This window comes from Streptomyces sp. NPDC001380, assembly GCF_042895785.1.
Taxonomy (GTDB): domain Bacteria; phylum Actinomycetota; class Actinomycetes; order Streptomycetales; family Streptomycetaceae; genus Peterkaempfera.
In genome coordinates this window covers 115,108-210,272 of sequence record NZ_JBIAWP010000012.1, presented here as the reverse complement: position 1 = coordinate 210,272, position 95,165 = coordinate 115,108, and the positions used below count along the sequence as shown (strand labels likewise).

General features: G+C 77.1%; 80 protein-coding genes (1 of these 80 running past the window's edge). 55 read left to right on the top strand and 25 right to left on the bottom strand.

The window, feature by feature from the left end:
* A partial coding sequence (locus tag ACFY07_RS17280) for a 1-deoxy-D-xylulose-5-phosphate synthase N-terminal domain-containing protein (RefSeq protein WP_390869411.1) occupies nt 1-1,724 on the top strand: 1,724 nt, incomplete at its 5' end.
* A gap of 142 nt (nt 1,725-1,866) precedes the next feature.
* Nucleotides 1,867-3,225 (top strand): aspartate aminotransferase family protein, encoded by a 1,359-nt coding sequence (locus ACFY07_RS17275; RefSeq protein WP_390869422.1) that lies wholly within the window; start codon nt 1,867-1,869, stop codon nt 3,223-3,225.
* Between the two features lie 141 nt (nt 3,226-3,366).
* Here the strand turns inward: ACFY07_RS17275 and ACFY07_RS17270 are convergent, their stop codons facing one another.
* Nucleotides 3,367-3,741, bottom strand: a complete 375-nt coding sequence (locus ACFY07_RS17270; RefSeq protein ID WP_230652915.1) for a hypothetical protein — start codon at nt 3,739-3,741, stop codon at nt 3,367-3,369.
* Nucleotides 3,742-4,145: 404 nt separating this feature from the next.
* Nucleotides 4,146-4,616, bottom strand: a complete 471-nt coding sequence (locus ACFY07_RS17265) for a hypothetical protein (RefSeq protein ID WP_390869410.1) — start codon at nt 4,614-4,616, stop codon at nt 4,146-4,148.
* Nucleotides 4,617-5,011: 395 nt separating this feature from the next.
* Here ACFY07_RS17265 and ACFY07_RS17260 point away from each other — a divergent pair, with 395 nt between their 5' ends.
* The 3 genes from ACFY07_RS17260 to ACFY07_RS17250 all read left to right on the top strand — a co-directional run bounded on the left by ACFY07_RS17260 (nt 5,012) and on the right by ACFY07_RS17250 (nt 7,360).
* The gene (locus ACFY07_RS17260) at nt 5,012-5,896 is read left to right on the top strand and encodes a glycosyltransferase (RefSeq protein WP_390869409.1); all 885 of its coding nucleotides are present in this window, start codon (nt 5,012-5,014) and stop codon (nt 5,894-5,896) included.
* Between the two features lie 82 nt (nt 5,897-5,978).
* Nucleotides 5,979-6,407, top strand: a complete 429-nt coding sequence (locus ACFY07_RS17255) for an Hsp20/alpha crystallin family protein (RefSeq protein ID WP_230652909.1) — start codon at nt 5,979-5,981, stop codon at nt 6,405-6,407.
* 362 nt (nt 6,408-6,769) lie between these two features.
* On the top strand, nt 6,770-7,360 hold the full coding sequence (locus ACFY07_RS17250) for a TIGR03086 family metal-binding protein (protein WP_230652907.1): 591 nt from the start codon (nt 6,770-6,772) through the stop codon (nt 7,358-7,360).
* A 261-nt stretch (nt 7,361-7,621) separates the two neighbouring features.
* Here ACFY07_RS17250 and ACFY07_RS17245 read toward each other — a convergent pair whose 3' ends face one another.
* Nucleotides 7,622-8,749: an N-acetylglucosamine kinase gene (locus ACFY07_RS17245; RefSeq protein ID WP_390869408.1), complete on the bottom strand. Its 1,128-nt coding sequence runs from the start codon at nt 8,747-8,749 to the stop codon at nt 7,622-7,624.
* Between the two features lie 564 nt (nt 8,750-9,313).
* Here ACFY07_RS17245 and ACFY07_RS17240 point away from each other — a divergent pair.
* Complete coding sequence (locus ACFY07_RS17240; protein ID WP_390869407.1) at nt 9,314-9,532, top strand: I78 family peptidase inhibitor; 219 nt, start codon at nt 9,314-9,316, stop codon at nt 9,530-9,532.
* A 67-nt stretch (nt 9,533-9,599) separates the two neighbouring features.
* Here the strand turns inward: ACFY07_RS17240 and ACFY07_RS17235 are convergent, their stop codons facing one another.
* The 4 genes from ACFY07_RS17235 to ACFY07_RS17220 form a co-directional block, all read right to left on the bottom strand.
* Nucleotides 9,600-10,523: a phosphatase PAP2 family protein gene (locus ACFY07_RS17235; protein WP_390869406.1), complete on the bottom strand. Its 924-nt coding sequence runs from the start codon at nt 10,521-10,523 to the stop codon at nt 9,600-9,602.
* A gap of 537 nt (nt 10,524-11,060) precedes the next feature.
* On the bottom strand, nt 11,061-11,816 hold the full coding sequence (locus ACFY07_RS17230; RefSeq protein WP_230652899.1) for an SDR family oxidoreductase: 756 nt from the start codon (nt 11,814-11,816) through the stop codon (nt 11,061-11,063).
* A gap of 45 nt (nt 11,817-11,861) precedes the next feature.
* Complete coding sequence (fabG, locus tag ACFY07_RS17225) at nt 11,862-12,629, bottom strand: 3-oxoacyl-ACP reductase FabG (RefSeq protein WP_230652897.1); 768 nt, start codon at nt 12,627-12,629, stop codon at nt 11,862-11,864.
* A 130-nt stretch (nt 12,630-12,759) separates the two neighbouring features.
* Nucleotides 12,760-13,782, bottom strand: a complete 1,023-nt coding sequence (locus tag ACFY07_RS17220; protein ID WP_390869405.1) for a phosphotransferase family protein — start codon at nt 13,780-13,782, stop codon at nt 12,760-12,762.
* A gap of 254 nt (nt 13,783-14,036) precedes the next feature.
* Here ACFY07_RS17220 and ACFY07_RS17215 point away from each other — a divergent pair, with 254 nt between their 5' ends.
* The 7 genes from ACFY07_RS17215 to ACFY07_RS17185 all read left to right on the top strand — a co-directional run bounded on the left by ACFY07_RS17215 (nt 14,037) and on the right by ACFY07_RS17185 (nt 26,174).
* Nucleotides 14,037-14,666 carry a TetR/AcrR family transcriptional regulator gene (locus ACFY07_RS17215; RefSeq protein WP_374228183.1) on the top strand — a complete coding sequence of 210 codons (630 nt, stop codon included), beginning with the start codon at nt 14,037-14,039 and terminating at the stop codon, nt 14,664-14,666.
* 216 nt (nt 14,667-14,882) lie between these two features.
* Nucleotides 14,883-15,779, top strand: a complete 897-nt coding sequence (locus tag ACFY07_RS17210; RefSeq protein ID WP_390869404.1) for a MarR family winged helix-turn-helix transcriptional regulator — start codon at nt 14,883-14,885, stop codon at nt 15,777-15,779.
* Between the two features lie 151 nt (nt 15,780-15,930).
* Entirely contained in the window at nt 15,931-16,203 is a 273-nt protein-coding gene (locus tag ACFY07_RS17205; protein WP_230652893.1) for a hypothetical protein, read from the top strand.
* A 477-nt stretch (nt 16,204-16,680) separates the two neighbouring features.
* On the top strand, nt 16,681-18,597 hold the full coding sequence (locus ACFY07_RS17200; protein ID WP_390869403.1) for an ABC transporter transmembrane domain-containing protein: 1,917 nt from the start codon (nt 16,681-16,683) through the stop codon (nt 18,595-18,597).
* On the top strand, nt 18,594-20,375 hold the full coding sequence (locus ACFY07_RS17195) for an ABC transporter ATP-binding protein (RefSeq protein ID WP_230652889.1): 1,782 nt from the start codon (nt 18,594-18,596) through the stop codon (nt 20,373-20,375). Before ACFY07_RS17200 ends, ACFY07_RS17195 begins: the two co-directional genes overlap by 4 nt.
* A 369-nt stretch (nt 20,376-20,744) precedes the next feature.
* Nucleotides 20,745-21,104 carry an STAS domain-containing protein gene (locus ACFY07_RS17190; protein ID WP_390869421.1) on the top strand — a complete coding sequence of 120 codons (360 nt, stop codon included), beginning with the start codon at nt 20,745-20,747 and terminating at the stop codon, nt 21,102-21,104.
* 84 nt (nt 21,105-21,188) lie between these two features.
* Entirely contained in the window at nt 21,189-26,174 is a 4,986-nt protein-coding gene (locus tag ACFY07_RS17185) for a cation-translocating P-type ATPase (protein ID WP_390869402.1), read from the top strand.
* Nucleotides 26,175-26,241: 67 nt separating this feature from the next.
* On the opposite strand, the gene ACFY07_RS17180 is transcribed toward ACFY07_RS17185, so the two are convergent.
* Together ACFY07_RS17180 and ACFY07_RS17175 are read right to left on the bottom strand one after the other, a co-directional pair.
* Nucleotides 26,242-27,903 (bottom strand): hypothetical protein, encoded by a 1,662-nt coding sequence (locus ACFY07_RS17180; RefSeq protein ID WP_390869401.1) that lies wholly within the window; start codon nt 27,901-27,903, stop codon nt 26,242-26,244.
* Between the two features lie 105 nt (nt 27,904-28,008).
* Nucleotides 28,009-28,791 (bottom strand): TetR/AcrR family transcriptional regulator, encoded by a 783-nt coding sequence (locus ACFY07_RS17175; protein ID WP_390869400.1) that lies wholly within the window; start codon nt 28,789-28,791, stop codon nt 28,009-28,011.
* A gap of 302 nt (nt 28,792-29,093) precedes the next feature.
* On the opposite strand from ACFY07_RS17175, the gene ACFY07_RS17170 reads away from it, so the two are divergent.
* Both ACFY07_RS17170 and ACFY07_RS17165 read left to right on the top strand, forming a co-directional pair.
* The gene (locus ACFY07_RS17170) at nt 29,094-29,759 is read left to right on the top strand and encodes a molybdopterin-dependent oxidoreductase (protein WP_230652947.1); all 666 of its coding nucleotides are present in this window, start codon (nt 29,094-29,096) and stop codon (nt 29,757-29,759) included.
* Nucleotides 29,743-30,513, top strand: coding sequence for a cytochrome b/b6 domain-containing protein (locus ACFY07_RS17165; RefSeq protein WP_390869399.1), 771 nt, complete (start codon nt 29,743-29,745; stop codon nt 30,511-30,513). Before ACFY07_RS17170 ends, ACFY07_RS17165 begins: the two co-directional genes overlap by 17 nt.
* A 60-nt stretch (nt 30,514-30,573) precedes the next feature.
* Here the strand turns inward: ACFY07_RS17165 and ACFY07_RS17160 are convergent, their stop codons facing one another.
* Nucleotides 30,574-31,092, bottom strand: a complete 519-nt coding sequence (locus tag ACFY07_RS17160; protein ID WP_390869398.1) for an NUDIX hydrolase — start codon at nt 31,090-31,092, stop codon at nt 30,574-30,576.
* A 167-nt stretch (nt 31,093-31,259) separates the two neighbouring features.
* On the opposite strand from ACFY07_RS17160, the gene ACFY07_RS17155 reads away from it, so the two are divergent.
* From ACFY07_RS17155 to ACFY07_RS17145, 3 genes are all read left to right on the top strand, one after another.
* Complete coding sequence (locus ACFY07_RS17155) at nt 31,260-31,772, top strand: NUDIX domain-containing protein (protein WP_255744397.1); 513 nt, start codon at nt 31,260-31,262, stop codon at nt 31,770-31,772.
* 32 nt (nt 31,773-31,804) lie between these two features.
* Nucleotides 31,805-32,968, top strand: a complete 1,164-nt coding sequence (locus tag ACFY07_RS17150) for an XRE family transcriptional regulator (protein ID WP_390869397.1) — start codon at nt 31,805-31,807, stop codon at nt 32,966-32,968.
* 64 nt (nt 32,969-33,032) lie between these two features.
* Complete coding sequence (locus ACFY07_RS17145; RefSeq protein WP_390869396.1) at nt 33,033-33,617, top strand: GNAT family N-acetyltransferase; 585 nt, start codon at nt 33,033-33,035, stop codon at nt 33,615-33,617.
* Nucleotides 33,618-33,624: 7 nt separating this feature from the next.
* On the opposite strand, the gene ACFY07_RS17140 is transcribed toward ACFY07_RS17145, so the two are convergent.
* The gene (locus ACFY07_RS17140; protein WP_390869420.1) at nt 33,625-34,404 is read right to left on the bottom strand and encodes a DUF1206 domain-containing protein; all 780 of its coding nucleotides are present in this window, start codon (nt 34,402-34,404) and stop codon (nt 33,625-33,627) included.
* 495 nt (nt 34,405-34,899) lie between these two features.
* Here ACFY07_RS17140 and ACFY07_RS17135 point away from each other — a divergent pair, with 495 nt between their 5' ends.
* The 5 genes from ACFY07_RS17135 to ACFY07_RS17115 all read left to right on the top strand — a co-directional run bounded on the left by ACFY07_RS17135 (nt 34,900) and on the right by ACFY07_RS17115 (nt 39,921).
* Nucleotides 34,900-35,271, top strand: coding sequence for a hypothetical protein (locus ACFY07_RS17135; RefSeq protein ID WP_230652877.1), 372 nt, complete (start codon nt 34,900-34,902; stop codon nt 35,269-35,271).
* Between the two features lie 144 nt (nt 35,272-35,415).
* Entirely contained in the window at nt 35,416-35,766 is a 351-nt protein-coding gene (locus tag ACFY07_RS17130; protein WP_308188918.1) for a metalloregulator ArsR/SmtB family transcription factor, read from the top strand.
* 286 nt (nt 35,767-36,052) lie between these two features.
* Complete coding sequence (locus tag ACFY07_RS17125; RefSeq protein WP_390869395.1) at nt 36,053-36,709, top strand: TetR/AcrR family transcriptional regulator; 657 nt, start codon at nt 36,053-36,055, stop codon at nt 36,707-36,709.
* Nucleotides 36,710-36,858: 149 nt separating this feature from the next.
* A complete protein-coding gene (locus tag ACFY07_RS17120; protein WP_390869394.1) occupies nt 36,859-38,352 on the top strand; it encodes an MFS transporter in 1,494 nt (497 codons plus the stop codon).
* 210 nt (nt 38,353-38,562) lie between these two features.
* Nucleotides 38,563-39,921, top strand: coding sequence for an MFS transporter (locus tag ACFY07_RS17115; RefSeq protein ID WP_390869392.1), 1,359 nt, complete (start codon nt 38,563-38,565; stop codon nt 39,919-39,921).
* A 14-nt stretch (nt 39,922-39,935) separates the two neighbouring features.
* Here the strand turns inward: ACFY07_RS17115 and ACFY07_RS17110 are convergent, their stop codons facing one another.
* Nucleotides 39,936-40,667, bottom strand: coding sequence for a class I SAM-dependent methyltransferase (locus tag ACFY07_RS17110; RefSeq protein ID WP_390869390.1), 732 nt, complete (start codon nt 40,665-40,667; stop codon nt 39,936-39,938).
* A 177-nt stretch (nt 40,668-40,844) separates the two neighbouring features.
* Here ACFY07_RS17110 and ACFY07_RS17105 point away from each other — a divergent pair, with 177 nt between their 5' ends.
* Nucleotides 40,845-41,957 carry a zinc-dependent alcohol dehydrogenase family protein gene (locus ACFY07_RS17105; protein ID WP_390869389.1) on the top strand — a complete coding sequence of 371 codons (1,113 nt, stop codon included), beginning with the start codon at nt 40,845-40,847 and terminating at the stop codon, nt 41,955-41,957.
* Nucleotides 41,958-42,092: 135 nt separating this feature from the next.
* Here ACFY07_RS17105 and ACFY07_RS17100 read toward each other — a convergent pair whose 3' ends face one another.
* Nucleotides 42,093-43,130 (bottom strand): hypothetical protein, encoded by a 1,038-nt coding sequence (locus ACFY07_RS17100; protein ID WP_390869388.1) that lies wholly within the window; start codon nt 43,128-43,130, stop codon nt 42,093-42,095.
* A gap of 312 nt (nt 43,131-43,442) precedes the next feature.
* Here ACFY07_RS17100 and ACFY07_RS17095 point away from each other — a divergent pair, with 312 nt between their 5' ends.
* Nucleotides 43,443-46,382 carry an AAA family ATPase gene (locus ACFY07_RS17095; RefSeq protein WP_390869387.1) on the top strand — a complete coding sequence of 980 codons (2,940 nt, stop codon included), beginning with the start codon at nt 43,443-43,445 and terminating at the stop codon, nt 46,380-46,382.
* A gap of 111 nt (nt 46,383-46,493) precedes the next feature.
* On the opposite strand, the gene ACFY07_RS17090 is transcribed toward ACFY07_RS17095, so the two are convergent.
* Nucleotides 46,494-47,366: an SMP-30/gluconolactonase/LRE family protein gene (locus tag ACFY07_RS17090; protein ID WP_390869386.1), complete on the bottom strand. Its 873-nt coding sequence runs from the start codon at nt 47,364-47,366 to the stop codon at nt 46,494-46,496.
* Nucleotides 47,367-47,828: 462 nt separating this feature from the next.
* Here ACFY07_RS17090 and ACFY07_RS17085 point away from each other — a divergent pair, with 462 nt between their 5' ends.
* From ACFY07_RS17085 to egtD, 5 genes are all read left to right on the top strand, one after another.
* Nucleotides 47,829-48,878: an aminotransferase class I/II-fold pyridoxal phosphate-dependent enzyme gene (locus ACFY07_RS17085; RefSeq protein ID WP_390869385.1), complete on the top strand. Its 1,050-nt coding sequence runs from the start codon at nt 47,829-47,831 to the stop codon at nt 48,876-48,878.
* Nucleotides 48,879-49,009: 131 nt separating this feature from the next.
* A complete protein-coding gene (gene egtA / locus ACFY07_RS17080; protein ID WP_390869384.1) occupies nt 49,010-50,383 on the top strand; it encodes an ergothioneine biosynthesis glutamate--cysteine ligase EgtA in 1,374 nt (457 codons plus the stop codon).
* 119 nt (nt 50,384-50,502) lie between these two features.
* A complete protein-coding gene (gene egtB, locus ACFY07_RS17075; protein WP_390869419.1) occupies nt 50,503-51,843 on the top strand; it encodes an ergothioneine biosynthesis protein EgtB in 1,341 nt (446 codons plus the stop codon).
* Nucleotides 51,843-52,595 carry an ergothioneine biosynthesis protein EgtC gene (gene egtC / locus ACFY07_RS17070; protein WP_390869383.1) on the top strand — a complete coding sequence of 251 codons (753 nt, stop codon included), beginning with the start codon at nt 51,843-51,845 and terminating at the stop codon, nt 52,593-52,595. Before egtB ends, egtC begins: the two co-directional genes overlap by 1 nt.
* A gap of 91 nt (nt 52,596-52,686) precedes the next feature.
* A complete protein-coding gene (egtD, locus tag ACFY07_RS17065) occupies nt 52,687-53,709 on the top strand; it encodes an L-histidine N(alpha)-methyltransferase (protein WP_390869382.1) in 1,023 nt (340 codons plus the stop codon).
* A 90-nt stretch (nt 53,710-53,799) separates the two neighbouring features.
* Here egtD and ACFY07_RS17060 read toward each other — a convergent pair whose 3' ends face one another.
* The 3 genes from ACFY07_RS17060 to ACFY07_RS17050 form a co-directional block, all read right to left on the bottom strand.
* On the bottom strand, nt 53,800-54,210 hold the full coding sequence (locus ACFY07_RS17060) for a PPOX class F420-dependent oxidoreductase (RefSeq protein ID WP_230652852.1): 411 nt from the start codon (nt 54,208-54,210) through the stop codon (nt 53,800-53,802).
* 108 nt (nt 54,211-54,318) lie between these two features.
* Nucleotides 54,319-55,527 carry a fumarylacetoacetase gene (gene fahA, locus ACFY07_RS17055; protein ID WP_390869381.1) on the bottom strand — a complete coding sequence of 403 codons (1,209 nt, stop codon included), beginning with the start codon at nt 55,525-55,527 and terminating at the stop codon, nt 54,319-54,321.
* A complete protein-coding gene (locus ACFY07_RS17050; protein WP_390869380.1) occupies nt 55,524-56,837 on the bottom strand; it encodes a homogentisate 1,2-dioxygenase in 1,314 nt (437 codons plus the stop codon). The genes fahA and ACFY07_RS17050 overlap by 4 nt, the downstream gene beginning before the upstream one ends.
* Nucleotides 56,838-57,146: 309 nt before the next feature.
* Here ACFY07_RS17050 and ACFY07_RS17045 point away from each other — a divergent pair, with 309 nt between their 5' ends.
* From ACFY07_RS17045 to ACFY07_RS17020, 6 genes are all read left to right on the top strand, one after another.
* Nucleotides 57,147-58,430 (top strand): extracellular solute-binding protein, encoded by a 1,284-nt coding sequence (locus tag ACFY07_RS17045; RefSeq protein WP_390869379.1) that lies wholly within the window; start codon nt 57,147-57,149, stop codon nt 58,428-58,430.
* 141 nt (nt 58,431-58,571) lie between these two features.
* On the top strand, nt 58,572-59,582 hold the full coding sequence (locus tag ACFY07_RS17040) for a carbohydrate ABC transporter permease (protein ID WP_390869378.1): 1,011 nt from the start codon (nt 58,572-58,574) through the stop codon (nt 59,580-59,582).
* 43 nt (nt 59,583-59,625) lie between these two features.
* Nucleotides 59,626-60,549, top strand: a complete 924-nt coding sequence (locus ACFY07_RS17035; protein WP_390869377.1) for a sugar ABC transporter permease — start codon at nt 59,626-59,628, stop codon at nt 60,547-60,549.
* Nucleotides 60,550-60,677: 128 nt separating this feature from the next.
* Nucleotides 60,678-62,405, top strand: a complete 1,728-nt coding sequence (locus ACFY07_RS17030) for a glycoside hydrolase family 13 protein (protein WP_390869376.1) — start codon at nt 60,678-60,680, stop codon at nt 62,403-62,405.
* A gap of 1 nt (nt 62,406) precedes the next feature.
* Nucleotides 62,407-63,459 carry a LacI family DNA-binding transcriptional regulator gene (locus ACFY07_RS17025; RefSeq protein ID WP_230652838.1) on the top strand — a complete coding sequence of 351 codons (1,053 nt, stop codon included), beginning with the start codon at nt 62,407-62,409 and terminating at the stop codon, nt 63,457-63,459.
* 591 nt (nt 63,460-64,050) lie between these two features.
* Nucleotides 64,051-65,940 (top strand): right-handed parallel beta-helix repeat-containing protein, encoded by a 1,890-nt coding sequence (locus ACFY07_RS17020; protein ID WP_390869375.1) that lies wholly within the window; start codon nt 64,051-64,053, stop codon nt 65,938-65,940.
* Nucleotides 65,941-66,104: 164 nt separating this feature from the next.
* Here ACFY07_RS17020 and ACFY07_RS17015 read toward each other — a convergent pair whose 3' ends face one another.
* On the bottom strand, nt 66,105-66,974 hold the full coding sequence (locus tag ACFY07_RS17015) for a hypothetical protein (RefSeq protein WP_230652835.1): 870 nt from the start codon (nt 66,972-66,974) through the stop codon (nt 66,105-66,107).
* A 766-nt stretch (nt 66,975-67,740) separates the two neighbouring features.
* On the opposite strand from ACFY07_RS17015, the gene ACFY07_RS17010 reads away from it, so the two are divergent.
* Nucleotides 67,741-67,977 (top strand): DUF397 domain-containing protein, encoded by a 237-nt coding sequence (locus ACFY07_RS17010; RefSeq protein ID WP_230652833.1) that lies wholly within the window; start codon nt 67,741-67,743, stop codon nt 67,975-67,977.
* Between the two features lie 90 nt (nt 67,978-68,067).
* On the opposite strand, the gene ACFY07_RS17005 is transcribed toward ACFY07_RS17010, so the two are convergent.
* Nucleotides 68,068-68,598, bottom strand: a complete 531-nt coding sequence (locus tag ACFY07_RS17005; RefSeq protein WP_390869374.1) for an ATP-binding protein — start codon at nt 68,596-68,598, stop codon at nt 68,068-68,070.
* A 404-nt stretch (nt 68,599-69,002) separates the two neighbouring features.
* Here ACFY07_RS17005 and ACFY07_RS17000 point away from each other — a divergent pair, with 404 nt between their 5' ends.
* Complete coding sequence (locus ACFY07_RS17000; RefSeq protein ID WP_390869373.1) at nt 69,003-69,869, top strand: helix-turn-helix domain-containing protein; 867 nt, start codon at nt 69,003-69,005, stop codon at nt 69,867-69,869.
* A 257-nt stretch (nt 69,870-70,126) separates the two neighbouring features.
* On the top strand, nt 70,127-70,528 hold the full coding sequence (locus ACFY07_RS16995; RefSeq protein ID WP_230652827.1) for a MarR family winged helix-turn-helix transcriptional regulator: 402 nt from the start codon (nt 70,127-70,129) through the stop codon (nt 70,526-70,528).
* A gap of 85 nt (nt 70,529-70,613) precedes the next feature.
* Here ACFY07_RS16995 and ACFY07_RS16990 read toward each other — a convergent pair whose 3' ends face one another.
* The 3 genes from ACFY07_RS16990 to ACFY07_RS16980 all read right to left on the bottom strand — a co-directional run bounded on the left by ACFY07_RS16990 (nt 70,614) and on the right by ACFY07_RS16980 (nt 73,667).
* Entirely contained in the window at nt 70,614-71,531 is a 918-nt protein-coding gene (locus ACFY07_RS16990; RefSeq protein ID WP_390869372.1) for a DMT family transporter, read from the bottom strand.
* 298 nt (nt 71,532-71,829) lie between these two features.
* Nucleotides 71,830-72,780 carry a M56 family metallopeptidase gene (locus ACFY07_RS16985; protein ID WP_390869371.1) on the bottom strand — a complete coding sequence of 317 codons (951 nt, stop codon included), beginning with the start codon at nt 72,778-72,780 and terminating at the stop codon, nt 71,830-71,832.
* A gap of 227 nt (nt 72,781-73,007) precedes the next feature.
* Nucleotides 73,008-73,667, bottom strand: coding sequence for a DUF5134 domain-containing protein (locus ACFY07_RS16980; protein ID WP_390869370.1), 660 nt, complete (start codon nt 73,665-73,667; stop codon nt 73,008-73,010).
* Nucleotides 73,668-74,091: 424 nt separating this feature from the next.
* Between ACFY07_RS16980 and ACFY07_RS16975 the strand changes: the two genes are divergently transcribed.
* Complete coding sequence (locus ACFY07_RS16975; RefSeq protein WP_390869369.1) at nt 74,092-74,634, top strand: GNAT family N-acetyltransferase; 543 nt, start codon at nt 74,092-74,094, stop codon at nt 74,632-74,634.
* A gap of 144 nt (nt 74,635-74,778) precedes the next feature.
* On the opposite strand, the gene ACFY07_RS16970 is transcribed toward ACFY07_RS16975, so the two are convergent.
* On the bottom strand, nt 74,779-75,915 hold the full coding sequence (locus ACFY07_RS16970) for a cation diffusion facilitator family transporter (RefSeq protein WP_390869368.1): 1,137 nt from the start codon (nt 75,913-75,915) through the stop codon (nt 74,779-74,781).
* A gap of 201 nt (nt 75,916-76,116) precedes the next feature.
* On the opposite strand from ACFY07_RS16970, the gene efeO reads away from it, so the two are divergent.
* From efeO to ACFY07_RS16940, 6 genes are all read left to right on the top strand, one after another.
* Nucleotides 76,117-77,253 (top strand): iron uptake system protein EfeO, encoded by a 1,137-nt coding sequence (gene efeO / locus ACFY07_RS16965; RefSeq protein ID WP_390869367.1) that lies wholly within the window; start codon nt 76,117-76,119, stop codon nt 77,251-77,253.
* 81 nt (nt 77,254-77,334) lie between these two features.
* Nucleotides 77,335-78,624: an iron uptake transporter deferrochelatase/peroxidase subunit gene (gene efeB, locus ACFY07_RS16960; RefSeq protein WP_390869366.1), complete on the top strand. Its 1,290-nt coding sequence runs from the start codon at nt 77,335-77,337 to the stop codon at nt 78,622-78,624.
* Nucleotides 78,625-78,687: 63 nt separating this feature from the next.
* Nucleotides 78,688-79,548, top strand: a complete 861-nt coding sequence (gene efeU / locus ACFY07_RS16955) for an iron uptake transporter permease EfeU (RefSeq protein WP_390869365.1) — start codon at nt 78,688-78,690, stop codon at nt 79,546-79,548.
* 241 nt (nt 79,549-79,789) lie between these two features.
* The gene (locus tag ACFY07_RS16950; RefSeq protein WP_390869364.1) at nt 79,790-81,163 is read left to right on the top strand and encodes a DUF6421 family protein; all 1,374 of its coding nucleotides are present in this window, start codon (nt 79,790-79,792) and stop codon (nt 81,161-81,163) included.
* Nucleotides 81,160-81,921: an SDR family NAD(P)-dependent oxidoreductase gene (locus ACFY07_RS16945; RefSeq protein ID WP_390869363.1), complete on the top strand. Its 762-nt coding sequence runs from the start codon at nt 81,160-81,162 to the stop codon at nt 81,919-81,921. The genes ACFY07_RS16950 and ACFY07_RS16945 overlap by 4 nt, the downstream gene beginning before the upstream one ends.
* Nucleotides 81,918-83,015 (top strand): threonine aldolase family protein, encoded by a 1,098-nt coding sequence (locus ACFY07_RS16940; protein ID WP_390869418.1) that lies wholly within the window; start codon nt 81,918-81,920, stop codon nt 83,013-83,015. The genes ACFY07_RS16945 and ACFY07_RS16940 overlap by 4 nt, the downstream gene beginning before the upstream one ends.
* A 92-nt stretch (nt 83,016-83,107) precedes the next feature.
* Here the strand turns inward: ACFY07_RS16940 and ACFY07_RS16935 are convergent, their stop codons facing one another.
* A complete protein-coding gene (locus ACFY07_RS16935; protein WP_390869362.1) occupies nt 83,108-83,887 on the bottom strand; it encodes a lysophospholipid acyltransferase family protein in 780 nt (259 codons plus the stop codon).
* 324 nt (nt 83,888-84,211) lie between these two features.
* Here ACFY07_RS16935 and ACFY07_RS16930 point away from each other — a divergent pair, with 324 nt between their 5' ends.
* The 4 genes from ACFY07_RS16930 (at nt 84,212) to ACFY07_RS16915 (ending at nt 88,440) form a co-directional block, all read left to right on the top strand.
* Entirely contained in the window at nt 84,212-84,592 is a 381-nt protein-coding gene (locus ACFY07_RS16930; RefSeq protein WP_390869361.1) for a TlpA family protein disulfide reductase, read from the top strand.
* A 399-nt stretch (nt 84,593-84,991) separates the two neighbouring features.
* A complete protein-coding gene (locus tag ACFY07_RS16925; protein WP_230652801.1) occupies nt 84,992-85,777 on the top strand; it encodes an electron transfer flavoprotein subunit beta/FixA family protein in 786 nt (261 codons plus the stop codon).
* Nucleotides 85,778-85,816: 39 nt separating this feature from the next.
* Entirely contained in the window at nt 85,817-86,785 is a 969-nt protein-coding gene (locus tag ACFY07_RS16920; RefSeq protein WP_390869360.1) for an electron transfer flavoprotein subunit alpha/FixB family protein, read from the top strand.
* Nucleotides 86,786-87,009: 224 nt separating this feature from the next.
* On the top strand, nt 87,010-88,440 hold the full coding sequence (locus tag ACFY07_RS16915; RefSeq protein ID WP_390869359.1) for an AMP-binding protein: 1,431 nt from the start codon (nt 87,010-87,012) through the stop codon (nt 88,438-88,440).
* Between the two features lie 45 nt (nt 88,441-88,485).
* On the opposite strand, the gene ACFY07_RS16910 is transcribed toward ACFY07_RS16915, so the two are convergent.
* Nucleotides 88,486-89,472 (bottom strand): LacI family DNA-binding transcriptional regulator, encoded by a 987-nt coding sequence (locus tag ACFY07_RS16910; RefSeq protein WP_230652937.1) that lies wholly within the window; start codon nt 89,470-89,472, stop codon nt 88,486-88,488.
* 289 nt (nt 89,473-89,761) lie between these two features.
* Between ACFY07_RS16910 and ACFY07_RS16905 the strand changes: the two genes are divergently transcribed.
* From ACFY07_RS16905 to ACFY07_RS16885, 5 genes are all read left to right on the top strand, one after another.
* Nucleotides 89,762-90,850: an ROK family protein gene (locus tag ACFY07_RS16905; RefSeq protein ID WP_390869358.1), complete on the top strand. Its 1,089-nt coding sequence runs from the start codon at nt 89,762-89,764 to the stop codon at nt 90,848-90,850.
* A 243-nt stretch (nt 90,851-91,093) separates the two neighbouring features.
* On the top strand, nt 91,094-92,227 hold the full coding sequence (locus tag ACFY07_RS16900; RefSeq protein ID WP_390869357.1) for an NUDIX domain-containing protein: 1,134 nt from the start codon (nt 91,094-91,096) through the stop codon (nt 92,225-92,227).
* 264 nt (nt 92,228-92,491) lie between these two features.
* The gene (locus ACFY07_RS16895; protein ID WP_390869356.1) at nt 92,492-93,496 is read left to right on the top strand and encodes a DUF4184 family protein; all 1,005 of its coding nucleotides are present in this window, start codon (nt 92,492-92,494) and stop codon (nt 93,494-93,496) included.
* 270 nt (nt 93,497-93,766) lie between these two features.
* Nucleotides 93,767-94,201, top strand: coding sequence for a YciI family protein (locus ACFY07_RS16890; RefSeq protein ID WP_390869355.1), 435 nt, complete (start codon nt 93,767-93,769; stop codon nt 94,199-94,201).
* A gap of 13 nt (nt 94,202-94,214) precedes the next feature.
* Nucleotides 94,215-95,165 carry the 5' portion of an RNA polymerase sigma factor gene (locus tag ACFY07_RS16885; RefSeq protein ID WP_390869417.1) on the top strand. The gene runs 261 nt beyond the window's last position, so 951 of the gene's 1,212 nt are visible here — the first part of the coding sequence; the start codon lies at nt 94,215-94,217; its stop codon lies beyond the right edge, outside the window.

Below are 95,165 nucleotides of genomic sequence, written 5' to 3'. Positions count from 1 at the left end.
TGACCGGCGGCATGGCCTGGGAGGCGCTGAACAACATCGCCGACGCCGAGGACCGGCCCGTGGTCATCGTCGTCAACGACAACGAGCGCTCCTACGCGCCCACCATCGGCGGCCTCGCCGACCACCTCGCGACCCTGCGCACCACCCGGGGCTACGAGCGGTTCCTCTCCTGGACGCGGGAGGCGCTGGAGCGCACCCCCGTGCTGGGACGACCGGTGTTCGACGCCCTGCACGGGGCCAAGAAGGGGTTCAAGGACTCCTTCGCCCCGCAGGGCATGTTCGAGGACCTGGGCCTGAAGTACGTCGGCCCGGTCGACGGCCACGACATCGGCGCCCTGGAGTCCGCCCTGAGACGGGCCCGCGACTTCGGCGGCCCGGTCATCGTGCACTGCCTGACCCAGAAGGGCCGCGGCCACCGGCCCGCCGAGCAGCACGACGAGGACCGCTTCCACGCCGTGGGTTCGATGGACCCCGCCACCTGCCTCCCGCTCTCCCCGTCCACGGGCGCCTCGTGGACGTCGGTCTTCGGCGAGGAGATGGTGGCGCTGGGCCGGGAGCGGCGGGACGTGGTGGCGATCACCGCGGCGATGCTGCACCCGGTGGGCCTGGCGCCGTTCGCGCGGGAGTTCCCCGAGCGGGTCTACGACGTGGGCATCGCCGAGCAGCACGCGGCGGTCTCGGCGGCCGGCCTGGCCACCGGGGGCCTGCACCCGGTCGTCGCGGTGTACGCGACGTTCCTCAACCGGGCCTTCGACCAGGTCCTGATGGACGTGGCCCTGCACCGCCTGGGCGTGACGTTCGTGCTGGACCGGGCCGGGGTCACCGGCACCGACGGGGCCAGCCACAACGGCATGTGGGACATGTCGGTCCTCCAGGTCGTCCCCGGCCTGCGGCTGGCCGCGCCCCGCGACGCCGACCAGCTCCGCGCCCAGCTCCGCGAGGCCGTCGACGTCGACGACGCCCCCACCGTCGTCCGCTTCCCCAAGGCCGACACCTGCCCCGCCGTGCCCGCCGTCGAGCGGATCGGCGGCGTCGACGTGCTGCTGCGCACCGCCCCGCCCGGCGGGCCCGCCGACCGGCCGGACGTGCTGCTGGTCGCCGTCGGCACCATGGCCGGCCCCTGCCTCGACGCGGCCCGCCTGCTCGCCGACCGGGGCGTCACCGCCACCGTGGTCGACCCCCGCTGGGTCAAGCCCGTCGACCCGGCCCTGGTGCGGCTCGCCGCGGGGCACCGCACCGTGGTCACCGTCGAGGACAACGGCCGCGCCGGCGGCGTCGGCTCCGCCGTCGCCCGGGCGCTGCGCGACGCCGACGTGGACGTGCCGCTGCGCGACCTCGGCATCCCGCAGGAGTTCCTCGGCCACGCCTCCCGCGGCCAGATCCTGGAGGAGCTGGGGCTGACCGGCCCCGGGATCGCCGACCGCGCCGCCCGGCTCGTCCGCACAGCCCGGCCCCGCACCGGGCCGCGGGCCGCGGACCACAGGGAGCGCGCCCGGGTGGCCGGCGCCGCGGCCGAGGACGGCAGGGCCTCCGCCCCCGGCCCCCGGCCCGCCCCGGTCCGCACCGCCGACCGCGCCCGCGCCGCCGAGCGCCCGCGTACCGCATCCCGCCCCCGGCCGAACGGGGCGGACGGCCCGGACGCCCCCGCGCGCGTCCCCGTCCGCAGCCCGCGCGCCGCCGGAACCGCCCGCACCCGAGGAGGGGAACCCCACCGTGGCCTCTGACACCGTCGCCCCCCGTGCCGAGGAGCCCGGCCGGCCCGGCGCCCCCACGTCCCCGGCCGGCGCAGGACCCGCCGCTCCCGGCGCCGCCGGAACCGGTCCCGGGGCCGCCCCCCGCCCCGGCAGGGGCTTCGACCTCGCGGCCCTGATCGCCGAGCGCGGCGCCGAGCGCTACGACCTGCAGGAGCGGTACCTCAACCCACAGCTGCCGCGGGTCCTGCGGACCATCGGCTTCGACCGGTTCTACGAACGCGCCGAGGGCCCCTACTTCTACGACGCCGCGGGCAACGAGTACCTCGACATGCTCGCCGGCTTCGGCGTCTTCGCCCTGGGCCGCCACCACCCGGTGGTGCGTGCCGCCGTGCAGCAGGCGATGGACCTCGACCTGCCCGACCTCACCCGCTTCGACTGCTCACCGCTGCCCGGCCTGCTCGCCGAGCGGCTGCTCGCCCACACCCCCCACCTGGACCGGGTCTTCTTCGGCAACAGCGGCACCGAGGCGGTGGAGACGGCGCTGAAGTTCGCCCGCTGCGCCACCGGCCGCCGCCGGGTCCTCTACTGCGAGCACGCCTTCCACGGCCTCACCACCGGCTCCCTCTCGGTCAACGGGGAGGAGGGGTTCCGCAAGGGCTTCGGCCCCCTGCTGCCCGACACGGCGATCCCGCTGGGCGACCTGGACGCGCTGGAGCGCGAGCTGCGCCGGGGCGACGTGGCCGCGCTCATCGTGGAGCCGATCCAGGGCAAGGGCGTGCAAGCGGCCCCGCCCGGCTGGCTGCGGGCGGCGCAGGACCTGCTGCACCGGCACGGGGCGCTGCTGGTCTGCGACGAGGTGCAGACCGGCATCGGCCGCACCGGCGACTTCTTCGCCCACCAGCACGAGGAGGGCGTGGAGCCCGACCTGGTCTGCGCGGCCAAGGCGCTCTCCGGCGGGTACGTGCCGGTCGGGGCGACCCTGGGGAAGGACTGGATCTTCCGCAAGGTGTACTCCTCCATGGACCGGGTGCTGGTGCACTCCGCGAGCTTCGGCTCCAACGCGCAGGCCATGGCGGCCGGCCTGGCCGTCCTCCAGGTGATGGAGGACGAGGGGACCGTCGCCCACGCCCGCCGGACCGGGGACCTGCTGCGCGGGCGGCTCGCGGCCCTGGTGGACCGCTACGAACTGCTGGCGGACGTGCGGGGGCGCGGCCTGATGGTCGGCATCGAGTTCGGCCGGCCGCGCTCGCTGGGGCTGCGCACCCGCTGGACCGCGCTCCAGGCGGCCCGCAAGGGGCTCTTCGCCCAGATGGTGGTGGTACCGCTGATGCAGCGGCACCGCATCCTCACCCAGGTCTCCGGGGACCACCTGGAGGTCATCAAGCTGATCCCGCCGCTGGTCGTCACCGAGCGCGACGTGGACCGCTTCGTCGACGCCTTCACCGACGTGATGGACGACGCCCACCGCGGCAGCGGCCTGATGTGGGACTTCGGCCGGACGCTGGTGAAGCAGGCGGTGGCCAACCGCTGAGGGGCCCGTCCTCCGCGGCCGGGCCCGGGGCGCGGCCTCCCGGACCCGGCCCCGGGGCCGGCGCGTCCCGGGGCCGGGACACGCGTCGGGCCGCCGACCGGCCCGGCGGGCTCGGCGGACGGCCCGGCTGCCGCGGTGCGGTCAGATCTCGAGGTTCTCCTCGAGCCTGCGGATGATGTGCCTGGCCATGGCCAGGTTCGCCCGGTGCCGGTCGAGGGCCAGGTAGAGGAAGATCCCCTTGCTGGTGCGGTGCGTCAGCGGACGGATCAGGTGGTACTGGGCCGTCAGGGTGATCAGGATGTCCTCGATGGTCTCGTTGTGGAGGTTGAGCATCTCCATCGTGCGCATCTTGGCGCGGACCACGTCGGTGTTGCCCGCCGCGGCGACGTTGAGGTCGAGCTCCTTGCTGCTTCCCAGGGTGCCGAGGGCCATGCCGCTGCTGTAGTCGACCAGGGCGACACCGACGGCGCCCTCGATGCTCATCGCTTCCTTGAGTGCCGCTTCCATGTTGGTCATGGTGTGGGTGTCCTCCGTTGGTGGTGCCGGCTCGGCCGGACGGGGCCGATCCGGCGGATCGGCAGCGCGGGTGATCAGCGGGTGTCAGGAGTACCCCCGCCGGTCGGGGCACTGGTGACCTTAGGGACCGCTTTGCCGGGCACATGTCGCTTGGTCTTTTTTGAACGATCAGCTGTTTTTTGGTGATCGCTTGGAGTCGGAGGATGAGCGAAGTGATCCGAAAGGGCGCGGCGGACGCCCGATCGGGTGAAAGGGCGGATGGGGACGTCGGGCCACCCGTATGGCCGAGCCCCCCGGGGTGCCCGGGTCCGCCCGGGCACAGGCGGCGCCCCGGACGGCCGTGCCGTCCGGGGCGCCGCCGCGGTGCCGCGGCCGGGCCCGGCGTGCGCCGGGTGGCGCCCCTCTCAGCGAAGGGCGGCGGCCTCCCGCTGCTCGCGGCGCCTGCGCCGCCACACCGACTGCGCCACGTCCAGGGCCGCGCCCACCGAGAGCACGAAGCAGGCGATGGCCAGGCCGACGTAGACGCCCCGGCTCCCGCTGCCCACCTGCGAGGCGACGAAGGCGAAGATCGCCGTCCCCACCAGCAGGATCGGCGCGAAGACGCTCGCCAGGAAGATCCGGATGTCCGACATCCCGCGCCCGCCCGGCGTGGTGGGGAGGCCGCGCCGCCTCCCGGTGATGTCGTACTTCAGGTGCGTGTCCGGCAGCCGCGTGTCGGTCGCCTGCACGTGGTTGCGCCGGCCGGGCATGCCGGGCCCCTCCAGGGGCATGCCGTGGGGAGAGGTCCGGGGGGCCTCGGTCCCGCCCGCCGCGCCGCGGTCCCGGTTGGGGATGTACTGCCGCATGGTCTCGTCGCCTCCAGCGTCGTGCTCCATGGCCGGGGGCTGCCGGACCGCGCGCAGCGCGGCACCGCCGTGCCACCCACTGTCCGGATACCCGCTTCCGGTGTCCGGACACGGGACGGGGCCCGCTGTTCCGCCCTCACCGCCGCCCGGTCCGCGCCCCGCCCGGTCCCGGCCGCCTCCGCTCCCGCGCCCGCCGCCCGCCCGGGCCCCGGACGCACCCGGCCGGGTGAAGGCGCGGCCCCGGGGGGAACCGTCCCGCGCGGTACCGGCCCCCGCCGTGTCACCGTGGCCGGAGAGGCCCCTCGGAGGCGCGCGGCGACCGCGCGCCCGACCGGCCCCCCAGCACGCCGCACACCGCACCCCGCCCGGCTCTCCCGGCCTCCCGGCGCAGCCGGGCCTCCGCGGTATTCCCAGGAGGTCCGCCCATGATCCGTGCCATCGCCGTCGTCGTCCCGGCCAGGGACGAGGAGCGACTGCTCGGCGGCTGCCTCGCCTCCGTGCGCCGTGCGGCGCGCCACCCCCGGGTCGCGGGCCTCCCGGTCCGCCTGGTCGTGGTCGCGGACAGCTGCCAGGACCGCACCGCCGCCATCGCCCGCCACGCCGGCGCCGAGGTGGCGACCATCCGGGCCTGCAACGTCGGCGCCGCCCGCGCCCGCGGTACGGACCGCGCCCTCGCCGAGGTGCTGTCGCCCTCCCGCGGACCGGCGCCGGACGAGCTGTGGCTCGCCCACACCGACGCGGACACCCGGGTGCCGTACGGCTGGCTGGCCCGGCAGCTCTCCTACGCGGAGCAGGGGTGGGACGCGGTGGTCGGGACCGTCCAGGTGCTCGACTGGTCCGAGCACCCCCCGGGGACCGCCGAGCGCTTCCAGCGCCAGTACGCGACCCCGGTGCGGCCCTCGGTGGAGACCGCGCCCAAGCCGACGCTGCGCGGCGGCCCGCGGGCCGAGCACCCCCACGTCCACGGCGCCAACCTGGGGGTGCGCGCCGACGCCTACCGGTCCGCCGGCGGCTTCGCGGCCCTGGCGGTGGGGGAGGACCACGCCCTGGTGGCCGCCCTGGAGGCGCTCGGCCGTCCGGTCCGCCGGGCCGCCGACCTGCCGGTGATCACCTCCGCGCGCCGCGGCGTGCGGGCGCGGGGGGGCTTCGGGGACACCATCTCGGCCCTCTCGCTCCCCGCCGCCCTCCCCTCCGCCCTCGCCGTCGGCGGGCCGCCCGCGGGGCCTCCCGTCGGAGTGCCGTCCGGGCCGCCGCCGGTGTCCTCCGCGGCCCCCCTGCCGACCGTCCGGACGGCAATTGACAGCAGGTGATCTGCGGGCTATATACATAGGCAAGTTGAGCCCATCCGGCTCAGGATTACGCACCGCAGCCACATCAGAGGAGGAAGACACGATGCTCATGCGCACCGACCCGTTCCGGGACCTCGACCGGCTCACCCAGCAGCTGCTCGGCCAGGCGGGCCCGGCCCGGCCCGCCGCCATGCCGATGGACGCCTACCGGGAGGGCGAGCAGTTCGTGGTCCACTTCGACCTGCCGGGCGTGGACCCCGACTCGGTGGACCTGGAGGTCGAGCAGAACGTCCTCACCGTCCGCGCGGAGCGCCCCGTCCCCCGGGCGAACGGCCGCGAGTACCTGGTGACCGAGCGCCCCACCGGCACCTTCAGCCGGCAGCTCTTCCTCGGCGAGAGCCTGGACACCGAGCAGATCCGCGCCGACTACGAGAACGGCGTCCTCACGCTCGTGATCCCGGTCGCCGAGCAGGCCAAGCCCCGGCGGATCTCCATCGCCCACGGCGGGGACCGCCGCCAGATCGCGGGCTGACCCGCCCCGCACCCCCGGACCCCGGGTGCCGCCGCGCCGGACCGCGGCGGCCGGGCGGGTCCCCGCGGCACGGCCCCGGGCCTCCGCCGGTCCACCTCCGGCGGACGGTGCGGGGCCGCCCCCGTGTCCGGCCCCTGTGCCCGGCGCCCGCAGCGTGCGGGCGCCGCGGGCCGGGCCGTCCGGGTCTCCGGGGCCGTCCGTGCCCGTCCCGCGGTTCGGCCGTTCGTGCGTCCCTCGCATCCGGCGGGTGTGCCCGCACGGGCGACGGGAAGGCGCAGGGCGGCTCCGGGGCCACCCGGACGTCCCGGGAGGCACGGCCCGCCGCCGCGGGCCCCCGGCCCAGCATCCGGAGAGGCGATTCGATGGCGCACACGCTCACCCATGAGCAGCAGGAAGTGCTGAGGATGCACGCCGAGGCGGTCGCCTCCTTCGGCCGCCGGGTGCGCGCCGTGGGGGCCGGGCAGTGGGACGCGCCGACCCCCTGCACCGAGTGGACCGTCCGCGACCTGGTCAACCACCTGACCGTCGAGCAGCTCTGGGTGCCGCCGCTGATGGAGGGGGCCACCGTCGAGGAGGTCGGCGACCGCTTCGACGGCGACCGGCTCGGCGACGACCCGGTGGGCGCCTGGCGCAGCGCCGCCACCGCCGCCCGCGAGGCCTTCACCCGCCACGGCGCCCTCGACGCCACCGTGCACCTCTCGTCCGGCGACACCCGCGCGGTGGAGTACTGCAGCCAGATGGCCATGGACGCCGCCGTGCACACCTGGGACCTGGCCCGCGCCACCGGCGGCGACACCAGGCTCGCGCCGGAGCTGGTCGCCTTCGCCCGCCGCGAGGTCGAGCCCTACGCCGACGAGCTGGCCGCCAGCGGCCTGTTTGCGCCGCCGGTCAAGGTGTCCGACGATGCCGACGGGCAGACGCGGCTCCTGGCCCTCCTGGGCCGCCGCGCCTGACACCCGCCCGCCGCGCCCGGCCCCGGTCCGTCCCCGGCACCGGCCCCGGGACGGGGTGCCCCCGTCCCGGGGCCGCGGTGCGCGGGCCCCGGCCGCCGGGCGGCCTGCCGGGCCTGCCGGTCGCGCCCGTCACGAACGGCGGGCCGTCCGGGGGCGCGTCCCCCTGCCGGACGGTGCCCCGCCGGTGCCCCGGTGCCCTGACAGCAACCCGGGCAGCGCCGTCGACGCCCACGGCGCAGCCCGGTCCGGGTGCCGCGGGGCTCAGACCTCCCCGTGCCCGGCGGTCCGTGCGTCCCGCGCCTCCGCGCCGCAGGTCCCCCCGCCGCGCTCCCCCAGCAGCCGCAGGTGCAGGGAGGCCAGCGTCCCCTCGTCCAGTCCCAGCGCGTCCGCGGCCAGCAGTGCCGCGCCCGCGGCGCCGTCCCGGGCGCGGCCCACCGGCGCGCCCGGCCAGTGCCGCACGACCCCCCGGGCGACGCGGCGGGCCAGCGGGTTCGCCGTCACCAGGCAGGAGCCGGCCAGCACCACCGGGGTCCGCTCACCGGGCCTGCGCACCGCTGCCAGGGTGGCCAGCAGGTGCCCGGCCGCCGCCTCCACGATGCCCCCGGCCGCCGGGTCCCCGCGCTCCGCGGCGGCGGCCACCAGCGGCGCCAGCCGGGACAGCGCCGCGGGCCGCTCCGCGTACACGGCCGCGACCAGCCGGGCCGCCCGCCCCGCCCCCGGGACGTCCCCCGGGCCCGCCGCGGACCCCGGGCCCGGCGCGCCGGGCCCCAGCAGTTCCTCCAGCACCAGCGGGGCCAGCACCGGCGCGTGGGCCCGCCCGTCCAGCGCCTCCAGGGCCGTCCGCACGGCCTCCCGGCCCATCCAGAAGCCGGACCCCAGGTCGCCGAGGAGCCAGCCGAGCCCGTCGGCGCGGGCCGCCTCGTCCCGGTGCTCCACCCGCACCGCCACGGCGCCCGTCCCGGCGACCAGCACGCTGCCGCTGCCGGCGGCGGTGCCCGCCGCGAACGCCGTGGCCGCGTCCGGCACCATCGCCACCGGGCACCTCAGTCCCGCCTCCCGCCAGGCCCGGCCCAGCGCGGCCCGCATCCCGGACCCGCCGGGCGGCCCCTGCCCGGCCAGCCCGACCACGCCGTACCGGACCTCCGCCGGGTCGACGCCGGCCAGCGCCCCGCGCAGCACCACGGACAGGGCGGCGGCGGCCCGGTGGAGGGGGTGCGCGGCGGGGTTGCCGCCGTCGGCGGCGGCGTGGCCGTACCGGTTCCCGGCCAGGTCGCACAGGAGGGCCCGGGTGCGGGTGCCGCCCGCGTCGAGGCCGAGCACCAGGCCGCCGGGGGCCGTGTCCGCAGCCGCGCCCGCCCCCGCCCGGCTGTCCGCCGCCCGACCGTCCACCGCCCCGGCCGCCGTCCGACCGTCCGCCGTCCGACCGTCCGGGGCTCCGACTGCGGTACGGCGGGAGGCGGGCCCGGTCTGGTCCATCGCTGCGGTCCCCCCGGCTGGAAGCGGCTGGTGCGGTTGCCGTGCTGCGCCTCACTGTGCCAGCCGCCGCAGGGGTGCACCAGCGTGCGCACCGTGAATCCCCGCGTCCCGTCCCGTATTCACCGGGACGGCCGCCCCCGCCGCATCGGTCCGCGGTTTCGCGGCGGGTGCGAATGCGACGTGTACGCAGATTTCCCGGCCGGTGGAGCCGTGGTGAGGACCCGCGGAATTCCGGAATGCGCGCGTGCGCTCCCGGCCGGTGTGCGCTATTGGCCGTCCTGGAACCGGTTCCTGCACGGCGGGGGCACAGGACATTCACGGCCGTGACGAATCCGGGACCGCCCGGGGCCCGTTCGGCGGCACTCTTCCGTGGCGCCGCGGGTCGGCATAACGTGGCGGGGACGGCACCGCCCGGGAGGCGGGCGAAGGGTACGCAGGGTGCTGACCGGGCACCCCCGAACGAGTGAGGCGGAGACCGTGTCCGACACCGCGCCCGGCGGGGAGACCCCGCCCCGGGACGACCCCGAGAGCTACCTGGGACTGCCCGCGCAGGAGGCGGAGGCGGCCGCCCGGGCGCGCGGCTGGACCACGGTCCGGGTGCTGCCCCCCGGCGCGGTCACCACGCTGGAGTACCGGATCGGCCGGATCAACCTGACCGTCGACGGGGGCCGTGTGGTCCGCTGCTGGACCGGCTGAGGCGCCGTCCGGACGTCCGGCCCCGGAGGCGGCGGGGTCCGGGGGAGGAGGGCCCGGGGCGCCCGGTTCAGGCGCGCGCCCCGCTGCGGCGCGTGGGGCGGCGGCCGGGTCGGCCCGGCCCGGTCCTGCCCGGCGACAGGGCCGGGACGGCCGCGGCCACGCCGGCGAGCTCGTCCTGGACGGCCTCGTCCCAGGCGGACCAGTCCGTGCCGCCGCGCCCCCCGGACCCGGGCGGCCCGGCGTGCCCGCGGCCCCGGCGGCTCCACGCGGCCCGGATCCGCTCGTCGGCGGTCGCGACGACCGGCTCGAACAGCGGCAGCACGAGGAGCACCAGCAGTCCGGCGGTCCACCCCGCGATGACGTCGCTGATCCAGTGGGTGCCCAGGTAGACCGTGGTGAGGCCGATGGAGAAGGCCGTGAACCCGGCCGCCACCGAGCCGGTCCGCCGCAGGCGCACCGCCAGGTAGGCGATGACGCCCCAGGTCACCACGGAGTTGGCGGTGTGGCCGGACGGGAAGATCTGGCCGCCCGCGAACAGCTCGGGCGAGCCGATGTAGTGGGCGTAGTGCGGACCCAGCCGGCCCGTCACGATCTTCACGGCGCCCACCGTCATGTTGAGCAGCAGCAGGGCCGCCGCCATCACCAGCAGCGGCCGCAGGCTCCGGGTGCGGTGGCTGCGCCACACCAGCCAGGCGACGGCGGCGATCGCCGAGGGGCCGCGCTGGCCGACGACGATCCACACGTTGAGGTAGGGGAGCAGCTCCGGCCAGCGCTTGTAGGGCTTGGCCAGCATGGCGTCCCAGTCGAGGGTGACCAGCCAGGAGTCGGTGAGCACGCCCGCGACCACCACCACGTAGAGCGCGATGGTGGCCGCGAAGAGGACCTTGTGGGCGCGCGTCAGCGGCGGCCAGAGGCGCTCCTGCCGGGGCCGCTCCGCGACATGGTGGTCCTGCCGCACCGGCGGTGCGGCGTCGTTCGTCTGGGTACGCACTCCCTTGACGTTACCGCCCGTGACGGGGGCGCCCGTGACCGACCTGGCCTTCGTAATGACGATGTGACCTCGCCGGCGGCTTTGCCGCGGGATAAAGCAGCAGGCCCGGGGTGCTGCGGGGCGGAAATGTGACACGCGTCATTCCGCGGCTCCGGCGGCGCTTCCGCGCCGCCGTTCGGGGAACCACCGGCGCATCGGCCGCGGCGCGCCGCGGGGAGGGCCCACGGGAAGGGCCCCGGACGGGCGTCCGCCATTCGGGCGGCGCCGCCGGTGCGTCGCCGCGGCATTCCCCGCGGAGTGTCCTCATTCCGGACGGCGGCGTTCCCGTGCTTTTCGGGAAACGTCACGGGGAGTTTTCCTGAATTCCTTCTCCAGCGGATCCAGCGGATCCAGCGGATCCAGCGGATCCCGCGACCCGGGCCCCGCGGGAGGAGCGGCCCGGACGCCGAAGGGCGGGAGGGCCGCACCACCGCGGCCCTCCCGCCCTTCCGTACGGCCCTCCCGGCCCGTGCGCCGTCCGCCGTCGGCCGTCCGCCGTCAGCCCAGGCCGGCGCCCAGGGTGAGGCCGCCGTCCAGCACCAGGGTCTGCCCGGTGATCCAGGAGGCCTGCTCCGACAGGAGGAAGGCCACCGCGCCGCCGACGTCCTCCGGGACGCCGAGCCGCTTCAGCGGGTAGGCCGCCGTCACCTGCTCCTCGTGCCCGGCGAAGAGCGCCTCCGCGAAGCGGGTCCGCACCACGGCCGGGGCCACCGCGTTCACCCGCACCGAGGGCGCGAGCTCGTACGCCAGCTGCTGGGTGAGCTGGATCAGGGCCGCCTTGCTGGCCCCGTACATGCCGATGCCGGGCGCGGGGCCGAGGGCGCTCACCGAGGAGACGTTGACGATCGCGCCGCCGCGCTCCTCCATGGACGCCTTGTGGACCAGTTGCACCCAGCCGAGGGTGGACACCAGGTTGATGTCCAGGATCTTGCGGGCGGCGTCCAGGTCGAGGTCGACCATGGAACCGAAGACCGGGTTGGTGCCCACGTTGTTGACCAGGGCGTCGATCCGCCCGAACCGCTCCATCGCCCGTCCGACCGCCGCCTCCCGATGGGCGGCGTCGTGGCTCTTGCCGGCCACGCCGACCGCGTGCTCCGCGCCGCCGAGCCGTTCGACGGCCTCCTCCAGGGCCCCGGCGTCCCGGCCGGTGACCACCACCCGGTCGCCGCGGGCCACCAGGGCCTCGGCGACGGCGAAGCCGATGCCGCGGCTCGCCCCGGTGACCAGGGCGACGCGCCCGCTGTCCTCGCTCATCCGTCCGTACCTGTCTCTCGTGGGGGCTGGTGGGGGTGCGGGCCGTCAGTCGAGCGGGCCGCCGGCGACGTAGACCACCTGGCCGGAGACGAAGCCCGCGCCCTCGCTCACCAGGAAGGAGATGGTGTGGGCGATGTCCTCGGGGACGCCGACCCGCGCCACCGGGATCTGGGTGGCGGCGGCCTTCTTGAACTCCTCGAAGTCCATGCCGACCCGGGCGGCCGTCGCCGCCGTCATGTCGGTGGCGATGAAGCCGGGGGCGACCGCGTTGGCGGTGACCCCGAACTTGCCCAGCTCGATCGCCAGGGTCTTGGTGAAGCCCTGCAGGCCGGCCTTGGCCGCCGAGTAGTTGGCCTGGCCGCGGTTGCCCTGCGCCGAGGAGGAGGAGAGGTTGACGACCCGTCCGAAGCCGGCGTCCACCATGTGCTTCTGCACGGCGCGGGTCATCAGGAAGGCGCCCTTGAGGTGGACGGACATCACGGTGTCCCAGTCCGACTCGGACATCTTGAACAGCAGGTTGTCGCGGAGCACGCCGGCGTTGTTCACCAGCACGGTGGGGGCGCCCAGCTCGGCGGCGACGCGGTCGACGGCGGCCTGCACCTGCTCCGCGTCCGACACGTCGGCGCCGACGGCCAGGGCGCGGCCGCCCGCGGCGGTGATCCGCTCCACGGTGTCCTTGCCCGCGGACTCGTCCAGGTCCACCACCGCGACGGCGAGGCCGTCGGCGGCGAGCCGGACGGCGGTGGCGGCGCCGATGCCGCGGGCGGCACCGGTGACGATCGCGACACGGGGGGCGGGGGTCTGCTCGGTCATCTGGTACTCGACTCCTTCGTCGGGACGCGTCCGGACCCGTGGGGGCCCGTCGTGGCTCGGGTGGTTCGTCGTACGGTCCGTCGTGCCCCGCCGGGGGCGGGGGCGCGGGACCGCGAGGGGGCCGCGGCCGTCACGCCGGCAGCGACTCCAGGGCGGCCGCCACCAGCGGCGGCACCATGGCGCCCAGGTGCGAGAAGCCGTCGCCGACGGTCTTGCCCTGGGTGAAGCGGTAGTGGATGCCCTCCGCGATGATCGCCAGCTTGTAGCGGGCGAACGCGGTGTACCAGGGCAGCGGGGAGGTGTCGGCGCCGCTGCGCGCGGCGTACCGGTCCACCAGCTCCTCCACGGGCGGGAAGCCCGCCTCGGCGCTGACCGCGGAGGCGACCGGGTTGCCCGGCAGTTCGCGGGAGATCTCCCAGTAGACGCGCATCAGCCCGAGGTCGGCGAGCGGGTCGCCCAGGGTGGCCATCTCCCAGTCCAGGACGGCGGCCACCCGGTCGCCCGGCCCGACGATGACGTTGTCCAGCCGGTAGTCGCCGTGCACCACCGCCACCCGCCGGGCCTCGGGCACCGAGCCGCGCAGCCGCTTGTACAGCTCGTCCATGCCCGCGACCTCCCGGCTGCGGGACGCCTCGAACTGGCGGCGCCACCGCTCCACCTGGCGCGCCATGAAGCCCTCGGGGCGGCCGAAGTCCGCCAGCCCGACCTCGGCCGGGTCGACGGCGTGGAGCGCGGCGAGGACGTCCACCAGCTCGGCGGAGAGGGCGCGGGCCCGTTCGGGGCCGAGCCCGGCGGTGTCCGCGGCGGTGCGGTGGACGGTGCCCTGCACCTCCTCCATCAGATAGAAGGGGGCGCCGAGCACCTCGGGGTCCTCGCAGAGGAGGTACGTCCCCGGGACCGGCACGGCCGTGCCCGCCAGCGCCGAGATCACCCGGTACTCGCGGGCCATGTCGTGCGCGGTGGCGAGCACGTGGCCGAGCGGCGGGCGGCGCAGCACCCAGCGGGAGGCGCCGTCGGTGACCCTGTAGGTCAGGTTGGACTTGCCGCCGGCGATCAGCTCCGCCGTCAGCGGGCCTGAGGCCGTGCCGGGCCGGACGCGCTCCAGGTGGGCGTGGAGCCGGTCCGGGTCGAGACCCGGGGGCTGGTCGGCCATGCGTGCCGTCCTCTCGGGGAAGGGAGGGCTGTCGGTGGTGCGGGCGGTGCCGCCGGTGCCGGTGGAGGGCGTGCCTGCGGGGAGGCGCGGACGCCGCGGCGTGCGCGGCCCGTGCCGCCCCGTCACCATACCGACCAGTAGGTATGTCCGCTAGGGTGGACCGCGGGATCCACCCGGGGAGAGGAGTCGAGGTGTCCGCCGCCCGCCGCAGACCCGCGCAGGAGGCCCCGTCCGGGCGCCCCGCCCGGGGCGTGCTGCCCGCCCCGCCGCCGGGCCGGACCGCCGGACGGTCCGCCGCGCCCGCCGTCGCCGGGCTCCCCGTGCAGGCCAGGCTGCTGGCCGTGGCGAGCGCCCTCTTCGCCGAGCGGGGCTTCGCGCAGACCTCCGTGCAGGACATCGTGGAGCGCGCCGGGGTCACCAAGGGGGCGATGTACCACTACTACTCGTCCAAGGACGACCTGCTGCAGGAGGTCTACACCCGCCTGCTCTCCCTGCAGTCCGAGCGGCTGGCCGCCGTCGCCGGCGGACCGGGGCCGGCCGCCGGCCGCCTGCGCGCCGCCGCCGCCGACGTGGTCGTCACCACGCTGGAGCACCTGGACGACGCCCTGGTCTCCATGGGCTCCCTCCACATGCTCCCCGAGGACCGCCAGGCGGCGGTGCGCGCCCTGCGCCGCCGCTACCACGAGCGCTTCCGCGCGCTGGTGGAGGAGGGGCAGCGGGACGGCGCGCTCCGGGCGGACGTCCCCGCCGACCTCGCCGTGCACCAGTTCTTCGGCGGGGTCCACCACCTCGGCACCTGGTACCGGCCCGACGGCGGCCTGCGCCCCGAGGAGATCGGCGACACCTTCGCCGACCTGCTGCTGCGGGGTCTGTCCGCCCCGTGAAGCTCCTGTGGACGTCCCGGGGGGAACCGCTGCCGGGAACGAACAGGCGTTTACCGTCCCACCGGACTCCGCAGACCAGTCGGACATTTGTATAGTGTGCGCCAGCAGCCGTCGGCTGCTCGGCGGAGCTCCCCTCGACGCTGCGGGACGCCGGCACGCCGTTACTGCGCCCCCCGACGGCCGTGAGCGCGTCGGGCGCGACATGGGGACGGACTCATGGTGCTGGGGGAGATCGAGATCACCCGAACATCGGACGGCCTGCTGCGCTCACCGGGGCATCTGATCCGGGTCGCGCAGCAGGTGCACACCCGGCTGTGGAACGAGCACGTCGGCCTGGAGATCACCGCCCCCCAGTTCGGGGTGCTGCTCGCCCTGGCCCTGGAGCCCGGCTCCGACCAGCGGACCGTGGGGGAGCGGGCCTCGCTGGACAAGGCGACCATGGCCGAGATGGTCGGCCGGCTGGTCCGGCGCGGCCTGGTGCTGCGCCGCCGCGACCCCGCCGACGGCCGCCGCAAGCTCCTCTCCCTCTCCCCGAACGGCGTCCAGCTCGTCCGCGAGGCCACCGCCGGCGTGGTGCAGGTGCAGCGGACCCTCTTCGAGCCCCTCGACGAGACGGAGCGCCACCACCTGGTCGCCACCCTGGGCCTGGTCGCCCGGCTGGAGCCCATAGCCATCGCCGCCCTCGCCGACGCCCGGCCCCTGCTGGACGCCCAGCGCGCCGTCGGCTACCTGATCCGGGTCGCCCAGCAGGTGCACACCCGGCTGTGGAACGAGCACGTCGGCGCCGAGCTGACCGCGCCCCAGTACGCCGTGATGCACGTCCTGGCGCTGGAGCCCGGGATCGACCAGCGGACCGTGGGGGAGCGGGCGTCGCTGGACAAGGCGACCATGGCCGAGATGGTCAGCCGGCTGGTCCGGCGCGGCCTGGTGCTGCGCCGCCGCGACCCCGCCGACGGCCGCCGCAACCTGCTCTCCCTCTCCCCGGACGGGCAGGACGCGCTGCGCCGGTCCGCCGACGGGGTGCGGGAGGTCCAGCGGCTGCTCCTCGAGCCCCTCGACGAGGCGGACCGCGACCGGGCCCTGGAACTTCTCCGGAAGGCCGCCCGGCTGTGACCCCGGAGCCCCCCTTTCGCCACCCGGGGCTGCTCCCAAACGCGTCCGCAGTGTGATGTCGGCAACGTCCGGCGCAGGAATCCGCAGGTGGGAGGGGGAGGGGCCGTCCGGCCCCGTCCCGGCTGTCGGTGACGCTCCATAGAATCAGCACATGTCGTCAGTCCTGTCGAACGCCGAGGTCCTGCCGGGTCCCGGAGACCTGGGGCACCTGGAGCGCGCGGTCGAGCGCGCCAACGACGCCGTGCGCGCCTACGTCACCGAGGTGGAGGGCGAGCGGCGCCGCTCCGGCGGCGCCGGGTCCGGCACGCCGATGATCGCGTGGACCGACCGGCAGTCGGCCACCCTCGCCCACCTGCAGGGCGCCTACCTGGTGGCGTACCAGGCCCTCCAGGCCGCCTCGCGCGATCTCGGCACCGCCGCCTGAAGGGGTGCCGCGCGGCCGCCTGACGGCCCGCCGTACCCGCCGTGACCGTCGCGACCGCCCCCGGACCCCGGGGGCGGTCCTCTTCTTTCCGGAGCCCCCGCCGGGGCCGGGGCGCTGACGGCCCGTCCGCCCACAGCGCCCCGCCGCGTCCCACAGCGCCCCGTCGCGTCCCACGGCACCGTTCTGCCGCCCCTCCCACCGCCGCGCCCCGCGCACGCCGCGGCCGGACCGCCCCCCGCCCGGAAAACCCGTTGCGGTCCCGGTCCGGGACGGGCACGCTCGGTGACCATGGCCACCCCTTGACCCCCAGCCGCCGGCGGCTCCCGCCGTACCCGCCTCCCGGCACCCTTCCGCCCCGTACCCGCAGCCCCGCCCGGCGCGCAGTCCTCGTCCGGCGGCGCCCCGGCGTGCCCCCGGCCGCCCACCCCGCGGCCCGGCGGCACCCCCATCCCGCCCGCACCACCCCCACGGAGCGTCATGTCGCTCGTCCAGCTGCCGATGTCCGACCCCGGCAGTCCCGACCTCACCTCGCCCCGCCGCTTCCTGCGCTGGCTCGGCCGCTCCCAGCGGCGCGGCCGCGTCCTGGCCGTCCTCTGGGGCGTCCTCCACATGGGCGGCCAGGCCGCCATCCCGCTCTTCGTCGGCCGCGGCATCCAGGCCGCGATCGACGGCGACCGGTCCGCGGTCCTGGCGGCCGGCGCCGGCGCCTTCGTGCTCGGCGCCGTCCAGGCCGCCGCCGCGACCATGCTGCACCGCCAGACGGTGTGGAACTGGATCACCGCCGCCTGCCAGATCCGCCAGCTGGTGGCCCGCCAGGCGTCCCGCCTCGGCGCGGGCCTCTCCCACCGGATCGCCACCGGCGAGGTCGTCGCCGTCAGCTCCGGCGACGTGGAGAAGATCGGCTGGTTCGTCGAGATCTCCGCCCGGCTGTGGGCCGCCGTCGCCGTCTGGCTCGGCGTCTCCGTCGTCGTGCTGGTCCGCCAGCCGGTGCTCGGCCTCGCCGTGCTGCTGGGCGTCCTGGTCCTCGCCGCGGCCTTCTGGCCGCTCATCGGCCCGTTCGAGCGCCGCTTCGACGAGCAGCGCTCCCTCGGCGGCAAGGCGGGCGAGCTGGCCGCCGACACCGTGGCCGGACTGCGGGTGCTGCGCGGCATCGGCGGCGAGGAGCTCTTCCTCGACCGCTACCGGGAGGCGTCCCAGAAGGTCCGCGCCGCCGCCGTGCGCACCGCCCGGGTGTGGGCGCTGATGCGGGCCCAGCAGGTGCTGCTCCCGGGCGCGTTCGTGGTGGGCGTCACCTGGTACGGCGCCCACCTGGTGGTGCGGGGGGACCTGGGCGTCGGCGACCTGGTCGCCGTGTACGGCGCCACCGCGTTCCTCGCCGGTCCGCTCCGCGTGCTGGGCGAGGCCGCCCACGCCTGGACGGCCGCCCGGGTCTCGGCCGCCCGCGCCGTGCGCGTCCTGCGGCTGGAGCGGGCCTCCGGCACGGCCTCCCCCGCCGCCCCCGCGGAGAGCCTGCCCGCGGACCGGGCCGCCCGGTCCGACCTGCACGACCCGGCCACCGGCCTCACCGCCCCCGCGGGCCTCCTGACCGCCGTGGTCTGCGGCGACCCCGACGCGGCCGGCGCGCTGGCGGAGCGGCTCGGCGGCCACGCGCCGCGCGGCCGCGCCGCGGAGGGCGCCCCGGAGGCGGCTGCGGTCGGCACCTCTGCCGGCATCGCGGCCGGCACTGCGGATGACGCCGACGGCGGGACCGGCGCGGCCGGGGGAGACGGCGCCCCGGCAGCGCCCCCCGCGCCCTCCCCGCCCTCCGCCCGCCTGGGCGGTGCCGCCCTCGACGCGCTCCCGCTGGCCGAGGCCCGCGCCCTGGTGCTGGTCCACGACAAGGAGCCGGTCCTGCTCTCCGGCACCCTCGCCGACCTGTTCGCCGTCCCGGCCTCCGGCCGGGTCGCCCCCGCCGACGCCCTGGCCGCCGCCTGTGCCGACGACGTCCTCGACGCCCTCGTGGACGGCGCCCCGGACGCGCAGGGCGACCCCATGCGGGCCCGGATCACCGAACGCGGCCGATCGCTCTCCGGCGGCCAGCGCCAGCGCCTCGCCCTGGCCCGCTCCCTCGTCGCCGACCCGCCGGTCCTCGTCCTGGACGAGCCCACCAGCGCCGTCGACGCCCACACCGAGTCCCGGATCGCCGACGGCCTGCGGGAGGTCCGCAAGGGCCGCACCACGGTCGTCCTCGCCACCAGCCCGCTGCTGCTGGACCGCGCCGACCGCGTCGTCCTCCTGCAGGACGGCCGGGTCGCCGCCACCGGGACCCACCGCGAACTGATGCACACCGACCCCCGCTACCGCTCCGTGGTCACCCGCGAGGAGACCGCCGACCTGCAGGAGGAGACCGCATGAGGCCCCCGGCCGACCCCGCGGCGCAGGAGCGCGAGGCGGCGACCCTGCTGCCCGTCGGCTCCCCCGCCACCGTACGCGCCTACGTCCGGCTGCTGGCCGCCCGCCACCGCCGCTCCTTCGCGGGCGTCGTCGGCCTGCACGCCGTCGGCGCCGCCGCCGGCCTCGTCGGACCCTGGGTGCTCGGCTCCCTGGTCGACGGGCTCGACGGCGGCACCACCGAGGCCCGTATCGCCCACGCCGCCCTCTGGTACCTGCTCGCGCTCGCCGTGCAGGCCGCGTTCACCGGCATGTCCCGGCTGCGCGGCGCCGTGCTCGGCGAGCAGGTCCTGGCCGACCTGCGGGAGGACTTCCTGGTCCGCTCCGTCGCGCTGCCGCCCGGCGTGCTGGAGCGGGCCGGCACCGGCGACCTGGTCTCCCGCACCACCACGGACGTCGACCGGCTGGCCCGCTCGGTGCGCGACGCCGTCCCGGAGCTGGCCGTCGCGGTCGTCTCCGTCCTGCTGGTGCTGGGCGCCCTGCTCGTCACCTCGCCGCTGCTGGCGGTGACCGCGCTGGTGGGCCTGCCGGTCCTGCTGGCCGGCTCCCGCTGGTACTTCCGGCGCGCCCCGCAGTCGTACCGGGCGGAGTCCGCCTCCTACGCCGCTGTGAACACCGTGCTCGCCGAGACCGTCGACGCCGGCCGCACCGTCGAGGCGCTGCGCATCGGCGACGACCGGGTGGCCCTCACCGACGAGCGGATCCGCACCTGGATCTCCTGGGAGCGGTACACGATGTGGCTGCGCACCCGGTACTTCCCGACCGTCGACCTGCCGTACGTGCTCGCCGTCGCCGCCACCCTCGGCCTCGGCGGGCTCTACACCCTCCAGGGCTGGATCGGCGTGGGGCAGCTCACCTCCGGCGTCCTCTACGCCCAGATGCTGATCGAGCCCGTCGACCTGATCCTGCGCTGGTACGACGAGCTGCAGGTCGGCCAGGCCTCGCTGGCCCGGCTGGTGGGGGTGCGGGAGGTCGCGGACCCCGGGCGGGACGGTTCGGTGCGGCCCGACGGGCGGCGGGTGCGGGCCGACGAGGTCCGCTTCGGCTACCGCGAGGGAGCCGACGTCCTGCACGGCATCTCGCTGGCGGTCGAGCCCGGCGCCCGGCTGGCCCTGGTGGGGCCGTCCGGGGCCGGCAAGTCCACCCTCGGCCGCCTGCTGGCCGGCATCCACGCGCCGCGGACCGGCCGGGTGACCCTCGGCGGCGCCGCGCTCGCCGACATGCCGCCCGAGCGGGTCCGCACGCACGTCGCGCTGGTCAACCAGGAGCACCACGTCTTCGTGGGCACCCTGCGCGACAACCTGCGGCTGGCCCGGCCGGACGCCGACGACGCGGCGCTGCGCGCCGCCCTGGAGGCGGTCGACGCGGGCCCCTGGGCCGACGCCCTGCCCGAGGGGCTGGACACCGAGGTCGGCTCCGGCGGCACCGCCCTCACCCCGCCGCAGGCCCAGCAGCTGGCGCTCGCCCGGCTGGTGCTCGCCGACCCGCACACCCTGGTCCTGGACGAGGCCACCTCGCTCCTCGACCCGCGGGCCGCCCGGCACCTGGAGCGCTCGCTCTCCCGGGTGCTCGACGGGCGCACCGTCATCGCGATCGCCCACCGCCTCCACACCGCCCACGACGCGGACCTGATCGCGGTGGTGGAGGACGGCCGGATCACCGAGTACGGCAGCCATCCGGAGCTGGTGGCCGCGGGCGGCCCGTACGCCGCGCTGTGGCGCTCCTGGCGGGACGAGGGCTGAGCCGCTCTCCCCGCCGCAGGGCCGTCCCGGGCCCGCGCCTGCGCGTGCGGGCGGGCCCGGGGCGGCCGGGGCGTTCCTCGGCGGTCCGGGGGCGGCCGGGGCGGTCCGGCGGGAAAACCCGCCGCCGGGAGGCGTGGGACCGCGCCCGGCGGGGCAGCCGCCCGCACGACCCTGTGTGCCCCGGGGGTCCGAGTTCCCCCGGGGCACTCCCGAACCCCCGGAGGAACCCCCGTGACCCCCAGGACCCCCAGCGACTCCGCGACGGCCCGGACCGGCTCCGACCCGTACGCGGCGGCGCAGGACCCCACGGACGCCGAGCCCTTCCCCGGGGCGGAGCAGGCGGACGAGACCGCCGAGGAGGCGCCCCGCCTGACGGTGGAGGTGAGCGTGCCGGACCCCGACGTGGCGGTGGTCGCCATCACCGGCGAACTGGACGTGGACACCGCCACCGAGCTGCACTTCCAGCTGGCCAACCAGCTCCACCACGGCCGCCGCCACCTGGTGCTCGACCTGGCCGACGTCCCGTTCATGGACTCCTCCGGCCTCAACATCGTCATCCGCGCCCAGCAGGAGACCCGCCGTGCGGAGGGCTCGCTCCGGCTGGCCCGCCCCACCCCGGCCGTGCGCCGGATCATCGACCTGACGGGGGTCAGCATCACCACGCCGGTCCACGACGGCCTCGACGAGGCGCTGGCGGAGCACCGCAGGGAGGCCCACGGCCGGGAGTGACGGCATTGGTGTATGAAATGTCCGTTGTGTGACCGTACGGGGTATGGCTAGCCGGTACCTTCCGCCGCACCCCAGGAGGCCGCGTTGGCCCGGTCGCCCGCCCTGCTCGCCGCCGCCGCCGCGCTGCTCCCCGCCCGCCCCGCCCTGACCACCGGGCTGCGCGCCGCGGCGGGCGGCGCCGCCGACGCGATCGCGCTGGCCCGGGGCGGGGCCGCCGCGGCGGCCGCGATCGGCCGCACGGGCACCGCGGGCGCGGCCTCCCTCGCCCGGTCCGCGGCCACCGGGGCCGGCTCCCTCGGGAGGTCCGCCGCCTCCGGCGCCGCGGGCGCGGCGGCCGCCGCCGCCCGGCCGCTGCCCGCCTCCGAGGCCGTCGGGCGGGGCCTGCGCGCCCTCGTCGAGGGGGAGGGCAGGCGCCGCATCTGGGCGTACGGCGGCCGCGCCCACATCCAGGTCCGCAGCCTCCCCGCCGGCGGACCCCGCCACCACCGGCTGGCCTCCGCCGTCACCGCGGCCCTGAGGGACATCGAGGGCGTCGACCTGGCCGAGGTCAACGCCGTCACCGGGCACGTCCTCGTGGCGTTCGCCGAGGACCGGGTGGACGTCGCCGACCTCGTCGAGGCGGTCCGCTCCGCCGAGGAGGCCGTCCGCCGCCCGGCCGCCCCGAGGGAGGCCGCGCCGGAGGCGGGCGGGGACGAGCTCGGCGAGGAGGAGCTGGAGGCGTGGGAGGCCGGCGAGCCCGACCGCCCCGGACCCCCCGACGACCAGGCCGCGACCGCCGCGGCGTCGGTCGCCCTCGTGCTCGACTGCGTCGGCCTGCTCGGCGCCTCCGTCGTCCGGCTCACCCGCATCGCCCCCGCGCCCCGGGTGGTGCGGGCCGCCGTGGCCATGGCCGACTCGCTGCCCGCCGTCCGCCAGGACCTCGGTGCGCGGATCGGCCACCACCGGGCCGAGGTGCTGCTCGCGGGCGTCAACGCCGTCCTGCACGGCGTCTCCGACGGCGTCGCGCCGCTCGCCGTCGACGTGGCCCACCGCTGCCTGCAGCTGTACGAGATCGGCGCCCGCGCGGCCGCCTGGACGGCCGCCCACCCCCGGCTCTGCGCCGGCGGGGTGCCCGTGCCCGCGCACCTGCCGGAGCCGCCGCCGCGGCCGGTCCCGCTCCCGCAGGGCCCGGTGGAGCGCGCCGCCGACCGCACCGCCCTCGCGGAGGTCCTCGGCGCCGCCGTCACCGTCCTGGTCTCCCAGCACATGGAGGGGGCGGCGGACGCCCTGCTGGCCACCCTGCCGCGCGCCGCCCGGCTCGGCCGCGAGGCGTTCGCGGCCGTCCTGGGGCACGACCTCGCCCGGCGCGGCACCGTGGTCCTGGATCCGGGCGCCCTGCGCCGGCTGGACCGGATCGACGCGGTGGTGATCGACGCCCGCGTGCTCTGCGGGGAGGAGGTGCGGCTGCTGGCCGCGCGCTCCGCCCACGAGGACCTCGACGACGCGGCGGTGTGGCAGGCCGCGGCCCGCGTCCTGCACGGGCGCACGGCCGCGGACCTCGCCGACCCGGCCGGCTGGCGGCGCGGGCACTACCGCCTGCGGCCGGTGCAGGACGGGCCCGCGGCCCCCGGCGCGCCCACGGCCGACCCGTTCGCGGGCGCCGAGGCCGCACCCGCACCCGTGCCCGTGCCCGTGCCCGTCCCCGGCCCCGACGCCGACCCGGCGGACCCGCGCGGCGTCCTCGCCGAGCTCCACGGCCCCCAGGGCCTCTGCGGCACCGTGCGGATCGGCGTGTGCGCGGCCCCCCTCGCCGAGGCGCTCCTCGACGTGGCGCAGCAGAGCGCCGCCCAGGTCGCGGTCACCCCCCACGCCGCCGTCCACGAACTCCTCGGCCAGGCCGAGGAGGCCGCCGACGGCGACGACGGCCTCACCGAGACGGTCCGCGCCCTCCAGGCCGACGGCCGGGGCGTGCTGCTGGTCGCCCGCGACCGCCCCCACGCGCTGCGCGCCGCCGACGTCGGCGTCTGCGTCGCCCCCGACGAGGGCGGCGCCGACTGGACGGCGGACATCGTCTGCGGCGCCGGCGGCCCGCCCGGCTCCGCCCTGGAGCAGGCCTGGCGGGTCCTGGCCGCCGTACCGGCCGCCCACGAGCAGAGCACCAGCGCCGCCCACACCTCGGTGGCGGCCTCCGCCCTGGGCGCCCTGCTCTCCGCCTCGCGCCCGCCGGAGCGCGGCCGCGGCCCGTTCCTCGGCTGGCGGACCGCGCCGCCCGTGCACCTGGCCGCGTTCGGCGCCATGGCCACCTCCGCCCTGCGCGCCAGGGGCGTCTCCCGCCGCCCCTCCCCGCCGTCCGTCGTCCGGGACGCCTGGCACGCCCTCCCCGCCGACGAGGTGTGGCAGCGGATGCGCGAGCTCCAGGAGGCCGAACGGGCCCGGGCGGCGCGGACGGCGGCGGAGCTGGGGCAGCGCCCCGCCGCCGCGCTCCGGGACCGGGCCGCCGCCGTGCGGCGGGCCGCCTGCGCGGTGCCCGGCGTGCGGCCCGCCGTCCGCCGGCTCGCCGGTCCGGCGCGGACCGCCGCCGACCTCTACCGCGCCACCCGCGACGAGCTGCACGACCCGCTCACCCCCGTCCTCACCCTCGGGGCCGCCGCCTCCGCCGTCGTCGGCTCCGGCGTCGACGCCTTCCTCGTCGGCGGCGTCATGCTCGGCAACGCCGTCGTCAGCGGCACCCAGCGGATGCGCGCCGAACGCGCCCTGCACGCCCTGCTGCTGCGCCAGCGCACCCACGCCCGCCTCGTGGCGCAGCCCCCCGGCGACGCCCCCCACCCGCCCGAACCCGCGCACACCCGGGGCCGGAAGGTCCCCGCCGACCGGCTGCGCCCCGGCGACCTCATCGCGGTCCACCCGGAGGACGTCGTGCCCGCGGACGCCCGGCTGCTGGCCGCCGTCTCCCTGGAGGTCGACGAGGCCAGCCTCACCGGCGAGCCCCTCCCGGTCGGCAAGTCGCCCGAGGCGGTCCCCAACGCCCACCAGGCCGAGCGCAGCTGCATGCTCTACGAGGGCACGGTCGTGCTCGCCGGGTCGGGGGTCGCCGTCGTGGTCGCCACCGGCGGCGCCACCGAGGCCGGCCGGGCCGCCCGCGCCGCGGGCCGGGTCCGCTCCACGGCGGGCCTGCAGGCCCGGCTCGCCGAACTCACCCGCATCGCCCTGCCCGCCACCGGCGTCGGCGGCCTCGCCGTCACCGGCCTGGGCCTCCTGCGGGGGCTGCGGCTGCGCGAGGCCCTGGCCTCCGGCGTCGCGATCGCGGTGGCCGCCGTGCCGGAGGGCCTGCCCCTGGTCGCGACGGTGGCCCAGCTCGCCGCCGCCCGCCGCCTCTCCGGGCTAGGCGTCCTGGTGCGCTCCACCCGCGCCCTGGAGGCGCTCGGCCGCGTCGACACCGTCTGCTTCGACAAGACCGGCACCCTGACGGAGGGCCGGCTCTCGCTGGTCCGCACCGCCGCCCTGCACGGCCCGGTGCCGATCGCGGGCGGCACCGGCCGGCGGATCCTGCGCAACGCCGCCCGCGCCTGCCCCCCGTTCGCCGACGGCATCCGGGAGATGGCGCACGCCACCGACCGGGCCGTCGCCGAGGCGGCCCTGGACCACGACGAGGTCCCCGGCTGGAAGCTCCTCGCGGAGCTGCCCTTCGAGACCGGCCGCGGCTTCTCGGCCGCGCTCGGCGACGCCGGGGAGGGGCCGGTCATCGCGGTCAAGGGCGCGCCGGAGACCGTCCTGGAGCGCTGCTCCGAGGTCGCCGACCGCAACGGCCGGCCGCTGCCGCTCACCGAGGCCAGGCGGCACCGGGCCCGGGAGCGGGTGCAGGCGCTGGCCGGGCGCGGCCTGCGGGTCCTCGCGGTGGCCCGGATCGCGGTGGACGGGCCGGGCGAGCCCGCCGGGATGTCCGGCGAGGAGCTGGCCGGGCGCGTGCGGGACGCCTGCCTGCTCGGGTTCGTGGGGATCGCGGACGCGCCGCGGCCGCACGCCTCCGCGTCGGTCGCGGGCCTGGTCCGGGCCGGGGTGCGGCCGGTGATGGTCACCGGCGACCACCCGGTGACCGCCGCCGCCGTCGCCGCCGACATCGGCATCCCCGACGCCGGCCGGGTGCTGACCGGTGCCGAGCTGGAGGCGCTGCCCGCGGCCCGCCGCGCCGAGGTGGTGGCCGCGGCGGCGGTCTTCGCGCGGGTGTCGCCCGCCCAGAAGGTGCGGATCGTCCGGGAGCTCCAGCGGGCCGGGCGCGTGGTCGCGATGACGGGCGACGGCACCAACGACGCCGCCGCCATCCGCCGGGCCGACGTCGGCATCGCCGTCGCCGGGCGCGGCAGCGGCTCCGCGCGCAGCGCGGCCGACCTCGTGCTGACCGCGCCCGACCCCCGGCTCATCCTGGACGCGCTCGCCGAGGGCCGCTCGCTGTGGGCGAGCGTCCGGGACGCCATCGCGATCCTGGTGGGCGGCAACGCGGGCGAGATCGCGTTCACCCTGGCCGGTACGGCGGTCAGCGGACGGGCTCCGCTGACCACCCGTCAGCTCCTGGTGGTCAACATGCTCACCGACATGCTGCCCGCCCTGGCCGTGGCCCTGACGCCCCGCCGGTCGGACGCGGAGACGGAGGGCGCGCGGGGCGCGGAGGGCGGCGGGCGCGCGGTCACGGACGGTCCGGCGCGGGGCTTCGCCGGACCCGAGGTGGCCCGCATGCTCGCCGTCCGCGGCAGCGCCACCGCGGCGGCGGCGCTGGTGGCCTGGCAGCTCGGCCGCGCCACCCGGGTGCTGCCCGACGGCGGGCGGCGGGCCTCCACGATGGCGCTCGCGGCCCTCGTCGGGGCCCAGCTGGGACAGACCCTCATCGGCCGCTGGCGCAGCCCGCTCGTCCTGCTCACCAGCGGTGTCTCGGCCGCGGCCCTGGTGGCGGCGGTGGAGGTGCCGGGGATCAACCGCTTCTTCGGCTGCACGGCGCTGGGACCGGTCGGCTGGGCGGTCGTCCTCGGCTGCGCCGTCGTCGCCACCGCCGCCGCGGCCCTCGGCGGACGCCTCCTGAACAGCTCCGCCGCGCACTGACCCGGAGCCCGGACCGCCGCCCCGCCCGGCCTCCGGCCGGTGCGCGGGCGGGGCCGGGCACGGGTGCTCAGGCCCAGGGGTCCCAGTCGGCCGGGGGGACCTGGACGGGGGTGCCCTTGGCGGGCGCGGCCTCCTCAGCCGGCTCCTGCGCGGCGGCCGGGGCCGGGGCGCCGGGGGCCGCGCCCGTGGTGCCGAAGGGGTCCCAGTCGGCCGGGGGGACCCGCACGGGGGTGCCCTTGCCCGGCCCGCCCGCGCCGCCGGCGGCCGCACCCGCGGCCGGCGCCCGGGTCGGCGGCGCAGGCGCGGCCGCGGGGCCGACGGGGGCCGCGCCGGGAGGGGCGAAGGGGTCCCAGTCGGCCGGGGGGACCCGCACGGGGGTGCCCTTGCCCGGCCTGTCCGTGCCCGCCGGGGCGGCGTCGGCCGGGGCCGAGTCCGCCGGGGCCGCGTCCGCCGGGGCGGGAGCCGGGACTGCCGGAGCGGGCGTCGGCGCGACGGCCGGGGCGGGAGCCGGAGCGGGCGGCGCGTCGGGAACGGGGGCGGGGCCGGCCGGGGCGGGCGCGGCCGTTCCTGCCGGAGCCGCGGCGGCGGCGGGCTCCGCGGCGGGTGCGGGTGCCGGCGCCGGTGCGGGAGGGGCGGTGGGCGCGTCGGCCGCCTCCTCGCGTCCCTCGCGTTCCTCGGGTGCCACGGGCGCCTCGGGCGCCGCGGTGACGCCGTCCCAGGCGATCTCGATGCTCTCCAGCACCCGGGCGAAGGCGGCGCCGTACAGCTCCCAGTCCTGCTCGTGCGGCGTGCTGAGCTGCACGGCGAGCACCCGCTCCCCGTCGGGGAGGGGGACCAGGGCGACGGCGGCGGCGGTGCCGATCAGGCGGCGGCGGCCGTCGGCGGCGAGCGCCGCCGGGACGGGCGTCGTCCGGGCCTCGGTGAGGACCGTGGCCGGGCCGCAGGGCAGCTCGACCCGGTGGGCCCCCGCGTCGCCGGGTGCCGCTCCCGGGCCGCCGGGCGGCTCCGCGGACGCGCCGGGGGCGAGGGGGACGACGACGGCGGCCAGGGTGGCGGTGCTCTCGCGTCCGCCGACGTCGAGCCGGCAGAGCCCGGCGAAGAACGCGCCGTCGGCCCGGGCGGCGTCGGCGCAGGCCGCGGTGACCGCCGCCCAGTCGCGGCGCGCCGTGCCGTGGGCGCCGGCCAGGACCTCCTCCGCGGTCTCGACCAGGTGGTCGGCCACCCGGTCGGCGCCGCCCCGGGCGAGGAGCGAGTGGAAGACCGCGGGGACGGCCAGCCCGACCCGGACGCCGGTCACGTCGGCGGTGCGCAGCGGTCCGGACCGGTCGGCGGCACCGGTCAGCGGGGGGAGGGCGGGCCGGGGGTCGCCGGGGGCCGGGTCGGCGGCTACGGGGAGGTGCAGGGCCTCGGCGTCGGCCTCGCGGCCGAGGACGGGACCCGCCCCGAGGCGGTCCAGGACGCGGCGGACGGCGTCGGCGGCGACGGGTTCCTCCGGCGGTTCGGCGGAGGCCCACCCGACGACCGCCCCCGCCCCGGGCACGACCCGGCGCTCGTGCCCGGTGGCGGGGTCGCCGGGGGAGGGGAGGGCCGCGACGCGGACGGGGGTGGTGAGCGAGGCGGCGGGGTGCAGCCAGGCCCGGCCGGACAGCAGGGCCTCGGAGACCGCGTCGACGGTGGCGGCCACCCGGTTCGCGGCGGCCTGTGCGTGGGCGAGTCCGTTCTCAGACATGCGTGCCTGTTCCCCCTCGTGTACGGATCGGCCCGGCTTTTCTACCAGACGGGGACGCACCGGCGGCCTGCGGTCCGGGCCCCCGCCCGCCCGGGCCGGCCGCCGTCAGCCCTCCGCCGCCAGCCGTCCCACGGCGTCCGCGATGCCCGGGTCGGCGAGCAGTCCGCCGAGCTGCGCGAGGAGCCGTCCGGCGGGCCCGGAGGGGGACTCCTCCGCGAGGAGGCTCCGCAGGACGGGCACCAGGGAGGGCTCCCGGGAGGCGGTGACCGCGAGGGCGGCCGTGAACTCCTGGACGAGGCGCAGCTGCAGCTCCTCGCGGGACAGCGAGCGGTCCTCCAGCCAGGCGAGGGCGGTGATCTCCGCGTCGGCGATCCAGGTCCGGACGGTGAGGCGCAGCCGCGGGCCCGGGTCCTCGGCGCCCAGGTGGGCGAGGATCTCGTCGTGGGCGGCGCGGCGGACCTCGTCGATGACGGCGCCGCTCCAGGAGCCGGCGGCGACGGACCCGCCGCGCAGCAGGGCGGCGAAGCCCGGCCCGTGGCCGTCGACGAAGTCGAAGTAGCGGACCATGACGCGGTGCAGCCGTTCGGAGAGGGGGCCCTCGGCGGGCTCCCGGAAGCGTCCGGCGAGCTCGTCGGCGGCGCGGCGCAGGGCGGCCTCGTAGAGGCTCTGCTTGCCGGGGAAGTAGTGGTAGACCAAGGGGCGGGAGGCTCCCGCGGCGGCCGCTATGTCGTCGATGGACACCTCGTCGGGGGCGCAGCGGCTGAACAGGTCGAGGGCGACCTCGATCAGCTGTTCGCGGCGCTCGTCCACGCTGAGCCGGCGGCGGGGGCCGCGGTCGGGCCGCTCCGGTGCTGCGGGGGTGCTGCGGGGGCGCGTGCGCGTGGCCATGGGCCCACCCTAACGGGAGGCGGCACGCAGCATTGACGCAGTGTCATGTACACGGATAGCGTTCCTCCCCGGGGCCGCGTCCGCACCCCCCGGCGGACGCGGCCCTGGCTCCCCGGGGCACGGTCCCCGCGGCCCCGAGGGCGCCCGCCCCCTCCCGGCCGCCCCGCCATGTGTGACGAAACGCTGACGTCCGGCCGCCGCCCCTGGCCAGGACGCGCTCCACCTGGTCGAATCGAGGGGTGGACACGACCTCCGAACCCGAGGGGCGCGGCACGCCGGTCGGCCGCCGCGTCGTCCTCGGCATGCTCGGGCTCGGCGCCGCCGGCGTCGCCGCCGGGCCCTTCCTCCAGCGCGGGGTGGACTCCTTCCTCGGAGCCGCCGCCGGCAAGGACCCCACCGGACTCACCGGACTGCTGCCCGGCGGGGGCGGCTTCCGCTACTACTCCGTCGCCGACTCGGTGCCCCACCGCGGCGAGGCCGACTACCGGCTCACCGTGGACGGCCTCGTCGACCGGCCCGGCTCCTACCGGCTGGCCGACCTGCGCGCCCTGCCCCAGGACCGGCTGGTGCGGGACGTCCAGTGCGTCACCGGCTGGCGGGTGCCGCGCACCCCGTTCGAGGGCGTGCGCCTCTCCCGCCTGCTCGACGCGGCCGGCGTGCGGCCCGGGGCGCACGCGGTCCGGTTCACCTGCTTCGACGGCGCGTACAGCGAGAGCCTCACCCTGGAGCAGGCCCGCCGCCCCGACGTCCTGGTCGCGCTGCGGATGCAGGACGCCGCCATCGGCCACGCCCACGGCGGCCCGGTCCGCCTCTATGTGGCCCCGATGTACTTCTACAAGTCGGCGAAGTGGCTCTCCGGCATCACCGTGACCGACCGGGTGCGGCCCGGGTACTGGGAGCAGTACGGCTACGACGTCGACGCCTGGGTGGGACGGTCGAACGGACGTGACGATGCCCCGACAGCCTGACGCCCCCGGGCCGGACGCCCCTGCGGTCTCCGCGCCGGGACCCGCCGCCCCGCCGTCCGACGCCGCGCCGCCGTCCGACGCCGCGCCGCCCTCCGCCGCCGCGCCGTCCGGCGGGCGGCTGCGCCGGTTCACCGCCGCCGAACGGTGGGTCCACCGCTCCACGGCGGCGCTGATGGGCCTGTGCCTGGTGACCGCCGCCTGCCTGTACCTGCCGCCGCTGGCCGAGCTGGTCGGCCGGCGGCGGCTGGTGGTCACCGTCCACGAGTGGTCCGGGATCCTGCTGCCGCTCCCCGTCCTGGCGGGCCTGGCGTCGCGGGCGTTCCGCGCCGACCTGCGGCTCCTCAACCGCTTCGGCCCCCACGACCGGCAGTGGCTGCGGTCCGCCCTGCGCCGGCACGGGGAGCGGCCGGCCGGCAAGTTCAACGCCGGGCAGAAGCTCTACGCCTCCTGGACGGCCGGCGCCGCCCTGGTCATGGTCGGCACCGGGCTGCTCATGTGGTTCCCGCACCTGGCGCCGCTGGTGTGGCGGACCGGTGCCACCTTCGTGCACGACTGGCTGGCCCTGGCCATCGCCGCGGTCGTCGCCGGCCACCTGTGGATGGCCTCGCGCGACCCGGAGGCCCGCCTCGGCATGCGTACCGGCACGGTCTCGCCCGGCTGGGCCGCCCGCGAGCACCCGCTGTGGGCGGCACGGGAGCGGGCTGCGGCGGCGCGGCCCGCCCCGGACGGTCCGGACCGCTCCGGACAGCCCTGACACGGCGGACAGCCCTGACACGGCGGACCGCCCCGACACGGCGGAGCGGCCCGCACCGGATCAGCCGCGGCCCCGCAGCTCCCGGTAGCGGCGCCACGCCTCCAGGCCGTCCTCCACGAAGGGCCACTCGGCGAGGCGCCGCTCCACCTCCTCCTCGGTGAGGAAGGCGTGCCAGTCGACCTCCTCCACCTGCGGGTCGACCGGACCCGTCCACCGCGCCTCGTGGACGTCGCACCACCACGAGTGGTCCGGCGTCTCGAAGAGGAACTTGAACAGCTGCCGCGGCCTGATCCCCGAGACGCCCAGCTCCTCCTCGGCCTCGCGGACCGCCGCCTCCGCGTACGACTCGCCGGCGCCGACGACACCGCCGACGAACAGGTCGTACTTCAGCGGCGAGAAGAGCTTCGTCGCGGTGCGGCGATGGACGAAGATCCGGTCCTCGGCGTCCCGGCAGAGCACGAACACGCAGCGGTGCGTCAGCCTCCGGTCGTACACCTCGCCGCGCGTCGCGGTGCCCGTCACGCGGTCCTGCTCGTCGACGATGTCCAGGATTTCCAGGGAGGGGTCCGCAGTCGTCATGGCCCGCATCCAAGCACACGGGCGGACCGCTGCGGCCCGTGTCCGCGTCCGGGCGGGCCCCGCCGCCGGGGTGCGGCGGGACGTGAAAGAGTCGGAGCGCCCCGCCCGCCGCCCGGGCGCTCAGCCCGGGCGCTCAGCCCGGGACCCCGCCCGAGACGAGGACGCCCATGACGGCCAAGCACGCCACCGCCAGCGTCTACCTCTTCGCCCGGGTCGGCGGCGACTGGCGGCTCGGCATGATCGAGCACCCCCGCCTCGGCGGCCTGCTCGTCCCCGGCGGCCACGTGGAGCCGGACGAGACCCCCGCCGAGGCCGCCGTGCGGGAGGTGGTGGAGGAGACCGGGCTGTCCGCCCGCTTCCTCGTCCCGCCCGGGTACGGCGCGCCGGGGGAGCTGCCGGACGGCTACCCGCACCGGACGGTGCCGCCGCCCTGGTGGACGGTGGAGATCCCGGTGGGGGCGGACCGGTACTGCCCCGCGCCGCACGTCCACGTCGACCACCACTACATCGCCGTGGCCGACCGGCCCGACCGTCCCGTGGGGGAGGCCGGGCACCCCCTGCACTGGGTGGCGGCCGCCGAGCTGCCCGGGGTGGAGACGCCGCTGGACGTCCGGGTCCTCGGCGCGGAGCTGTTCCACCGGATCGGCGCCCTCCAGGGGCCCGGCGGGTCCGCCCGGTGACCGCCCCCGCTCCCGGCCCGTCCGGCCCGCCCGTGGCGCCCGATGCCCCCGCCCCCGGCGCGCCCGCCGCCTCGCGCGCCCGCTGGCTGCGCGTCCGCCGCCACCTGGACGCCCACCGGCACCGCCTCGCCCGGCTCGCCGCGGCCGGCGCCGCCCCCGGGCCCGCCGCGCCGCTGCTGGCCCGGCCGCACTGGGTCCCGGCCGAGCCCGTGCCGCTGGAGCGGGTCCGGCTGCGGCCGCTCGCCGACGCCCCGCCCCCGCCCTTCCACGGGCTGCGCCCCGAACTGGACCCGCTGCGGCCGCTGCGCGACGACGGCACCCCCCACGCCGCCTACGCGGACGCGCTGGCCGCCCTCGCCCGGCCCCGCCTCCTGGAGGACCGCGCCTGCTACCGCCTGCTCTCCGTCGACGACGAGGGCGGGGCGCCGGTGCTCGGCTTCGGCCGCGCCCGGTACTTCGAGGGACTGGACATCCACGAGGCCGCCGCCCACGAGCTCGCCGCCGCCGACCTCGGCGAGGCGCCGGGCACGCCCTTCCGCGACGCACTCGGGGACCCGACCGACCTGGCCCGGCGGCCCGCCCTGCCCGGCGTCTCGACCCTGCTGCTGCGCCACGACCGCCGGGCCGGGACGGCGGAGTTCGTGCTGCACTGGCGCGACCCGGCCAAGGTCGCCGCGGGCGGCGGCCTGTACCAGGTGATGCCGGCCGGCATGTTCCAGCCCTCGCACGACGCCCCGTGGAACGAGGCCAACGACTTCGACCTGTGGCGCTGCCTCGTGCGCGAACTGGCCGAGGAGCTGCTCGGCGCCGCGGAGGACCACGGCACCGCCGCCGCGCCCCTCGACTACGACGCGTGGCCCCTGTACCGGGAGCTCGGCGCGGGCCGGCGGCGCGGCGACCTCTCCGTGCACTGGCTGGGCCTGGGGGCGGACCCGCTGACCTTCGCCGTGGACCTGCTGACGGTGGCCGTCGTGGAGGCCGCCTTCTTCGACCGGGTCTTCCCCCGGCTCGCCGCGGTCAACGCCGAGGGCCGCCGGGTCGGCGCCGAGGACGGCACCGGCAGGTCCGTCGGCCTGCCCTTCACCGCGGAGGCCGTCGGGCGCCTCCTGGACCGCGAACCGGTCCAGCCGGCCGGGGCCGCCCTGCTCCGCCTCGCCTCGCGGCACCGCGGAGCCCTGCTGGGCGGGGGCGCCTGAACCCGCGCGCCGCCGCCCGGGGCTGCGGAAAAGCGGTTCCGGCGCGGCGGGCGGCCCTGCCAGGATGGGCGGCGTGCGGACACCGGAGAACGCCCTGGACGTGCGGATCGAGCCCTGGTCCGAGGAGGGCCTGGAACTGCTGCGGCGGATCAACACGCCGGAGATGAAGCGGCACGTGGGCGGCCCGGAGACCGAGGAGCAGGTGCTCGCCCGCCACCGCCGGTACCTCGGGGCGCTCGACGGCCGCATGTTCCGGGTGCTGCTGCCCGGCGGCGAGGCGGTCGGCACCGTCGGCTACTGGACGCGGGTCTGGCGCGGCGACGCGGTGTACGAGAGCGGCTGGAACGTCCTGCCGTCCCACCAGGGCCGGGGCGTCGCGGCCGCCGCCGTCGCCGCCGTGCTCCACCGGGCCCGGGACGACGGCCGCCACCGGCACCTGCACGCCTTCCCCTCCGTGGACAACCCCGCCTCCAACGCCCTCTGCCGCCGCGCGGGCTTCGTCCTGCTGGGGGAGTGCGACTTCCCGTACCCGCCCGGCAGCGGCCGCACGATGCGCAGCAACGACTGGCGCCTCGACCTCGCCGCCCGCACGGACGCGCCCGGCGGCGGACCGGAGGGGTCCGCCGCCGGGCGCGCCGACGGCTGCTGAGATCCCGTCAGACCTTGCGCCGGCGGGCGCAGGCGAAGGAGAAGACGCCGAAGAGCACCAGGCCGACGGCGACCACGACCAGCAGCCACGGCCCGGCCGGGGTCTGCGTGAAGGACCGCAGGGTGTCGTCGACGCCCTTGGCCTTGTCCGGGTCGAACTGCACGGCCGCCACGACCGCGAAGACGCCCGCCGTGGCGAAGACCACGCCCCGGGCGACGCCGCCGGCGGCGCCGAGCACCTCGACGGCGCGCTCCTCCTTGGCGCTCATCCGGCCGGTCTCCATCTTCTTCATGAACTTCCGCATCGCGGCGCGCGCCGCGATCCAGCAGCCCGCCGCCACGAAGCCGATCCCGACGGCCCCGACCAGCCAGCGGCCGCCCGGCCACTCCATCGCCCGGGCGCTCAGGCCCTTGGACTGGTGGTCGCTGGACCGGGGGCCGCCCGAGCCGAGCACCAGGCCGAAGACGCCCGCCGCGACCACGCCGTAGAAGACGGCCCGGCCCAGCGCGGCCAGGCGCTTGACGGTCCGCTTGCCCTCGCCGCCGCCCGAGCCGGTGGTGGGCCCGTACACGGCCTCGGTGAGCCGCCACAGCGCCAGCCCGGCGAACGCCAGGCCGATCACCCAGAGCAGGAACTCGCCGAAGGGCTGGCGGGCCACCTGCTCCAGCGCACCGCGCCGGTCCGCCTCGGCGCCCGGGTCGCCGAAGGCGATCCGCACCGCGAGCACCCCGATGAGCACGTACACCACGCCGCGGGCGGCGAAGCCCGCCCGTGCGGCGATGCGCATGGCCTCGCTGTCGGCCACCTCCCGTCCCGCCGAACGGGCCTCCCGGCCCGCCTCCGATGCAGCTGCCGATGCCGTCACGGTTCTCCACCCCTCTCAGGTCGTGCGGCGTCTGCCCCGGGTCCACCGGGCGGAAACGGCGGTCCGCCGCCGGTGGCGGGTCCGCGCCGTCCGCGGCGCGCCGTACGGTCCCGCGGTGCGACGTGCGGTCCCGTGCCGTCGCGCGAGGCGGTCCTCCGGCGGAGGGCCGTCGCGCCACGGGATGTCCGACACTGCGTCAGGAGGGATCGGGGCCGGCATCGGAAGACCGCTCGGGCATGTATTCCTTCCGCTTTCCTCCGCTCGTGCGGCCTCTTCCGGTCGGTTGCGGTCGAGTGTCCCGGCGCGCCCGGGCGGCCCCTAGCGTCGTGATCGCGACCGGTCCGCGGGCCGGACCACCGCACGCCCGACCGCCGCACGCCCGACGGGCCGGGGACCGACGAAGAAGGGGACGCAGCCATGAACCTGGAAACCTCCCTCAAGGAGTGCATGGCCATCGACGGTGCCCTGGGCACCGCACTGGTCGACTACGGCAGCGGTATGGCGCTGGGCGTGCTCGGCGGCAATGACGAGCTCGACCTCAACGTGGCCGCGGCCGGCAACACCGACGTGGTGCGGGCCAAGATGCGCGCCATGGAGCTGCTGGACCTGCGCGGCGAGACCATCGAGGACATGCTGATCACGCTCTCCGGGCAGTTCCACCTGATCCGGCCGCTGACCAAGCGGGGCAGCCAGGGGATCTTCCTCTACCTGGTCCTGGACCGGAAGCGGGCCAACCTGGCCCTGGCCCGGCACCGCGCCCGTCAGGTCTGCGACGCCCTGGAACTCTGAACCCCTTTTTCTTGCCCACAAGTTGAAGTCTTCTTCAATTCCCGATCTGCCCGATGCTTCACTCCCCGGCAGGTCGGGCCCCCCGCCCGTAGCCTTCGACCGCGGGAAACAGGGGGTGGCCGTCCGGAAAAGGGGTGACCGGCAGTGCAACGGGTTCCGCTGTACCAGGCGAAGGCGGAGTTCTTCCGGATGCTCGGCCACCCCGTCCGCATCCGCGTCCTGGAGCTCCTCCAGGAGGGGCCGAAGCCCGTCCGCGACCTGCTGGCGGACCTGGAGGCGGAGCCGTCCAGCCTCTCCCAGCAGCTCGCGGTCCTGCGCCGCTCGGGGATCGTGGTCTCCGCCCGCGAGGGCTCCACGGTCGTCTACTCGCTGGCCGGCGCCGACGTCGCCGACCTGCTGCGCGCCGCCCGCCGGATCCTCACCGAACTGCTCGCCGGCCAGCAGGGCCTGCTCGACGAGCTGCGCGAGGCCGAGCGCGGCGCCCGCCTCATGTGACCCCGTCCGGACACTGCCCGTCCGGACACTGCCCGTCCGGACACTGCCCGTCCGGACACTGCCCGTCCGGACACTGCCCGTCCGGACACTGCCCTGCCGGGACGCGGCCCTGCCCGGGCGCGGCCCCTCCCCGGCGCGGCTCCGTCCGGCCGTCCCGGAGGCCGCTCCCCGGGTGTGTGACGCGCGTCACACTCCTCCGTGAAATAACCGGGGAGTCCTTCCCCGTTCTTCCCGTGCGAGCAACCGGGGAAGCAGTCCCCGGTTCACCGTCCGGAGGAGCAGCCCGATGAGCGTCGGCGCCGCGGAGCAGCAGGGGGCCCGCATGAGGGCGGACGCCTGCCGCAACCGTGCGCGGATCGCGGCTGCGGCCCGGGAGGCGTTCGTCGAGCACGGCGCGGACGTCCCGCTGGACGAGATCGCCCGCCGGGCCGGCATCGGCAACGCCACGCTGTACCGGCACTTCCCCGACCGGCGCGGACTGATCCGCACGGTCACCCTCTCCGTCCTCGTCCGCACCGCCGAGCAGGCGGAGGCCGCCCGCGACGAGGAGCCGTCCGCCTTCGCGGCGCTGCGGCGCTTCGTCCACGCGGCGGCGGACGAGCGCATCGGCGCCGTCTGCCCGCTGCTCTCCGGCGGGGTCGCCCCCCGGGACCCCGAGTTCGCCGCGGCCCGGACCCGCCTGGAGCGCGCCGTCTCGGACATCATCGATGCCGGCCGGCGCTCCGGCGACCTGCGCCCCGACATCGCCATGGGGGACGTCATCGTCGCCGTCACCCAGCTGGCCCGCCCGCTGCCGGGCACCGGCTGCGGCGGCGCCGACCGCTTCGTCCACCGCCACCTCGACCTGCTCCTCGACGGGCTGGGCACCCCCCGGCCCACGGAGCTGTCCGGCTCCGCCGCCACCCTCGAAGACCTCCGCAGGCTCCAGGGGGAGTACCGCTGACCGAGCCGCCACCGCGGCCCCGAGCGACGGCACCGACCCGCAGCCCGACCCGTACGCACCGGCACGCCGGTGCGCCCGTCCGCCGGCCGGACGGCGCACCCGTGCGTCCGATCCTGCACGCCCGACCCGTGACGATTGTGAGTACCCCCATGCCGGAAACGGCCGCCCCGCACCCCAGGCGCTGGACAGCCCTGGTCTTCATCGCCCTCGCCCAGCTGATGGTGGTCCTCGACGGCACCATCGTGAACATCGCCCTGCCCTCCGCCCAGCACGACCTCGGCATCTCCGACGGCAACCGCCAGTGGGTGATCACCGCCTACACCCTCGCCTTCGGCGGCCTGCTGCTGCTCGGCGGCCGCATCGCCGACATCGCCGGCCGCAAGCGCGTCTTCATCACCGGCCTGATCGGCTTCGCCGGCGCCTCCGCCCTCGGCGGCGCCGCCCTGAACACCGGCATGCTCCTCGGCGCCCGCGCCCTCCAGGGCGTCTTCGGCGCGCTGCTCGCCCCCGCCGCGCTGTCCCTGCTCGCCGTGACCTTCACCGAGGCCAAGGAGCGCGCCAAGGCGTTCGGCGTCTTCGGCGCCATCGCCGGCGGCGGCGGCGCGCTCGGCCTGATCCTCGGCGGCGTGCTCACCGAGTACCTCAACTGGCGCTGGGCGCTCTACGTCAACGTGCCGATCGCCGCCGTGGCCGCCTTCGGCGCCGCCGCCGTCGTGCACGAGCCCGCCGGCAGCCGCAACCGCAACCGCCTCGACATCCCCGGCGTCGTCCTGGCCACCCTCGGCCTCGTCACCCTGGTCTACGGCTTCACCCGCGTCGAGAGCGACGGCTGGACCGCCCCCGCCCCCCTCGGCCTCTTCGCGACCGCCGTCGTCCTGCTGGCCGCCTTCGTCGCCGTGGAGGCCCGGGTGAAGGCCCCGCTGCTCCCGCTGCGGGTCGTCACCGACCGCAACCGCGCAGGCGTGTACCTCTCGCTGGGCCTCGCCATCATCGGCATGTTCGGCCTCTTCCTCTTCCTCACCTACTACCTGCAGGTCGTCAAGGGCTACTCCCCGGTCGTCACCGGCCTGGCCTTCCTGCCGATGGTCGCCGGCATGATCACCGGCTCCACCCAGATCGGCGCCCGCCTGATGAACCGGGTCCCCCCGCGCCTGCTCATGGGCCCCGGCTTCCTGCTGGCCGCGCTCGGCATGCTGCTCCTCACCCGGCTGGAGGTCGGCAGCCCCTACGCGGGGCTGATCCTCCCCGCCGAGCTCATGCTCGGCCTCGGCATGGGCACCTCCTTCATGCCGGCGATGAGCCTGGCGACGTACGGCGTCCAGCCGCGCGACGCCGGTGTCGCCTCCGCCATGGTCAACACCTCCCAGCAGGTCGGCGGCTCCATCGGCACCGCCCTGCTGAACACGGTCGCGGCGAGCGCCACCGCCCACTGGCTGGCCTCCCACGGCGGCGACCTGCGGCTCGTCAACCAGGCCGCGGTGCACGGCTACGCCACCGCCATCGGGTGGGCCGCCGGCATCCTGGCCACCGCGTCGGCCATCGCCTTCACCTTCATCACCACCGGGCGCCAGGACGGCGGCGCCGCGGTCGCCTCCGGGAAGGGCGCCGCGGACGAGGTCCCCGTCCCGGTCGTCGCCCACTGAGGCACGCCCACCGGCGCGGCCCGGCCGCGCCCCTCCCGTCCGGGGCCCGCTCCACGCGCGGAGCGGGCCCCGGCGCGTGCCCGGGGCCCGCCGTCCGCGGGCCGAAGTGGCCCACGCGGACGGCGGCGGAGCGGCCCTGGGCGGACGGTCCTCCCCGCCCTACGGTGGTGCGGCGCACCCCTCCCCTCCGCCGGACGACCGAGGAGCCGCATGCCCAGCCGGACCTCCAGGACCTCCCGGACCTGCCGGACTCCCCGGACCTGCCGCCCTGAGCGCCTGTCGCGCCCCGCCCGTCCCGGCGGTCCTGCCCGTCCCGGCGGCCCCGGCCGCCCCGCCCGTCCGGAGCGGGGGCTCGCGCTCGCCCAGACGGCCAACTCCGTCGGCGACGGCGCCTACCTCGTCTGCTCCGCCCTCTTCCTCGTCCGCGTCGCGGGCCTCTCCCCGGCCCTCATCGGCCTCGGCCTCGGCCTCTCCTGGGCCGTCGGCACCCTGGCGGGCATCCCGCTGGGCCACCTCGCCGACCGGCACGGGCCGCGCGGCACCTCCGCGCTGCTCGCCCTCGCGACCGCCGGTGCCCTCGGCGCCCTCCTCCTCGTCCGCTCCTTCCCTCCGTTCCTGGCGGTCGCCTGCCTCTACGCGTCCGGTCAGTGCGGCCTGGCCGCGGCCCGCCAGGCCCTGCTGGCGGGGCTGGTCGGCCCCGACCGGCGCACCGCCGTGCGGGCCCGGCTGCAGTCCTGCGGCAACGCCGGACTCGTCGCGGGCGCGGCCCTCGGAGGAGTGGCCCTGCACCTCGGCACCCGCCAGGCGTTCCTGGGGGCGCTCGCCCTCGATGCGGCCGCCTTCCTGGCCTGTGCCGCCCTGCTGCTGCGGGTGCCCGCCGTCCCGGCCGCCCCGCCCGCGCCCGGCGGCGGTCCGGCCCTCGCGGTGCTGCGCGACCGGCCGTACGCCCTGCTCGCCCTCCTCAACGCCCTGATGCTGCTGCGGATGCCGCTGCTCAGCCTCGCCCTCCCGCTCTGGACCGTGCAGCGGACCGCCGCACCGCCCTGGACCGGGTCCGCACTGCTGGTCCTCAACACCCTGGGGGTGGTGCTCTTCCAGGTGCGGGCCGCCCGGGGCGTCCGCGGACCGGCCGCCGCCGTCCGGGCCGTCCGGCGGTCCGGACTGCTGGTGCCGGCCTCGTGCGTCGTCCTCGCGCTCTCCGGCGGCGCCGCTCCGGCCCCGACGGCCGTGGCGCTGCTGCTCGTGGGCGTCGCCCTGCTGACCGCGGGCGAGACGGTGCAGTCCGCCGGCGGGTGGGAGCTCGGCTCCTGCCTCGCCCCCGACCACCGGCAGGGCCAGTACCAGGGCTTCTACGGCAGCGGGGTCGCCGTCGCGCGGACGCTCGGGCCGCCACTCCTCACCGGACTCGTGGTGGAGGGGGGCACGTCCGGCTGGCTGCTGCTGGGACTCCTCTTCCTTTGCGCCGGGCTCGCCACCGGCCCGGCCGCCCGCTGGGCGGTGCGCACCCGCCCGGACACCGTCCCGGACACCGTCCCGGACACCGTTCCGGCGGCCGCCCTGCCGGGCTGACCGGACCGCCGGGCTCAGACGTCCTTGCGGAGGGCCAGCAGGCGGTACACGGGATCCGGCCGGGGGCGGTCCTGGTCGGGCAGCGCGGCCAGCGACGCCGCGAGGGAAGCGGCCTGATGCTCCGTCACCCGGATTGCGGACGGGCAGGCGCCATGCGCCAGTCCGGCGGCGGCCGACCGCGGCGACCGCCCCTGGCCGTGCCCGGTGAAGGACGCCCCGCCGCAGGGCCGCAGCCCGTGCCGTGCGGCGTGCCCGGCCACCAGGGCGCGTCCGTCGGACGCGTCCGGCCGCCGGAAGGGCGCGAGCAGCGCGTCGATGTCGCTGTCCGCGTCGTGCGAGGCGTCCTTGTCGACGGTCGCGACCAGCACCCCGCCCGGCTGCAGCACCCGGGCGCACTCGGCGACCACCGGTGCGGCGTCGGGCAGCAGGTGCAGCAGCCAGACGGCGCTCACCGCGTCCAGGGTGCCGTCGGCGAACGGGAGGCGCCGGGCGTCCGCCAGCACGACCGCCCCGCCCAGGCGGGCCGCCGCCAGCCGGAGCATGCCGGGGGACGCGTCCGCGCCCGCCACCCGCAGGCCCGGCCGGGAGATCCGGGCGCTGACCAGGCCGGTGCCGCAGCCGACGTCGAGGAGGGTGCGCACGTCCGGCGGCAGCAGCCCCAGGACCGCCCGCGCGGCGGCCTCCGCGCGCCGCACCCCGCCCCGGCTCGCGTCGTAGCGGTCGGCCTCGGTGTCGTAGTCCAGCATGGCCCGCACCCTAGGCCCGCGGTCCGTCCCCGCCCGTTGCCCTCCCCACCCTTCCCGCAGCCCGCAGCCCGCAGCCCGCAGCCCGCCCTGCCGGGCCGCGCGCCCCGCCGGTCCACGCCCTGCGCCGGGCCGCGGGCGGCGGTAGCGTCGAGGGGCCACCGCGGGAGGAGTCCGACCGTGCCGACAGCACACCAGTCGACGACCACCACGGCCTGGGTCGTGGACCGGCCCGGCCCCGCTGCGGACGGCCCGCTGCGCCGGGTCGAGCGGGAGCTCCCGCCCCCGGGGCCCCACCAGCTGCTCGTCGAGGTCTCCGCCTGCGGCGTCTGCCGCACCGACCTGCACCTCGCCGAGGGCGACCTGGCACCGCACCTGCCGCGCTGCACACCCGGCCACGAGGTGGTGGGCCGGGTCCTGGCGGCCGGTCCTGGCGCGGAGGGGCCCGCCGCCCCGGAGGGCTTCGCCGGTGACCGGGAGGGCTTCGCCGGTGACCTGGAGGGCTTCGCCCCGGGCGACCGGGTGGGCGTCGCCTGGCTGGCCGGCACCTGCGGGCACTGCCCCTGGTGCCGCAGCGGACGCGAGAACCTCTGCCCGCACTCCCGCTACACCGGCTGGGACGTCCACGGCGGCTACGCCGGCCACCTCCTCGCCGACGCCCGCTACGCCTACCGGCTGCCCGAGGACGCCCCCGCGTGGCGGGGCTGGGCCGACGAGGAGATCGCCCCGCTGCTCTGCGCGGGCATCATCGGGTACCGCGCGCTGGAGCGGGCCCGGCTGCCCCGCGGCGGCCGCCTGGGCATGTACGGGTACGGCGCGTCGGCCCACCTGACGGCCCAGCTGGCGACCGCTCGCGGCGCGGTCGTCCACGTGCTCACCCGCTCCGAGGAGGCCCGGCGGCTCGCCCTGGACCTGGGCGCGGCCTCGGCGGGCGGCGCCCACGACGCGCCGCCCGAGCCGCTGGACGCGGCGATCCTCTTCGCCCCCGTCGGCGACCTGGTGCCGACCGCCCTCGCCGCCCTGGACCGCGGCGGCACGCTGGCGGTGGCCGGCATCCACCTGAGCGACATCCCGCCGCTGCGGTACGCCGACCACCTCTTCCAGGAGCGGACGCTGCGCAGCGTCACCGCGAACACCCGGGCGGACGGCCGGGCCTACCTCGCCGAGGCGGCCCGGCTGCGCCCGCAGGTGCACGTGACCCGCCGCCCGATGGCCGAGGCCGACCGGGTGCTGGCCGACCTCGCGGCGGACCGGGTCACCGGCGCCGCGGTGCTCGTCCCCGGCCCGGCCTGAACCGCACCGGGGACCGCCCGTACCGCGCCCGGACCCGGACCGGCGCCTCCGCGCCCGGACCCGGACCGTCCCCCCGAACCGCGCCCGGGCCGGGGCGGCTCCGGCCCGCCGCGGCCCGGACCCGCGCCCGCACCGTCAGGCGTGCGGCCCGCCCGGGGCCCGGCCGGTCGCCTCCAGCAGCTCCCGCCCGTCGGGCACGGCGTGGGAGCGGTACCGGCCCGTCTCCCGCGACCAGGCGGCGTGGCCCGCCATCCAGTGCCCCAGTCCGTCGACCGTGCCGAGCAGCGCCCGGGCCTGGTCGTCCGGCAGGCCCCGGCAGAGGTCGCGGACCGCCGCGGCCGCCTCACAGAACCGTTTCACCTCGGCGTCGATCCGCACCACCACCTCCCGGGCGGCCTCCTCCAGGGGCACGCCGAGCTGCCGGTGGAGGACGGTCACGTAGTTGCACAGGTCGCCCACCGAGATCTCCTTGGGCGCCGAGAAGAGGTCGTTGGTCCAGCCGATGGCGTTGACCGCGGACTCCCGCAGGGCCGCCACCTCCGGGCGGGCCAGCAGGTGCTCGGGCACCGGGCGGCCGGTGCCGTACTCGATGAGGTCCGCCCCCGTGTACATCGCGACCGTCGACGACCGGTGGGCGCTGTACGCGGCCTCGTCCAGCACCGCGCGCGACCCGTTCACCGAGGCCTGGCGGCGGTAGGAGTGCAGGAAGTCGACGACGTTGCGGGTGAACCGCGCGTTCCACTCCGCGGGCATGGCCCGGGTGATCCGCCGCCGCAGCCGGGCCAGCGCGTCGCGGGAACGGGCCACCTCGCGGCTGGGGGCCGGGGGCCTGCGGAGGGTCCGCCGCCCGCGGCAGACCGGCTCCATGCAGGCGATCACGCGCTCCACGAACCCCGCGTCACGCCCCTCCGGCGTGTCGTCCAGGAGGTCGTCGAAGGCGAAGATCCAGCCGGTCCAGTCGGCGAGGGTGAGCAGCCGCCCGTACTCCGCGTCCGCGTAGACGCGGGCCGCGAACCGGCCGAAGAGCATGGAGTCGAAGGCGTCGGCGGCCGCCCCGGGGGCGACGATGCGCCTGCTGCGGGCCCAGCCCCGCAGGTGCTCCTCGGCCTGCGCGGCGTACGGGCTGATCACGGAAGGGAAGGGGAATTCGGGCAGCGGGAGGGTGAGTTCCACGGTCTTCTCCGGATTCTTCGTCCAGTCGCCTCGACGGCGCCGGAGGCCTCTGCGGCGCACGGCCGCCCACCGGTGGGGGCACGGCGTCTCCTCCTCCGGGACGGCGCATGCCGGGGTGCGGGGGCGCACGGCCGGACTGCGCGCGAGGTCGGCTCACGGTGATCCTCGTTCCGGAGACCGCAGCGGTAAACACCCTTCCCGGCCAACCTGTCCGGTTCCGCGCGGCCGATGCGCCCCCGGACCCGGCCGCCACCGGATAGCCTCGTGACGGGAAGTCATGTCGGCGGCGCAGACGACACAGAGAGGCCGGCCGTGACCGATCGGGACGACAACCGGGGCCCGGGGACCGAGGGCGGGGCCCCGGCCGTGCTGCTGGAGCGCGAACAGGAGGTCGCGGCCGCCGAGCGCGCCGTCGACGACCTCTGCCGCCGCGCCGCCGCGGGCGGCGGCCGGCCGGGCGGGACGCTGCTCGTCAGCGGGTCCGCCGGCACGGGCAAGACCGCCCTCCTCACCGAGGTCCGCCGCATCGCCTCCGCGCGCGGGGACTGCCGGGTGCTCTTCGCCCGCGGCGGCGAGCAGCAGCGCTCCCTCCCCTTCCACGTCGTCAGGCAGCTGCTGCAGCCGGTCCTCGTCGGCCGCAGCGAGGCGCAGCAGCGCGAGCTCTTCGGCCTCTGGTACGGGATCACGGGCCCGGCCGCCGGGCTGTTCGCGCCGCCCGACGGGGCCCTGGCCGACCCGCAGGGCGTCCGCGACGGCCTGGACCAGGTCTTCGCCCGCCTGGCGCGGCCCGGGAGCCCGCTGGTGCTGGTGGTCGACGACCTGCACTGGGCCGACCCGGAGTCGGCGGGGTGGCTCGCGTCGTTCCGGCAGCGCGTCCGCGAGCTCCCGGTCCTGCTGGTCCTCGCCCACCGGCCCGACGACCTCCCCCGGGAGGACCCCTTCCCGCGGCTGGTCGAGGACGGCGCCGGACGCCCCCTCGTCCTGCGTCCGCTCGGCCCCGCCGCGGTGGCGGAACTGGTGCGCGCCACCCTCGGTGGCGACGCCGACGACGCCTTCTGCCGCGAGTGCTGGACCGTCACCGCCGGCAACCCGTACGAGGCGGTGGAGCTGCTCGCCCGGGCCGAGGAGCGCGGGATCGCCCCCACCGCGGACAGCGCGGAGCTCCTGCGGGACCTGGGTGCCGCGGTGCGCGGCGCCGGACTCGTCGCCGAGCTGGAGAAGCTCGGTCCGGAGACCGTCCGCTACGCCTGGGCCGCCGCCGTCCTCGGCGACGACACCCCCGCGCCGCTGGCCGCCCGGCTCGCCGCCATGGACCCGGCCGAGGCCGAGCAGGCCGCCGAGCGGCTGCGGGAGGCCCGCGTCATCAAGGGCGGGCCCGTCCTGGAGTTCGTCCACCCCCTGATCGCCACCGCCGTCTACCGGGCCGTCCCGCCGGCCGCCCGCACCGCGATGCACGGCGTCGCCGCGCAGGCCGTGCGCGACGCGGGCCTCGGCGTCGCCGTCGCCGCCCGCCACCTGCTGGAGGTCCACCCCGACGGCGACGACGACCTCGTCGAGGTCCTCCGCGAGGCGGCCCGCGAGCACGTCGCCGTCGGCGCCCCCGACGCCGCCCGCCGCTGCCTGGAGCGGGCCCTGGCCGAGCCGCCCGCGGACGGCGACCGCGCCGACGTGCAGTACGAACTGGGCTGCGCCACCCTGCTCACCCAGCCCGCCGTCACCGTCAACCACCTGACCGCCGCCCTCGCCCGGCCCGGCCTGACCTCCTCCCGGCGGGAGAACGCGGCGCTGCGCCTGGCCCAGGCCCTCGGCCACCTGGACCGGCTGGACGAGGCCGTCGGCGTGCTCGCCGCCGAGGCGGCCCGCACCCCGCCGGGCCCCGCCCGCACCCGGCTCCTCGCGGGGCGCTTCATCTGGTCCGCGCTGCAGACCGACGACCGCGGCCGGGCGGACCGCTCCCGGCAGCTCGCCGACCTCGCCGGGGAGCTCGACGGCCGCGACGACGCCGCCGCCCGCGTCGTGCACGTGCTGCGCGCCTGGGACCTCACCCTGCGGGGCGAGCCCGCGGCGGAGGCCCAGGCCCTGGTGGACCGGGCGCTCGACGCCGGGAGGCTGCCCGCCGAGCTGGGCTGGACCAACCGCACCTGGGGCTTCGAGGTCCCCACCATGCTCGGCATGACCTGCACCTACACCGACCGGCTGGACCTCGCCGAGGAGCTGTTCGGCGACGCGGTGCGGGAGTTCGAGGTCGCCGGGTGGAGCGGGTCCCACCTCGGCTTCGCCTACTTCCTGCTCGGCCTGGTGCGCTTCCGCGGCGGCCGCCTGAGCGAGGCGGAGGACTTCCTGCGCAGCAGCCTGCGCACGGCCGAACGCCTGGGCCGGGGCGTCCCCCTGCAGTGGGACGCCGTCGGCGTCCTCATCGAGACGCTCCTGGCCCGCGGCCGGGCGGACGAGGCCATGGCCCTCGCCGAGCAGTACCGTTTCGGCCCGCCCTACCCCGCGGCCCTGCTGCTGCCGGACGCGCCCACCCTCCACAGCAGGCTGCTGCTCGCCCACGGCCGCACCGAGGAGGCCGCCGCCGAGCTCTCCGCGGTCGGCGCCCGCCTCGACGCCCGGGGCTGGCGCAACCCGGTCTGGTCGCCCTGGCGGTCCCTCCTCGCCCTCGCCGTGGCCGGCGACGACCCCGCCCGCGCCCGCTCCCTCGCCCGGGACGCGGTCCGCGACGCGGAGCGCTACGGCACCGGCACCGCCGTCGGCCAGGCCCTGCGGATGGGCGCCGCCGTCGCCGAGAGCCCCGACGAGTCCGAGGCGATGCTGGAACTGGCCGTCGCCCGGCTGGGCTGCTCCCCGTCCGCGTACGAGTACGCCCTCGCCCTCGTCGACCACGGCGCCGCCCTGCGCCGCGTGGGGCGCGCCTCCGACGCCGCCGAGCAGCTGCGCCACGGCGTGCAGCTGGCCAACCAGTGCGGGGCCGAGACACTGGCGGCGCGGGCCGCGGGGGAGCTCTCCGCGGCCGGGCTGCGCCCGCGCGGCCTGTACGCGCTCGGCGCCGAGGCGCTGACGGACCGTGAGCGCAGGGCCGCGGAGCTGGCGGTGCGCGGCGTGCCGTCCGACCGGATAGCGGTGGAGCTGGGCACGGGCGTGCGGATCGTCGACCGGCTGCTCGCGGCCGTCCACCGCAAGCTGGGCACCGGGCGGGAGGGCCTGCCCTCGGCGCTGGGCCTGCCGCCGGAGGACTCGCGCGACGGCGGGTGAGCCGGAGGGGCCGCCCCGGCGGCCCCGTCCCGCGACGGGGGCGGGCGGGGCCGCCGCCGCCCGTCCGGGATGCGGCCGACGCGACGCGGACCGGTGGTGCAGGGGCGGGCGTCAGGCGGACGGTCCGGCCCAGGGCACGGCCGGGAGGCCGCGGACCGGGGCGTCGCAGCGGAAGAGCGCGCCGTGCGGGGCCGGGTCGTCCGGGTCGGTGCCGCGGGCGGCGGTGGTGATCCACAGCGTGTCCAGGCCGTCGCCGCCGAAGGCCACGCTCGTCACCTGCGGCACCGGCAGCTCCACCGTCTCCAGCACCCGCCCGTCCGGCGCGAGGCAGCGCACCGCCGAACCGCCCCAGAACGCCACCCACAGGTTGCCCTCGGCGTCCAGCGCCATGCCGTCGGGGTCGCCGGACAGGTCCGAGGTGTCGATGCTGCGGACGAGCGGGCCCACCGGCCCGTGCTCGGGATAGACGTGGAGGCCGATCCGCCGGGTCGGGCTGTCGATGTGCCAGAGCCGGTCCGGCTCCGGCCACGCCAGGCCGTTCGGGACGAGCAGCCCGTCGAGCACCGGCACCGCGCGCGGCGCGCCGCCGCCCGTCTCCAGCCGGTACAGCGGGCCCGGCTCCGGCGTGCCGGAGAGCGCCGTCGTCCCGGCCAGCATCCGCCCGTACGGGTCGCACGCCCCGTCGTTCATCCGGCGGTCGGGCCGGTCGGCCTCCGCCGCGGCGACCGGTCCGAGGCGGCCGGAGGCCGTGTCCAGCACCTCGAAGCCCCGGTCGGTGGCCAGCAGCACCCGGTCGCCGTCGTACGGGGCCAGGGTGCCGGGCATGGTGTCCAGGTCCGTGCGGCCGGACTTCCCGGTGGCCGGGTCCAGCCACAGCACCGCGCGGTCCTCGATGCCGACCCAGCGGAGGCGCCCGGCCGCCGCGTCCCAGCGGGGGCTCTCGCCGAGCACGAGGCGGTCGGGGGAGACGGGGTCGGCGCGCACGGGGACTCCAGGAGGGTGCGGACGGGACCCGCGGGCCCCGCCGGTCCACGTGCGGGCCCGCGGTCGGGCGGGCGCCCGCGGCGGCTCCGGCCGGGGGCGGGACGACGCTAGCCGACGCCCGCCCGCCGGACCAGACCGCCTCCGCCCGCCCGCCCGCCCGTGCCAGCCCCGCCCCGCACCGGTGCCGCCGCCTACCGCCCGCCGCCCGCCGCCGGCGTCGCGGCCCGGTCGCGCGGGTAGGGAGAGGGACGCCCGCCCGCGCGACCCCGTGGAGGAGCCCTGGACACCGACGACCGGCCCACCGGCGACCGGCGCACCGCCGGCCCGCCCACCGGCGCGCCGCCCACCGGCCCGCCCACCGGCTTCGACCTCCCCTTCGACCGCTCCGGCACCGGCAGCAGCAAGTGGGCCGCCGCCGGTGCCGACGGCCGCCCCGGCCGGATCGCCCTGGGCCTCGCCGACATGGACCTCCCCGGCCCGCCCGCCGTCGCCGAGGCCCTGGCCTCCCGCGCCGCGCACCGCGCCTGGGGCTACACCGTCTGCGACCCGCGCGGCCGCGACCTGGTCGCCGCCTGGTACCGGGCCCGCCACGGCGCCGCCGTCGACCCCGACTGGGTGCTGCTGCTGCCCTTCGGCCCGCGCACCGCCGTCCGCCTGCTCCTGGAGGTGCTGCGCGCCGCGGGCCGCGGCGGACCGGTGCTGGCCCCGGTGCCCGAGTACGGCGGCTTCGCCCCCACCTGCCGGGCGGCCGGGCTGCCGTACGAGGAGGTGCCGCTGGCCCTGGAGGCGGACGGCTACCGCCTGCCCGTCGGCGGGTTCGCGGGCCGCCCGCTGTCCGCCGTCCTGCTCAGCAGCCCGCACAACCCCACCGCCCGGGTGTGGACGCGCTCCGCCGTGCGGTCGCTGGCCGAGGCGGCGGCCGAGGCGGGCGGGGTGCTGGTCTCCGACGAGGTCCACTCCGACCTGGTCCACCCCGGCGTGTCCCACCCCGTCGCGGTGGACGCCGCCGGCGACCTCGCCCCCTCCGTCGTCACGCTCAACTCCGTGGGCAAGACCTTCAACACCACGGGCCTCCCCAGCGCCTTCGCCCTCGTCCCCGACCCCGTGCTGCGGGAGCGCCTGCGGGAGGCGATGGCCGGATACGGCCTGTGGGAGGGCGGCCTGACGGCCCAACTGGTGCAGAACGCCGCCCTGGAGCACGGCGGGCCGTGGCTGGACGGCCTGCTCGGGTACCTGGCCGGCAGCCGCGACCTCGCCCTGGACGCCCTGCGCCGGGCCGCCCCGGGCGCCGTGCCCTCCCCGCCGCAGGCCTCCTACCTGCTCTGGCTGGACGCCGCCGCGCTGGGCCTGCCCGCCGCCGGGGCCTGCCGGCTGCTGCTGGAGGAGCGCGGACTCGGCCTCCAGGACGGTGCGGACTTCGGCGCCCCCGGCTTCCTGCGGCTGAACTACGCGCTGCCCCGCCCGCTCCTCGCGACGGCGCTCGACCGCCTCACCCGTCCGGCGCAGTCCTGAACCCCGCCGCCCGCACCGCCCCGACCTGCGCAGACACCTCGGCGTCGCGGCGGTTTGCCGCCGCGCGGGCATGCTTCGGTGCAGACTGGGCAGTGAGCCCCGGGCCGCAAGACCGAGGGACGGTGAGCCGAGTGAAACCCGTACGCCCCCCGATACAGACCGACGCCGGGCCGCCGCAGGCACCGCCCACCGTGACCCCGCTGACCGAGTCGCAGGCCGAGGCGTACGTCGCCAGCGTCTGCTTCAAGATCGGTCCGCCGCGCCGGGTCGGCGTCGAACTGGAGTGGATCGTCCAGGACGCCCGCGACGCCGCCGCCCCCGTGGACCCGGCCCGCACCGACGCCGCCGTCGAGGCCCTCGGCCTCCGGCCCGGACCCCCCGCCCTCCCCGGGGGCTCCCTCCTCACCCGCGAACCCGGCGGGCAGGTCGAGCTCAGCTCCCCGCCCGCCGAATCCCTCGCCGACTGCGCCGAGACCGTGCTGCGCGACCTCGCCGTCCTCCGCGGCGCCTTCGCCGCCCGCGGCCTGAACCTCGCCGGCACCGGCACCGACCCCCACCCGCGCGGCCGCCGCATGGTGGTCCGCGCCCCCCGGTACGCCGCCATGGCGGAGTTCTTCGGACGCGGCGGCCCCTGGGGCCGGGTCATGATGTGCGCCAGCGCCTCCGTGCAGGTCTGCGTGGACGCGGGCACCGACGGACCCGGGCCGCACGGCTTCCGCGACCGCTGGCGGCTGCTGCACCGCCTCGGGCCCGTCCTGGTGGCGGCCTTCGCCAACTCCCCGCTGCTGGACGGACGGCCCACCGGCCGCCGCTCCACCCGCCAGGCCGTCTGGGAGCGGATGGAGCCCACCCACACCCTCGCCCCGGCCCCGCTGGCCGGCGACCCCCGCACCGCCTGGGCCCGCGCCGCCCTCGACGCCGAACTGCTCTGCGTGCGCCGCCCCGGCGGCCGGCCCTGGACCGCCCCGAGCGGCCTGACCTTCCGCGACTGGCTGCGCGGCGCGGGGGAGCGGCCGCCCACCCTGGACGACCTCCGCTACCACCTCACCACCCTCTTCCCGCCCGTGCGCCCCCAGGGCCACTTCGAACTGCGCATGATCGACGCCCAGCCCGGCGACGGCTGGCTCGTCCCCACCGCACTGGTCACCGCCCTGCTGGACGACCCCCGCGCCGCCGACGCCGCCCTCGCGGCCCTCGAACCCCTCGGCGACCCCGACCGGGACCTCCCGGCCCCCCGGGGCTCCCTGTGGACCAGGGCCTCCACCCACGCCGTCGCCGACCCCGCGCTGCGCCGCGCCGCCCTCGCCTGCTTCGCCGCCGCCGACGGCGCGCTGCCCCGGCTGGACGCCCCGCCCGCGGTGCGGAACGCCCTCGCGGCCTTCGCCGACCGCTACACCGCCGCCGGGCGATGTCCCGCCGACGACCAGCTGGACGCCCTGGCCGGCCGCTCCCGGCGGGGCCCCGGCACCGACACCGCGACGACGCAGGAGACCGCCCCGTGCTGAACACCGAGCCGAACACGCCGTCGGGCACCCGGCCGGGCACCGCCCCGGGCGGCGCGACGGGCGCCGCGCCGGACGCCGCCCGCGCCTCCCTCCCCGCCGGGCCCCCGCGCCCCGAAGCGCTGCCCGCCGAGGCCCTGCGCGAGCGCATCGCCGCCGAACTGCTCGCCGCCCGCGCCCGCACCGCGGTCCTCACCGGCAGCGTCGACGACCGCGACCTCACCGCCCAGCACTCGCCGCTGATGTCGCCCCTGGTCTGGGACCTCGCCCACATCGGCAACCAGGAGGAGCTCTGGCTGCTGCGCACCGTCGGCGGCCGCGACCCCCTGCTCCCCGGCATCGACTCCCTCTACGACGCCTTCGAGCACCCCCGCGCCGAGCGGCCCTCCCTGCCGCTGCTGCCGCCCGCCGAGGCCCGCGCCTACGCCCACGACGTCCGCGGCCGGGTCCTCGACGTCCTGGAGGCCGCCGCCCTGGACGGCGACCCGCTGCTGCGCGGCGGCTTCGCCTTCGGCATGGTCGCCCAGCACGAGCAGCAGCACGACGAGACCATGCTGATCACCCACCAGCTCCGCCAGGGCCCGCCAGTCCTCGACGACCCGGCGCCGCCCCCCGCGCCCGCCGACGCCGCCGCGCTCCCCGCCGAGGTGCTCGTCCCCGGCGGCGACTTCACCATGGGCACCTCCACCGAGCCCTGGGCGCTGGACAACGAGCGCCCCGCCCACACCGTGCACGTCCCCGCCTTCCACCTCGACACCGTCCCGGTCACCAACGGCGCCTACCAGCGGTTCGTCGCCGACGGCGGCTACGACGACCCCCGCTGGTGGACTCCGGAGGGCTGGGACCACCGGCAGCGGGCCGGCCTCACCGCCCCCCTCTTCTGGACCCGCGACGGCGCGACCTGGCTGCGCCGCCGCTTCGGCCGCACCGAGGAGGTCCCCGCGGACGAGCCGGTCGTCCACGTCTGCTGGTACGAGGCCGACGCGTACGCCCGCTGGGCCGGGCGCCGCCTGCCCACCGAGGCCGAGTGGGAGAAGGCGGCCCGCCACGACCCCGCCACCGGACGCTCCCGCCGCTACCCGTGGGGCGACGCCGACCCCACCCCCGAGCACGCCAACCTCGGCCAGCGCCACCTGCGGCCCGCCCCCGCCGGCAGCCACCCCGCCGGCGCCTCCTCGCACGGGGTCCGCCAGCTGATCGGCGACGTCTGGGAGTGGACCTCCAGCCGCTTCACGCCCTACCCCGGCTTCCGCGCCTGGCCCTACCGCGAGTACTCCGAGGTCTTCTTCGGCGGCGACTACCGGGTGCTGCGCGGCGGCTCCTTCGGGGTCGCGCCGGTGGCCTGCCGGGGCACCTTCCGCAACTGGGACCACCCGGTGCGGCGCCAGATCTTCTCCGGCTTCCGCACCGCCCGCGACGCCGAGCCCCGCACCGCCGGCCGCACCGCCCCCGGAGCCGCCTGATGTGCCGCCACCTCGCCTACGTCGGCGAGCCCCGGGCGGTCCGCGACCTGGTCACCGCGCCCCCGTACGGGCTCCACCAGCAGTCCTGGGCGCCGCGCATGCAGAAGTACGGCACCGTCAACGCCGACGGCTTCGGCGTCGGCTGGTACGCCGACGGCGACCCCGTGCCCGCCCGCTACCGCCGCTCCGGACCGATCTGGGCCGACCCCTCCTTCGCCGACCTCTCCCGGGTCGTGCGGACCCGCGCCCTGCTCGCCGCCGTGCGCTCCGCCACCGACGGCTGCGCCCCCGGCGAGGCCGCCGCCGCCCCCTACGCCGCCGACCGCTGGCTCTTCAGCCACAACGGCGCCCTGCCCGGCTGGCCCGCCGCCTTCGCCGACCTGGCCGCCGCCCTGCCGCCCGCCGACCTCCTCGCCCTGGAGGCCCGCTGCGACTCCGCGCTGGTCTGGGCCCTGGTCCTGCGGCGGCTGCGGGACGGCGCCACGCCCGGCGACGCCCTCGCCGCGACCGTCGCCGACGTCGCCGCCCGCGGCGACGCCCGCCTCAACCTGCTCCTCACCGACGGCACCGCCATCGCCGCCACCACCTGGGGCGACACCCTCTTCCACCGCCTGGAGCCGGGCCGCTGCGCCCTGGTCGCCTCCGAGCCGGGCGACGACCTGCCCGGCTGGACCGCCGTCCCCGACGGGTCGCTGCTGCTCGCGACCGCCGACGCCGTCACCGTCCGCCCCCTGGCGGGACCGCCGGGCTGACCGGTGCGCGCCGGCGGTCCCGCCCCGGCCGACGCGCACCGCCGCCCGACCCCGACGGCACCCCACCCTTCCCGTGAGAGGACGCCCCGCCATGGCCGCACCGTTCGACTTCACCCGCCTGCTGCCCGCCGACCACTTCGACGCCGCCCTCCGCCACGACGTGCGCACCGGGCTGACGGCGGATCCGAAGTGGCTCCCGCCCAAGTGGTTCTACGACGCCCGCGGCAGCGAGCTCTTCGAGCAGATCACCCGGCTGCCCGAGTACTACCCCACCCGCGCCGAGCGGGCCATCCTCACCGCCCGCGCCGCCGAGGCCGCTGCGGCCACCCGGGCCCGCACCCTGGTCGAGCTGGGCTCCGGATCCTCCGAGAAGACCCGGCTGCTGCTGGACGCGCTGCGCGACCTCGGCACCCTGGAGTCCTACGTCCCCGTCGACGTCAGCGAGAGCGCCCTGCGGGAGGCGGGCGACGCCCTGGCCGCCGAGTACCCCGGCCTCGCCGTGCACGCCCTCGTCTCCGACTTCACCGCGACCCTGGCGCTCCCGCCGACCCGCGGCCCCCGCCTCGTCGCCTTCCTCGGCGGCACCCTCGGCAACCTGCTCCCCGACGAGCGGGCCGCCTTCCTCGCCGCCCTGCGGCGGGAGCTGGAGCCGGGCGACTCCCTCCTCGTCGGCACCGACCTGGTGAAGGACCCGGCCGTCCTGGTCGCCGCCTACGACGACGCGGCCGGTGTCACCGCCGCGTTCGACCGCAACGTCCTGCACGTCGTCAACCGCGGGCTCGACGCGGACTTCGACCCCGACGCCTTCGCGCACGTCGCCCACTGGAACGCCGCGAACGAGTGGATCGAGATGCGGCTGCGCTCCCTCCGCGAGCAGACCGTCAAGATCCGCGCCCTGGACCTGGCCGTCCCCTTCGTCGAGGGCGAGGAGCTCCGCACCGAGGTCTCCGCGAAGTTCCGCCGCCGCGGCATCGCCGCCGAACTCGCCGCCGCCGGGCTGGAGCTGGTCCACTGGTGGACCGACCCGGAGGAGCGCTTCGGCCTCTCGCTGGCCACCCCCGCCGACCGCGACGGCGCCGCCCGGGACGCCGCGGCCCCGGGCGGCGCCTCCTGACGCTCCGTCACCGGAGGCGCCGCCGTGCCGCGGCGCCTCCGGTCCGGCCGGTCCGGCCGGTTCGACCGGCCCGATCGGCCCGACCGGCCGTCAGGGGGTGCGGGGCTCCCGCAGGGTGATGCGGATGCCCACCGTGCCGGCCCGGCCGCGCCGCAGCCGGCTGCCCAGCATCGTCAGCCGTCCCAGCAGCCCGTACTTGCGCGCCAGCAGGGCGCGGTAGCGCTCGGTGCCGTCCGCGTCCAGGAGCTCGGCGGTCGCCGGGACGTCCTCCCCCTGGCGCCCGCCGCGGACGTCGCAGGGCGCGACCAGCACGTCCGCCCGGTTGCGGATGCGCTTCACCTTCCAGGAGTCCGCCGCGGTCCACACCCCGAGCGCGTCGCCGTCCCGCACGACCCACACGGGGGTGGGCACGGTGGAGCCGTCCTTCTTGTAGGTGGTGACCAGCAGGTACTTCCCCGCCCCGAGCCGGTCCAGCGCCGCGGCGCCGTCGTCAGTCGTCATGGCGTCAGGGTACGGCGGGACCGGCCCCCGCCCGTCCGCGCCCCGCGGCGCCGACGGGCGCGGCGGGCGCGGACGGGCCTGCGGACGGGGGCCGGGCCGCCCGGTGCCTCAGGACGGGCCGGGCAGCACCGTCCCGGCCACCTCGCCGAAGCCGATCCGCACCCCGTCGGCGCCGGGCGCGGTGGCGCTCATCACGACCGTGTCGCCGTCCTCCAGGAAGGTCCGCTCCGTGCCGTCCGGCAGCCGCAGCGGGTCGCGCCCGTTCCAGGTCAGCTCGATCAGCGAGCCGCGCTCCTCCGGCAGGCGGCCCGAGACGGTGCCCGAGGCGTACAGGTCGCCGGTGCGCAGCGAGGCGCCGTTCACCGTCATGTGGGCCAGCATCTGCGCGGGCGACCAGTACGTGCCGCGGAACGGCGGGCGGGAGACCACCGCGCCGTTCAGCCGCACCTCCAGGGCCAGGTCCAGCCCCCAGGGCTCCTTCTCCTCCAGGTACGGCAGCGGGGCCGGGTCCTGGGGCGGCACGGGGACGCGGGCGTGCTCCAGCGCGGCGAGCGGCACCACCCAGGGCGACACCGACGTGGCGAAGGACTTGCCGAGGAACGGCCCGAGCGGCCGGTACTCCCAGGACTGGATGTCGCGGGCGGACCAGTCGTTCACCAGCACCGCCCCGAAGACGTGGTCGGCGAAGGCGCCGACCGGCACCGGCTCGCCGAGCCGGGAGGGCGCCCCGACCACGAAGCCGACCTCCGCCTCGACGTCCAGCCGCTCCGTCAGGCCGAAGAGCGGCCCGCCGGGACCGGACCGCTGCCCGGCAGGCCGCCGCACCCCCGTGCCGGAGACCACGACGGTCCCGGCCCGGCCGTGGTAACCGACGGGCAGGTGCCGCCAGTTGGGCAGCAGCGGCTCGCCGTCGGGCCGGAAGATCCGCCCCACGTTGGAGGCGTGCTCCTCGGAGGCGTAGAAGTCGACGTAGTCCGCCACCTCGAAGGGCAGGTGCAGCCGCACCCGGTCCAGCGGGTGCAGGTGGGCCTCGGCGAACCGGCGCTGCTCCTCCCCGGTGAGCAGCTCGGTGATCCGGCGGCGGACGTAGGCCCACTCGCCGGGGCCGCGGCGCAGGAAGCGGTTGAGGGAGCCGGTGGCCAGGTCGGCGCCGAGCGGGGTGCCCGCCCACACCGCGGAGGCGTCGAGCACGTGGCCGCCGATCGCCACGCCGACCCGGGGGGTGCCGCCGGGCGGGGTGAAGACGCCGTAGGGGAGGTTCTGCACGGGGAAGGGCGAGCCCTCCGGCACGGGGACCCAGCTGTGCGGCGCCGTCACCCGGCACCGCCCGGCGTCCCCGGAGCGCCCTGTCCGCCCTCTCCGCCCTGTCCGCCCTCTCCGCCCTGCACGTCCTGTCCGCCCTGCACGTCCTGCGGGCCCAGCGGCCCCTGCGGCCCGCGGCCGCTCCAGCTCCACGCGTACCGCCCGTCGTCGGCCGCCCGGCCGCCCTCGGCGATCTCCAGCGGGCGGAAGGTGTCGACCATCACGGCCAGCTCGTCGAAGAACTCCGCGCCGATCGAGCGCTCGTAGGCGCCGGGCTGCGGGCCGTGGGTGTGGCCGCCGGGGTGCAGCGAGACCGAGCCCTGGCCGATGCCGGAGCCCTTGCGGGCCTCGTAGTCGCCGCCGCAGTAGAACATCACCTCGTCGCTGTCCACGTTGGAGTGGTAGTAGGGGACGGGGATGGAGAGCGGGTGGTAGTCCACCTTGCGGGGGACGAAGTTGCAGACCACGAAGCCCGCGCCCTCGAAGACCTGGTGCGCCGGCGGCGGCTGGTGGATGCGCCCGGTGATCGGCTCGTAGTCGCGGATGTTGAGGGCGTACGGGTAGAGGCAGCCGTCCCAGCCCACCACGTCGAAGGGGTGGTGCGGCAGCACCATCACGGTGCCGGCCACGCCGTCGCCGCCGGACGCGCGGTGCTTGACGTGCACCTCGACGTCCTCGCCCTCCTCCAGCAGCGGCCCGGACGGTCCGCGCAGGTCCCGCTCGCAGTAGGGGGCGTGCTCCAGCAGCTGCCCGAAGCGGGAGAGATAGCGCTTCGGCGGCGTGACGTGGCTGTTGGCCTCGATCGCGTACAGCCGCAGCGGGGCGTCCCCGGCGGGCACCCAGCGGTGGGTGGTGGCGCGGGGGAGGACGACGTAGTCGCCGTCGCCGACCTCGATCGACCCGAAGACGGTGTCGACACGGCCCGTGCCGGACTCCACGTACACGCACTCGTCGCCGATGGCGTTGCGGTAGAGGGGGGAGGGGCGGCCGGCGGCGACGTAGGCGATGCGCACGTCGGCGTTGCCGAGCACCACCCGCCGGTCGGTGACCGGGTCGGCCTGCCGCCAGGTCTCCCCGGGGAACAGGGAGTGCAGCCGGAAGTGGAAGGGCTTCAGCGGATGGTTCGGCTCCGCCTTGGCCTCGGTGAGCCGCCACACACGGCTGTCGACCAGCGCGGAGGGGATGTGGCGGTGGTAGAGGAGGGAGGAGTCGGAGGAGAAGCCCTCCTCGCCCATCAGCTCCTCGAAGTAGAGCCCTCCGTCGTCCCGTCGGAACTGGGTGTGCCTTTTGGGCGGCACCGTGCCGAGGGTCCGGTAGTACGCCACCTGCGCCTCCTGAGCGACTGTCGCGGCCTGCCGTCCGGGGTCGGGACGGCAGCTCTCATGACAGTGGCGCCGGTCACGCCTGTCAAGGAAGACCGGGGGCTGCGGTCGCGTTACCGCAACCGGCAGGACACGCGGGCGTAACGAATCGCATATCCTTGCAGAAACTTGCTGCAAGGACTTTCCGAGCTGCTCACGCCGCTGTTACGTTCCTCCCCAAGCCCGACGGCCGCAATGGCGCAGTCGGACCCCCGGGACAGCCATTATGCGGTGTCCCGACTCTCTCGGGCACCCACCCTTCTAGGAGTTCTCATGCGGCGTGGTATTGCGGCCTCCGCACTTGTCGCGGCCCTCGCGGTCTCGATGGCGGCCTGCAGCAGCAGCGGCGGCGGCAGCGGTTCGGACAAGGCGGCCTCCGGTCCGGTCACCATCACCTGGTGGGACACCTCCAACGCCACCAACGAGAAGCCGACCTACGAGGCCCTGATCAAGGAATTCGAGCAGGCCAACCCGAAGATCACGGTCAAGTACGTCAACGTCCCGTTCGACCAGGCGCAGAACAAGTTCCAGACCGCAGCCGGCAGCAAGGGCGCTCCGGACGTCTTCCGCTCCGAGGTCGGCTGGACCGCCGCCTTCGCCAAGGCCGGCTTCCTGGCCCCGCTGGACGACACCGCCGCCCTGGACAACCGCGCCGACTTCCAGCCCAGCCTCCTGGAGCAGGCCAAGTTCGACGGCAAGACCTACGGCGCCCCGCTGGTCACCGACACCCTGGCCCTGCTGTACAACAAGGACCTCCTCAAGAAGGCCGGCATCGCCAAGGCCCCCGCCACCTGGGACGAGCTGAAGACCGACGCCGCCCAGATCAAGAAGAAGGCCGGCGTCGACGGCTTCACCCTCCGCGCCGACGCCTACTACGCGCTGCCCTTCATGTACGGCGAGGGCACCAACATGGTCGACGCCGCCAACAAGAAGATCACGGTCAACTCGCCGCAGGCCGTCAAGGCCGTCGACACCGCGAAGTCGATCCTGGCCACCTCCGGCGTCACCAAGCTGGACATCACCGCCGACGGCTACGCCCACATGCAGGACGCCTTCAACAGCGGCAAGACCGCGATGATCGTCCAGGGCCCGTGGGAGCTCACCAACATCTTCAAGGGCTCCGCCTTCACCAACAAGGACAACCTGGGCATCGCCCCGGTCCCGGCCGGCTCCACCGGCAAGGCCGGCGCCCCGACCGGCGGTCACAACCTGGTCGCCTACGCGGGCTCCGACAAGGCCCACCTGGAGGCCTCGGAGAAGTTCATCGGCTGGATGACCTCCGCCGAGACCCAGGCCAAGATCGCGGTGAAGAACGGCACCCTGCCGACCCGCGCCTCCGCCTACACCGCCGAGGTCAAGGCCGCCCCGGGCGTCGCCGGCTACCAGGCCGTCCTGAGCGTCGCCCAGCCGCGGCCGGAGCTGCCCGAGTACAGCTCGCTCTTCGCCTCCCTCGCCACCAACTACAACAAGATCCTCTCCGGTGACGAGAGCACCCAGGCCGGCCTCGACGCCACGGCGGCCGACTACCAGAAGCTCCTCCCCGGCTTCTCCAAGTAATCCCCAGGGCCGCCCGGCCCGCCCCGCACGGGGCGGGCCGGGCGGCCCCTGTGGCGTCCCCGGTGCGGGCCCGCACCGGGGAGGCCCTCCCGCACAGCCCCCCGCAGCCCGATCTGCGAACCTCTCGAAAAGGTGTCGAAGATGACCGTCGCCGTCCAGGGTGGAAGCCCCGGAGGCCGCAGCGACCGCGCGTCGCGACCCGGCCTCGTCAGCCGTATACGGCAGTCGTACAACCGGAACTGGTACGCCTGGGCGATGGTCGCCCCGGTCGTGCTGGTGATCGGCACGCTGGTGCTCTACCCCCTGGGCCGCGGCATCTACCTGTCGCTGACCAACGCCAACAGCCTCAACGTCGGCCGGACCATCGGGGTCAACCACATCCCCGACTCGTTCAGCTGGGTGGGCTTCGACAACTACAAGGACATCCTCTTCGGGGACGGCTCCTACGACCGCTTCTGGTCCCACTTCGTGTGGACCATCGTCTGGACCGCGGTCTGCGTCGGCCTGCACTACGGCATCGGCCTGGGCCTCGCCCTGCTGCTCAACCGCGACAACCTGCGGGGCCGCACCTTTTACCGCATGATGCTGATCCTGCCGTGGGCCGTCCCGACCTTCGTCACGATCTTCTCCTGGCGGCTCATGCTGGCCGACGACGGCGGCATCGTGAACTCGGCGCTCGACTGGCTGCACCTGCCGACCCAGGCCTGGCTCACCGACCCGTTCTGGCAGAAGGTCTCCGCGATCCTCGTCAACACCTGGGTCGGCGTCCCCTTCATGATGGTCTCCCTGCTGGGCGGCCTCCAGGCGATCCCGGCCGAGCTCTACGAGGCCGCCGAGACCGACGGCGCCACCCCCTGGCAGCGGTTCCGGCACGTCACCCTGCCCGGCCTGCGCTCCGTCAGCAGCACGGTGATCCTGCTCGGCATCATCTGGACCTTCAACCAGTTCAACGTGATCTTCCTGCTCTTCGGCCAGTCCGGCGCCCCGGACGCGCAGATCCTGGTCACCTGGTCCTACCGCCTGGGCTTCGGCCAGCAGCCGCGCGACTACGCCCAGTCCGCCGCCTACGGCGTGATCATCCTCTCCATGCTGATCGTCTTCGCCTCCTTCTACCAGCGGTGGCTGAAGCGCAACGAACTGGCCAACGGCTGACGGGCGCGACCGTCGCGACGCAAGAGAGAGGGCAGGAGAAGCCATGAGCACCACCGCAGACCTCCCGGTGACGGGAGCCCCCGACCACGAGCCGGCCCCCACCGCCGGCACCGCCAAGCCGCGCCGCCACCGCGGACGCGGCCAGCGCAGCAGGGGCCAGACCGCCCTGCTGCACACCCTGCTGGGCATCGCGAGCCTGGTGGCCTTCTTCCCGGTCGCCTGGATCGTCTACGTCTCGCTGGGCCCGGACAAGAGCGACTACCTCCACCCGGACAAGATCGCCGGCAAGATCAGCTTCAGCAACTACAGCGACGTGCTGCAGAACACCGACTTCCTGAAGTGGTTCGGGAACTCGGTCCTCATCGCCCTGTCGGCCACCCTCATCGGCGTGCTGCTCTCGGCCAGCGCCGGCTACGCGGTGTCCCGCATGAAGTTCCCCGGCCACCGGCCGCTGATGTGGACCTTCCTGATCACCCAGATGTTCCCGGTCGCGATCCTCATCGTGCCGCTCTACAACATCCTGGCGGGCCTGAACCTCCTGGACACCTACCAGGGCCTGGTCATCGTCTACCTCACCACCGCGATCCCCTACTGCGCGTGGCTGATGAAGGGCTACTTCGACACCATCCCGGTCGAGATCGACGAGGCCGGCCGGGTCGACGGGCTCAGCCCCTTCGGCACCTTCTGGAAGCTGGTCCTCCCGCTGGCGCGCCCCGGCCTGGCCGTGGCCGCCTTCTACTCGTTCCTCACCGCGTGGGGCGAGGTCGCCTACGCCACCCAGTTCCTCCTCTCCAGCGAGAAGTACACCCTCGCGGTCGGCCTGCAGACCTTCGTCAGCGAGCACGACGCCCAGTGGAACCTGATGGCGGCCACCTCGGTGATGATCGCCCTCCCGGCGGCGCTGTTCTTCTACCTCGTCCAGCGCCACCTGGTCACCGGCCTCACCGCCGGCGCCTCCAAGTCCTGACCCCGCGGGCGGGGCGCCGTCCGCCTGCGCCCGGCGCCCCGCCCGCACCCGCTCCACCTCCCCACGCTGCGCACCGCCGGTCCACACCCGGACCGGCGGGACGACACCGAGTCCCTGAGGGATCCGCCATGACCCAGTACCTGACCGACGCCTCCCGGCCCGTTGCCCCCGCCGCCGACACCGCCCCCGGTGCGGCCGCCGCGTCCGCAGCCGAGCCCAGAGGCTGGTGGCGGGACGCGGTCATCTACCAGGTGTACCCGCGCAGCTTCGCCGACTCCGACGGCGACGGGATGGGCGACCTGCCCGGCATCCGCTCGCGCCTGCCGTACCTGCGCGCCCTCGGCGTCGACGCGGTCTGGCTCTCCCCCTTCTACGCCTCCCCGCAGGCCGACGCCGGCTACGACGTCGCCGACTACCGCGCCATCGACCCGATGTTCGGCGACCTGCACGACGCCGACGCGCTGATCCGCGACGCCCACGGCCTGGGCCTGCGCGTCATCGTCGACCTGGTGCCCAACCACTCCTCCGACCAGCACGAGTGGTTCAAGCGCGCGCTGCGCGAGGGCCCCGGCTCGCCGCTGCGGGAGCGCTACCACTTCCGCCCCGGCAAGGGCGAGGACGGCGAGCTGCCCCCGAACGACTGGGAGTCGATCTTCGGCGGGCCCGCCTGGACGCGTACGAACAACCCGGACGGCACCCCCGGCGAGTGGTACCTCCACCTCTTCGCCCCCCAGCAGCCCGACTTCAACTGGGAGAACCGGGCCGTCGCCGACGAGTTCCGCTCCATCCTGCGCTTCTGGCTCGACATGGGCGTCGACGGCTTCCGCATCGACGTCGCCCACGGCATGGTCAAGGCCGCGGGCCTGCCCGACATCGGCGGCCACGACCAGCTCAAGCTGCTCGGCCACGACGTCATGCCCTTCTTCGACCAGGACGGCGTCCACGCGATCTACCGCGAGTGGCGCAAGATCCTCGACGAGTACCCGGGCGAGCGCATCGGCGTCGCCGAGGCCTGGACCCCCACCGTCGCCCGCACCGCCAACTACGTGCGCCCCGACGAGCTCCACCAGGCCTTCAACTTCCAGTACCTGGGCACCGACTGGGACGCCGCCGCCCTGCGCGAGGTCATCGACGTCTCGCTCGACGCCATGCGCCCGGTCGGCGCCCCGGCCACCTGGGTCCTCTCCAACCACGACGTGACCCGGCACGCCACCCGCTTCGCCAACGATCCGGGCCTCGGCACCCAGCTCCGCACCCCCGGCGACCGCGCGCTCGGCCTCCGCCGCGCCCGCGCCGCCTCCCTGCTGATGCTGGCCCTGCCCGGCTCCGCCTACGTCTACCAGGGCGAGGAGCTCGGCCTGCCGGACGTCACCGACCTGCCCGACGAGGCCCGCCAGGACCCGGCGTTCTTCCGCGGCGCCGGCCAGGACGGCTTCCGCGACGGCTGCCGCGTGCCGATCCCGTGGTCCGGCACCGAGGCCCCCTACGGCTTCGGCCCCGAGGGCGGCGCGAGCTGGCTGCCCCAGCCCGCCGAGTGGGCCGAGCTGAGCGTCGAGGCCCAGACCGGCGACCCGAACTCCACCCTGGAGATGTACCGCAGCGCGCTCGCGGTCCGCCGCGAGCACCCCGCGCTGGGCGCCGGCACCGCGGTGACCTGGGTCGACGGCCTGCCCGAGGGGGTCCTGGCGTTCCGCCGCGACACCGCCGAGGGCTCCTTCGCCTGCACCGTCAACCTCACCGCCGAGGCCGTCCGCATCCCGGCCCCGGGCCGGGTCCTGCTGTCGTCCGCCCCGGCCGAGGTCGTCGACGGCGCCGTCGAGCTGCCGTCGGACTGCACGGTCTGGTGGGCCGTCTGACATGGGTGCAATAGGCTCAGGAGCTGTGACTACGGCGCGACTGGCGGACATCGCGGCGCAGGCGGGGGTAAGCGAAGCCACCGTCTCACGCGTCCTCAACGGCAAGGCGGGGGTGTCGGCTGCCACCAGGCAGACGGTGCTCGCCGCTCTCGACGTGCTCGGCTACGAGCGGCCGGTGCGCCTGCGGCAGCGCAGCGCCGGCCTCATCGGGCTGATCACCCCTGAGCTCAGCAACCCGATCTTCCCTGCCCTGGCCCAGGTGATCGAGCAGGTCCTCAGCCGGCACGGGTACACGCCCGTGCTGTGCACCCAGACGCCCGGCGGGTCCACCGAGGACGAGCTGGTCGACATGCTGGTGGAGCGCGGTGTCTCCGGCATCGTCTTCGTCTCGGGCCTGCACGCGGACACCACCTCCGACCCCGACCGCTACGCCAAGCTGTCGGGCCGTCAGGTGCCGTTCGTGCTGATCAACGGCTACAACGAGCGGATCTCCGCGCCGTTCGTCTCGCCCGACGACCGGGCGGCCATGCGGATGGCCGTCCAGCACCTCGTCGAGCTGGGCCACGAGCGGATCGGCCTCGCGGTCGGCCAGCGCCGGTACGTGCCGGTCCTGCGGAAGATCGAGGGCTTCACCGCGGCGCTCCGCGACATCCTCGGGTGCACCCCCGAGGAGGCGGACGCGCGGGTGCGGCACACGCTGTTCAGCGTCGAGGGCGGCCACGCGGCCGCCGGCGCGCTGCTGGACCAGGGCTGCACCGCCATCGTGTGCGGGAGCGACATGATGGCGCTCGGCGCGATCCGGGCCGTCCGGCAGCGCGGTCTGACCGTGCCGCAGGACGTCTCGGTGGTCGGCTTCGACGACTCGCCGCTGATCGCCTTCACCGAGCCGCCGCTCACCACCATCCGCCAGCCCGTGGAGGCCATGGCCACCGCGGCCGTGGACGCCCTGCTGGAGGAGGTCGGGGGGAACCCGGCGCAGCGCGCCGAGTTCGTCTTCGAGCCCGAGCTGGTCGTCCGCGGCTCCACCGCGGCGGCCCCGGCCCGTCGGGACTGACGGCCCGTCGGGAACGCCGGGCCGTCGAAGCCGACGGCACGCCCCGAGGGGCGGCCGGACCGGGCCGGCCGCCGACCGCCCGCCACCGGCTGCCGCCGGTACCGCACCGCCCGCCCGCGCCCCCGGGCGTCCGCACGCCGGACGCCCGGGGGCGCGGGTGTGTCCGCACCCGTGCGCCGACGGCCGTCGTACGGACGGTTCCGGACAAACGGCGGCACCGGCCGCGGCCCTCTGCCTAAGCTGGCGCCAGCTGGAGCGCAGTCGTCTGGGGGGACGCAGCATGGGCCGGGACCAGAACCCGCCGGGTCGGCGGCCGACGGAGCCGCCGGAGCAACCGGAGGGCCGGGAGGGCCGGGAGGGCCCGGAGCGGGCCGGGGGCCGCAGCCGGGCGAGGCCGCACCGGGGGAGCGCCGGCCCGCGGCGGACGGCCCGGGAGGCGGACCGCCGCGGCGCACCGCGCTGCGCTGGGCGGCGGCCGGAGCCGTCCTCGCCACCGCGGCCGGCGGCGGGGAGCTGCTGCGCCGCACGCTCGCCGACGGCCGCCCGCACGGGGCACGGGCGGCCGGACCCGCGCACCCCGGCGCCTCCGCCGTGCCGCCCCCGCCGCCCGCGGACGCCCGCGGCGGCCGCCCCTGGTCCGATCCGGCGGGCTGGGGCGGCCGCGTCCCCGGCCCCCGCGACACCGTCCGCGTCCGCGACCACGTCGTGCTCGACACCGACGCCGCCGTCGCCGGACTGGTCGTCGAACCCGGCGGCGCCCTCGTCGCCCGCCCCGACCGCTCGGTCACCCTCACCGCCGCCGGCAGCGTCGTCGTCCACGGCACCCTCGCCCTGGCGCCTGCCGACGCAGCCGCCGTCCACACCCTGCGGTTCACCGGCATCGACGAGGGCCGCCTGCGCGGCGGCGGCATGGGCGTCGTCGAGGGCGACACCGGCCTGTGGGTCACCGGTGAGGGCTACCTGCGCCTGGACGGCGCCGTCAGGACCGCCTGGGTGCGGGCCGCCTCCGACCTGCGGCCGGGCGACCGCACGGTCGTCCTCGCCGCGGCCCCCGAGGGCTGGCGTCCCGGCGACGAGCTCGCGGTGACCCCCACCGCGCCGCCCACCGGCGACGGGTTCTCCACCGCGTACGACCTGTGCACCGTGCGGTCCGTCAGCGGAAGCACCGTCACCCTCGCCGCACCGCTGCGGCACGCCCACCCCCGGGTCGCCCCGGGCGGCGGTGCGCCGCTCGGCGCGGAGGTCCTCAACCTCACCCGCAACGTCCGCGTCGAGGGCACCCCGGACGGCCGGGCCCACGTCCACCTCACCAGCTCCCGCCGCCAGGACGTGCGGCACGCCGCGCTGCGCTGGCTCGGCCCGCGCCGCGCCACCGGGGAGACCTGGGCGTCGCCGCAGGGCACCGCGCCGGTCACCGAGCCCGTCCTCGGCCGGTACGCGCTCCACTTCCACCTGCTGGGCGACACGAGCCGCGGCACCACCGTGGAGGGCGTCGTCGTCCGGGACGCCGGCAACCACGCCTTCGTCCCGCACGGCAGCCACGGCATCACCTTCCGCAGCTGCGTCAGCCACGACACCCAGGAGGACGCCTACTGGTGGGACGGCGCCCCGGACACCCGCACCCCCCAGGGCCCCTCCGACGACATCCTGTACGAGTCGTGCGTGGCCTCCCGCACCCGGAGGGAGCCGGGCTTCCGCGCCTACCGGCTGACCGGCTTCAGCCTCGGCGCCGGACACGGCAGCAGGGCGCTGGACTGCGTCGCCGTGGGCGTCCAGGGCGCCGAGGGCGCCTCCGGCTACGAGTGGCCGGAGGGCGGCGAGGGCGTCTGGACCTTCGAGCGGTGCCTGGCCCACAACAACCTCGAGGACGGCGTCTTCGTCTGGCTCAACACCTCACGCCGCCACGTGGTCAGCGACTTCGTCGCCTACCACAACGGCGGCTGGGGCATCGAGCACGGCGCCTACCTCAACGACTTCACGTACCGCACGTGCGTGCTCCACGGCAACGCGGCCGGCGGCATCGCCGTCCACTCCCTCGGGCGCGGCCGCGGCACCCTCTTCGAGGGCATCCTGGTCGACGCCGCCGGGATGTCCGACTTCGCCGTCGCCACCGCGAAGCACCAGCTCGCCGGCGGCCCGGTCACCCTCGGCCGGTGCCGCTTCACCGGCTACCGCCGGGCCGGCGTCGGCCTCCGGGCGACCCGGGACGGGGCGCCCGACAACGTGGAGGTGCTGGACTGCTCCTTCGGCGGCAACGAGCTGTGGCTGGACCCGGAGGCCCCCGCCCCCCGCAGCGTCGTCTTCCGCCCGGTCGGGGGCGGCGCCGTCACCGTCCTGGACCGGGGCGCCGCGGGCACGGCCGTGCCCGCCTGGAACGCCGCCACCCGGCCCGCCGCCGTGTCCGCCCCGGCACGGCCCCCGGTCACCCCGGCGGTCCGGCTCGCCGGCGCCGCCGCCCGCACGGCGCGCCTCGGGGTCTGAGCCGGACCGGGCCGGGAGCGCCGCCGCCCGCCGGTCCGGGGGCGGGCCGTCCGGCGGGCGCCGGGCACGACGCGGAGGCCGTCCGCGGGAACCCCCGCGGACGGCCTCCGCACGGATCGGCGACGCCTCCGGCGGCCCGGGCCGGGACCGCCGGACGCAGTCCGTCAGAACGCCGGGACCGGCCGGTCCGGCTGCCCCTGGGACACGCCCAGCGCCGAGAGGTAGGCCGAGACGACCAGCCGGCCGATGGCCGGGTACGCGCCCAGCGGCGCCGCCGCCGGGCAGTCCGCCTCCTCGGCCACCGACGCCACCAGCTCCGCGTCGACCTCCGGGCCGACGACGAACGGCGCCAGCGCGGGACGGGACACGCCCGTCTCCCGCAGGTGGGCGGCGGCGGCCTGCACCGAACCGGGCACGTCCAGCGCCGCGGCCACCACCGGGACGGCGAGCCGCGCCGCGAGCAGCACGCCCGTGATCCCGGCGGCCTGGGCGGCCTCCTCGCCGCCCGCCACGGCCAGGACCACGCCGTCGGCGGCGGTGTTGATGGTGAACAGGCGCGCGCGGTCCGCGCGGGCCAGCCCCGCCTCGGACAGGCGCACGTGCACGGCCTCGGCCAGCAGCGGGTGCGGGCCGAGCGCGTCGGTCACCACCGCGCCGGTCTCGGCCGCGGCCCCGTGCAGGGCCGCGAGCGCGTCCTGGTGCGGGCCGGGGAGCAGCGGCACCACGACCGGGGCCGGGAGGCCTGCGGCGGCGGCCTTCGCCAGCAGCTCGGACACGCCGGAGCCCTCGGAGCCCTCGGCGGTCGCCAGGTACGCGGCGGTGACGTCGATGCCGGGCTGCTCGCCCCGCACGATGGAGACGATCTCGTCGGCGACGAACCGGGCCTCGGCGCTGTCGGCGGACGGCACGGCGAGCAGCAGCGCCGGTGCGCCCTCGGGTATCTCGGGACGCTCCGGGCGGCGGTGGCGTCCCCGGGCGGGGGAGCCGGGAGTACGGACGGGCAGCGGGGTGCCCGGGGTGGCGGCAGAGCTCATGGCGACCGATCGTAGGTCATTCGGGTGATGCTGCGGCAGCGGGCTCCCGCAACCGGCGTGCCACAGGCGGGGACAAGTGGGACAGGCGGTCGAAAAGGGTCCGAAACAGTCGATCGCCGGTCGGCCTTGCCTGCTTCACGGTCCCCTTCGGAGCGTCCCTGTCCCCGCGATGACCTGCTGTCACTCACCCGTGCGGGATGTCCGGCGCGCTGCCGGGGCCGCCGGGCCGCGCCGGCCCCGGAGCCGGAGGTTCCGGGGCCCGGTGCCGGCGGAGGAGAAGGGGCGGCGGGGGGAGGGAGGAAGGGGAGGGGAGAGGGGGAGGGGGGGGGGAGGTGGTGCGCCGGCCGCCGCTCGGTGCCGCCTGGCGCAGCTCCGTTCCGCGCGCGACCCTGCGGGGTGCGGGTGACCAGCGTCACACCGTTACTCCGGTGACGTTCCGTGTCCCGTGCCCTCGGCCCTCCCGCCCGCCCGTCGCACCCTGCGCCCACGGGCCGTGCACGGAGTGTGGCCGCGGCGCGGCGGATTCCGCTCTGGTATGTCCGCTTACGAAACGTCAATCCGCTTGTCCTGTGGGCTTTTCGTCACAGGATGCACACTAACGTGCACAGGCAATTGCCTGTGCGGATGCACGTGCACAGCGGCTATCATCACGTGCAGTGAGGCGGGTGCCCGATCTCCCGCAGGGCGGGCGGAGCCTGCCGGTCGCACGGCCGCGACGCCGAGGAGTACGGCGTCACGCGCAGGAACCGCATTCCGGGAGCTTTCTATGGGCCACACGTACAACGGCATGGCGGCCGCGGAGATCCGTGACGTGGTCTGGCAGAAGAGCCGGCACAGCAATTCCCAGGGGAACTGCGTGGAGCTGGCGAGACTGCCCGGCGGCGACGTCGCCGTGCGCAACTCCCGCTTCCCCGAGGGGCCCGCCCTCATCTACACGCGCGCGGAGATCGAGGCGCTGCTGCTGGGCGCCAAGGACGGGGAGTTCGACCACCTGGTGGGCTGAGTGCGGGTCGTGCGGCCGTCGCCGGGTGCTCCGGCGGCGGCCGGCGCCGGACGCGCGGTGCCGGGGCGCGGCGCGTCCGGGTCCGCCGCATCAGGCCCGGCGGTGCCGGCCGGAGTGGTCCTGCATGCCGAAACCGCGCTGCGCCGGGGCCTCGCGGGCCTCGAACAGGGCCCAGACCACCTTCCCCGCCCCGGCCAGCGGGTGCCACCCCCAGGACCGGCTGAACGAGTCGACCAGGTGCAGCCCCCGGCCCGACTCCGCGATGTAGTCGGCCTCCCGCGTCACCGGGCCCGCGCTGCTGGGGTCGCTCACCGCGCACACCACCTGCGGGGCGCGGTGCACCAGGCTGATCCGGATGGGCAGGTGCCCGTCGGCCCCCTGCCGTGCCTGCTGCGGGAGGGGGGCGGCGGCCTCGGCGGCCCGCAGCCGCAGGGCGTGCCGCAGGGCGTTGGTCACCAGCTCGGACGCCACCAGGGCGACGTCGTCGAAGAGTTCGCCGAGCCCCCAGCGCTGGAGCGAGCTCCGGGTGAAGTCGCGGGCCGTCCCCACCGACTCGTAGCGCGGCGTGAGCGTGCATGTGACCACGTCCGGATCGGCCGTGACCGCCGGAGCGGCGCCCATGAACAGCTCCTCCCATAAGGGACTTGACACAGCGGGACCCGCCGGGGTCATGCGGGACACCTCCGACTCGGTCGGCCGGGGCGTCCGCGCGCGCAGGCCGCCGCCGACCGGATGCACGGTGGCGCTTCGGACGGCTGACGCTGCCTCGCGTGGGGTGATGCGGTCCCCGCGGGGTTGCCAGTGGGTGTGCATGTGCACGTGCACCATGGTCCTCTCTGCTCACGGCAGATGCAAGGGTCGATTCACGTGCAGGCGTACGAATGGCATATGCGAGCAACGGATGCACGTGCATCAGGTTCTGCATGCGCAAGAATTCCCAGAGATCCGCATGCCTGTGCGGGCACCGTTCGGAGCTGGACAGTGGCAGACTGTGCCCTGTTTTCGTCGGGTGGAGGTAAGACCGCATGACCACAGTTCAGCCGGGGGGCGGCTCGATGGTGCGCCGGATCCTCCTCGGCTCCCAGCTGCGACGGCTCCGCGAGGGCCGGGGCATCACCCGCGAGGACGCGGGCTACACGATCCGGGCCTCCGAGTCCAAGATCAGCCGCATGGAGCTCGGGCGTGTCAGCTTCAAGGAGCGCGACGTCGCCGACCTGCTCAGCCTGTACGGCGTGGACGACGAGGCCGAGCGGGAGGCGCTGCTCGGACTCGTCCGGGAGGCCAACAGGTCCGGCTGGTGGCACAGCTTCAGCGACGTCCTGCCCGGCTGGTTCCAGACGTACGTCGGCCTCGAGGAGTCCGCGGCGCTGATCCGCACCTACGAGCTGCAGTTCGTCCCCGGGCTGCTGCAGAGCGAGGAGTACGCGCGGGCGGTCTTCGGCCTCGCCAGGCCCGCCATCGGCGAGGAGGAGATCGAGCGCCGCGTCGGCCTGCGGATGCGCCGCCAGAAGCTCCTGGCCGGCGGCGACTCGCCCCGGCTCTGGGCCGTCGTCGACGAGGCGGCGCTCCGCCGCCCGGTCGGCGGGCCGGAGGTGATGCGGGGGCAGGTGCAGCACCTGATCGACATCGCCGAGCAGCCCAACGTGGTGCTCCAGGTGATGCCGTTCCGGTTCGGCTGCCACGCGGCGGAGAGCGGCGCCTTCACGATCCTGCGCTTCCCCGAGCAGGACCTGGCCGACGTCGTCTACCTGGAGCAGCTCACCAGCGCGCTCTACCTCGACAAGCGCGACGACGTCGACTGCTACGTCCAGGTGATGGAGCGGCTCTGCGTGGACAGCCTGACGCCGGAGCAGACCACGGACCTGCTGCGGTCGATCCTCGCCGAGGGCTGACCCGGCCGGCGGGGCGGCGGTCCGCCGTGCGCCGTCCGGCCGCCGCGTGCCCTCCGGTGCGTGGGCGGTCCGGCGCACGGGCGGTGGACCGCTGGAACGGCGGGGTGCTCCGTGCGCTGCGGGTCCCGGCCTGCGGGCCGCACCCCCCGCCGCACGCCGGACCGCCCGCCGCCCGCCGCCACGGGAGCGGTCCGCGGGCCGCCCCGCCTGTTCCTGTGCACATGCATGCATTCCGGCTGCGCTGTTAGCATGGCGCGATGCCCGACCTGGACCCCGCCGCCGAGCGGACGCTCGTGGAGGAGTGGCGCGGCCTGCTCGCCCGCCACGCCGCCACCGCCTGCGCCCTCGACCGTGAGCTGAACGACCGCCACGGCCTCGGCATGAGCGACTTCGAGGTCCTGGACCGCCTCGCCGAGAGCGCGGGCGGCGGCAGTGAGAAGCTCCGCGTCCAGGAGCTGTCCGGCGCCGTCCACCTCAGCCAGAGCGCCCTGTCCCGGCTCCTCGGCCGCCTGGAGCGGGACGGCCTCGTCCAGCGCGCCCTGTGCAGCGCCGACCGCCGCGGCGTCTACGTCTCCCTCACCCCCGAGGGCCGCGCCCGCCACCGCGAGGCGCTCCCCACCCAGCGCGAGGTCCTGGCCCGCACCCTCACGTCCCCCTGACCCCGGGCCGACCCCGGCTCCCCGCCGCCCCGGCCCGCCCCCGGCCCCGGGCCGCCTCTGGTCACCCCCGGGGCCCCCGCGCCGGTCAGCCGGGGCGGCGGCCCTCCGCCTCTCCCACCGGCTCCGGCAGCGGGACGCCGCCCGGCTCCTGCGGGCAGGCGTCCGGCAGCGCCGGGTGGCGGCCGATCACCACCACCCCCAGCACGATGCCGAGCAGCCCCGCCGCCTCCCACGCCATCGCCCCGGGTGTGAGGCGCAGCCGGTCGCCCAGGAACCCGACCCCGCAGGCGATGCCCGCCAGCGGCTGCGCCGCGGTCAGCGCGGGCAGCGACATCCGCAGCGGTGCCGCCTCGAAGGCGCTCTGCACCAGGATCAGCCCCACCACGCCGATCGCCGCCACCGCGTACGGCTCCCAGTCGCGCAGCGCCGCCGCCACGCCGTGCGCGCCGATCTTCTGGGCGGTGGTCCGGGTGAGGGCGTCCTGCACCCCGTACAGCAGGCCCGCCGCCAGGGCCAGCGGTGTCGCCTCGGCGAGCAGCGGCATCCGCCGGGCCGTGCCCACCAGCAGCAGCGCCAGGCCCGCCACCACCCCGAAGACCAGCCAGTGCCGCAGCGCTCCGGCCTCCGTGCCGCCCCCGCGGGGGCGGCCCGCCACGATGAACACCGCCACCCCCGCCGCGAGCAGCAGCACCCCGCCCCAGCCGGAGCGCCCCAGGCTCTGCCGCGTGAGCGCCCGGGCGAGTGCCATGGCGAAGAGCAGGCTGGTCGCCAGCAGCGGCTCCACCAGCGACACCTCGCCGCGGTCCAGCGCCGTCGCGCTCAGCGCCTGACCGCCGATCATGAAGGCGATGCCGAGGAGCCACTCGCCGTCCCGCACCAGGTGCAGGAGGAGCCGCCAGGAGAGGAAGTCGGCGCGCGACGCGCGCTGCGCCGCGTGCTGCTGGAGGACGAAGCCGAGGCCGAGGCAGCAGGCCGCGCCGACACCGAGAACGAAGACGACCACGGACGAATCACCCGTACGAACGCCCGGCGCAGCCGTCGGCCGGCGGGCGGCTGGAGGACACCTGCCGGAAGGGTAACCCGGACTGGCGGCGCCACAGGTCCGTGTCGCCGGGACCGGCAGGTCCGGCCCGCGTGGCGCCCCGCCCACGGGTCCGTCGCCCGCCGGTGCGCGGTCCGTCCGGCCCGGGCGCCGGGACGTGCCCCGTCGTACCGCGCCGGAGGCCGTCCGGGCGGGCCCGTGCCGTCCCGCCCGGGACCGCACCGCTGCGGTCCCCGCCGTCCCGCTCCGGTCCCCGCCGTCAGAGCAGGGCGTGCAGCCCCGGCGCCAGCGCCAGCAGCAGCGGGACGGCCAGCGCCGTCAGCCCGGCCGCCGTCAGCCGCACCCGGTGGCGCACCGGCAGCCGCGGCTCGCCCGCCAGCAGCCGGTCCACCCGCCGCGGCACCTCGGCCCGCTGCGCCGGGCACGTGCCGAAGACGCCGCGCCCGGAGTTCAGCTCGACCAGGGCCAGCGCGGTGGCCAGCCGGCCGTGGCGGCGGGAGGCGGCGTCGTCCGCGGCCAGCTCCACCAGGCGGCCCACCTCGTCCCGGAAGGCGGCGAACACCGCCACCCCGGGGAAGCCCGCCGCCAGCGCCTCGCCGCACTGCAGCAGCCAGTGGTGGCGCGCCCGCACGTGGCCCCGCTCGTGGTCCAGCACCGCCGCCAGCTCGCGGTCGCTCAGGCGGCGCAGCGCCCCCGTGGTCACCACCAGCCGGGCCGCCGGGCCGGGCAGCGACCACGCCTCCGGCTGCAGGCTCTCCAGCACCACCAGCCGCTCCCGCGCACCGTCCCCTCCCGCCCCCGCGCCCGGGGGCAGGTCGGGGGCGAGCCGGGCCAGCTCGGCCTGGCACAGGCTGCGCGCGGCCCGTGCCGCCCGCACCTCGCGGGCCAGCGCCACCGCGGTGTGCAGCCCCCCGTACGCCAGCACCAGCGCGGCCGCCGCGCCCCAGAGCCCGGCGTCCGCGAAGCCGTAGGCGTCGACGACCTGACGCGGCGCCGACCGGAACAGGGCCTCCCGTACGGCGGGCACGGCCGCCGAGGCCGCCAGCACCAGTCCCAGTCCGCAGCAGAGCAGCACCGAGACGACCAGGCACTGCCACACGCCGAGCGCCACCACCGGTTCCCGCTCCGGCCACGTCGCCCGTACCAGCAGCCGGGGCATCGCCGTGGACAGCAGGAGGCAGAGCAGCATCAGGCCGAGCAGGGCTGTCATGGCAGCGGTCTCCCGGTGGGGTCGGCGCGCGACGGTGCGCGCGGCTCCAACCTAGGCGCAGCGGCGCCCCCGTGGAACGGCTTCCGGTGCGGCGTGACCAAGGACACGGCGCCGTGCGCCGCACGGGTCCCCGCAGGTGCGGACCCGTCCCGGAGCCGCCGGGCCCGCCGTCCGCCCCGGCGCGCGCGGGTCCGGCCGGCGCGTGCGGCCCGCCCGGCCGGCCGGGCTCATCCGGTGAGGAGCATGGCGAACATGCCGATCCCCATCACCAGCCGGCACGCCCCCGCGAGCCCCGGCGCGTGCGCTGCCGGGGCGCCCCCCGGGACCGCCGGGGCGCCGGCTGCGACCGCCGGACGCAGTAGCCGCCCGCCCGCCCAGAGCGCGTACCCGCCGAAGTAGAGCAGCAGGAGTCCTCCCAGCAGCGGGAGCGGCGGCCCCCCGGCCGTCCCGGGGTGGGCGGTGTGGACCGCGTGGGCCGCGCCGTGGCCGACGCCCCCCGCCATCGCCGCCGCCGTGTACACCATCGCGCCGGCGCCCACCGCGTGGTGCAGCCGGTGCGCACGCTCCCGGACCCGCGCCCGGCGCAGCGCGGCGGTGGCGAACCAGGCCGCGACCAGGCCGAAGGCCGCAGCCCAGGCGACCGGCGGCAGTCCGGCGTGCCGGGCGGGCGGCAGCGCCATCGCCGCCATGCCGAGGCCCATCAGGGCCTCCGCGGCGTCCGACTCCCGGTCCGCCGCCCGACCGGGACGGGCGTCGGACCCCGGGGCGGCCGCGCCGGGGGCGCAGCCGCCCCGCGCCGCGCCCGTGCACAGCCGCACCAGGCAGTTGAGGCCCGCGGCACCCGTGAGCGCCGCGAGCAGCCAGCCGAGAAGAGGGGCCCCGTGCATCCGCGTCCCCTCCGGTCGGCGGCGGTGATCACTCCCCACGGTCGCGGGCCGGGCGCCGCGCCAGCAGGGCGCGCGAGGGGGCGCACGGGTGTACCGCACGGTGCGGGCCGGGGGCGTGCCGGGGGCGGGCCGGCCCCGCCCGGCCCCTCCTGCGGGACCCCCGGTGCGGCGCCCCGAGGCCGGACCGCCGGTGCCGGACCGCCGGTGCGGGGACGGCCCGCCCCGCCCCACCCGCGACCCCGGTGCGGCCCCGGCGCGGCGCGGCGCGGCCCCGCACGGTCCGGCCCGCGCCCGGCGCCGGGAGGCCCGCCCCCGGCGCGCCCGCCTGCGGCGGCCCGCTCCCGCACGGGTACCCTCGGGCCCCGGAACGCCCCCGGGCCCCCGCCCGTGCGGCGTCCCGCCGGACCCAGAGAGGAACCGAACCGTGCAGACCGCCGACTCCGCATCCCCGCTGGCCTTCCGCACCGCCGGCCTGGCGGACGTGCCCGCCGTGGTCGCCCTGGTGGAGTCCGCCTACCGCGACGAGGGCGCCGGCGGCTGGACCACCGAGGCCCACCTGCTCGGCGGGCAGCGCACCGACCCGCAGGGCGTGGCCGAGGCCGTCACCGCGGAGGGCGGCCGCCTGCTCGCCGTGGAGCGGGACGGCGAGCTGCTGGCCTGCTGCCTGCTGGAGCGGCGCGGCACGTCGGCCTACTTCGGGATGTTCTCGGTGCGCCCCGACCGCCAGGGCGGCGGCATCGGCCGCGCGGTGCTGGCCGAGGCCGAGCGGATCGCCCGCGGGGAGTGGGGCGCCGCCGTGATGGAGATGACGGTCATCGTCCAGCGCGAGGACCTCATCGCCTGGTACGAGCGCCGCGGCTACCGCCGCACGGGCGAGATCCTGCCGTTCCCGTACGGGGACGAGCGGTTCGGCGTCCCCCGGCGGCCCGACCTGTGCTTCGAGCGCCTGGTCAAGCCCCTCGCCTGACCGTCCCCCCGGGGCCCTGCGGCCCCGCACCCGGCCCCCCGCCGGCCCCCGCACACGCCGACGGGCGGACGGCGGGTACCCCCCCCGCCGTCCGCCCGCCGGCCCCGCCGTCCGCGGGTCAGCCCCCGGCCCCGGCTGTGCCCGTCAGGCCCCCGCGTCCGCCTCCCCGCCCGCGCTGCGCGCCACGGCCCGGTCGAGGTCCTCCCGCCGCCGCTCGGCGCGCTTGCGCTCGGCGTGGTCGGCGTCCGTGATGTCGAGGAAGACCTGCTCGAACCCGGGGCACTGCTCGCGCAGCTCCCGCTTGATCCGCACCGCGACCTCCTCCACCTGCTCGCTGTCCAGCCCCGCCCGCAGGTCCACCCGTGCCGCCAGCAGCGCCGAGTCCATCCCCAGCTGCATCGTGAGCAGCTGCGTGACGGTGTCGATCTCCGGCTGCGCGTCCAGGAAGCGGTGCGCCTCCTGCTGGAGGCCGGGCTTGACGGCCTCGCCCACCAGGAGGTCCTTGGCGTCCCGGCCCAGCCGGTAGGCGACGTACATCAGCAGCACGGCGATGGCCAGCGATGCGGCGGCCTCCCAGGCGGAGCTGCCGGTGACCTCGTGCAGCACGACGCCGACGATGGCGAGGACCACGCCGAGCACGGCGGTGGAGTCCTCCGCCAGGACGGTCCGCACGGTCGGGTCGTCGCCCTCGCGGACCTCGGTGAGGAAGCCGCGGCCGTGCTCCCGCGCCGCCCGGCGGACCTGGAGGACCGCCTTGGCCAGCGAGGTCCCCTCGGCCACCAGGGAGACCGCCAGCACCACGTAGACCACCGCGTAGGCGCCGGTCTCCTCGGAGCCGGGGTTCAGCAGCGCGTGCATGCCCTGGTAGAAGGAGAAGCAGCCGCCGGTGACGAAGATGCCCACGGCGGCGAGCATCGACCAGAAGTAGCGCTCCTTGCCGTAGCCGAAGGGGTGGCGCGCGTCCGGCCTGCGCCGGCTGCGCTTCACCGCCGCCAGCAGGAAGACCTCGTTGAGGCTGTCGGCGACCGAGTGGGCGGCCTCCGACAGCAGCGCGGGGGAGTGGGCGATCACACCGCCCACCACCTTGGCGACCGCGATCACCACGTTGGCCAGCAGGGCCACCAGGACCGTCCCGCGGGTCTCGCCGTCCCCGGACCTCCCCCGGCCCTGTCCCTCCTGGCCCTGCCCTCCCCGGCCCTGTCCCTCCCTGCCGTGTTCTCCCCGGCCCGGTTCCGTCCCCTGCCCGTGGGAGCTCTCGCGCTCCTGCTCGTTGTCCGCCACGGGCCGCGTCTGCCCCTGGGGGCGTCCCCGCATGCCTGCACCGCAGGGGGCGCGCAGGGGGCGCGACCGGGGCGGACGCGCCCTGCGCGTGGCGAGGATCACCCACCCGGGGGGGTGCACTCAGGTAAGCCTCATATAACTTAGGACTGCCTTCCTTGTCCGGCCGCGCGGCCGGACGGCCGACCTAGCCCGGGAGCCCGCATGCCCGCCCGCCGCCTGACCGCAGTCTCCGTGCTCGCCCTCGCCGCGATGTGCACCGCCGTCGCCGGGTGCGCGGAGAAGAAGGCGTCCTCGTCCTCCGACGACACCGTGGCGGTCGACGCGGGCGACAGCGCCTGCAAGGTCTCGCGGACCTCCTTCCCCGCCGGCCCGGTGGACCTGGCGGTCCACAACACCGGCTCCAAGGTCACCGAGGTGTACGTCTACGGCCAGGGCGACCGCATCGTCGCCGAGCGGGAGAACATCGGCCCCGGCACCCGGGCCGTGGTCACCGCCCAGCTCGCCGCCGGCACCTACGAGATCGCCTGCAAGCCCGGCATGAAGGGCGACGGCATCCGTCAGAAGGTCACCGTGACCGGCGCGGCCGGCGCCGCCGCCCAGGCCGACCCCCGGCTGGCCTCCGCCGTCGCCGCCTACCGCGCGTACGTGCAGCAGCAGGCCGACCTGAGCGTCCCGGCGGTCCGCGCCTTCGCCGACGCGGTGAAGGCGGGCGACGTGGCGAAGGCCAAGGCGCTGTACGCGCCCTCCCGGGTCGGCTGGGAGCGCACCGAGCCGGTGGCCGAGTCCTTCGGCGACATCGACCCGAAGACCGACCTGCGCGAGGACGGCCTGGAGCCCGGCCAGCAGTGGACCGGCTGGCACCGCCTGGAGAAGGCGCTCTGGAAGGACGGGAAGGCCGGCGCCGAGGAGAAGGCCCTCGCGGACCGGCTCGTCGCCGACGTCCAGGACTGGCGCGCCCGCGTCGGCAAGGCCGACATCACCCCCACCAGCATGGCCAACGGCGCCAAGGAGCTGCTGGACGAGGTCGCCACCGGCAAGGTCACCGGCGAGGAGGACCGCTACAGCCACACCGACCTGTACGACGTCAACGGCAACGTCGAGGGCGCGCAGAAGGCGTACGAGCTGCTGAAGCCGGTCGCCGCCGCGAAGGACCCGCAGCTCGCCGCGACCCTGGACCGCGAGTTCGCGACGCTGCGCTCCCTGCTCGCCGGCTACCGGCAGGGCGACGGCTACCGCTCCTACGACAAGGTCACCCAGCAGGAGCGCAAGCAGTTCTCCGACGCGGTGAACGCCCTGGCCGAGCCGCTCTCCCGGCTCGCCTCCGCCGTCGCCCGCTGACCGCGCCCCGCCCCCGCCGACCCGCCGCACCCCCCCGCCGCCGCGCACCGCGCGCCCCGGACCAGAGAGGCCACCGCCGCCATGGACGCCCCGCAGGCACCCGCCGCCGACCCCGCCGGCGCCCCGGGCCGAGACGCCCCCCGGCCGAGCCGCCGCACCGTCATCGGCTGGGCCGGCGCCGGCGTCGCGCTGGGCGCGGCCGGCGCCGGCACGGTCGCGGCCGCCGCGCGGGGCGGCGACGCCCCCGCCCCGGCCGCCTCCGCCGGCACCGTCCCCTTCCACGGCGAGCACCAGGCCGGCATCGCCACCCCGGTCCAGGACCGGCTGCACTTCGCCGCCTTCGACGTCACCACGGACGACCGGGCCGCCCTGGTCGCGATGCTGCAGCGGTGGACCCGGGCCGCCGCCGCGATGACGGCCGGCCGGGAGGTCGGCGGCGGCGCCGTCGACGGGCTCGCGGAGGCACCGCCGGACGACACCGGCGAGGCCCTCGGCCTGCCCGCCTCGCGGCTCACCCTCACCGTGGGCTTCGGCCCCACCCTCTTCGAGAAGGACGGGAAGGACCGCTTCGGCATCAGGGCCCGGCGGCCCGAGGCGCTGGTCGACCTGCCGCACTTCCCCGGCGACAGCCTCGACCCGGCCCGCAGCGGCGGCGACCTCTGCGTGCAGGCGTGCGCCGACGACCCGCAGGTGGCGGTGCACGCCATCCGCAACCTGGCCCGCATCGGCATGGGCACCGTCTCGGTCCGCTGGTCGCAGCTGGGCTTCGGCAAGACCTCCTCCACCACCCCCGAGGCGCAGACCCCGCGCAACCTCATGGGCTTCAAGGACGGCACCCACAACGTCGCCGGCACCGACGCGAAGGCCCTGGCCGACCACGTCTGGGCGGCGCCGGGCGACGGCCCCGCCTGGATGGACGGCGGCTCGTACCTGGTGGCGCGGCGCATCCGGATGCACATCGAGACCTGGGACCGCTCCCCGCTCAAGGAGCAGGAGGACGTCTTCGGCCGCACCAAGGGCGAGGGCGCCCCGTACGGGCGGCGCCGCGAGCACGACGCCCCGGACCTGTCCGCGATGCCCGCCGACTCCCACGTGCGCCTCGCCCACCCCGACAGCAACGGCGGCCTGATGATCCTGCGCCGCGGCTACTCCTTCACCGACGGCACGGACGGCCTCGGCCGCCTCGACGCCGGACTCTTCTTCCTCGCGTACCAGCGCGACACCCGCAGGGCGTTCGTCCCGCTCCAGCGGCGGCTGGCGGCGCACGACGCCCTCAACGAGTACATCCAGCACGTCGGCTCGGCGCACTTCGCGTGCCCGCCCGGCGTGCGCAAGCCCGGCGAGTGGTGGGGCCAGGCCCTCCTCGGCTGACCCGCCCGCCGCCCGCCCGTCCCCCCGTCCCCGTCCCTGCCCGTCCCCTCCCCAGGAGCCCCGGTGTTCGGCAACTACCTGATCGGCCTGCGCGAAGGCCTCGAGGCCAGCCTGGTCGTCTGCATCCTGATCGCCTACCTGGTGAAGACCGGCCGCCGCGACCGGCTGGCGCCGGTGTGGACCGGCGTCGCGGCGGCCGTCCTGGTCTCCATGGCCTTCGGCGCGGTCCTGCAGTTCGGCTCCTCCTCGCTCACGTTCGAGGCGCAGGAGGCGCTCGGCGGCACCCTGTCGGTGGTCGCGGTCGGCCTGGTCACCTGGATGGTCTTCTGGATGCGGCGCACCGCCCGCCACCTGAAGGCCGAGCTCCACGGCCGGCTGGACGCGGCCCTCGCCATGGGCACCTTCGCCCTGGTCGCCACCGCCTTCCTCGCGGTGGGCCGCGAGGGGCTGGAGACCTCGCTCTTCATCTGGACGGCCGTGCAGGCCACCGACGACGGCGTGCGGCCGCTGGTCGGCGCGGTGCTGGGCCTGCTGACCGCCGCCGTGCTCGGCTGGCTCTTCTACCGCGGCGCCCTGCGGATCAACCTGGCGAAGTTCTTCACCTGGACCGGCGCCATGCTGGTCGTCGTGGCCGCGGGCGTGCTCGCGTACGGCTTCCACGACCTGCAGGAGGCCGGCTGGCTGCCGGGCCTGCACAGCACGCTCTTCGACGTCAGCTCCACGATCCCGCCGGACAGCTGGTACGGCACCCTCCTCAAGGGCGTCCTCAACTTCCAGCCGGACCCGACGGCGCTCCAGGCGGCCGTCTGGGCGCTCTACCTGGTCCCGACGATGGCGTTCTTCCTCCGCAAGCCCGCGGCGGCCCCCGCGCCGCGCCCGCAGCAGGCCGCCCCGGCCGCCGACGCCCCCGCCGCCAACGGCTGACCCGCCCCGGCGCCGTCCGGCACCCGCGGCACCCCCGGCCCCCCGGTCGGGCCCGAGCGCTCCCTCGGGCCCGGCCGGGGGGCCTTCGGCGTGCGCCCCGCGTGCCGCGCAGGCCCCCGCGCTGCACAGTGGGAGCAGGTGGCCACCGCCACTGTTCCTGCGGCCGGCCTCCCCTTGAACGAAAGAAGCTCCGCGCATATCGTGTCCATGCTCCAGTTCTTTCACTCCAGGTGGGGAAGAGATGAATAATCTTTCGCCGAAGACCGCTCCCGTCGACGACCCGGCCTGGCTGCGCCTCAAGAGCGCCGTCGAGGCGATACGCCCCCTCCAGGCGAAGGACGGCTCCATCGACCTCGCGGCCGCCGACCGCACCGGGGTGGACGCCCTCCTCGACACCGTCCTCGACGCCCTCACCGACCTGGCCCCGCGCTTCCCGCACGACGAGGCGTACCTGGAGGCCGTCGCCAAGGACCTGCGCCGCTGGGCCGACTCCGGCTACGCCGTGCCGGACTTCCTCGACTCGCTGCTCGCCTTCCGGCCCGCCGACCAGCGGGTGGACGGGCTGGAGCACCTGGTGCTGTTCCCCATGTACACCCAGAACGGCAACCCGGACCGCAACCTGGAGGCGGTCCTGCTGCGCGTGGTGTGGCCCGACTGGCTGGCCGAGCTGGAGCGCACCCGCTTCGACAACCCCATGTTCGTGCCGATCACCTTCACCGACTTCACCTCGGGCTACGACACCAACTCCGCGGTGCTCTTCCCCGAGACCGTCGCCGTGCGCGAGGCCCCGGAGCGCTTCACCTGGGGCGGCATCTTCTGCGACCGCGAGGCCGCCCGCTTCCGCGCCGTCTCCGGCGCCGCCGTCGAGATCCTCGGCCTGGACATCCCCGCCGACGCGGAGCGCCTCGTCGCCGACCAGGAGCTCGCCCAGCAGACCTTCGTCCTGTGGGACCTGGTCCACGACCGCACCCACAGCCACGGCGACCTGCCGTTCGACCCCTTCATGATCAAGCAGCGCAGCCCGTTCTGGATGTACGGGCTGGAGGAGCTCCGCTGCGACCTCACCGCCTTCAAGGAGGCCGTGCGCCTGGAGGCCGAGGGCTACGAGCAGGGCCGCCACGTCCAGTACGCGATCCTCTTCGACCGCCTCTTCCGCTTCCCCGTCACCGGAGACCGGGTCCGCAACTACGACGGCCTGGGCGGCCAGCTGCTCTTCGCGTACCTGCACAAGCACGACGCGCTGCGCTGGACCGACAACCGGCTGCGGATCGACTGGGACCGCGTCGCCGAGGTCACCAACGCCCTCTGCGCCGAGATCGAGACCCTGTACCGCGAGGGCATCGACCGGCCCAAGACCGCCCACTGGCTCGCCGCCTACGGGCTGGTCTCCCGCTACCTCACCCCGCACCCGGCCTCCACCTGGGCCAAGGGCGCCGACGCGCTGCCCTTCGACCGGGCGGACGGCAAGGCCCTGAACAAGGCGCTCTGCGACGCAGTGCTGCCGGACGAGTTCCCGCTCTCCATGTTCTACGAGGCCCTCGCCAAGAAGCTGCGCGACGTGATCGCCGCCACCCGCGGCATCACCGGCGCCGACCGCACGGAGGCCGCCGCGTGACCGCCACCGCCCCCGACGGCCCCCTCCGGGGCCGCACCGTCGCCGTCGCCGGGGCCACCGGCCCCGCCGGGCGCGCCGCCCTGCACCGCCTGGCCGCCGACGGCGCCACCGTGGTCGCCGCCGGCACCGACGCCCCCCGCCTCGACGCCGCCCTGGACGCGGTGCGCTCCGCCGTCCCCGGCGCCCGGGTCAGCGGCCAGATGGTCGACCTGCTCGACCCTCAGGCCGCCCGCGACTGGGCCGACCACATCGAGGCGGAGCACGGCGGGGTGGACGGCCTGTTCCACCTCGTCGGCGGCTGGCGCGGCTCCAAGCGCTTCTCCGACACCGACCTCGACGACTGGGACTTCCTCCACGACCGCGTGGTGCGGACCCTCCAGCACACCACCCTCGCCTTCCAGCCGGCGCTGCTGCGCAGCCCGGCCGGCCGGTTCGCCATGGTCTCGGCCACCGCCGCGCACCGCCCCACCGCGGGCGGCGCCGCCTACGCGGCCGCCAAGGCCGCGAGCGAGGCCTGGACGCTCTCCCTCGCCGCCTCCTTCACCAAGGAGGTGCCCGGGGAGGGCGCCGCGCCCACCGCGGCGGCTGCGATCCTGGTCATCAAGGCGCTGGTCACCGACGAGATGCGGCGGCAGCGCCCGGAAGCGACCTTCGCGGGCTTCACGGACACCGCGGACCTGGCCGGCACCCTGGCCGGGCTCTGGGACCGGCCCGCCGACGAACTGAATGGACAGCACCTGTGGCTGACGCCGCGATGACCGACACCTCCACGACCGGCACCTTCCCGACCGCCACCGACGCGGTCCGCCGCCACGACCCCTCCGTGCGGGGCTTCGCCAGCGACAACTACGCCGGCGTGCACCCGGAGGTCCTGGCCGCCCTCGCGCTCGCCAACGGCGGCCACCAGGTCGCCTACGGCGAGGACGACTACACCGTGCACCTCCAGGAGGTCTTCCGCCGCCACTTCGGCGACCGCGCGCAGGCGTTCCCGGTCTTCAACGGGACCGGCGCCAACGTCGTCGCCCTCCAGGCCCTGCTGCCCCGCTGGGGCGCGGTGGTGGCCGCCGAGACCGCCCACGTCAACGTGGACGAGGGCGGGGCCCCCGAGAAGATGGCCGGCATCAAGCTGCTGACCGTCCCCACCCCCGACGGCAAGCTCACCCCCGAGCTCATCGACCGCCAGGCGTGGGGCTGGGGCGACGAGCACCGGGCGCAGCCGCTCGCGGTCTCGATCACCCAGAGCACCGAGCTCGGCACCTGCTACACCGCCGAGGAGATCCGGGCGATCTGCGACCACGCCCACGAGCGCGGCATGCTGGTCCACGTCGACGGCTCCCGGCTGGCCAACGCGGCCGCCACCCTGGGGCTGCCGCTGCGGGCCTTCACCACCGGCGCGGGCGTGGACGTGCTCTCCTACGGCGGCACCAAGAACGGCCTGCTCCTCGGCGAGGTCGTCGTGGTGCTGAACCCCGACCGGGTGCAGGGCCTGACGTACCTCCGCAAGACGTCCATGCAGCTCGCCTCGAAGATGCGGTTCCTCTCCGTGCAGTTCGAGGCGCTGCTCGGCGGCGACCTGTGGCTGCGCAACGCCTCCCACGCCAACGCCATGGCGAAGCGCCTGGAGACCGCCGTGCGCGGGATCGAGGGCGTGGAGGTCGTCCGCCCGGTGCAGGCCAACGCCGTCTTCGCGCTGCTGCCCCGCGAGGTCAGCGAGCGGCTGCAGAAGCGCTACCGCTTCTACTTCTGGGACGAGCACACCGGCGAGGTCCGCTGGATGGCCGCCTTCGACACCACCGAGGACGACATCGACGCCTTCGCCGCCGCGATCGCGGAGGAGATGGGCCGCGCCTGACCCGCGGCCCCTCCCGCACACGGCTCCGGCCCGCACCCCCCTCGCCGGGGGTGCGGGCCGGAGCCGTGTGCGGTGCGCCGTCCGGCCGCCCGTCAGCGGGCCGCGTCGCGGGCGGCGCGGCGGGCGGCGCGCTCCTGCGACTCCTTCTCGTCCTCGGCCTCGGCGGCCTCCAGGGTCGGCGCAGAGCCGCCCAGGTGGGCCGGGAGCCACCAGGTGTCGTCCGGGCCCGAGGGCTGGTCCGGGTAGGTCCGCTGCGCGCGGTCCAGCAGCTCGGACATGGCCTGGCGCAGGCGCCGGGTCACCATCACCGGCCGGTCCTCCGGGGTGAGGCGGATCGGCTCGCCGATCTCGATGGTGACCGGGGTGTGGCGGCGGGTCAGGTTCTTCGGCCGGTCCTTGGTCCACAGCCGCTGGGTGCCCCAGAGCACCACCGGCAGCAGCGGCACGTCGGCGTCGGCGGCCATCCGGGCGGCGCCGGTCTTGAACTTCTTCAGCGTGAACGAGCGGCTGATCGTCGCCTCGGGGAACACCCCGACGACCTCGCCCGCGCGCAGCGCCCGCACGGCGGCGTCGTAGGCGGGCTGACCGTCCGTCCGGTCCACCGGGATGTGGCGCATGCCGCGCATCAGCGGCCCGGAGATCCGGTGGCGGAAGACGTCGTCCTTGGCCATGAAGCGGGTGCGGCGGCGGGCCGACTTCCAGGCGCCCAGGCCGGCGAAGAGGAAGTCCAGGTAGCTGACGTGGTTGCTGACGAGCACGGCGCCGCCCCGCTCCGGCACGTGGTGGGCGCCCTCCACCTCGATGCGCAGGTCCAGTGCGCGGAAGGCCGTGCGAGCGGCTCCGATCACGGGCGGGTACACGAACTCGGCCACGGTCAGCCCTACTTCCCACGGGCTCTCGCCCGGTCCGGCGGTGCCCGCGGCGTGCGGGGCGGCCGGCCGGAGCGGCAGGCTCGTCCCGGCGCCGGCGGGCGATACAGCCACGATCGTGCCCCGAAGGGGTGGCCTGTGTCACCTGCGGTGCACTGCGGGGGGCGGAGATAGTCGTCACACCGCCTGCGGGAACCCGTCCGGGGGGCCGTCCGCGCCCTGCCGCATGCTGGTGTGCGGGCCGGCCGGCGGCCCGACGCCGGGACGGCGCGGCGGGGTGCTGCGTGGTACGGCGTGGTGCTGAGCGGTGCTGAGGGAGGACGTGGGATGCGGGAGCAGGACCCCGTGGGGGAGGGCGGCGGCGCGCACGGCCGCGGAGGGGCGCCGGAGCGCACCGGGGGAGCGTGTCCGGTGGCGGACGTGCTCGGTGCGCCGCTGGGGGAGCGGGCGACGCTGGTGCAGTTCTCCAGCGCCTTCTGCCGGCCGTGCGCCGCCACCCGCCGGGTGCTGGCCGACGTCGCCGCCATGGTCCCCGGTGTGGTCCACGTGGAGGTCGACGCGGAGTCCCGGCTGGAGCTGGTGCGCGCGGCCGGCGTCGAGCGCACCCCGACCGTCCTGGTGCTGGACGCCGCGGGCCGGGAGGTGCGCCGGGCGGAGGGGCAGCCGCGGCGGGCGGACGTGATCGCCGCCCTGGGCGCTGCGCTCTGAGCCCTGCGACCGGGCCCTGCGACCGGGCCCTGCGACCGGGCCCCGCGACCGGGCCCTGCGACCGGGCCGCCGGGCCGCACTGCCGCCCCGGTGGGCCCTGTACGGCCGCGTCCGCCGCAGCGCCGCCGCCCCGCCGCCCTTCCGCCGTGCGGGCAACGTCACAGCCGCGGGTCCGCCACGCAGGGTGACGGATGGCCCCGGGTGGGGAAGGATGAGCGGCGGAGCCCGGCACCCCGACTACGACGGACATCACAGTTCCGGCGGGGCCGGAGCGGCAACAGGAGGGAGTGCGGAGCGTAAGCTACTGGCGAGTAGCCCGCGTGAGCTACTGGCGAGTATGCTGCCGGGAGTGCGACGCACTCCGCACCCGCCGGACGTGACCAGTACAGGAGACAGGCCGTGAGCTTGAGGATCGTTGTCTGTGTGAAGTACGTGCCCGATGCGACCGGCGACCGGCGCTTCGCGGACGACACCACCACCGACCGTGAGTCCGTGGACGGACTCCTGTCGGAACTGGACGAGTACGGCGTGGAGCAGGCGCTCCGCATCGCCGAGGCCTCCGGCGACGCCGAGGTGACCGTCCTGACCGTGGGCCCCGACGACGCCAAGGACGCCCTGCGCAAGGCGCTGTCCATGGGTGCCGACAAGGCCGTCCACGTCAACGACGACGACATCCACGGCACCGACGCCCTCGGCACCTCCGCCATCCTGGCCAAGGCCCTGGAGAAGACCGGCTACGACCTGGTCGTCTGCGGCATGGCCTCCACCGACGGCACCATGGGCGTCCTGCCGGCCCTGCTCGCCGAGCGCCTGGGCGTCCCGCAGGTCACCCTCCTGTCCGAGGTCTCCGTCGAGAACGGCACCGTCAGGGGCCGCCGCGACGGCGACGCCGCCACCGAGGAGCTCGAGGCCGCCCTCCCGGCCGTCGTGTCGGTCACCGACCAGTCCGGCGAGGCCCGCTACCCGTCCTTCAAGGGCATCATGGCCGCCAAGAAGAAGCCGGTGCAGTCCTACGACCTGGACGACCTCGGCATCGAGGCCGACGAGGTCGGCCTGGCCGGCGCCTGGACCGCCGTCGACGCCATCACCGCCCGGCCGCCGCGCCAGGCGGGCACCATCGTCAAGGACGAGGGCGAGGGCGGGAAGCAGCTTGCGGAGTTCCTGGCCGCGCAGAAGTTCGTCTGATCCGTCCCGACCACGACATCCTTTCTGGAGACAAGAGCAATGGGTGAGATCCTCGTCCTGGTCGACCATGTGGACGGCCAGATCCGCAAGCCGGCCCTGGAGCTGCTGACGCTGGCCCGCCGCATCGGCGAGCCCTCCGCGGTCGTCCTCGGCGCCGGCCCCGCCGCCGCCGACATCGCCGCCAAGGCCGGCGAGTACGGCGCCGCCAAGGTGTACGTCGCCGACGGCGCCGAGTTCGCCGACTACCTCGTGGTGCCCAAGGTCGACGCGCTGACCCAGGTCGCCGAGGCCGCCGGGGCGGCCGCGGTCCTGGTCACCTCGTCCGGCGAGGGCAAGGAGATCGCGGCCCGCACCGCGCTGCGCCTCGGCTCCGGCATCATCACCGACGCCGTCGACCTCCAGGCCGGCGACTCCGGCCCGGTGGCGACCCAGTCGGTCTTCGCCGCGTCCTTCCAGGTGAACTCCCGGGTGTCCACGGGCACCCCGGTCATCACCGTCAAGCCGAACGCCACCTCCCCGGAGGCCGCCCCGGCCGCCGGCGCGGTGGAGCAGGTGGAGGTGCAGTTCTCCGCCACCGCCACCGGCACCAGGGTCGTCTCGCGCACCCCGCGCGTCTCGACCGGCCGCCCCGAGCTGACCGAGGCCGCCATCGTGGTCTCCGGCGGCCGCGGCGTCGGCGCCGCCGACGGCTTCGGCGTGGTCGAGGAGCTGGCCGACGCGCTCGGCGCGGCCGTCGGCGCCTCCCGCGCCGCCGTCGACGCCGGCTGGTACCCGCACACCAACCAGGTGGGCCAGACCGGCAAGCAGGTCTCGCCGCAGCTGTACGTCGCCAACGGCATCTCCGGCGCCATCCAGCACCGGGCCGGCATGCAGACCTCCAAGACGATCGTCGCGGTCAACAAGGACCCCGAGGCCCCGATCTTCGACCTGGTCGACTTCGGCGTCGTCGGCGACCTCTTCGCGGTGCTGCCGCAGCTCACCGCCGAGGTGAAGGCCCGCAAGGGCTGAGCCCCGCACAGGCGCCCCGCCGGGCCCCGGACCGCTCCCCGCGGCCGGGGCCCGCGGTGCGTCCGGGCCGTCCCGCACCCGGTGCCGTCCCGCACACGGGCCCCGCGGCGGGTCCGGGGGAGCACCCCGGGGGTGCGGCGCGGGCACGGCACGGGGGCGTAGGGTCTCCGCACGGCCCGCCGGACCTCCCGGCACGGCCCCACGGCGCACACGGAGGGACCCGGATGCCGACGACCCGGCTGCTCACGGCACTGCACGGCGGACCCGGCGCCGCCCCGGACGCCCCGGACGCGCTGCGGATCGACGGCACGCCCCTCTCGCGGGAGCGGCTGCTCGCGGCGGCGACCGCCGTCGCCGACCGGGTCGCCGGCGCCCCCGCCCTCGCCGTCCTGGCCCGTCCCACCGCCGCCACCGTCACCGCCGTCGTCGGCGGGCTGCTGGCGGGCGTCCCCGTGGTGCCGCTGCCGCCCGACGCCGGCCCCAAGGAGCGCGGCCACATCCTCGGCGACTCCGGCGCCGCCCTGCTGGCCGTCGGTGCGGGCGAGGAGGCGCCCGACGGCACCGCCGTCCCCGTCCTGCCGGTCGACCCCGCCGCGCGCTCCGCCGCCACCCACCCCGAGCCCGACCCGGCGGCGCCCGCGTTCGTGCTCTACACCTCCGGCACCACCGGCGCCCCCAAGGGCGCCGTCCTCGGCCGGCGGGCCGTCGCCGCCGACCTGGACGCCCTCGCCGCCGCCTGGGACTGGACCGCCGGGGACACCCTCGTCCACGGCCTGCCGCTCTTCCACGTGCACGGGCTCGTCCTCGGCGTCCTGGGCGCGCTGCGCACCGGCTCCCGCCTCGTCCACACCGGGCGGCCGGCCCCGGCCGCCTACGCCGCGGCCGGCGGCAGCCTGTACTTCGGCGTCCCCACCGTCTGGTCGCGCCTGGCCGCCGACGCGCCGGCCGCCCGCGCCCTCGCCGGGGCCCGGCTGCTGGTCTCCGGGAGCGCCCCGCTGCCGGTGCCCGTCTTCGAGCGGCTGCGGGCGCTGACCGGGCACCTCCCGGTCGAGCGGTACGGGATGACCGAGACCCTGATCACGGTCTCCGCCCGGGCCGCGGGCGAGCGGCGCCCCGGCAGCGTCGGACTGCCCCTGGACGGCGTGGAGACCCGGCTCACGGCCGAGGACGGCGCGCCCGTGCCGCACGACGGCGAGGCCGTCGGCGAGCTCCAGGTCCGCGGCGCCACCCTCTTCGAGGGCTATCTGAACCGCCCCGACGCGGACGCCGACGCGTGGACGGGCGACGGCTGGTTCCGCACCGGCGACGTGGCCGTCGTCGGCCCCGACGGCTTCCACCGCATCGTCGGACGCGCCTCGGTCGACCTCATCAAGAGCGGCGGGTTCAGGATCGGGGCCGGGGAGGTGGAGGCGGCCCTGCGCGACCACCCGGCGGTGGCCGACGCCGCGGTCGTCGGCGCCCCCGACGCGGACCTCGGCCAGGCCGTCGTCGCCTACGTCGTCGCCGACGGCGCGGTCACCGGCGACCAGCTCTCCGCCTTCGTCGCCGACCGGCTCTCGGTGCACAAGCGGCCGCGCCGCGTCGTCCTGGTCGACGACCTGCCGCGCAACGCCATGGGCAAGGTCCTCAAGAAGCAGCTCCTCGCCGGGGGCTGACCCGCCCCGCGCGGAGTCCCCGCCCGGCCGTCCCGGCCGTCCCGGTCAGGCCGGGGGGACCTCGCCGGACCCGCGGACGACCAGGCGGGTCGGGAGCTCCACCAGCCGGGCCGGGCCGGTCTCGCCCTCGAGGCGGGAGAAGAGCAGCCGGGCGGCGGCGCGGCCGAGGCCGGCCGGGTCCTGGGCGACCACGGTCAGGCCGGGGGAGAGCAGGTCGGCGAACTCCAGGTCGTCGAAGCCGACCAGCGCCACCGGCCGGTCCAGGGCGCGCAGCCGCCGGACCGCGGCCAGGGTCGCCCGGTTGTTGCCGGTGAGGAGCGCGGTCGCCGGTGCGGGCCCGGCGAGGGCGGCGGCGAGCGCCGCGCCGACCCGGTCCGGGCCGGTCGGCCCCATGGACACCCAGGACGGGTCCACCGGCAGTCCGGCCTCCGCCATCGCCTCCCGGTAGCCGCGCAGCCGCTCCTCCGCCGTGTGGATGCCGGGCGAGTCGCCGAGGAAGGCGATCCGCCGGTGGCCCTGCCGGATCAGGTGGGCCGTCCCCGCGCGGGCGCCGGCGGCGTTGGCGGTGAGCACGGTGTCGGCCTCCAGGCCGGCCGGCGGCCGGTCGACGAAGACCGCGGCGATCCCCGCGTGCACCTCGGGTGCCAGGTAGCGGTGGTCGGCTCCCGCCGCCGGGACGACGACGAGGCCGTCCACCCGGCGGGCGCAGAACGCCAGCGCCAGCTCCTCCTCCCGCGCCGGGTCCTCGTCGCTGGAGCCGGTGAACAGCAGCGAGCCGTGCAGCCGTGCGACCTCCTCCACGGCGCGGCTGAGGGCGGAGGAGAACGGGTCGGCGATGTCCTCCAGCACCAGCCCCACGCTGGCCGTGCGCCCCTTGCGCAGGATGCGGGCGCTGTCGTTGCGCCGGAAGCCCAGCGCGGTGATGGCGTCCTGGACCCGCTCGGCGGTGTCCGCGGTGACCCCCGGCTCCCCGTTGACCACCCGGGAGACCGTCTTGAGGGCGACCCCGGCGCGGGCCGCCACGTCCTTCATGGTGGGCCGGTGGCCGTAGCGCCGCGGCAGCGCGGCGCGGCCGTCGGTGCCCGGGGTGGCCTGCGGCTGGCTCGGCACGGCGCTCCTCCTCGGCGGCCCCCGTGGGACGCGGGGGTCCGACGATCGTACGGATCCGGCGGCCGCGGCGCCACGGACTGGACAACGTTGTCAGGGATACGGAACATTACACCGGTCGGCGGCGGAGCGCCGCGGCGGTCGGCCGCCGGGACCGGTCCGCCCGGCGGCGGCGTGCGGGGGAGTCCCGCACGGGTGAGTCCCGTACGGGGGCGTGCCGTTCGGGGACGTGTCGTACCAGGAGGCGAGCGAGCGGATGCAGACGGAGCGCACCGGGACCGCAGCGGGTCCCGCCACCACCCCGGCCGGCCCGGCCGCGGGGGACGCCCCCGGCGGCCGGGACGGCGGGGGCGGCCTGGTCGCCGCCCTCGACATCGGCGGCACCAAGATCGCCGGCGCGCTGGTCGACCTCCGCGGCGCGCTCGTCGCCCGCTCCCGGCGCCCCACCCCCGCCACCGGGCCCGGCGAGGCCGTCATGGGCGCCGTCGCCGAGGTCCTGGACGACCTGGCCGCCGCCCCCGGCTGGGAGCGGGTCCGCGGCGTCGGCATCGGCAGCGCGGGCCCGGTCGACGCCGCCCGCGGCACCGTCAGCCCGGTCAACATCGGCGGCTGGCGGGACTTCCCGCTCGTCGAGCGGGTGCGCCGCCACCCCGCCTGCGGCGGCCTGCCGGTGGTGCTCGTCGGCGACGGCGTCGCCATGACCGCCGCCGAGCACTGGCAGGGCGCGGCCCGCGGCCACGACAACGCGCTCTGCATGGTGGTCTCCACCGGCGTCGGCGGCGGCCTCGTCCTCGGCGGCGCCCTCCACACCGGCCCCAGCGGCAACGCGGGCCACATCGGGCACATCAGCGTGGACCTCGACGGCGAGCCCTGCCCGTGCGGCGCCCGCGGCTGCGTCGAGGGCATCGCCAGCGGCACCGCCATCGCCCGGCGCGCCCTGCGGGACGGCTGGCGGCCCGCGGGGGCCGACGCCACCGCGGCGGCCGTCGCCGCCGCCGCGCGGACCGGCGACCCGGTGGCGCTCGCGGCCTTCGACCGCGCCGCCCGGGCCCTGGCCGCCGGCATCGCCGCCACCGCGACCCTCGTGGAGGTCGACGTGGCGGTGGTCGGCGGCGGCGTCGCCCAGGCGGGCGAGGTGCTCTTCGCCCCGCTGCGCGAGCGGCTGGCCGAGTACGCGGTGCTGCCGTTCGTCCGGCACCTGGAGGTGCGGCCCGCGCTGCTCGGCAACGACGCCGGACTGGTGGGCGCGGCCGCCGCCGTCCTGGGCGCCCTCGGCCTGCGGACGGCCGCCGCCCCCGGCTGATCCCCCGGGCCCGGCGCCCGGCCGCCCCCGGACGCGCCCGCGCGAGCCGGTGGCCCGCCGCAGGCGTGGGAGGCGGGGGCGGGCGGGTAATGAAGAGCAGGGGGCGGTGCACGACCGCCGCCGCCGAGCACCTCGAAGCACCTCGAACCGCCGGCCGCGCCTGCGCGCGCGGCCGGACGCGGAGCCGGAAGGGCCGCCCGAGGGGGCGTGCCCGGGCCGGACGGGCCGACCGCAGGGGGCTGCGTGATCGTCTGGGTCAACGGGACCTTCGGCGCGGGCAAGACCGGCGCCTGCAGGGAACTCACCGCGCTGCTCCCCGGCAGCGTGCTCTTCGACCCGGAGCTCGTCGGGTCGGGCCTGCTCGCGGTGCTGCCGGGGCACCGCACGGCGGACGTCGCCGACGTCCGCGACCTGCCGTCGTGGCGGCTGCTCGTCCCCGAGGTGGCCGCGGCGCTCCTCGCCGAGGTCCCCGGGCCGCTCGTGGTGCCGATGACGCTGCTGCGGCAGGACCAGCGCGACGAGGTCTTCGGCGCGCTCGCCTCCCGGCGCATCCCGGTCCACCACGTGCTGCTGCACGCCGACGAAACGGTTCTGCGCGCCCGCGCCGAGGCCCGTGCCGAGGCACGCGCCCGGCGGCCCGGCCCCCTGCCCGGCGGACCCCCGCCCGGCGGACCCCCCTCCGGGCCCGCACCGTCCTGCCCCCCGTCCCCGCCGCCGTCCCCCGCCGGCGTCGCGGAGCACCTCGCGGAGTACCGGGCGGCCCTGCCCTGGCTCACCGCCGACGCCGCCGTCGTCGACACCACCGGCCTCACCCCGCGTGCCACCGCCGAGCGGATCGCCGCCCTCGTCCGCGACGGTGCCGGACGGCGGCCCATCGTCCAGACCCCCGTCCCCGAGACCGACACCGTCGCCGCCGCCGTGCTGCTCTTCGACGAGCAGGACCGCGTGCTCCTCGTCGACCCCGTCTACAAGCCCGGCTGGGAGTTCCCCGGCGGTGTGGTCGAACGCGGCGAGGCGCCCACCCTCGCCGGGGTCCGCGAGGCCGCCGAGGAGCTCGGCACGGACCTCGACCAGCGGACCCTGCGCCTCCTCGTCGTCGACTGGGAGCCCCACACCGGCCCCCGGCACGGCGGCGTGCGCCTGGTCTACGACGGCGGCCGGCTGGACGCGGCCGGACGCGCCCGGCTGCGGCTGCCCGCCGAGGAGCTGCGGGGCTGGCGGTTCGTCACCCTGGAGGAGGCCGGGTCCCTCCTCGCCCCGGGCAAGCTCCTCCGGCTCGCGGCGGCGCTCCGCGCCCGCGCCACCGGCGAGGTGCTGGCGCTGGAGGCGGGCGTCCCGGTGGGGGAGGGGGCGGCCGAGGCCGTCGCCGAGGGGTGAGCCGGGCGGGCCCGCGGCCGCACCGCCCGCGCGGCGCCGCCGGGCCGCCGGGCCCGGCGCACCCGCCCGGCCCGGCGCACCCGGCGGCCCCGCCTCGCCGGGCCCTCCGACCTGACGGCCCTCCGACCTGCCGCCCCACCGGCCTCCGGTCCGCCGTCCCGTCGGTCCGCCACCCCTCCGACCTGCCGCCCGGGCGGCCCGCCACCCCGCCGACCCGGCCTGACGCCGCTCGCGACGGCCCGCGCCGTCCGGCAGGATGGCCGCGTGCCGTTCACCCTCAGCCACCCCGCCGCCGTCCTCCCCTTCCTGCGGCGCGGACGGTCCCGCGGTGTGCTGGTCGCCTCCGCGCTGGTCGCCGGGTCCATGGCCCCCGACGTGCCGTACTTCGCCGACTCGCTGCTCCCCGGCGCCTTCGCCTGGGGCGCCGCCACCCACCGCCCCTGGGCCGTCCCCACCCTGGACGTGGCGGTCACGGCGGGGCTCGCCGCCGCCTGGCACGGCCTGCTCCGCGAGCCCCTCGTCGCCCTGCTGCCCGACCGCTGGGCCGCCGCCGCCCACGACCTGACGGCCCCCCGGCGCGACGGCCTCCGCCCGGCCGACGCCGGCTGGTTCGCGCTCTCCGCCGCCGTCGGCGCGGCCACCCACGTCGGCTGGGACGCCTTCACCCACCGCGGCCGGGCGGGCGTGCGGCTGTTCCCGGTCCTCAACGAGACGGTCGCCGGACAGCCCCTGCACCACGTGCTCCAGTACGGCAGCTCCGCCGTGGCGCTGGTCTGGCTCGCCGCGTCCTCGGTCCGGGCCCTGCGCACCGCCCTCCCCGGGCCGGGCGCGGGGCCGGGCGCAGCCGCGGACGCCGGACCGGTACCGCCGTCCGGGCCCGCCGCCGCGCGGCCTCGCACGCGCTCCGACGCCGGTACGCCCGCCGGCGCCGCCACGCCCGCCCGGACGGCCACCGGCACCGCCGTGCGCCCCGCGACCCGCCCCGGATCCCGCCCGCAGGCACGCCCGGCGCCGCCGCGCCGCGCACCGCTCCGCCTGCCGCCCGGGGCGCGCCGGGCGGCGCTCGGCCTCCTCGCCGCCTCCACCGCGGCGGGCACGGCGCACCGCCTGCTGCGCCGGGCCGCCCAGGCCCCGCCCGGCACGACCCACGCCGACGCCGTCCCCACCGCCTGCTTCGGCGCCGGCGCGGGCCTCGCCGTCGGCCTCACCGCCTACGCGCTCGCAGCCCGGGCCGCCCGGGCCGCCGGTGTGCCCCGCCCGCCGGCGTGACCGGCGGCCCGGGCGGCCGTGCCCCGGGCGGCCGTGCCCCCGGGGCCCCTGCGGAGGGGCGGGGACGGGCAGCGCTCCGGTCCCCGCCCGGGCAGGGAACCGGCTCCGGGTCCCCACCCCCCGGGTGCGGCCTGCCGCACCGGCGCCCGTCCGTAAGATCTTCCGGAAATCTCCGCCGGGGACGTCGAGAGCGGGGCGCCGGCTCCGTCCCAGGGGTGGAAGCGGGCCCGACCCGGGCGCCGCGCGGTACGGAACGACGAAGGAGCCACGATGCCCCGATACCTGCTGGCCGTGACGTTCGAGGACGGCGAGGGCATGCCCCCGATGACGGAGTGGAGGCCGGAGGAGATCACCGCCCACCTGGACTACTACGCGGTGCTGCACCGGGAGCTCGTCGCCGGCGGTGAGCTCGTCGACTCGACGATCCTCACCGGGCCCGAGCTCGCGGTCGTCGTCACCTCGGACGGGGCGGGCGCGCCGGTGCGCACCGACGGCCCGTTCGCGGAGTCCAAGGAGTGGATCGCCGGATACCAGATCGTGGACGTCGAGTCCGAGGAGCGGGCGGTCGAGATCGCCGCGCGGGTCTCGGCGGTCCCGGGCGTGGGGGGCCTGCCGACCCGTCAGCCGGTCCACGTGCGCCGGGTGATGGACCAGGGGCCCGCCGACGCGGCCGCCATGGGCGAGTACCTGCGGTCGGGGTCGTGACCGCACGGTGGAGCTGACCCCCGGGGCCGAGGGCCTGCTGCGCGCACTGGCGCCGCAGGTCCTCGGCACGGTCGCCCGCCGGTGCGGCGACTTCGACGCCGCCGAGGACGCCGTGCAGGAGGCCCTGCTCGCCGCGGCCCGGCACTGGCCCCGGGACGGGACGCCGGACAGCCCCCGTGCCTGGCTGGTCCGGGCCGCGCTGCGGCGGGTGACCGACCAGGTCCGCAGCGACCGGGCCCGGCGGCTCCGGGAGGAGTCCGCCGCCCTGCGCGAACCGGCCCCGGCGGAGGTCCCCGGACAGGACGACTCGCTCGCCCTGCTGTTCCTGTGCTGCCATCCCTCGCTCACCCCGCCGTCCGCCGTCGCGCTCACCCTGCGGGCCGTCGGCGGCCTGACCACGGCCGAGATCGCGCGGGCGTTCCTGGTGCCCGAGGCGACCATGGCCCAGCGCGTCAGCCGCGCCAAGCAGCGGATCAGGGCGTCCGGGGCCCCCTTCCGCATGCCCGCGCCCGACGAGCGGCCGCAGCGCCTGCGGTCGGTCCTGCACGTGCTGTACCTGATGTTCAACGAGGGGTACACCGCCGCGTCCGGCCCCGGGCTGCACCGCGTCGACCTGGCGGACGAGGCCGTCCGCCTGGCCCGGCTCCTGCACCGTGCGCTGCCCGGCGACGCCGAGGCCGCCGGGCTCCTCGCCCTCATGCTGCTCACCGGCGCCCGGCGCGCCGCCAGGACGGGGCCGGACGGCCTGCCGGTCCCCCTGGCCGAGCAGGACCGGTCGCTCTGGGACCGGGCGGCGGTCGCCGAGGGGACCGCCCTGCTCTCGGCGGCCATCGCCCGGGGCGCGGTCGGCGCGTACCAGGTCCAGGCGGCGGTCGCCGCCCTCCACGACCGGGCCCCCCGGGCCGAGGACACCGACTGGCCGCAGATCCACGCCCTGTACGGCCTGCTGGAGCGGCTGACCGGG

What these genes read in the sequence shown, in the direction of transcription:
- ACFY07_RS16950 (WP_390869364.1), top strand. Translation starts at nt 79,790, where the DNA reads ATGAATAATCTTTCGCCGAAGACCGCTCCCGTCGACGACCCGGCCTGG.
- ACFY07_RS17060 (WP_230652852.1), bottom strand. Translation starts at nt 54,210, where the DNA reads ATGACGACTGACGACGGCGCCGCGGCGCTGGACCGGCTCGGGGCGGGG.
- egtC (WP_390869383.1), top strand. Translation starts at nt 51,843, where the DNA reads ATGTGCCGCCACCTCGCCTACGTCGGCGAGCCCCGGGCGGTCCGCGAC.
- ACFY07_RS17110 (WP_390869390.1), bottom strand. Translation starts at nt 40,667, where the DNA reads ATGCTGGACTACGACACCGAGGCCGACCGCTACGACGCGAGCCGGGGC.
- ACFY07_RS17010 (WP_230652833.1), top strand. Translation starts at nt 67,741, where the DNA reads ATGGGCCACACGTACAACGGCATGGCGGCCGCGGAGATCCGTGACGTG.
- ACFY07_RS17000 (WP_390869373.1), top strand. Translation starts at nt 69,003, where the DNA reads ATGACCACAGTTCAGCCGGGGGGCGGCTCGATGGTGCGCCGGATCCTC.
- ACFY07_RS17260 (WP_390869409.1), top strand. Translation starts at nt 5,012, where the DNA reads ATGATCCGTGCCATCGCCGTCGTCGTCCCGGCCAGGGACGAGGAGCGA.
- ACFY07_RS17040 (WP_390869378.1), top strand. Translation starts at nt 58,572, where the DNA reads ATGACCGTCGCCGTCCAGGGTGGAAGCCCCGGAGGCCGCAGCGACCGC.
- ACFY07_RS17210 (WP_390869404.1), top strand. Translation starts at nt 14,883, where the DNA reads ATGGTGCTGGGGGAGATCGAGATCACCCGAACATCGGACGGCCTGCTG.
- ACFY07_RS17195 (WP_230652889.1), top strand. Translation starts at nt 18,594, where the DNA reads ATGAGGCCCCCGGCCGACCCCGCGGCGCAGGAGCGCGAGGCGGCGACC.
- ACFY07_RS17115 (WP_390869392.1), top strand. Translation starts at nt 38,563, where the DNA reads ATGCCCAGCCGGACCTCCAGGACCTCCCGGACCTGCCGGACTCCCCGG.
- ACFY07_RS17205 (WP_230652893.1), top strand. Translation starts at nt 15,931, where the DNA reads ATGTCGTCAGTCCTGTCGAACGCCGAGGTCCTGCCGGGTCCCGGAGAC.
- ACFY07_RS17170 (WP_230652947.1), top strand. Translation starts at nt 29,094, where the DNA reads ATGCTCGGGCTCGGCGCCGCCGGCGTCGCCGCCGGGCCCTTCCTCCAG.
- ACFY07_RS17030 (WP_390869376.1), top strand. Translation starts at nt 60,678, where the DNA reads ATGACCCAGTACCTGACCGACGCCTCCCGGCCCGTTGCCCCCGCCGCC.
- ACFY07_RS17175 (WP_390869400.1), bottom strand. Translation starts at nt 28,791, where the DNA reads ATGGCCACGCGCACGCGCCCCCGCAGCACCCCCGCAGCACCGGAGCGG.
- ACFY07_RS17255 (WP_230652909.1), top strand. Translation starts at nt 5,979, where the DNA reads ATGCTCATGCGCACCGACCCGTTCCGGGACCTCGACCGGCTCACCCAG.
- ACFY07_RS16920 (WP_390869360.1), top strand. Translation starts at nt 85,817, where the DNA reads ATGGGTGAGATCCTCGTCCTGGTCGACCATGTGGACGGCCAGATCCGC.
- ACFY07_RS17155 (WP_255744397.1), top strand. Translation starts at nt 31,260, where the DNA reads ATGACGGCCAAGCACGCCACCGCCAGCGTCTACCTCTTCGCCCGGGTC.
- ACFY07_RS17135 (WP_230652877.1), top strand. Translation starts at nt 34,900, where the DNA reads ATGAACCTGGAAACCTCCCTCAAGGAGTGCATGGCCATCGACGGTGCC.
- ACFY07_RS17125 (WP_390869395.1), top strand. Translation starts at nt 36,053, where the DNA reads ATGAGCGTCGGCGCCGCGGAGCAGCAGGGGGCCCGCATGAGGGCGGAC.
- ACFY07_RS17250 (WP_230652907.1), top strand. Translation starts at nt 6,770, where the DNA reads ATGGCGCACACGCTCACCCATGAGCAGCAGGAAGTGCTGAGGATGCAC.
- ACFY07_RS17045 (WP_390869379.1), top strand. Translation starts at nt 57,147, where the DNA reads ATGCGGCGTGGTATTGCGGCCTCCGCACTTGTCGCGGCCCTCGCGGTC.
- egtD (WP_390869382.1), top strand. Translation starts at nt 52,687, where the DNA reads ATGGCCGCACCGTTCGACTTCACCCGCCTGCTGCCCGCCGACCACTTC.
- ACFY07_RS17085 (WP_390869385.1), top strand. Translation starts at nt 47,829, where the DNA reads ATGGACCTCCCCGGCCCGCCCGCCGTCGCCGAGGCCCTGGCCTCCCGC.
- ACFY07_RS17165 (WP_390869399.1), top strand. Translation starts at nt 29,743, where the DNA reads ATGCCCCGACAGCCTGACGCCCCCGGGCCGGACGCCCCTGCGGTCTCC.
- fabG (WP_230652897.1), bottom strand. Translation starts at nt 12,629, where the DNA reads ATGACCGAGCAGACCCCCGCCCCCCGTGTCGCGATCGTCACCGGTGCC.
- ACFY07_RS17270 (WP_230652915.1), bottom strand. Translation starts at nt 3,741, where the DNA reads ATGACCAACATGGAAGCGGCACTCAAGGAAGCGATGAGCATCGAGGGC.
- ACFY07_RS16910 (WP_230652937.1), bottom strand. Translation starts at nt 89,472, where the DNA reads ATGAAGGACGTGGCGGCCCGCGCCGGGGTCGCCCTCAAGACGGTCTCC.
- ACFY07_RS16985 (WP_390869371.1), bottom strand. Translation starts at nt 72,780, where the DNA reads ATGACAGCCCTGCTCGGCCTGATGCTGCTCTGCCTCCTGCTGTCCACG.
- ACFY07_RS17160 (WP_390869398.1), bottom strand. Translation starts at nt 31,092, where the DNA reads ATGACGACTGCGGACCCCTCCCTGGAAATCCTGGACATCGTCGACGAG.
- ACFY07_RS17230 (WP_230652899.1), bottom strand. Translation starts at nt 11,816, where the DNA reads ATGAGCGAGGACAGCGGGCGCGTCGCCCTGGTCACCGGGGCGAGCCGC.
- efeO (WP_390869367.1), top strand. Translation starts at nt 76,117, where the DNA reads ATGCCCGCCCGCCGCCTGACCGCAGTCTCCGTGCTCGCCCTCGCCGCG.
- ACFY07_RS16915 (WP_390869359.1), top strand. Translation starts at nt 87,010, where the DNA reads ATGCCGACGACCCGGCTGCTCACGGCACTGCACGGCGGACCCGGCGCC.
- ACFY07_RS16995 (WP_230652827.1), top strand. Translation starts at nt 70,127, where the DNA reads ATGCCCGACCTGGACCCCGCCGCCGAGCGGACGCTCGTGGAGGAGTGG.
- ACFY07_RS17025 (WP_230652838.1), top strand. Translation starts at nt 62,407, where the DNA reads ATGGGTGCAATAGGCTCAGGAGCTGTGACTACGGCGCGACTGGCGGAC.
- ACFY07_RS17005 (WP_390869374.1), bottom strand. Translation starts at nt 68,598, where the DNA reads ATGGGCGCCGCTCCGGCGGTCACGGCCGATCCGGACGTGGTCACATGC.
- ACFY07_RS17220 (WP_390869405.1), bottom strand. Translation starts at nt 13,782, where the DNA reads ATGGCCGACCAGCCCCCGGGTCTCGACCCGGACCGGCTCCACGCCCAC.
- efeB (WP_390869366.1), top strand. Translation starts at nt 77,335, where the DNA reads ATGGACGCCCCGCAGGCACCCGCCGCCGACCCCGCCGGCGCCCCGGGC.
- ACFY07_RS17180 (WP_390869401.1), bottom strand. Translation starts at nt 27,903, where the DNA reads ATGTCTGAGAACGGACTCGCCCACGCACAGGCCGCCGCGAACCGGGTG.
- ACFY07_RS17120 (WP_390869394.1), top strand. Translation starts at nt 36,859, where the DNA reads ATGCCGGAAACGGCCGCCCCGCACCCCAGGCGCTGGACAGCCCTGGTC.
- ACFY07_RS17265 (WP_390869410.1), bottom strand. Translation starts at nt 4,616, where the DNA reads ATGGAGCACGACGCTGGAGGCGACGAGACCATGCGGCAGTACATCCCC.
- ACFY07_RS16930 (WP_390869361.1), top strand. Translation starts at nt 84,212, where the DNA reads ATGCGGGAGCAGGACCCCGTGGGGGAGGGCGGCGGCGCGCACGGCCGC.
- ACFY07_RS17015 (WP_230652835.1), bottom strand. Translation starts at nt 66,974, where the DNA reads ATGAGCTCTGCCGCCACCCCGGGCACCCCGCTGCCCGTCCGTACTCCC.
- ACFY07_RS17145 (WP_390869396.1), top strand. Translation starts at nt 33,033, where the DNA reads ATGGGCGGCGTGCGGACACCGGAGAACGCCCTGGACGTGCGGATCGAG.
- ACFY07_RS17200 (WP_390869403.1), top strand. Translation starts at nt 16,681, where the DNA reads ATGTCGCTCGTCCAGCTGCCGATGTCCGACCCCGGCAGTCCCGACCTC.
- ACFY07_RS16980 (WP_390869370.1), bottom strand. Translation starts at nt 73,667, where the DNA reads ATGCACGGGGCCCCTCTTCTCGGCTGGCTGCTCGCGGCGCTCACGGGT.
- ACFY07_RS17140 (WP_390869420.1), bottom strand. Translation starts at nt 34,404, where the DNA reads ATGCGCATCGCCGCACGGGCGGGCTTCGCCGCCCGCGGCGTGGTGTAC.
- ACFY07_RS17035 (WP_390869377.1), top strand. Translation starts at nt 59,626, where the DNA reads ATGAGCACCACCGCAGACCTCCCGGTGACGGGAGCCCCCGACCACGAG.
- ACFY07_RS16890 (WP_390869355.1), top strand. Translation starts at nt 93,767, where the DNA reads ATGCCCCGATACCTGCTGGCCGTGACGTTCGAGGACGGCGAGGGCATG.
- ACFY07_RS16940 (WP_390869418.1), top strand. Translation starts at nt 81,918, where the DNA reads ATGACCGACACCTCCACGACCGGCACCTTCCCGACCGCCACCGACGCG.